General features: G+C 60.5%; 118 protein-coding genes and 1 tRNA gene (2 of these 119 only partly in view). 83 read left to right on the plus strand and 36 right to left on the minus strand.

The features are described from left to right. The 45 genes from rpoB to PH603_RS07845 form a co-directional block, all read left to right on the plus strand. Positions 1-2,309: the 3' portion of a DNA-directed RNA polymerase subunit beta gene (gene rpoB / locus PH603_RS07625; protein ID WP_289505476.1), read on the plus strand. 1,789 nt of this gene lie to the left of the window's left edge; 2,309 of the gene's 4,098 nt are visible here — the last part of the coding sequence; its start codon lies beyond the left edge, outside the window; its stop codon occupies positions 2,307-2,309. A gap of 126 nt (positions 2,310-2,435) precedes the next feature. After that, the gene (rpoC, locus tag PH603_RS07630) at positions 2,436-6,629 is read left to right on the plus strand and encodes a DNA-directed RNA polymerase subunit beta' (RefSeq protein WP_289505478.1); all 4,194 of its coding nucleotides are present in this window, start codon (positions 2,436-2,438) and stop codon (positions 6,627-6,629) included. Between the two features lie 398 nt (positions 6,630-7,027). Beyond that, complete coding sequence (gene rpsL / locus PH603_RS07635; RefSeq protein WP_289505480.1) at positions 7,028-7,399, plus strand: 30S ribosomal protein S12; 372 nt, start codon at positions 7,028-7,030, stop codon at positions 7,397-7,399. A gap of 21 nt (positions 7,400-7,420) precedes the next feature. Continuing rightward, positions 7,421-7,891, plus strand: a complete 471-nt coding sequence (rpsG, locus tag PH603_RS07640; protein WP_289505482.1) for a 30S ribosomal protein S7 — start codon at positions 7,421-7,423, stop codon at positions 7,889-7,891. A 30-nt stretch (positions 7,892-7,921) separates the two neighbouring features. Further along, positions 7,922-10,000: an elongation factor G gene (gene fusA / locus PH603_RS07645; RefSeq protein ID WP_289505484.1), complete on the plus strand. Its 2,079-nt coding sequence runs from the start codon at positions 7,922-7,924 to the stop codon at positions 9,998-10,000. A 62-nt stretch (positions 10,001-10,062) separates the two neighbouring features. Next, positions 10,063-11,253 (plus strand): elongation factor Tu, encoded by a 1,191-nt coding sequence (tuf, locus tag PH603_RS07650; protein WP_289505465.1) that lies wholly within the window; start codon positions 10,063-10,065, stop codon positions 11,251-11,253. 86 nt (positions 11,254-11,339) lie between these two features. Next, the gene (rpsJ, locus tag PH603_RS07655) at positions 11,340-11,654 is read left to right on the plus strand and encodes a 30S ribosomal protein S10 (RefSeq protein ID WP_289505486.1); all 315 of its coding nucleotides are present in this window, start codon (positions 11,340-11,342) and stop codon (positions 11,652-11,654) included. A 5-nt stretch (positions 11,655-11,659) separates the two neighbouring features. Next, a complete protein-coding gene (gene rplC, locus PH603_RS07660) occupies positions 11,660-12,406 on the plus strand; it encodes a 50S ribosomal protein L3 (RefSeq protein ID WP_353507375.1) in 747 nt (248 codons plus the stop codon). A 5-nt stretch (positions 12,407-12,411) separates the two neighbouring features. Next, the gene (rplD, locus tag PH603_RS07665; RefSeq protein WP_289505488.1) at positions 12,412-13,032 is read left to right on the plus strand and encodes a 50S ribosomal protein L4; all 621 of its coding nucleotides are present in this window, start codon (positions 12,412-12,414) and stop codon (positions 13,030-13,032) included. Continuing rightward, positions 13,029-13,322 (plus strand): 50S ribosomal protein L23, encoded by a 294-nt coding sequence (locus PH603_RS07670; RefSeq protein WP_289505489.1) that lies wholly within the window; start codon positions 13,029-13,031, stop codon positions 13,320-13,322. The genes rplD and PH603_RS07670 overlap by 4 nt, the downstream gene beginning before the upstream one ends. Before the next feature lie 2 nt (positions 13,323-13,324). Beyond that, the gene (gene rplB, locus PH603_RS07675) at positions 13,325-14,164 is read left to right on the plus strand and encodes a 50S ribosomal protein L2 (protein ID WP_289505492.1); all 840 of its coding nucleotides are present in this window, start codon (positions 13,325-13,327) and stop codon (positions 14,162-14,164) included. 12 nt (positions 14,165-14,176) lie between these two features. Beyond that, a complete protein-coding gene (gene rpsS / locus PH603_RS07680) occupies positions 14,177-14,455 on the plus strand; it encodes a 30S ribosomal protein S19 (RefSeq protein ID WP_289505494.1) in 279 nt (92 codons plus the stop codon). Between the two features lie 62 nt (positions 14,456-14,517). Then, positions 14,518-14,838, plus strand: a complete 321-nt coding sequence (gene rplV, locus PH603_RS07685; RefSeq protein ID WP_373460242.1) for a 50S ribosomal protein L22 — start codon at positions 14,518-14,520, stop codon at positions 14,836-14,838. Beyond that, positions 14,838-15,533, plus strand: a complete 696-nt coding sequence (gene rpsC / locus PH603_RS07690; protein WP_289505496.1) for a 30S ribosomal protein S3 — start codon at positions 14,838-14,840, stop codon at positions 15,531-15,533. Before rplV ends, rpsC begins: the two co-directional genes overlap by 1 nt. Positions 15,534-15,566: 33 nt before the next feature. Beyond that, a complete protein-coding gene (gene rplP, locus PH603_RS07695; protein ID WP_289505497.1) occupies positions 15,567-15,977 on the plus strand; it encodes a 50S ribosomal protein L16 in 411 nt (136 codons plus the stop codon). A gap of 20 nt (positions 15,978-15,997) precedes the next feature. Beyond that, positions 15,998-16,186 (plus strand): 50S ribosomal protein L29, encoded by a 189-nt coding sequence (rpmC, locus tag PH603_RS07700; protein WP_289505498.1) that lies wholly within the window; start codon positions 15,998-16,000, stop codon positions 16,184-16,186. A 10-nt stretch (positions 16,187-16,196) separates the two neighbouring features. Next, positions 16,197-16,433: a 30S ribosomal protein S17 gene (rpsQ, locus tag PH603_RS07705; RefSeq protein ID WP_289505499.1), complete on the plus strand. Its 237-nt coding sequence runs from the start codon at positions 16,197-16,199 to the stop codon at positions 16,431-16,433. 46 nt (positions 16,434-16,479) lie between these two features. After that, positions 16,480-16,848 carry a 50S ribosomal protein L14 gene (rplN, locus tag PH603_RS07710; protein ID WP_289505500.1) on the plus strand — a complete coding sequence of 123 codons (369 nt, stop codon included), beginning with the start codon at positions 16,480-16,482 and terminating at the stop codon, positions 16,846-16,848. After that, positions 16,848-17,165: a 50S ribosomal protein L24 gene (rplX, locus tag PH603_RS07715; RefSeq protein WP_289505501.1), complete on the plus strand. Its 318-nt coding sequence runs from the start codon at positions 16,848-16,850 to the stop codon at positions 17,163-17,165. Before rplN ends, rplX begins: the two co-directional genes overlap by 1 nt. Next, on the plus strand, positions 17,158-17,709 hold the full coding sequence (gene rplE / locus PH603_RS07720) for a 50S ribosomal protein L5 (RefSeq protein WP_353507376.1): 552 nt from the start codon (positions 17,158-17,160) through the stop codon (positions 17,707-17,709). Before rplX ends, rplE begins: the two co-directional genes overlap by 8 nt. Before the next feature lie 22 nt (positions 17,710-17,731). Next, the gene (gene rpsN / locus PH603_RS07725; RefSeq protein ID WP_289505502.1) at positions 17,732-18,037 is read left to right on the plus strand and encodes a 30S ribosomal protein S14; all 306 of its coding nucleotides are present in this window, start codon (positions 17,732-17,734) and stop codon (positions 18,035-18,037) included. A gap of 12 nt (positions 18,038-18,049) precedes the next feature. Then, a complete protein-coding gene (gene rpsH / locus PH603_RS07730; RefSeq protein WP_289505503.1) occupies positions 18,050-18,448 on the plus strand; it encodes a 30S ribosomal protein S8 in 399 nt (132 codons plus the stop codon). 23 nt (positions 18,449-18,471) lie between these two features. Then, positions 18,472-19,005: a 50S ribosomal protein L6 gene (rplF, locus tag PH603_RS07735; protein WP_289505504.1), complete on the plus strand. Its 534-nt coding sequence runs from the start codon at positions 18,472-18,474 to the stop codon at positions 19,003-19,005. A 12-nt stretch (positions 19,006-19,017) separates the two neighbouring features. Further along, positions 19,018-19,374 carry a 50S ribosomal protein L18 gene (rplR, locus tag PH603_RS07740; RefSeq protein WP_289505505.1) on the plus strand — a complete coding sequence of 119 codons (357 nt, stop codon included), beginning with the start codon at positions 19,018-19,020 and terminating at the stop codon, positions 19,372-19,374. Between the two features lie 25 nt (positions 19,375-19,399). Further along, positions 19,400-19,972: a 30S ribosomal protein S5 gene (rpsE, locus tag PH603_RS07745; RefSeq protein WP_353507377.1), complete on the plus strand. Its 573-nt coding sequence runs from the start codon at positions 19,400-19,402 to the stop codon at positions 19,970-19,972. Positions 19,973-19,978: 6 nt separating this feature from the next. Next, a complete protein-coding gene (gene rpmD / locus PH603_RS07750; RefSeq protein WP_289505506.1) occupies positions 19,979-20,164 on the plus strand; it encodes a 50S ribosomal protein L30 in 186 nt (61 codons plus the stop codon). Between the two features lie 23 nt (positions 20,165-20,187). Further along, positions 20,188-20,643 (plus strand): 50S ribosomal protein L15, encoded by a 456-nt coding sequence (rplO, locus tag PH603_RS07755; RefSeq protein WP_289505507.1) that lies wholly within the window; start codon positions 20,188-20,190, stop codon positions 20,641-20,643. A 52-nt stretch (positions 20,644-20,695) separates the two neighbouring features. Then, positions 20,696-22,027, plus strand: a complete 1,332-nt coding sequence (secY, locus tag PH603_RS07760; protein WP_289505508.1) for a preprotein translocase subunit SecY — start codon at positions 20,696-20,698, stop codon at positions 22,025-22,027. Continuing rightward, positions 22,024-22,671 carry an adenylate kinase gene (locus PH603_RS07765; protein ID WP_289505509.1) on the plus strand — a complete coding sequence of 216 codons (648 nt, stop codon included), beginning with the start codon at positions 22,024-22,026 and terminating at the stop codon, positions 22,669-22,671. Before secY ends, PH603_RS07765 begins: the two co-directional genes overlap by 4 nt. Positions 22,672-22,782: 111 nt before the next feature. Further along, the gene (gene rpsM, locus PH603_RS07770; protein ID WP_289505510.1) at positions 22,783-23,151 is read left to right on the plus strand and encodes a 30S ribosomal protein S13; all 369 of its coding nucleotides are present in this window, start codon (positions 22,783-22,785) and stop codon (positions 23,149-23,151) included. 58 nt (positions 23,152-23,209) lie between these two features. After that, a complete protein-coding gene (gene rpsK / locus PH603_RS07775; RefSeq protein ID WP_289505511.1) occupies positions 23,210-23,599 on the plus strand; it encodes a 30S ribosomal protein S11 in 390 nt (129 codons plus the stop codon). 78 nt (positions 23,600-23,677) lie between these two features. Next, complete coding sequence (locus PH603_RS07780; protein WP_353507378.1) at positions 23,678-24,694, plus strand: DNA-directed RNA polymerase subunit alpha; 1,017 nt, start codon at positions 23,678-23,680, stop codon at positions 24,692-24,694. Positions 24,695-24,789: 95 nt separating this feature from the next. Then, positions 24,790-25,215 carry a 50S ribosomal protein L17 gene (rplQ, locus tag PH603_RS07785; protein WP_289505512.1) on the plus strand — a complete coding sequence of 142 codons (426 nt, stop codon included), beginning with the start codon at positions 24,790-24,792 and terminating at the stop codon, positions 25,213-25,215. Between the two features lie 117 nt (positions 25,216-25,332). After that, entirely contained in the window at positions 25,333-26,514 is a 1,182-nt protein-coding gene (locus PH603_RS07790) for a GGDEF domain-containing protein (protein WP_289505513.1), read from the plus strand. Between the two features lie 88 nt (positions 26,515-26,602). Continuing rightward, positions 26,603-28,096, plus strand: coding sequence for a DegQ family serine endoprotease (locus PH603_RS07795; protein ID WP_289505514.1), 1,494 nt, complete (start codon positions 26,603-26,605; stop codon positions 28,094-28,096). Between the two features lie 12 nt (positions 28,097-28,108). Beyond that, a complete protein-coding gene (locus tag PH603_RS07800; RefSeq protein ID WP_289505515.1) occupies positions 28,109-29,434 on the plus strand; it encodes a replication-associated recombination protein A in 1,326 nt (441 codons plus the stop codon). After that, complete coding sequence (locus PH603_RS07805) at positions 29,431-30,300, plus strand: hypothetical protein (protein ID WP_289505516.1); 870 nt, start codon at positions 29,431-29,433, stop codon at positions 30,298-30,300. The genes PH603_RS07800 and PH603_RS07805 overlap by 4 nt, the downstream gene beginning before the upstream one ends. Before the next feature lie 10 nt (positions 30,301-30,310). Further along, positions 30,311-30,688 (plus strand): fluoride efflux transporter CrcB, encoded by a 378-nt coding sequence (gene crcB / locus PH603_RS07810; RefSeq protein ID WP_289505517.1) that lies wholly within the window; start codon positions 30,311-30,313, stop codon positions 30,686-30,688. After that, positions 30,685-31,671, plus strand: a complete 987-nt coding sequence (locus PH603_RS07815; protein WP_289505518.1) for an RluA family pseudouridine synthase — start codon at positions 30,685-30,687, stop codon at positions 31,669-31,671. The genes crcB and PH603_RS07815 overlap by 4 nt, the downstream gene beginning before the upstream one ends. Next, positions 31,646-32,374, plus strand: coding sequence for an HAD-IA family hydrolase (locus PH603_RS07820; protein WP_434783321.1), 729 nt, complete (start codon positions 31,646-31,648; stop codon positions 32,372-32,374). Before PH603_RS07815 ends, PH603_RS07820 begins: the two co-directional genes overlap by 26 nt. Continuing rightward, complete coding sequence (locus PH603_RS07825; RefSeq protein WP_289505520.1) at positions 32,355-32,801, plus strand: hypothetical protein; 447 nt, start codon at positions 32,355-32,357, stop codon at positions 32,799-32,801. The genes PH603_RS07820 and PH603_RS07825 overlap by 20 nt, the downstream gene beginning before the upstream one ends. Continuing rightward, a complete protein-coding gene (locus tag PH603_RS07830) occupies positions 32,798-33,487 on the plus strand; it encodes an ATP12 family chaperone protein (RefSeq protein ID WP_289505521.1) in 690 nt (229 codons plus the stop codon). Before PH603_RS07825 ends, PH603_RS07830 begins: the two co-directional genes overlap by 4 nt. A gap of 126 nt (positions 33,488-33,613) precedes the next feature. Then, positions 33,614-35,146, plus strand: a complete 1,533-nt coding sequence (locus PH603_RS07835; RefSeq protein ID WP_289505522.1) for an acyl-CoA carboxylase subunit beta — start codon at positions 33,614-33,616, stop codon at positions 35,144-35,146. Positions 35,147-35,156: 10 nt separating this feature from the next. Further along, positions 35,157-35,390, plus strand: a complete 234-nt coding sequence (locus PH603_RS07840; protein WP_289505523.1) for a hypothetical protein — start codon at positions 35,157-35,159, stop codon at positions 35,388-35,390. A 22-nt stretch (positions 35,391-35,412) separates the two neighbouring features. After that, entirely contained in the window at positions 35,413-37,398 is a 1,986-nt protein-coding gene (locus PH603_RS07845) for an acetyl-CoA carboxylase biotin carboxylase subunit (protein ID WP_289505524.1), read from the plus strand. 52 nt (positions 37,399-37,450) lie between these two features. On the opposite strand, the gene PH603_RS07850 is transcribed toward PH603_RS07845, so the two are convergent. Beyond that, on the minus strand, positions 37,451-38,584 hold the full coding sequence (locus PH603_RS07850; protein WP_289505525.1) for a polysaccharide pyruvyl transferase family protein: 1,134 nt from the start codon (positions 38,582-38,584) through the stop codon (positions 37,451-37,453). A gap of 136 nt (positions 38,585-38,720) precedes the next feature. Between PH603_RS07850 and PH603_RS07855 the strand changes: the two genes are divergently transcribed. Next, positions 38,721-39,005, plus strand: a complete 285-nt coding sequence (locus PH603_RS07855) for an acylphosphatase (protein WP_289505526.1) — start codon at positions 38,721-38,723, stop codon at positions 39,003-39,005. A gap of 10 nt (positions 39,006-39,015) precedes the next feature. Beyond that, positions 39,016-39,450 (plus strand): GFA family protein, encoded by a 435-nt coding sequence (locus PH603_RS07860; RefSeq protein WP_289505527.1) that lies wholly within the window; start codon positions 39,016-39,018, stop codon positions 39,448-39,450. Here PH603_RS07860 and PH603_RS07865 read toward each other — a convergent pair. Continuing rightward, positions 39,439-40,581 carry an FkbM family methyltransferase gene (locus tag PH603_RS07865; protein WP_289505528.1) on the minus strand — a complete coding sequence of 381 codons (1,143 nt, stop codon included), beginning with the start codon at positions 40,579-40,581 and terminating at the stop codon, positions 39,439-39,441. The genes PH603_RS07860 and PH603_RS07865 overlap by 12 nt on opposite strands. A gap of 19 nt (positions 40,582-40,600) precedes the next feature. Next, positions 40,601-41,362, minus strand: a complete 762-nt coding sequence (gene lipB / locus PH603_RS07870; RefSeq protein ID WP_289505529.1) for a lipoyl(octanoyl) transferase LipB — start codon at positions 41,360-41,362, stop codon at positions 40,601-40,603. Positions 41,363-41,523: 161 nt separating this feature from the next. Here lipB and PH603_RS07875 point away from each other — a divergent pair, with 161 nt between their 5' ends. The 3 genes from PH603_RS07875 (at position 41,524) to PH603_RS07885 (ending at position 42,764) form a co-directional block, all read left to right on the plus strand. Beyond that, positions 41,524-41,760, plus strand: a complete 237-nt coding sequence (locus PH603_RS07875; protein WP_289505530.1) for a FliM/FliN family flagellar motor switch protein — start codon at positions 41,524-41,526, stop codon at positions 41,758-41,760. Between the two features lie 100 nt (positions 41,761-41,860). Continuing rightward, a tRNA-Leu gene (locus tag PH603_RS07880) sits at positions 41,861-41,947 on the plus strand. Between the two features lie 139 nt (positions 41,948-42,086). Next, entirely contained in the window at positions 42,087-42,764 is a 678-nt protein-coding gene (locus tag PH603_RS07885) for an SDR family NAD(P)-dependent oxidoreductase (RefSeq protein ID WP_289505531.1), read from the plus strand. 47 nt (positions 42,765-42,811) lie between these two features. On the opposite strand, the gene PH603_RS07890 is transcribed toward PH603_RS07885, so the two are convergent. Genes PH603_RS07890 through PH603_RS07900 form a run of 3 tightly spaced genes read right to left on the minus strand, consistent with a single transcriptional unit; the run spans position 42,812 to position 46,882 of the window. Continuing rightward, the gene (locus tag PH603_RS07890) at positions 42,812-44,377 is read right to left on the minus strand and encodes a DHA2 family efflux MFS transporter permease subunit (RefSeq protein WP_289505532.1); all 1,566 of its coding nucleotides are present in this window, start codon (positions 44,375-44,377) and stop codon (positions 42,812-42,814) included. A gap of 11 nt (positions 44,378-44,388) precedes the next feature. Beyond that, on the minus strand, positions 44,389-45,465 hold the full coding sequence (locus tag PH603_RS07895; protein ID WP_289505533.1) for an HlyD family secretion protein: 1,077 nt from the start codon (positions 45,463-45,465) through the stop codon (positions 44,389-44,391). Then, positions 45,458-46,882, minus strand: a complete 1,425-nt coding sequence (locus PH603_RS07900; RefSeq protein ID WP_289505534.1) for an efflux transporter outer membrane subunit — start codon at positions 46,880-46,882, stop codon at positions 45,458-45,460. Before PH603_RS07900 ends, PH603_RS07895 begins: the two co-directional genes overlap by 8 nt. 173 nt (positions 46,883-47,055) lie before the next feature. Between PH603_RS07900 and PH603_RS07905 the strand changes: the two genes are divergently transcribed. From PH603_RS07905 to PH603_RS07930, 6 genes are all read left to right on the plus strand, one after another. Continuing rightward, the gene (locus PH603_RS07905) at positions 47,056-47,673 is read left to right on the plus strand and encodes a TetR/AcrR family transcriptional regulator (RefSeq protein ID WP_289505535.1); all 618 of its coding nucleotides are present in this window, start codon (positions 47,056-47,058) and stop codon (positions 47,671-47,673) included. A 102-nt stretch (positions 47,674-47,775) separates the two neighbouring features. After that, positions 47,776-48,939: an acyl-CoA dehydrogenase family protein gene (locus PH603_RS07910; protein ID WP_289505536.1), complete on the plus strand. Its 1,164-nt coding sequence runs from the start codon at positions 47,776-47,778 to the stop codon at positions 48,937-48,939. A gap of 24 nt (positions 48,940-48,963) precedes the next feature. Next, positions 48,964-49,743, plus strand: a complete 780-nt coding sequence (locus PH603_RS07915; RefSeq protein ID WP_289505537.1) for an SDR family NAD(P)-dependent oxidoreductase — start codon at positions 48,964-48,966, stop codon at positions 49,741-49,743. Between the two features lie 193 nt (positions 49,744-49,936). Beyond that, the gene (gene mgtE, locus PH603_RS07920; RefSeq protein WP_289505538.1) at positions 49,937-51,379 is read left to right on the plus strand and encodes a magnesium transporter; all 1,443 of its coding nucleotides are present in this window, start codon (positions 49,937-49,939) and stop codon (positions 51,377-51,379) included. 9 nt (positions 51,380-51,388) lie between these two features. After that, positions 51,389-52,186 (plus strand): response regulator, encoded by a 798-nt coding sequence (locus tag PH603_RS07925; protein ID WP_289505539.1) that lies wholly within the window; start codon positions 51,389-51,391, stop codon positions 52,184-52,186. A 7-nt stretch (positions 52,187-52,193) separates the two neighbouring features. Then, a complete protein-coding gene (locus PH603_RS07930) occupies positions 52,194-53,810 on the plus strand; it encodes a M20/M25/M40 family metallo-hydrolase (RefSeq protein WP_289505540.1) in 1,617 nt (538 codons plus the stop codon). Positions 53,811-53,903: 93 nt separating this feature from the next. Here the strand turns inward: PH603_RS07930 and PH603_RS07935 are convergent, their stop codons facing one another. The 3 genes from PH603_RS07935 to PH603_RS07945 are packed head-to-tail and all read right to left on the minus strand — an operon-like array spanning position 53,904 to position 56,649. Then, on the minus strand, positions 53,904-54,761 hold the full coding sequence (locus tag PH603_RS07935; protein ID WP_289505541.1) for a DUF4238 domain-containing protein: 858 nt from the start codon (positions 54,759-54,761) through the stop codon (positions 53,904-53,906). Between the two features lie 37 nt (positions 54,762-54,798). Next, entirely contained in the window at positions 54,799-55,674 is an 876-nt protein-coding gene (panC, locus tag PH603_RS07940) for a pantoate--beta-alanine ligase (protein WP_289505542.1), read from the minus strand. Between the two features lie 30 nt (positions 55,675-55,704). Further along, a complete protein-coding gene (locus PH603_RS07945; protein ID WP_289505543.1) occupies positions 55,705-56,649 on the minus strand; it encodes a glucosaminidase domain-containing protein in 945 nt (314 codons plus the stop codon). Positions 56,650-56,822: 173 nt separating this feature from the next. On the opposite strand from PH603_RS07945, the gene PH603_RS07950 reads away from it, so the two are divergent. The 5 genes from PH603_RS07950 to clpA all read left to right on the plus strand — a co-directional run bounded on the left by PH603_RS07950 (position 56,823) and on the right by clpA (position 62,423). Then, positions 56,823-57,686, plus strand: coding sequence for a division plane positioning ATPase MipZ (locus PH603_RS07950; RefSeq protein ID WP_289505544.1), 864 nt, complete (start codon positions 56,823-56,825; stop codon positions 57,684-57,686). A gap of 7 nt (positions 57,687-57,693) precedes the next feature. Continuing rightward, positions 57,694-58,131 carry a J domain-containing protein gene (locus PH603_RS07955; RefSeq protein WP_289505545.1) on the plus strand — a complete coding sequence of 146 codons (438 nt, stop codon included), beginning with the start codon at positions 57,694-57,696 and terminating at the stop codon, positions 58,129-58,131. Positions 58,132-58,203: 72 nt separating this feature from the next. Next, on the plus strand, positions 58,204-59,583 hold the full coding sequence (gene pgmG, locus PH603_RS07960) for a phosphoglucomutase/phosphomannomutase PgmG (RefSeq protein ID WP_289505546.1): 1,380 nt from the start codon (positions 58,204-58,206) through the stop codon (positions 59,581-59,583). A gap of 99 nt (positions 59,584-59,682) precedes the next feature. After that, positions 59,683-60,015, plus strand: coding sequence for an ATP-dependent Clp protease adapter ClpS (gene clpS / locus PH603_RS07965; protein ID WP_353507392.1), 333 nt, complete (start codon positions 59,683-59,685; stop codon positions 60,013-60,015). 23 nt (positions 60,016-60,038) lie between these two features. Further along, entirely contained in the window at positions 60,039-62,423 is a 2,385-nt protein-coding gene (clpA, locus tag PH603_RS07970) for an ATP-dependent Clp protease ATP-binding subunit ClpA (protein WP_289505548.1), read from the plus strand. Positions 62,424-62,450: 27 nt separating this feature from the next. Here clpA and PH603_RS07975 read toward each other — a convergent pair whose 3' ends face one another. The 7 genes from PH603_RS07975 to PH603_RS08005 form a co-directional block, all read right to left on the minus strand. Further along, the gene (locus tag PH603_RS07975; RefSeq protein ID WP_289505549.1) at positions 62,451-63,593 is read right to left on the minus strand and encodes a GNAT family N-acetyltransferase; all 1,143 of its coding nucleotides are present in this window, start codon (positions 63,591-63,593) and stop codon (positions 62,451-62,453) included. Between the two features lies 1 nt (position 63,594). Next, positions 63,595-64,332, minus strand: a complete 738-nt coding sequence (locus PH603_RS07980; protein ID WP_289505550.1) for a glycerophosphodiester phosphodiesterase family protein — start codon at positions 64,330-64,332, stop codon at positions 63,595-63,597. Then, positions 64,332-64,793 carry a RidA family protein gene (locus PH603_RS07985; RefSeq protein WP_289505551.1) on the minus strand — a complete coding sequence of 154 codons (462 nt, stop codon included), beginning with the start codon at positions 64,791-64,793 and terminating at the stop codon, positions 64,332-64,334. Before PH603_RS07985 ends, PH603_RS07980 begins: the two co-directional genes overlap by 1 nt. Before the next feature lie 89 nt (positions 64,794-64,882). Then, positions 64,883-65,587 carry a GGDEF domain-containing protein gene (locus PH603_RS07990; protein WP_289505552.1) on the minus strand — a complete coding sequence of 235 codons (705 nt, stop codon included), beginning with the start codon at positions 65,585-65,587 and terminating at the stop codon, positions 64,883-64,885. Between the two features lie 90 nt (positions 65,588-65,677). Continuing rightward, on the minus strand, positions 65,678-66,988 hold the full coding sequence (locus tag PH603_RS07995) for a DNA polymerase IV (protein WP_289505553.1): 1,311 nt from the start codon (positions 66,986-66,988) through the stop codon (positions 65,678-65,680). Further along, positions 66,985-67,641 (minus strand): hypothetical protein, encoded by a 657-nt coding sequence (locus PH603_RS08000; RefSeq protein ID WP_289505554.1) that lies wholly within the window; start codon positions 67,639-67,641, stop codon positions 66,985-66,987. Before PH603_RS08000 ends, PH603_RS07995 begins: the two co-directional genes overlap by 4 nt. Further along, positions 67,635-67,916, minus strand: coding sequence for a DUF3572 domain-containing protein (locus PH603_RS08005; RefSeq protein ID WP_289505555.1), 282 nt, complete (start codon positions 67,914-67,916; stop codon positions 67,635-67,637). The genes PH603_RS08000 and PH603_RS08005 overlap by 7 nt, the downstream gene beginning before the upstream one ends. A 179-nt stretch (positions 67,917-68,095) precedes the next feature. Here PH603_RS08005 and PH603_RS08010 point away from each other — a divergent pair, with 179 nt between their 5' ends. Together PH603_RS08010 and PH603_RS08015 are read left to right on the plus strand one after the other, a co-directional pair. After that, positions 68,096-68,461, plus strand: a complete 366-nt coding sequence (locus tag PH603_RS08010; RefSeq protein WP_289505556.1) for a response regulator — start codon at positions 68,096-68,098, stop codon at positions 68,459-68,461. Between the two features lie 6 nt (positions 68,462-68,467). Next, positions 68,468-69,844: a PleD family two-component system response regulator gene (locus PH603_RS08015; protein WP_289505557.1), complete on the plus strand. Its 1,377-nt coding sequence runs from the start codon at positions 68,468-68,470 to the stop codon at positions 69,842-69,844. 78 nt (positions 69,845-69,922) lie between these two features. Here the strand turns inward: PH603_RS08015 and rpmG are convergent, their stop codons facing one another. Continuing rightward, positions 69,923-70,090 (minus strand): 50S ribosomal protein L33, encoded by a 168-nt coding sequence (gene rpmG, locus PH603_RS08020; protein WP_289505558.1) that lies wholly within the window; start codon positions 70,088-70,090, stop codon positions 69,923-69,925. Positions 70,091-70,300: 210 nt separating this feature from the next. On the opposite strand from rpmG, the gene PH603_RS08025 reads away from it, so the two are divergent. Next, entirely contained in the window at positions 70,301-71,071 is a 771-nt protein-coding gene (locus tag PH603_RS08025; RefSeq protein WP_289505559.1) for an Hpt domain-containing protein, read from the plus strand. A 6-nt stretch (positions 71,072-71,077) separates the two neighbouring features. Here the strand turns inward: PH603_RS08025 and rnr are convergent, their stop codons facing one another. The 9 genes from rnr to PH603_RS08070 form a co-directional block, all read right to left on the minus strand. Continuing rightward, positions 71,078-73,384, minus strand: coding sequence for a ribonuclease R (rnr, locus tag PH603_RS08030; protein WP_289505560.1), 2,307 nt, complete (start codon positions 73,382-73,384; stop codon positions 71,078-71,080). Between the two features lie 37 nt (positions 73,385-73,421). Further along, on the minus strand, positions 73,422-76,007 hold the full coding sequence (topA, locus tag PH603_RS08035) for a type I DNA topoisomerase (RefSeq protein ID WP_289505561.1): 2,586 nt from the start codon (positions 76,005-76,007) through the stop codon (positions 73,422-73,424). A gap of 121 nt (positions 76,008-76,128) precedes the next feature. Then, positions 76,129-77,268: a DNA-processing protein DprA gene (gene dprA / locus PH603_RS08040; protein ID WP_289505562.1), complete on the minus strand. Its 1,140-nt coding sequence runs from the start codon at positions 77,266-77,268 to the stop codon at positions 76,129-76,131. Positions 77,269-77,315: 47 nt separating this feature from the next. Further along, the gene (plsY, locus tag PH603_RS08045; protein WP_289505563.1) at positions 77,316-77,948 is read right to left on the minus strand and encodes a glycerol-3-phosphate 1-O-acyltransferase PlsY; all 633 of its coding nucleotides are present in this window, start codon (positions 77,946-77,948) and stop codon (positions 77,316-77,318) included. Beyond that, positions 77,945-79,195, minus strand: coding sequence for a dihydroorotase (gene pyrC / locus PH603_RS08050; protein WP_289505564.1), 1,251 nt, complete (start codon positions 79,193-79,195; stop codon positions 77,945-77,947). The genes plsY and pyrC overlap by 4 nt, the downstream gene beginning before the upstream one ends. Continuing rightward, positions 79,192-80,196 (minus strand): aspartate carbamoyltransferase catalytic subunit, encoded by a 1,005-nt coding sequence (locus PH603_RS08055; RefSeq protein WP_289505565.1) that lies wholly within the window; start codon positions 80,194-80,196, stop codon positions 79,192-79,194. The genes pyrC and PH603_RS08055 overlap by 4 nt, the downstream gene beginning before the upstream one ends. Positions 80,197-80,243: 47 nt before the next feature. After that, entirely contained in the window at positions 80,244-80,702 is a 459-nt protein-coding gene (gene ruvX, locus PH603_RS08060; RefSeq protein WP_289505566.1) for a Holliday junction resolvase RuvX, read from the minus strand. Further along, positions 80,699-81,868, minus strand: a complete 1,170-nt coding sequence (locus PH603_RS08065; protein WP_289505567.1) for a DUF3089 domain-containing protein — start codon at positions 81,866-81,868, stop codon at positions 80,699-80,701. The genes ruvX and PH603_RS08065 overlap by 4 nt, the downstream gene beginning before the upstream one ends. A 21-nt stretch (positions 81,869-81,889) precedes the next feature. Further along, complete coding sequence (locus PH603_RS08070; RefSeq protein WP_289505568.1) at positions 81,890-82,414, minus strand: GNAT family N-acetyltransferase; 525 nt, start codon at positions 82,412-82,414, stop codon at positions 81,890-81,892. A gap of 86 nt (positions 82,415-82,500) precedes the next feature. Between PH603_RS08070 and gatC the strand changes: the two genes are divergently transcribed. The 5 genes from gatC (at position 82,501) to PH603_RS08095 (ending at position 87,678) form a co-directional block, all read left to right on the plus strand. Next, positions 82,501-82,791, plus strand: coding sequence for an Asp-tRNA(Asn)/Glu-tRNA(Gln) amidotransferase subunit GatC (gatC, locus tag PH603_RS08075; RefSeq protein ID WP_289505569.1), 291 nt, complete (start codon positions 82,501-82,503; stop codon positions 82,789-82,791). A 7-nt stretch (positions 82,792-82,798) separates the two neighbouring features. Next, complete coding sequence (gene gatA, locus PH603_RS08080; RefSeq protein WP_289505570.1) at positions 82,799-84,280, plus strand: Asp-tRNA(Asn)/Glu-tRNA(Gln) amidotransferase subunit GatA; 1,482 nt, start codon at positions 82,799-82,801, stop codon at positions 84,278-84,280. Between the two features lie 5 nt (positions 84,281-84,285). Beyond that, positions 84,286-85,773 (plus strand): Asp-tRNA(Asn)/Glu-tRNA(Gln) amidotransferase subunit GatB, encoded by a 1,488-nt coding sequence (gene gatB / locus PH603_RS08085; RefSeq protein ID WP_289505571.1) that lies wholly within the window; start codon positions 84,286-84,288, stop codon positions 85,771-85,773. Positions 85,774-85,886: 113 nt separating this feature from the next. Then, on the plus strand, positions 85,887-86,339 hold the full coding sequence (locus tag PH603_RS08090) for a glycine zipper domain-containing protein (protein ID WP_289505572.1): 453 nt from the start codon (positions 85,887-85,889) through the stop codon (positions 86,337-86,339). 76 nt (positions 86,340-86,415) lie between these two features. Beyond that, on the plus strand, positions 86,416-87,678 hold the full coding sequence (locus PH603_RS08095) for a glycine zipper 2TM domain-containing protein (protein WP_289505573.1): 1,263 nt from the start codon (positions 86,416-86,418) through the stop codon (positions 87,676-87,678). Positions 87,679-87,807: 129 nt separating this feature from the next. Here the strand turns inward: PH603_RS08095 and PH603_RS08100 are convergent, their stop codons facing one another. Beyond that, positions 87,808-88,314: an outer membrane lipoprotein gene (locus tag PH603_RS08100; RefSeq protein ID WP_289505574.1), complete on the minus strand. Its 507-nt coding sequence runs from the start codon at positions 88,312-88,314 to the stop codon at positions 87,808-87,810. A gap of 171 nt (positions 88,315-88,485) precedes the next feature. Here PH603_RS08100 and PH603_RS08105 point away from each other — a divergent pair, with 171 nt between their 5' ends. Together PH603_RS08105 and PH603_RS08110 are read left to right on the plus strand one after the other, a co-directional pair. After that, the gene (locus PH603_RS08105) at positions 88,486-89,661 is read left to right on the plus strand and encodes a sensor histidine kinase (protein WP_289505575.1); all 1,176 of its coding nucleotides are present in this window, start codon (positions 88,486-88,488) and stop codon (positions 89,659-89,661) included. 247 nt (positions 89,662-89,908) lie between these two features. After that, positions 89,909-90,172, plus strand: coding sequence for an SEL1-like repeat protein (locus PH603_RS08110; protein WP_289505576.1), 264 nt, complete (start codon positions 89,909-89,911; stop codon positions 90,170-90,172). A gap of 19 nt (positions 90,173-90,191) precedes the next feature. Here the strand turns inward: PH603_RS08110 and PH603_RS08115 are convergent, their stop codons facing one another. The 5 genes from PH603_RS08115 to PH603_RS08135 all read right to left on the minus strand — a co-directional run bounded on the left by PH603_RS08115 (position 90,192) and on the right by PH603_RS08135 (position 97,383). Then, complete coding sequence (locus PH603_RS08115) at positions 90,192-92,951, minus strand: zinc-dependent metalloprotease (RefSeq protein ID WP_289505577.1); 2,760 nt, start codon at positions 92,949-92,951, stop codon at positions 90,192-90,194. A gap of 14 nt (positions 92,952-92,965) precedes the next feature. Then, on the minus strand, positions 92,966-93,298 hold the full coding sequence (locus tag PH603_RS08120; RefSeq protein ID WP_289505578.1) for a hypothetical protein: 333 nt from the start codon (positions 93,296-93,298) through the stop codon (positions 92,966-92,968). A 56-nt stretch (positions 93,299-93,354) separates the two neighbouring features. Beyond that, positions 93,355-93,885, minus strand: coding sequence for a DUF6702 family protein (locus PH603_RS08125; RefSeq protein ID WP_289505579.1), 531 nt, complete (start codon positions 93,883-93,885; stop codon positions 93,355-93,357). After that, positions 93,869-94,870 carry a GGDEF domain-containing protein gene (locus tag PH603_RS08130; RefSeq protein WP_289505580.1) on the minus strand — a complete coding sequence of 334 codons (1,002 nt, stop codon included), beginning with the start codon at positions 94,868-94,870 and terminating at the stop codon, positions 93,869-93,871. The genes PH603_RS08125 and PH603_RS08130 overlap by 17 nt, the downstream gene beginning before the upstream one ends. Positions 94,871-95,025: 155 nt before the next feature. Continuing rightward, the gene (locus PH603_RS08135; protein WP_289505581.1) at positions 95,026-97,383 is read right to left on the minus strand and encodes a M1 family metallopeptidase; all 2,358 of its coding nucleotides are present in this window, start codon (positions 97,381-97,383) and stop codon (positions 95,026-95,028) included. A 189-nt stretch (positions 97,384-97,572) separates the two neighbouring features. Between PH603_RS08135 and PH603_RS08140 the strand changes: the two genes are divergently transcribed. From PH603_RS08140 to smpB, 4 genes are all read left to right on the plus strand, one after another. Continuing rightward, entirely contained in the window at positions 97,573-98,160 is a 588-nt protein-coding gene (locus tag PH603_RS08140; RefSeq protein ID WP_289505582.1) for a hypothetical protein, read from the plus strand. A gap of 232 nt (positions 98,161-98,392) precedes the next feature. After that, complete coding sequence (locus PH603_RS08145; RefSeq protein ID WP_289505583.1) at positions 98,393-98,827, plus strand: EF-hand domain-containing protein; 435 nt, start codon at positions 98,393-98,395, stop codon at positions 98,825-98,827. Between the two features lie 155 nt (positions 98,828-98,982). Next, positions 98,983-99,873 carry a 4-hydroxy-tetrahydrodipicolinate synthase gene (gene dapA, locus PH603_RS08150; RefSeq protein ID WP_289505584.1) on the plus strand — a complete coding sequence of 297 codons (891 nt, stop codon included), beginning with the start codon at positions 98,983-98,985 and terminating at the stop codon, positions 99,871-99,873. Positions 99,874-99,877: 4 nt separating this feature from the next. After that, complete coding sequence (gene smpB, locus PH603_RS08155; protein ID WP_289505585.1) at positions 99,878-100,360, plus strand: SsrA-binding protein SmpB; 483 nt, start codon at positions 99,878-99,880, stop codon at positions 100,358-100,360. Positions 100,361-100,363: 3 nt separating this feature from the next. On the opposite strand, the gene PH603_RS08160 is transcribed toward smpB, so the two are convergent. Next, positions 100,364-101,134, minus strand: a complete 771-nt coding sequence (locus PH603_RS08160; protein WP_289505586.1) for a cyclic nucleotide-binding domain-containing protein — start codon at positions 101,132-101,134, stop codon at positions 100,364-100,366. Between the two features lie 155 nt (positions 101,135-101,289). Between PH603_RS08160 and PH603_RS08165 the strand changes: the two genes are divergently transcribed. After that, positions 101,290-103,527 (plus strand): TonB-dependent receptor family protein, encoded by a 2,238-nt coding sequence (locus tag PH603_RS08165; protein ID WP_289505587.1) that lies wholly within the window; start codon positions 101,290-101,292, stop codon positions 103,525-103,527. Between the two features lie 267 nt (positions 103,528-103,794). Here PH603_RS08165 and PH603_RS08170 read toward each other — a convergent pair whose 3' ends face one another. Beyond that, positions 103,795-104,529, minus strand: a complete 735-nt coding sequence (locus tag PH603_RS08170) for a TerC family protein (RefSeq protein WP_289505588.1) — start codon at positions 104,527-104,529, stop codon at positions 103,795-103,797. A gap of 191 nt (positions 104,530-104,720) precedes the next feature. Here PH603_RS08170 and PH603_RS08175 point away from each other — a divergent pair, with 191 nt between their 5' ends. The 3 genes from PH603_RS08175 (at position 104,721) to PH603_RS08185 (ending at position 107,411) form a co-directional block, all read left to right on the plus strand. After that, the gene (locus PH603_RS08175; protein WP_289505589.1) at positions 104,721-106,799 is read left to right on the plus strand and encodes a M13 family metallopeptidase; all 2,079 of its coding nucleotides are present in this window, start codon (positions 104,721-104,723) and stop codon (positions 106,797-106,799) included. A 156-nt stretch (positions 106,800-106,955) separates the two neighbouring features. Further along, entirely contained in the window at positions 106,956-107,084 is a 129-nt protein-coding gene (locus tag PH603_RS08180) for an entericidin A/B family lipoprotein (RefSeq protein WP_289505590.1), read from the plus strand. A 195-nt stretch (positions 107,085-107,279) separates the two neighbouring features. Beyond that, positions 107,280-107,411, plus strand: coding sequence for an entericidin A/B family lipoprotein (locus PH603_RS08185; RefSeq protein ID WP_289505591.1), 132 nt, complete (start codon positions 107,280-107,282; stop codon positions 107,409-107,411). Between the two features lie 4 nt (positions 107,412-107,415). Here the strand turns inward: PH603_RS08185 and PH603_RS08190 are convergent, their stop codons facing one another. Then, complete coding sequence (locus tag PH603_RS08190) at positions 107,416-108,060, minus strand: uracil-DNA glycosylase (protein WP_289505592.1); 645 nt, start codon at positions 108,058-108,060, stop codon at positions 107,416-107,418. Next, the gene (locus PH603_RS08195) at positions 108,060-108,662 is read right to left on the minus strand and encodes a LabA-like NYN domain-containing protein (protein WP_289505593.1); all 603 of its coding nucleotides are present in this window, start codon (positions 108,660-108,662) and stop codon (positions 108,060-108,062) included. The genes PH603_RS08190 and PH603_RS08195 overlap by 1 nt, the downstream gene beginning before the upstream one ends. A gap of 105 nt (positions 108,663-108,767) precedes the next feature. Here PH603_RS08195 and folK point away from each other — a divergent pair, with 105 nt between their 5' ends. The 4 genes from folK to pyrE all read left to right on the plus strand — a co-directional run. Continuing rightward, the gene (gene folK, locus PH603_RS08200; RefSeq protein WP_289505594.1) at positions 108,768-109,352 is read left to right on the plus strand and encodes a 2-amino-4-hydroxy-6-hydroxymethyldihydropteridine diphosphokinase; all 585 of its coding nucleotides are present in this window, start codon (positions 108,768-108,770) and stop codon (positions 109,350-109,352) included. Positions 109,353-109,422: 70 nt separating this feature from the next. Continuing rightward, positions 109,423-109,749: a DNA-directed RNA polymerase subunit omega gene (gene rpoZ / locus PH603_RS16515; protein WP_353507379.1), complete on the plus strand. Its 327-nt coding sequence runs from the start codon at positions 109,423-109,425 to the stop codon at positions 109,747-109,749. 177 nt (positions 109,750-109,926) lie between these two features. Next, the gene (locus PH603_RS08210) at positions 109,927-112,065 is read left to right on the plus strand and encodes a RelA/SpoT family protein (RefSeq protein ID WP_289505595.1); all 2,139 of its coding nucleotides are present in this window, start codon (positions 109,927-109,929) and stop codon (positions 112,063-112,065) included. Positions 112,066-112,162: 97 nt separating this feature from the next. After that, on the plus strand, positions 112,163-112,181 hold the 5' portion of the coding sequence (gene pyrE / locus PH603_RS08215; protein ID WP_289505596.1) for an orotate phosphoribosyltransferase. It continues 566 nt past the right edge of the window; only the first 19 of its 585 coding nucleotides appear in the window; its start codon is at positions 112,163-112,165; its stop codon lies off the right edge, out of view.

The raw sequence follows: 112,181 nt of genomic DNA on the forward strand, positions 1-112,181 counted from the left end.
GCCCGTACCGCAAGGTGATCGACGGCAAGGTCTCGAACGAAGTGATCTATCTGTCGGCTATGGAAGAGAGCAAGTTCACGGTCGCCCAGGCGAACGCTGCCCTCACCGAACAAGGCGCCTTTGCCGATGATCTCGTCTCCTGTCGTCAGGCCGGTGAATTCATCATGGCCCAGCCGCAGACGATCGACCTTATGGACGTATCGCCGAAGCAGCTTGTGTCTGTTGCTGCCGCGCTCATCCCGTTCCTCGAGAACGATGACGCGAACCGCGCACTCATGGGGTCGAACATGCAACGTCAGGCCGTGCCGCTTGTCCGCGCCGAGGCGCCGTTCGTCGGCACCGGCATGGAGAAGGTTGTGGCGCGGGATTCGGGTGCAGCGATTGCTGCCCGCCGTACCGGTATCGTCGAGCAGGTGGACGCCACCCGTATCGTGATCCGTGCGACGGAAGACGTTGATCCCGGCAAGTCGGGCGTTGACATCTACACGCTCGCCAAGTTCCAGCGGTCGAACCAGAACACCTGTATCAACCAGCGTCCGCTGGTGAAGGTGGGCGATTCGATCCTGAAGGGCGACATCATCTGTGACGGCCCGTCGACCGAACTGGGCGAGCTTGCCCTTGGCCGTAACGTGCTCGTCGCGTTCATGCCCTGGAACGGCTACAACTTCGAGGATTCGATCCTCATTTCCGAGCGGATCGTGAAGGAAGACGTCTTCACCTCGATCCATATCGAGGAATTCGAAGTGATGGCCCGCGACACCAAGCTCGGGCCGGAAGATATCACCCGCGACATTCCGAACGTTGGTGAGGAAGGCCTGAAGAACCTCGACGAAGCCGGTATTGTTTATATCGGTGCCGAAGTTCACCCGGGCGACATCCTCGTCGGCAAGATCACGCCGAAGGGCGAAAGCCCGATGACGCCGGAAGAGAAACTCCTCCGCGCCATCTTCGGCGAGAAGGCTTCGGACGTTCGCGATACCTCGCTGCGCCTGCCGCCGGGGGTTTCGGGTACTGTTGTGGAAGTTCGCGTGTTCAACCGTCACGGTGTGGACAAGGACGAACGTGCGCTCACGATCGAGCGTCAGGAAATCGAACGCCTGACCAAAGACCGTGAAGACGAACGCGCGATCCTCGAGCGCAACATCTACAGCCGCCTGAAGCCGCTCCTCGTTGGCAAGACGATCACGTCGGGTACCAAGGAGATGAAGAAAGGCACGGTTGTGACCGAAGAAGGCCTGGCCGAGCTGAAGCGCATCACCTGGTGGGACCTCGCCGTGGACGACGAGTCCTCGATGCGCGACATCGATGCGCTCAGGAAACAGTTCGACGAAAGCAAAGGCGCCCTGCAGCGTCGCTTCGACGAGAAGATCGAAAAGCTGCAACGCGGCGACGAGCTTCTGCCGGGCGTGCTGAAGATGGTCAAGGTCTTCGTTGCCGTGAAGCGCAAGCTTCAGCCGGGCGACAAGATGGCAGGCCGTCACGGCAACAAGGGTGTGATTTCGCGCATCCTGCCGCAGGAAGACATGCCGTACCTCGAAGATGGTACGCCGGTCGATATCGTTCTGAACCCGCTGGGCGTGCCGTCGCGCATGAACGTCGGTCAGATCCTCGAGACCCACCTTGGCTGGGCATCGCGTGGTCTTGGCCGTCAGATCGACGCCAAGCTCGAAGCGGTTCGCCACGGCAAGGACAAGGCTGACAGCCTGCGTAGCATGTTCAAGGACATCTACGGCGAAGGCCAGTACGACAGCGAAATCTCTGAACTGTCGGACGATCAGGTCGTCGAGCTTGCCGGTAACCTGACGAACGGTGTGCCGATGGCAACGCCGGTATTCGATGGTGCCGGTGAAGCCAACGTCGTGGAGCACCTGAAACAGGCAGGCCTCGATACGTCGGGTCAGGTCGATCTTTACGACGGCCGTACCGGCGAGAAGTTCGACCGCAAGGTAACCGTGGGCTACATCTATATGCTGAAGCTGCACCACCTTGTTGACGACAAGATCCACGCCCGTTCGATCGGCCCCTACAGCCTTGTTACCCAGCAGCCGCTTGGTGGTAAGGCCCAGTTCGGTGGCCAGCGCTTCGGGGAGATGGAGGTCTGGGCACTGCAGGCGTATGGCGCAGCTTACACCCTGCAGGAAATGCTCACCGTCAAGTCGGACGACGTGGCAGGCCGTACCAAGGTCTACGAAGCCATCGTCAAGGGCGACGACACGTTCGAAGCCGGCATTCCGGAATCCTTCAACGTACTTGTGAAGGAAATGCGGTCGCTGGGCCTCAACGTGGAGCTCATTTCGGGCGCCGAATAAGACGCGATGGGCCGGGGTTCGCTCCGGCCCTCCCGCCGGCGGATAGAACCGCTAGCGGCCACTTGATTTGGAAGGCGAACGGGGACGCTCTATCATCCCCGTCACAAACCGAGAGAGACGCCGGACATGAACCAGGAAGTGATGAAATACTTCAACCCGAGCCAAAAGCCGGAGACGTTCGACCAGATTCAGATTTCGATTGCCTCGCCGGAACGTATCCGTTCCTGGTCGTTTGGCGAAATCAAGAAGCCGGAAACGATCAACTATCGTACCTTCAAGCCCGAGAAAGACGGCCTCTTCTGTGCCCGCATCTTCGGCCCTGTGAAGGATTACGAATGCCTTTGCGGCAAATACAAGCGCATGAAGTATCGCGGTATCATCTGCGAGAAGTGCGGCGTTGAAGTTACCCTGTCGAAAGTTCGCCGGGAGCGCATGGGTCATATCGACCTCGCTGCCCCCGTTGCGCACATCTGGTTCCTGAAATCGCTCCCGAGCCGCATCGGCCTTCTGCTCGACATGACGCTGAAGGATCTCGAGCGCGTTCTGTATTTCGAATATTATGTCGTCATCGAGCCGGGCCTGACCCCGCTGAAGCAGTTCCAGCTTCTGTCGGAAGAAGACTTCTACCGTGCGCAGGACGAATACGGCGAAGACAGCTTCACCGCCGGCATCGGCGCCGAGGCGATCCGCAAGCTTCTTGAAGCCCTCGACCTTGAAGGCGAGCGCGAGAAGCTGATCGTCGAGCTGGCCGAGACCAAGTCGGAGCTGAAGCCGAAGAAGATCGTCAAGCGCCTGAAGGTCATCGAGAGCTTCCTCGAATCCGGCAACCGTCCGGAATGGATGATCCTCACCGTGATCCCGGTCATTCCGCCGGAACTGCGTCCGCTTGTTCCACTTGATGGCGGCCGTTTCGCCACGTCGGACCTGAACGACCTGTATCGCCGTGTGATCAACCGGAACAACCGCCTGAAGCGCCTTATCGAGCTGCGTGCACCGGACATCATCATCCGTAACGAGAAGCGGATGCTGCAGGAAGCCGTTGACGCCCTCTTTGACAACGGCCGCCGTGGTCGCACCATCACCGGCGCCAACAAGCGTCCGCTGAAGTCGCTTTCTGACATGCTGAAAGGCAAGCAGGGCCGCTTCCGCCAGAACCTTCTTGGCAAGCGCGTCGACTATTCGGGCCGTTCGGTCATCGTGGTGGGCCCGGAGCTGAAGCTCCACCAGTGCGGTCTGCCGAAGAAGATGGCGCTTGAGCTCTTCAAGCCGTTCATCTATTCGCGCCTCGACAAGAAAGGCATCGCCACCACCATCAAGGCGGCGAAGAAGCTTGTTGAAAAAGAACGCCGTGAGGTCTGGGATATCCTCGATGAGGTGATCCGCGAGCATCCGGTCATGCTGAACCGCGCGCCGACCCTGCACCGTCTGGGCATTCAGGCGTTCGAGCCGGTCCTGATCGAAGGCAAGGCGATCCAGCTGCACCCGCTCGTCTGCTCGGCCTTCAACGCCGACTTCGACGGTGACCAGATGGCTGTTCACGTGCCGCTCTCGATCGAAGCCCAGCTTGAAGCCCGCGTCCTGATGATGTCGACGAACAACATCCTGTCGCCCGCAAACGGCAAGCCGATCATCGTTCCGTCGCAGGATATCGTTCTCGGTATCTATTACATGACCATGGAACGTCAGGGCGATGTTGGCGAAGGCAAAGCCTTCGGCACGCTCGAGGAAGTGCAGTTCGCCCTGGATAACAAGGCGATCACCCTGCATTCCAAGATCCAGGCTCGTACCACGATCATGAACAAGAAAGGCGTCATCGAGACCGTCCGTATCGAGACGACCCCGGGCCGCCTGATCCTGTCGCAGCATCTGCCGAAGCACCCGAAAGTGCCGTTCAGCCTGATCAACCGTCAGCTGACGAAGAAAGAGATCACCGAGGTGATCGACGTCGTTTACCGCCACTGCGGCCAGAAAACGACCGTCCTCTTCGCTGACGGCATCATGGGGGAAGGTTTCCGCCGCGCTTGTGCAGCGGGTATTTCGTTCGGCAAGGACGACATGATCATCCCCGAAGCCAAAGAAAAGCTGGTTGATGATACCCGTGCGCTCGTCAAGGAATATGAAGAGCAGTATCAGGACGGTCTCATCACCCAGGGCGAGAAATACAACAAGGTTGTAGACGCATGGGCACAGTGCACCGACAAAGTCGCAGACGCGATGATGAAGGGCATGGAAGCCGTGAAGTTCGACGATCAAGGCCGTCAGGGCAATGTGAACTCGGTCTTCATGATGGCTCACTCGGGTGCGCGGGGTTCGGCTGCCCAGATGAAGCAGCTCGCCGGTATGCGCGGCCTGATGGCCAAGCCGTCGGGCGAGATCATCGAGACGCCGATTATCGCAAACTTCAAAGAAGGCCTGTCGGTTCTCGAATACTTCAACTCGTCGCACGGCGCCCGTAAGGGTCTTGCCGATACCGCACTGAAGACCGCGAACTCGGGTTACCTGACCCGTCGTCTCGTGGACGTCAGCCAGGACTGCGTCATCACCACCACCGACTGCGGCACGCAGAACGGCATCACCATCACCGAGGTTTCGGAAGGTGGCGACGTACTTGTGCCGCTGGCCGAGCGTATCCTTGGCCGCTGTGTGGCTGTGGACGTGAAGCATCCGATCACTGGCGACATCCTGTATGAAGCCGGTACGCTCCTCGACGAGGTTGCGTCGGACGCGGTTGAAACTGCCGGTGTTTCGGAAGTGAAGATCCGTTCGGTTCTCACCTGCGAAACCAAAGGCGGCGTCTGTGGCAAATGCTATGGTCGTGACCTCGCTCGCGGTACCCCGGTCAACCACGGCGAAGCCGTCGGCGTGATCGCGGCCCAGTCGATTGGTGAACCCGGTACCCAGCTCACCATGCGTACGTTCCACATCGGTGGTGCGGCACAGGTGAACGCGGAATCGGCGATTGAATCGTCGGCTGACGGTTCGGTTCGCATCGACAACCGCAACGTCATCGTTGACAGCAAGGGCCGCAAGGTCGTGATGAGCCGTAACCTCGAGGTTGTGGTTCTGGGCGACGACGGCCGCGAGCGTGCGAAGCACCGTCTCGCTTACGGCGCGCACCTCATGAAAGACGAGGGCGACATGGTGGTGAAGGGCGAGAAACTCGCCGAGTGGGATCCCTATACGATCCCGATCATCACCGAACAGTCGGGTATTGTGCGTCTGGTTGACCTTGTTGAAGGTATTTCGGTCAAGGAAGTCATCGACGAAGCTACGGGTATTACCTCGAAGCTCGTGACCGACTGGCGTTCGGCGCCGAAGGGTTCGGACCTGCGTCCGCGCATCACCCTCCGTGATGAAAGCGACAAGGTTGTCGAGCTCGCCAACGGCACCGAAGCCCGTTACTTCCTGTCGGTCGATGCCATTCTGTCGGTTGAAGACGGCCACCGTGTGTCGGCGGGTGATGTGATTGCCCGTATTCCGCGCGAAGCTGCCAAGACCCGCGATATTACCGGTGGTCTGCCCCGCGTGGCCGAGCTCTTCGAAGCTCGCCGCCCGAAAGACCATGCGATCATCGCAGACATGGACGGTATCGTCGAATTCGGCCGCGACTATAAAAACAAGCGTCGCATCATCATCCGTCCGCGTGACGGCGAAGGTGAGCCGATCGAATATCTGGTCCCCAAAGGCAAGCACATTGCCGTTCAGGAAGGTGATTTCATCCAGCGTGGTGAATATCTGATCGACGGTAACCCGGCACCGCATGACATCCTGCAAGTTCTGGGTGTCGAGGCGCTGGCTGCTTACCTCGTTCGCGAGATCCAGGACGTCTATCGTCTGCAGGGCGTGAAGATCAACGACAAGCACATCGAGGTGATCGTTCGCCAGATGCTGCAGAAAGTCGAGATCACGTCGTCGGGCGACAGCACCTTCCTGATCGGTGAGCAGGTTGATCGTGAAGAGTTCGAGGAAATGAACGCGAAACTGGAAAGCCAGAGCCGCCTGCCGGCAAAAGGCCATCCGATCCTCCTCGGCATCACCAAGGCAAGCTTGCAGACCCGCAGCTTCATCTCGGCCGCGTCGTTCCAGGAAACGACCCGCGTCCTGACCGAAGCCGCAGTCGCTGGCAAGAAAGACAAGCTCGTTGGCCTGAAGGAAAACGTGATTGTGGGTCGCCTGATCCCGGCCGGTACCGGTTCGGTGGTCAACCGCCTGCGTCACGAAGCCCAGAAGCGCGACACCATTGCCCAGTCCCAGATGGACGACGAAGTGGTGACGGCACCGGCGCCGGCCGAAGCACCGGAAGCTACCCCGGAAGCCTGAGCGGCACTGCGCTGAAAGAATGAAGAAAGGGCCTGCCAATATGGTGGGCCCTTTCGTTTTTCGGGGGTGAAAACCGATTCTGGCAGGCGAGGGGAAGTGGCAGGGTAGTTTCGGGCCCGGACCCTTGGAAAGTTGCCACTTTGGGACAGCCCCGGACACAAAGTTGCGCGACCCCTTTTTTCATTGACGCTCAAGGGCGCCGGGGTTATAAGGCGCACCTCGCTAGGGCCCAGGTGGTAGTGTTTCCGCGCTAGACGCTGGGGTTTGCTAGCTTTGAAAAGACATCGAATTATCACGGGCGGCCTTGCCGGAGAGAAAAATATCTCTGGACAAGGCGGTTTTGCTGCATATGTGGTCGCCCGAGTAATGGTGGAAGAGAAAAACGGCAAAGGATCGACATGCCTACCATTAACCAGCTAGTCCGGAAGCCCCGTCAGGCTCCGGCCACCCGTAACAAGGTGCCGGCTCTTGAAGCCAACCCGCAAAAACGTGGCGTTTGTACCCGCGTTTACACGACGACCCCGAAGAAGCCGAACTCGGCACTTCGTAAAGTTGCCCGCGTGCGCCTCTCCAACGGCCACGAAGTAACGAGCTACATCCCAGGTGAAGGCCATAACCTGCAGGAGCACTCCGTAGTGCTGATCCGCGGCGGCCGTGTAAAAGACTTGCCGGGTGTGCGTTACCACATTCTGCGCGGTGTCCTTGATACGCAAGGCGTGTCGGCCCGTCGTCAAGCCCGTTCGAAATACGGCGCGAAGCGTCCGAAATAAGGTCGAGAGAGGAATACCGCAATGTCTCGTCGTCATAGTGCAGAAAAGCGCCAGGTTCTTCCCGATCCCAAGTTCGGTGATATCGTCCTGGTGAAATTCATGAACAGCCTCATGCTGGATGGTAAGAAATCCACTGCAGAACGCATCGTTTACGGTGCCCTCGAGAAAGTCGAGGGTCGCGCCAAGACCGATCCGCTCGTGCTGTTCCACGAAGCTCTCGATAACGTAAAGCCGGCCATCGAGGTCCGTTCCCGCCGTGTTGGTGGTGCGACGTACCAGGTTCCGGTTGAAGTGCGTTCGGACCGCAGCCAAGCGCTGGCCATTCGCTGGCTCATCGCTGCTGCCCGCAAGCGCAACGAAACCACGATGGTTGACCGCCTGTCGGGCGAGCTTCTGGATGCCGCCAACAACCGTGGCGCTGCCGTGAAGAAGCGTGAAGACACGCACCGCATGGCAGAGGCCAACAAGGCCTTCTCGCATTATCGCTGGTAATCAGTAAGATCGTTCAAGGAAATCCAATCCATGGCACGCAAATCCCCCCTGGATCGTTACCGTAACATCGGTATCATGGCGCACATCGACGCCGGCAAAACCACCACGACCGAGCGTATTCTTTATTACACCGGCCGTAGCCACAAAATCGGCGAAGTGCACGATGGCGCTGCTACCATGGACTGGATGGAGCAGGAGCAAGAGCGCGGTATCACCATTACCTCGGCTGCTACCACCTGCTTCTGGAAAGATCACCGCATCAACATCATCGACACCCCCGGCCACGTTGACTTCACGATTGAAGTAGAGCGTAGCCTCCGGGTGCTCGATGGTGCTGTTGCTGTATTTGACTCGGTCGCCGGCGTTGAGCCGCAGTCCGAGACCGTATGGCGTCAGGCTGACAAATACCACGTGCCCCGCATGTGCTTCGTCAACAAGATGGACCGTATGGGCGCGAACTTCGAGCGTTGCGTCGACATGATCGTCAAGCGCCTCGGCGCCAAGCCGCTCGTCATCCAGCTGCCGATCGGCGCTGAAAGCGATTACGAAGGCCTGATCGACCTCATCAAGATGAAAGAGGTTATCTGGAAAGGCGAAGACCTCGGTGCATCGTTCGAGTATGTCGATATTCGCGACAGCCTGAAGGACGCCGCTGAAACCGCCCGGATGGAAATGATCGAGCTTGCAGTAGAAGCCGATGAAGCCCTGATGGAAAAATACCTCGAAGGTGAGGAAGTCTCGGAAGAAGAACTGCTCGGCGCAATCCGCAAGGGTACCTGCGACCTGCTGTTCGTTCCGGTCCTCAACGGTACCGCGTTCAAGAACAAGGGCGTTCAGCCGCTCCTCGACGCCGTTATCGCCTTCATGCCGAGCCCGGTTGACGTTCCCGCCATCCGTGGTATCGACCCCAAAGACGAAAGCGAAATCAAGCGCAAGTCGTCGGACGACGAGCCCTTCTCGGCTCTCGCCTTCAAGATTATGAACGACCCCTTCGTAGGCTCGCTCACCTTCGCCCGTATCTATTCCGGCGTTCTCGAGGCTGGCACCCAGGTGACCAACTCGGTGAAGGGCCACAAGGAAAAGATCGGCCGTATGCTTGAAATGCATGCGAACAACCGTGAAGACGTGAAAGAAGCCCGCGCAGGCGACATCGTTGCTCTCGCTGGCCTCAAGAACACCACCACCGGTGACACCCTCTGCGCCAACAACTCGATCGTTGTTCTCGAGCGTATGGAATTCCCGGATCCGGTTATCGAAGTGGCTGTTGAGCCGAAGTCGAAAGCCGACCAGGAAAAGATGGGCCTCGCCCTCAACCGTCTGGCGCAGGAAGATCCGTCGTTCCGCGTGAAGTCGGACGAAGAATCGGGCCAGACCGTGATCGCCGGCATGGGCGAACTGCACCTCGAGATCATCGTTGACCGTATGCGTCGCGAATTCAAAGTCGAGTGCAACGTGGGCGCCCCGCAGGTTGCTTACCGCGAAACCTTCGCCAAAGAAGTCGAGCTTGACTACACCCACAAGAAACAGTCGGGTGGTTCGGGTCAGTTCGGTCGCGTGAAGATCGTTGTTGCACCGGGCGAGCGTGGTTCGGGCTTCGTCTTCAAAGACGAAATCAAGGGCGGCTCGATCCCCCGTGAATATATCCCGGCCGTTCAATCGGGTATCAAGGACGTTGCCGAAAGCGGCGCGCTCATTGGCTTCCCGATCATCGACTTCTCGGTCCGCCTGATCGACGGTGCTTACCACGACGTTGACTCGAGCGCCCTCGCGTTCGAAATCGCCGGTCGCGGTGCAGCCCGTGAAGCGGCCCAGAAAGCCGGCATCAAGCTTCTCGAGCCGATGATGAAAGTTGAAGTCGTGACCCCCGACGAGTATGTCGGCGACGTCATCGGCGACCTCAACCGTCGTCGCGGCCAGATCCAGGGCTCGGAAACCCGTGGTCCTGCAACGGTAGTCAACGCGATGGTTCCCCTCGCGAACATGTTCGGCTATGTGAACGACCTGCGTTCGTTCAGCCAGGGCCGCGCTCAGTTCTCGATGGTGTTCGATCACTATGCTGACGTACCGGCTCACGTGGCTGACGAACTGAAAACGAAGCTCGCGGGCTAAGAACAACAATAACCGGAACTAATTATGGATCCCCGATAAGGGGCCGATAGAAAGGGTTTAAAATGGCTAAGGCTAAATTTGAGCGGACCAAACCGCACTGCAACATTGGTACGATTGGTCACGTTGACCATGGCAAGACGACGCTGACGGCTGCGATCACGAAAGTGCTTGCTGAGACTGGCGGCGCGGCGTTCATGGACTATGCGAACATCGACAAGGCACCGGAAGAGCGCGAGCGTGGCATCACGATCTCGACCGCCCACGTTGAGTATGAGACGCCTGCGCGTCACTATGCACACGTAGATTGCCCGGGCCACGCTGACTATGTGAAGAACATGATCACGGGTGCCGCCCAGATGGACGGCGCGATCCTCGTAGTGAACGCCGCTGACGGCCCGATGCCGCAGACCCGCGAGCACATCCTTCTTGCTCGTCAGGTTGGTGTACCGGCGCTTGTTGTTTACATGAACAAGGTCGACCAGGTTGACGACGAAGAGCTCCTGGAGCTCGTCGAGATGGAAATCCGTGAGCTTCTTTCGGTTTACGACTTCCCGGGCGACGACATTCCGGTTGTCAAGGGTTCGGCTCTGGCCGCTCTCGAAGGCCGTGACGACAATATCGGTAAAGACTCGATCAAGGCTCTGATGGACGCTGTTGACAGCTACATCCCGCAGCCCGAGCGCGCCATCGACGGTGCCTTCCTGATGCCGGTTGAGGACGTGTTCTCGATCTCGGGTCGTGGTACGGTTGTGACCGGTCGCGTCGAGCGTGGCATCGTGAAAGTCGGCGAAGAGATCGAAATCGTCGGTATCCGTGACACCCAGAAGTCGGTTGTGACCGGCGTCGAGATGTTCCGCAAGCTTCTGGACCAGGGCCAGGCTGGTGACAACATCGGTGCTCTCCTGCGTGGTATCGGCCGTGAAGACGTCGAGCGTGGCCAGGTTCTGGCTCACCCCGGCACGATCAAGCCGCACACCCAGTTCACGGCAGAGACCTATATCCTGTCGAAAGACGAAGGTGGCCGTCACACGCCGTTCTTCGCCAACTACCGTCCGCAGTTCTACTTCCGTACGACGGACGTGACCGGCACCATCGCTCTGCCCGAAGGCACCGAGATGGTCATGCCGGGTGACAACATCACCCTGACGGTCGAACTGATCGCGCCGATCGCCATGGACGAAGGCCTCCGCTTCGCTATCCGCGAAGGCGGCCGTACCGTCGGTGCAGGCGTTGTCGCGAAGATCCTGAAGTAAGTAAGGGTCGTCCCTAAACAAAAAAGCCAATGGTGGCATGTAATGGCGCCGGCCTGAAAACCGGCGCCCTCTTATAGGAAAGAAAAATGGACGCGCAAAACATTCGCATCCGCCTCAAAGCTTTCGATCACCGTGTCCTGGACCAGGCCACGGGTGAGATCGCTGCAACGGCGAAGCGCACCGGCGCCCTGGTACGTGGGCCGATCCCGCTGCCGACCAAGATCGAGAAGTTCACGGTTCTCCGTGGGCCGCACATCGATAAGAAGTCGCGCGAGCAGTTCGAAATGCGTACGCACAAGCGCCTTCTGGATATTGTTGACCCGACTCCGCAGACCGTGGACGCGCTGATGAAGCTCGACCTCGCGGCTGGCGTTGACGTCGAGATCAAGCTTCAGGGGTAAGCCACATGCGTACTGGTCTGATTGCCAAAAAACTGGGCATGACCCGTATCTTCGACGAAGCGGGCATGCATGTGCCGGTCACCGTCCTCCAGATCGAGAATCTGCAGGTCGTTGCCCAGCGCACCAATGAAAAAGACGGCTACACGGCACTCCAACTCGGTGTCGGTACCCGTAAAGTGAAAAACGTCTCGAAAGCCATGCGCGGTCACTTCGCGAAGGCCGAAGTTGACGCCAAGATGAAAGTTGCAGAATTCCGCGTGAGCGAAGACTGCCTCGTGGACGTCGGTGCCGAAATCACCGCCGAACACTTCATCAAGGGCCAGCTCGTCGATGTTGTCGGTACCTCGAAAGGTAAAGGCTTCGCCGGCGTTATGAAGCGTCACAACTTCGGTGGTCTGCGTGCGTCGCACGGCGTGTCGGTCTCGCACCGCTCGCATGGTTCGACTGGTCAGTGCCAGGACCCGGGTCGGGTCTTCAAAGGCAAGAAAATGGCCGGTCACCTCGGTGACGTCCGTACCACTGTGCAGAACCTGACGGTTGTTGAAGCCCGCGCTGAGGAAGGTCTCCTCCTCGTGAAGGGCGGCGTGCCGGGTGCGAAGGGTAACTGGGTGTTCATTTCGGACGCCGTTAAAGTTGCTCTGCCCGAGGGCGTGCCGACGCCGGCAGCAGTTCGTGTAGCTGCAGTGGCTGAAGCTGAAGTTCCGGCAAGCGAAGCTGTTGAAGCTCCTGCTGCCGAAAGCAATGAGGAATAAGGGTCATGAAGACGAATGTTCTGACTCTTGACGCCAAAAAAGCTGGCGACGTCGATCTGAACGACGCCATCTTCGGCGTAGACCCGCGTGCAGACATCCTGCACCGTGTCGTCACCTGGCAGCTCGCGAAGCGCCGTGCGGGGACCCATGCGGTTCTCTTCCGCTCGGAAATCTCGCGCACGACCAAGAAATTCGGCAAGCAAAAAGGCGGTGGCGGTGCTCGTCACGGCTCGCGCAAGTCGAACATCTGGGTGGGCGGTGCCCGCGCGTTTGGCCCGATCCCCCGCGATCATGGCTTCGACCTGCCGAAAAAGATCCGCAAGCTTGGCCTGAAGTGCGCTCTGAGCGCGAAACAGGCTGCTGGCAAACTCATCGTTGTCGACAGCGTTGAGATGACCGAAGGCAAAACCAAGGCTCTTGTCGAGAAACTCGGCAAACTGAACCTTGCTAACGCCCTCTTCATCGACGGTGCCGAGGTGAATGCCAACTTCAAGCTGGCTGTCTCGAACATCCCCAACATCGACGTGCTGCCGAGCCAGGGCGCGAACGTTTACGACATCCTTCGTCGTGACACGCTCGTCCTCACCAAAGCAGCTGTTGCTAACCTCGAGGAGCGTCTGAAATGAGCGATATCAATCATTACGACGTAATCGTCAGCCCGGTTATCACCGAGAAGGCGACCTTGGGCGCAGAGAACAACCAGGTGACCTTCAAGGTTGCCATCGACGCCACCAAGCCGCAGATCAAGGCGGCCGTAGAGGCGCTCTTTGGCAAGAAGGTCGAAAAGGTCAACACGCTTCGCCAGGAAGGCAAAGTGAAACGTTTCCGCGGTGTAACCGGCAAACGCGCCGAGTACAAAAAAGCGATCGTGACACTTGCTGCCGGCGAAAGCCTTGATGTGACGGCGGGGATCTAACGATGGCACTTAAATCATATCGTCCAGTGACCCCGTCCCAGCGCGGGCTCGTCCTCGTCAGCCGTGAAGGTCTGCACAAGGGCAAGCCGGTCAAGGCGCTGACCGAGGGTCTCACCAAGTCGGGTGGTCGCAACAACACCGGCCGCATCACCGCGTTCACCCGCGGCGGTGGCCACAAGCGTACCTACCGTATGATCGACTTCAAACGCACGAAGTGGGACATGACCGCTACCGTGGAACGGCTCGAATACGATCCGAACCGCACCGCGTTCATCGCACTCGTGAAGTATGAAGACGGTGAACTGTCCTACATCCTGGCGCCGCAGCGCCTGGCTCCGGGCGACGTTATCGTCGCCGGCGAGAAAGTGGACGTGAAGCCGGGCAACTGCATGCCGCTCATGAACATGCCGGTCGGCACCATCATCCACAATGTGGAGATGAAGCCGGGCAAGGGTGGCCAGATCGCTCGTTCCGCTGGCACCTATGCCCAGCTGATCGGTCGTGACCGCGGTTATGCCCAGATTCGCCTGTCGTCGGGTGAGGTTCGCCTCGTTCGCGGTGAGTGCGTCGCCACCATCGGCGCCGTATCGAACCCGGACAACCAGAACCAGACCTTGGCAAAAGCCGGTCGCAGCCGTTGGCTGGGCCGTCGTCCGAGCGTCCGTGGCGTTGCCATGAACCCGATCGATCACCCGCATGGTGGTGGTGAGGGTCGTACCTCGGGTGGTCGTCACCCTGTCACTCCGTGGGGCAAACCCACGAAGGGCAAGAAGACCCGCTCGAACAAGGCTTCGGACAAGTACATTCTCCGCTCGCGCCACGAGCGCAAAGCCAAGCGCTAAGGAGTCATCGATATGGCACGTTCTGTTTGGAAAGGTCCGTTCGTTGATCTTCACCTTATGAAAAAGGTGGAAGGCGCTCAGGCCGGCGGCAAAGGCGGGGTGATCAACACCTGGTCGCGTCGTTCTACCATTCTGCCGAACTTCGTTGGTCTGACGTTCAACGTCTACAACGGTCAGAAGTTCATTCCGGTCTATGTCACTGAAGACATGGTCGGTCACAAGCTGGGTGAATTCGCTCCGACGCGTACCTACTATGGTCACGCTGCGGACAAGAAAGCCAAGAGGAAGTAACCGTGGGTAAAGAAGCAGCAAAACGCCGTCTGGCGGATAACGAAGCTGTAGCTACCGCTACCATGCTTCGCGGCTCGCCCCAGAAACTGAATCTGGTGGCTGCCAGCATTCGCGGCATGAAAGTGGAAAAGGCTCTGGCGACGCTTACGTTCAGCCCGCGCCGTTCCGCGATCGACGTGAAGAAATGTCTGCAATCGGCTATCGCCAATGCAGAGAACAACCATAACCTGGATGTGGATAGCCTCGTGGTGGCGGAAGCCACTGTCGGTAAAGCCCTGGTCATGAAGCGCTTCCGCGCCCGTGCCCGTGGCCGCGTCGGCAAGATCATGAAGCCGTTCAGCCGTCTGCGCATTGTTGTGCGTGAAGTTGAGGAGCAAGCATAATGGGTCAGAAGGTAAGCCCCGTAGGTCTGCGCCTCGGCGTTAACCGCACCTGGGATTCGCGCTGGTTTGCAGATCGTGGCGAATATGCCGGTCTGCTGCACGAAGACCTGAAAATTCGCGCGTTCGTCTTCAAGGAACTGTCGCAAGCCGGCATTTCCAAAGTTGTCATCGAACGTCCGGCTAAAAAATGCCGCGTGACCATCTACTCGGCTCGTCCGGGTGTGATCATCGGCAAGAAGGGCGCCGACATCGAGAAGCTGCGTCAGAAGATCGCCAAGTTCACGGCATCTGACGTCAGCCTCAACATTGTCGAAGTCCGTAAGCCGGAAATCGATGCGAAGCTGATCGCCGACAACATCGCCCAGCAGCTGGAACGCCGTGTGGCTTTCCGTCGCGCCATGAAACGTTCGGTCCAGAGCGCTATGCGCCTTGGCGCCGGCGGTATCCGGATCAATTGCGGTGGTCGCCTTGGTGGCGCCGAGATTGCCCGGACCGAATGGTACCGCGAAGGCCGCGTGCCGTTGCATACCCTCCGTGCCGATATCGACTACGGCACCTCTGAAGCCAAGACTGCCTATGGCATCTCGGGCATCAAGGTTTGGGTGTTCAAAGGCGAGATCATGGAACACGACCCGATGGCGCATGAGCGCCGGGCTAACGAAGCCCAACAGTCGGGCGGTCCGTCGCGCCGCTAAGGCCGACGGGATCAGGAATAGGAAGCACACACCATGTTGCAACCGAAACGTACAAAGTTCCGTAAAGCCCATAAGGGCCGCATCCACGGCAATGCCAAGGGCGGAACTGCACTCAACTTCGGTGAATTCGGCCTCAAGGCAACTGCCCCCGGCCGCGTCACCGCCCGTCAAATCGAAGCCGCCCGCCGTGCTCTGACCCGTCACATGAAGCGTCAGGGCAAGGTCTGGATCCGTATCTTCCCGGACGTTCCGGTGTCGTCGAAGCCGACCGAAGTCCGTATGGGTAAAGGTAAGGGTTCGCCCGAATACTGGGCCTGCCGTGTGAAACCCGGCCGGGTCATGTTCGAGGTGGACGGTGTATCCGAAGAGATCGCGCGCGGCGGTTTCGAGCGTGCAGCTGCCAAGCTGCCGATCGGCACCCGCATCGTGTCTCGTATGCTGTAATCCGAACGGAGTGAATCGAAATGAAGGCAACTGATCTTCGGTCCAAGTCGCAAAGCGAGCTCCGTGAGGAGCTTGCCGGCCTGAAAAAAGAGCAGCTCAACCTGCGCTTCCAGGCTGCGGCCGGCCAACTTGAAAACACGGCTCGCGTCCGTGAAGTCCGTCGCGATATCGCGCGGATTCGCACGGTTCTCGGCCAGACTGAGGCGTAAGGAGAAACCCATGCCTAAGCGTATCCTGCAAGGGACCGTGGTCTCCAACAAAGGCGACAAAACTGTCGTCGTGAGCGTTGAACGTCGTTTCCGTCATCCTTTGCTTGACAAAATTGTTCGCCGCTCTAAGAAGTACCACGCTCATGATGAGGGCAACCTGGTTCAGGTTGGTGACGTCGTTCGCATCGAAGAATGCCGTCCGATCTCAAAATTGAAGTGCTGGAAAGTGATCGGCGGTGAGGCGTAAGCCTCACCGTCCACTTATTTTGCTGTAACGAAGAAGGGTTAACCCCATGATTCAAATGCAAACGAACCTCGATGTGGCCGATAACTCCGGGGCCAAGAGGGTGCAGTGCATTAAGGTCCTTGGTGGATCTAAACGCAAGACGGCCGGGGTAGGCGACATCATCGTCGTCTCCGTTAAAGAAGCGATCCCGCGGGGTCGTGTGAAGAAGGGTGACGTGCACCGCGCCGTCATCGTTCGCACTGCGAAAGAAGTGCGTCGCCCGGATGGCACCACCATCCGTTTCGACCGCAATGCCGCAGTGATCGTAGACAAAAAACACGAGCCGGTCGGCACCCGTATCTTCGGGCCGGTGGTTCGTGAGCTGCGTGCGAAGCAGCACATGAAGATCATCTCGCTTGCTCCGGAGGTGTTGTAATGGCCGCGAAACTTAAAACTGGCGACAAAGTCGTCGTCATGGCCGGCAAGGACAAGGGCAAGCGCGGCGAAATCACCAGCGTGAACCCGAAAGAGGGCCGTGCTGTTGTTCAGGGTGTCAACCTTGTGAAGCGTCACCAGCGTCCGACCCAGGTCGCAGCTGGCGGCATCATCACCAAGGAAGCGCCGATCGCTCTGTCGAACCTCATGATTGAGGATCCGAAGGACGGCGCCCCGACCCGTGTTGGTTTCAAAGTTCTCGAGGACGGCCGCAAGGTTCGCTTTGCGAAAAAGTCCGGGGAGATGATCGATGGCTAAGGCTATGCCGCGTCTTCGCAAACAGTATGAAGACACCGTCCGTGCTTCGCTCGTAGAGCAGTTCGGCTACAAAAACCCGATGCAGGTTCCGAAACTGGACAAGATCGTCATCAACGTAGGCGTTGGTGAAGCTGTTCAGGACAAGAAGAAGGTCGAGAAGGTCGCCGAGGAAATCGGTCTGATCGCCGGTCAGAAGCCTGTCATCACCAAAGCTCGCAAATCGATCGCAGGCTTCAAGCTTCGCGAAGAGATGCCGATTGGTGTGAAGGTCACTCTGCGTGCCGAGCGCATGTATGAGTTCCTCGATCGTCTCATCACCATCGCACTGCCCCGCGTTCGTGACTTCCAGGGCGTAAACCCGAAGTCGTTCGACGGCCGTGGCAACTATGCGATGGGCCTGAAGGAACAACTGGTGTTCCCCGAGATCTCGTACGACAAGGTCGACGACGTTCGCGGTATGGACATCATCATCTGCACCACGGCCGAGACCGATGACGAAGCGCGTGCGCTTCTCAAAGGTTTCCAAATGCCGTTCAAGGCATAACGGCCGTCAGGAGGTTTTTGATATGGCTAAGAAAAGCGCCATCAACAAGAACGCCCACCGGGCGAAACTTGTGGCGAAATACGCTGCCAAGCGCGCTGCGCTGAAGGCCCAGGTCTATGACAAGACCACGGGTGAAGACGAGCGTTGGCTGGCAGCGCTGAAACTCGCTGCTCTGCCGCGTAACGGCGCTCGTACCCGTCTTCGCAACCGTTGCGAAGTGACCGGTCGCCCGCGTGGTGTCTATCGTAAATTCAAGATGTCCCGTATCTCCCTGCGTGAGCTTGGCTCCGCTGGCAAGATCCCCGGCATCGTGAAGTCCAGCTGGTAAGGAGGGCTCAACATGTCGATGACTGATCCTATCGGCGATATGCTGACCCGTATCCGTAACGGTCTGCAAGCTCGCAAGAATGTCGTTAAGACGCCGGCTTCGAAAACTCGTGAGCGCATCCTCGATGTGCTGACGCGCGAAGGTTATATCCGTGGCTACAGCCGCACTGATCTCGACAATAACAAAGCCGAGATCGTGATCGAGCTGAAGTATTTCGAAGGCGAACCGGTGATCCGTACGATCAACCGCGTCTCGAAGCCCGGCCGCCGCGTGTACAGCTCGGTCGGCGATCTGCCGCGTGTTCACAATGGTCTTGGTATTTCGATCGTTTCCACGCCGAAAGGCGTGCTCTCCGACGCTGAAGCGCGTGAGCACAATGTGGGCGGCGAAGTACTCTGCACCGTGTTCTAAGTCGACAAGGAAGGGAAAGAACGATGTCCCGTATCGGTAAAAAGCCTGTGGAGATTCCGTCGGGCGTGACCGTTTCCTTGAACGGCACGGACCTCACGGTAAAGGGACCGAAGGGCGAGCTCGCGATGAGCTTCGTACCCGAGGTTACCGTTAAACACGAAGACAACTCGATCACCGTACTGCCGGTGAACGACACGAAACGCGCTCGCTCCATGTGGGGTATGCAGCGTACGATGGTTTCGAACCTGATGACCGGTGTGACCCAGGGTTACAGCCGCAAGCTCGAAATCAACGGCGTTGGTTACCGCGCTGCGATGAAAGGTGCGAACCTCGGTCTGCAACTCGGCTTCAGCCATGATGTCGAGTTCCCTGTACCCCAGGGTATCAAGATCGAGACGCCCGATCAGACCACGATCATCGTGTCGGGGATCGACAAGCAGCTGGTTGGTGAAACCGCTGCGAAGATCCGTGAATACCGGAAACCCGAGCCCTACAAAGGCAAGGGGATCAAGTATGAAGGTGAATATATCTTCCGCAAGGAAGGTAAGAAGAAATAATAGGTGGCATGAATGGCTTCTAAAGATAAACTCTTTGAAAAGCGCCGTCAGCGTAACCGGACACAACTTCGCAAGAAGAGTGCCGGGCGGCCGCGCCTTTCTGTCCACCGTACCAACCAGCATATCTATGCTCAGGTCATCGACGATGTGAAGGGTGCAACGCTTGCCGCTGCCTCGACCATCGAAGCGGATCTGCGCGCTGGTAGCACCTCGAACAAAGAGGCTGCCACCAAGGTTGGTCAACTGATTGCCGAGCGTGCCAAAGCTGCTGGCGTCTCCTCCGTCGTGTTCGACCGCGGCGCTTTCCTTTACCACGGCCGTATTCAGGCCCTGGCGGAAGCGGCGCGCGAAGGCGGCCTGGATTTCTAAGGCTCGATGAAGGAAGGAATGTCCAATGGCACGCCCTGAACGCAATCGCGAAGAAAGCGAACTGGTTGAAAAGCTGGTCCACATCAACCGTGTGGCCAAAGTGGTTAAAGGTGGCCGTCGTTTCGGCTTCGCAGCCCTCGTTGTCGTCGGTGACGGCCGTGGCCGCGTAGGCTTCGGCAACGGCAAGGCTCGCGAGGTTCCCGAAGCGATCCGCAAGGCTACCGAAGCCGCCAAGAAGAACATGATCCGTGTTCCGCTCCGGGATGCACGCACGCTCCACCACGACATTCATGGTCGTCACGGCGCGGGCAAAGTGCTCCTTCGTACCGCCGCAGCTGGTACCGGCATCATCGCCGGCGGCCCGATGCGCGCCGTGTTCGAAGCCCTCGGGGTGCAGGACGTTGTGACCAAGTCGCAAGGTTCGACGAACCCTTACAACATGGTGCGGGCTACGATCGATGCTCTCGGTCGTCAGAATTCGCCCCGTCAGATCGCTGCGAAGCGTGGCAAGAAAGTTGCCGAGATCGTAGCGCGTCGCGAGGGTGGCAAAGCCGGTACCGACGAAGCGCTCGCCGATGGCGAAGCTAACGCGGAGTAATGTTCGATGGCTGCTAAGAAAACCGTCAAGGTAACGCAGATCGCCAGCGCGATCCGTCGCACCGATGACCAGCTGGCCACCCTCAAGGGTCTCGGCCTCAACAAGATGCATCGTACGCGTGAGCTGGAAGATACCCCGGCTGTTCGCGGGATGATCAACAAGGTGCACCACCTGGTGCGCGTTGAAGACTAACCCGAACGCGTGGAGAGACAGAAATGAAACTCAATGAACTGCGCGATAACGACGGCGCCCGCACTTCGCGGTTTCGTGTCGGTCGCGGTATCGGTTCCGGCAAAGGTAAAACCTCCGGTTCCGGTGTGAAGGGTCAGAAATCGCGTTCCGGCGTGGCGATCAACGGTTTCGAGGGCGGTCAGATGCCCATCTACCGTCGTCTGCCGAAGCGTGGCTTCACCTCGCTGAACAAAGTGGTCTACGAAGTTGTCAACATCGGCCGTCTGCAGAAGGCGATCGATGCGGGCAAAGTCGATGCCAAGGCCCCGATTACTGCTGACGTGCTGGCTCAGGCCGGCGTCATCAGCCGCATCGGCAATGGCGTTCGTCTGCTCGCCAAGGGCGAACTGAAAGCCAAAGTCGAAATCACGGTCACCGGTGCTTCCAAAGCAGCCGTTGAAGCCGTGGAAAAAGCCGGCGGCAAGGTTACCGTTGCCTGATCTCAGGCAACGGTTTTTCTTCCCCAATCTCCTGGCCTGGAGTTCGTGATTTATGGCATCCGCTGCTGAACAACTGGCGGCCAATCTTAGCTTGTCCTCGTTCGGCAAGGCCGAAGAGCTGAAAAAGCGGATCTGGTTCGCTCTTGGTGCACTCATTGTGTACCGTCTCTGCACCTATGTACCCCTCCCGGGTATCGACGGCGAAGCGCTTGCGCGCATGTTCGCCAGTCTGTCGGGCGGGTTCCTCGATATGGTCAACACCTTCTCGGGCGGTGCAGTACAGCGGATGTCGATCATCACGCTCGGGATCATGCCGTATATTTCGGCATCGATCATCGTGCAGCTCCTGACCACGATGAGCCCGTCGCTTGCCGCCCTCAAAAAGGAAGGCGAGCAGGGCCGGAAGAAGATCAACCAATATACCCGTATGGGCACCGTAGCCCTGACGCTTGTTCAGGGCTACGCCGTGGCCACTGGCCTTGAAGGCCAGGCCGGTGTCGTTGTCGATCCGGGTTGGTTCTTCCGTATCACGACCGTGATCACGCTCCTTGGCGGCACCATGTTCCTCATGTGGCTCGGCGAGCAGATCACCCAGCGCGGTATCGGTAACGGTATTTCGCTCATCATTTTCGCCGGTATCATTGCCGAGCTGCCGGGCACGCTCGCCCAGGCGTTCGAGCTGAACCGTGCGGGCTCGATGTCCCTTGGCCTGCTGCTGGCGCTCCTTGTTGGTGCCGCCGCGCTCATCTGGTTCATCGTGCTTTGTGAACGCGCCCAGCGCCGCGTCATCATCCAGTATCCCAAACGCCAGCACGGCAACCGCGTGATCCAGGGCGATAAGTCGCACCTGCCGATCAAGCTGAACGTGTCGGGCGTTATCCCGCCGATCTTTGCAAGCTCGCTCCTGATCATGCCGCTGACTGTTGCCGGCTTCTATCAGTCGAGCGGCGCCGAGTGGCTGACCACCATGACCTCGCTTCTGGGGGTCGGTCGTCCGCTGCACGTTGCGCTCTATGTGCTGCTGATCGTCTTCTTCTGCTTCTTCTACACGACCGTTCAGTTCAATCCTGAAGACACGGCCGAGAACCTGAAGAAGCATGGTGGCTTCGTTCCGGGCATTCGCCCCGGCAAGCGCACCGCCGAGTATCTTGAATATGTGCTGACGCGCCTGACTGTGATTGGCTCCGCCTATCTGTCGCTCGTCTGCGTTATTCCTGAAATCCTGATGAGCCAGGCCGCCGTTCCCTTCTATCTGGGTGGCACGAGCCTTCTGATTGTTGTCAACGTGACCATGGATACTGTAAGCCAGATCCATAGCCATCTGATGGCGCAGCAATATGAGGGCCTTCTGAAGAAAGCCCGGCTCAAGGGAGGCCGCCGTTGATTATCATTCTTTTCGGTCCGCCGGGCGCGGGCAAGGGGACCCAGGCGCAGCGCATCGAAAAGGAACGCGGCCTCGTGCAGCTCTCCACCGGTGACATGCTGCGCGCCGCTGTGGGCGCTGGCACCGACATGGGCAAGCGCGCCAAGGAAAAGATGGACGCCGGCCAGCTCGTCTCCGACGATATCGTGATCGGCATCATCAGCGACCGCATCCGCGAAGACGACTGCAGGAACGGTTTCATCCTTGATGGCTTCCCGCGCACCGTTGCGCAGGCCGAGGCCCTGGATGTGATGCTGAAAGAGCAGGGGCTGAAGCTCGACCATGTTGTCGAGATGCGGGTTGACGACAAAGTCCTCGCCGACCGGATCGCCGGTCGCTATTCCTGCGCGAAATGCAATGAAGGTTACCACGACACCGCCAAGAAGCCGAAGGCCGAGGGCGTGTGCGATGTATGTGGCGGTACAGAGTTTACCCGCCGCAAGGACGACAATCGTGAGACGGTGGCCAAGCGCCTGGAGGCATACTATGCCGACACCGCGCCGGTCCTGCCTTACTACGAAAAATCGGGCATCCTTTCGGTGGTGGACGGCATGGCCGCCATCAGCGAAGTGGCCGCTCAGATCGACGCGGTTTTGGCCGCGTAAAAAACTGTCGGCAGGCGGTTGACGTTTGGGGGTTTCTACCTATAATCCCCGGCTTCAACACGTCTGGCGATTCGTAGCTAGAACGTGAACTGAATTAATGGAGAAAAGGTCGTGGCGCGTATTGCAGGCGTTAACATTCCGACCAACAAACGGGTCGAGATCGCACTGACCTACATTCACGGTATTGGTGATCATTTCGCCAAGGAAATCTGCACGAAGCTGAATTTCCCCCGTGAACGTCGGGTTGCTGAACTGACGGATGCTGAAGTGATTCAGATCCGCGAACTGATCGACGAAAACTACACCGTAGAAGGTGACCTTCGTCGTGAAGTTGCTATGAACATCAAACGGCTGATGGACCTGAAGACCTACCGTGGTCTCCGTCACCGTAACAAACTGCCGGTACGTGGTCAGCGTACCCATACGAACGCTCGCACCCGCAAGGGCAAAGCGGTCGCTATCGCCGGCAAGAAGAAATAATCACTGAAGTTTAAGGGTATCGCCGTTTAGGGCTCCCCGAATATAGGGCTTGATTGAGATGGCTAAAGAACCGAACCGCATTAAGCGCCGCGAACGTAAGAATATTACGAACGGCGTTGCGCACGTGAACGCATCGTTCAACAACACCATGATCACCATCAGCGACGTACAGGGTAATGCGATCTCCTGGTCGTCCGCTGGGATGATGGGTTTCAAAGGCTCCCGTAAGTCTACTCCGTACGCTGCCCAGATGGCTGCGGAAGACGCCGGCCGCAAGGCGCAGGAACACGGTGTGAAGTCGCTTGAAGTAGAAGTCAAAGGCCCCGGCGCTGGCCGCGAGTCCGCTCTGCGCGCGCTGCAGACCATTGGCTTCGTGATCACTTCGATCCGCGACGTTACGCCGATCCCGCACAACGGCTGCCGCCCGCCGAAGCGTCGCCGCGTCTAACGGCTGGCGTACGTTCTAGAGAGTATTGGCACGAATCCTTTGGCGCCATCCGGCGCCAATCACTCGCGAGGTCATATCGTGATCCAGAAAAACTGGCAGGAACTGATTAAACCCAACGGCTTGTCGATCGAATCGGGTGCAGACCCGCTTCGCAAGGCGAAGCTCGTTGTCGAACCGCTCGAGCGTGGCTACGGCATGACGCTCGGCAACGCACTGCGTCGTGTGCTGCTGTCGTCGCTGCAAGGCGGTGCGGTCACCAGCATCCAGATCGAAGGCGTACTCCACGAGTTCTCGTCGGTTCCGGGTGTGCGTGAAGACGTCACGGACATTGTGCTCAACATCAAGCAGATGCCTGTACGCGTCCTTTCGGACGGCGTGAAGCGCCTGCACCTTACCGCGTCGGGCCCGGGCGAAGTTCGCGCCGGCCAGATCAGCGAAGTTGCCGATGTCGAGATCCTCGACAAGGACCTCGTGATCTGTCACCTCGACGACGGTGCGACCCTCAACATGGAACTGGCAGTTTCGAGCGGCAAGGGCTATGTCCCGGCCGACCGTAACCGTCCGGAAGACGCGCCGATCGGTCTTATCCCGGTTGACGCGCTCTACAGCCCCGTGAAGAAGGTCAGCTACAAAGTCGAGAACACCCGCGAGGGCCAGATTCTCGACTATGACAAGCTTTCGATGGAAATCGAAACGGACGGCACGATCACCCCGGAAGATGCGCTGGCTTTCGCCGCTCGCATCCTGCAGGACCAGCTGCACGTCTTCATCAACTTCGATGAGCCGGAAGAAAGCGTTGCAACGGACGAAGATTCGGAACCCGAAATCAATCGTCAACTGCTGCGCAAGGTCGACGAACTGGAACTCAGCGTCCGTTCAGCAAACTGCCTGAAGAACGACAATATCGTCTATATCGGCGATCTCGTTCAGAAGACCGAAGCCGAAATGCTGCGTACCCCGAACTTCGGCCGCAAGTCGCTCAACGAAATCAAGGAAGTTCTCGCCTCGATGGGCCTCCGTCTCGGCATGGAACTCCCGGCTTGGCCGCCTGAGAATATCGAAGAGCTCGCCAAGAAACTCGAACAAGAGTACTGAAACCCTCCCCTCGTGCAGGGGACGCCTCCCGGTACTATGCCCTGGCTTGACCTGCCAGGGCGCAAGGCCGGAAAGGTTATAGAAGGAGACGCAACATGCGCCACAATATGTCCGGTCGGAAACTGAATCGTACCTCGAGCCACCGCAAGGCTCTCTTCATGAACCTGTCGCAGGCTCTCGTGAAGCACGAACAGATCATCACCACGCTGCCGAAAGCCAAGGATCTCGCGCCCATCGTCGAGAAACTCATCAGCCTCGGTAAAAAAGGTGGCCTTGCCAACCGTCGTCTGGCGATCGCTCGCCTGCAGGACGAAGCGCTCGTTTCGAAGCTGTTCGGCGAAATCGCTGACCGCTACAAAGAGCGTAACGGCGGCTACACCCGCGTTCTGAAAGCCGGTTTCCGTCATGGCGACAACGCCCCGATGGCTGTGATCGAGCTTGTTGACCGCAACGTGGAAGCCAAAGGCGCCGACGACCGCGCCCGCGCTGAAGCTGCTGCAATGGACGACACTGCAGAATAAGCTGCACTGCGGCATTGATATAAAGTTCAAAACGGCGCACCTTGCACAGGCTGCGCCGTTTTCCTTTTGTGGGGCGGCGTTTCATGTCCCTTGTAAAGTCAGTATTGGTCTCGAAGAATGATAGGTGCCTGGGTAATCGTTGTAACGGCGGGTGTGACATGCCTGATCATGGCAGCCGTCTTTGCCATCTTCCATCAGTCGGACCCGCACAAGAGCGATGCGTCGGCATTCTGGGGCTGGTCCTATCTGGTTGGCGCTATCGCCTGGTCGCTCAATGTGATGCGCGACGGCACCCATGGTTCTGTCTTCATCTGGCTGAACAACGCCACTTTCCTTGGCTGCGCCATCCTGCTTAGTTGTGGCATCCATGCCTTCTTCGGCAAACGACTACCTCAAAAGCTTTACATGGTTGCCGCTGCTTTCTGGCTGCCGCTTTACACCTATGGTCTGATCGAGGCTGATGCCTATCAAAGCTTCCTGTTGCGGTCACTTGCGACGGGCATGGTAGCGGGAATTGTGCTGGGGCACGCATCCATCATGGCTTTCCGCATGGCGCGGGCGCATGGCGATAGGGTGGAGTTTGCCACTGCGTGTTTTTACGGCACGCTTGCCGTCATGAGCATGGCTTTGATCCCGCCGGCGGTGATCGGTATTGGCAAAGACAACTATTTCAGTTCCATAAATTTCATCATCCTGTATGTGATCGAGCCGCCGCTGGTGGTGGGGATCGGCATGTGCTGCGCTCTGATGTTGATGCGCCGGGTGGTGAATGAACTGAGGAGCCTTGCCGACTGTGACCCGCTCACCGGCCTTCTCAACCGTCGCGGTTTCATGAGCCGCTTTGATGCCATTTTCGAGAATGCCGTTGCGCGGGGCGGTGATCTGGCGCTTGTCATCCTTGATATCGACCGCTTCAAGGAAGTGAACAACCGCTTCGGCCATACGGGCGGTGACCGCGTGCTTGTCGAATTTGCCGATATCCTGCGCGAGCACCTGAAGCCCGGCCAGATTTGCGGCCGGCAGGGTGGGGAAGAGTTTGCAATCCTACTGCCCGATTGCGGCAACGAGGATGTGCGCGAATTCGTGGAAGGCCTTCGTGCCGATCTCGCCAGCGGGCGTATCGTGATGGATGGCCGAACTGTGAAGCTGACCTTCACGACCGGGCACACGACTTACCTTGGCGAAACCACTGCGTTCGAAATGCTGCGGCGCGCCGATGGGCACCTCAACCGCACCCGGCTGGTGGATGAAGCGCGGCGCAGCACCGCCCAGTCGCGCTCGGCCAAGCTGATGGCCTGACTTTCCACGCACTGATCCCTTGAAGCGGCGCCGTCCAGTTGCCATAACATCCTTTGACTTCTTCAGGAACACGCACAAGGACGGATACATGATCGGAAAGATTGGCGCTGGCTTTCTGGCCGCAGGCCTCATGCTTGGGGGCACCCCGCTTGCCGCGCAAATGATGGACGACGCCGAGGCACCGGCACCCGCCGCAAACGCCGTCGATGCCATGCGTGCGGTTCCCCAATCCCAGATGGAAGTGCAGCTGTCCTACGCGCCGCTTGTGAAGACGGCGGCACCGGCTGTTGTGAACATCTATACGAAAACAATCGTGAAGGCGCAGCGGCCCGCGCTTCTGGACGATCCGCTGTTTCAGCGCTTCTTCGGCGACAAATTCTCGTTCGGCATGCCTCGCGATCGGGTGCGTGGTTCGCTCGGATCCGGCGTTATCGTGCGCTCGACAGGCGTGATCGTGACGAACAATCACGTGATCGAAGGCGCAGATGAAATTCAGGTCGTGCTCGCCGACCGCCGCGAATATCCGGCGAAAGTGGTACTTGCCGACCCCAAGACCGACCTCGCCATCCTGCAGATCGATACGAAGGGTGAAAACCTTCCCGTGCTGCCCATCGCGGATTCGGATGACGTGCAGGTGGGCGATATCGTGCTCGCTATCGGTAACCCGTTCGGGATCGGCCAGACGGTGACAAGCGGCATTGTATCGGCCAACGCGCGCACCCAGCAGGGCATCAGCGATTTCGGCTTCTTCATCCAGACAGACGCCGCCATCAACCCCGGCAACTCGGGCGGGGCGCTCATTGGCATGCACGGCGAGCTTCTGGGCATCAACTCGGCCATCTATAGCCGCACCGGCGCCTCGAACGGTATCGGCTTCGCCGTGCCCGCCAATATGGTGAAATCGGTGCTGAATGCTGCCCTCAATGAAGGCCAGCTTGCCCGGCCATGGCTTGGCATCAAGGGCCAGCCGGTAACTGCCGCGCTTGCCGAGACGCTGGGGCTGGCGCGTCCGGGCGGCGTGCTGGTCGATTCCGTCTTCCCCGGCGGTCCGGCCGCGAAGGGCGGTCTGGTGCCCGGTGATGTGATCATGGATGTGAATGGCCGCGAAGTGCTGGATGAAGCCGCGCTCAATTTCCGCATCGCGACGCTTGAGGACGGCGATACCGCCACGCTCACCGTGCGTCGTGGCGATACGGACGAGGCGCTTGAGGTCGGCCTTTCGCTGCCGCCTGAAGAACCGGCCCGCAATGTGACGCGGCTGGTGGGTGGTCATCCCTTCCTCGGGGTGACGGTCGGCAACCTGTCGCCGCGCTTCAATGAGGAGCTGGGTGTTGATCCGATGGCCAAAGGCGTGATCGTGCTGCAACTGGAGCCGCGCACGGCGGCGGCCCGCTTCCAGTTCCTTGCCCCCGGTGACCTGATCCTGTCTGTCAATGGCCGCGAGGTCAGCACGGTATCGGACATTGAACCCGCGCTTGAAGCCGTCGATGAAGCCTATCGCTATCAGGTGCAGCGGCAGGGCCGTGTGCAGGAATGCGAGATCGTGCCGAACCGCAGCTTCCGCTGCGCTGTTGTCGGCTGACGGAGGCATTTGATGGGGGACCTGTTCGGGACTGCGGAGGGTGCGGACGCTGCGGCTTCTGCCCACCGTCCACTTGCCGACAGGCTGCGCCCCACAAAGCTTGAGGACGTTGTCGGGCAAGGGCATCTGGTTGGCCCCGATGGCCCGCTCGGTCGGATGGTCGCCACAGGCCGCATCGGATCGGTTCTCCTGTGGGGGCCGCCGGGCACGGGCAAGACAACCATCGCACGGCTGCTGGCCGGCCACGGCGACATGGCGTTCGAGCAGATATCGGCGATCTTTTCCGGTGTCGCCGACCTCAAGAAAGCATTCGAGGCTGCCCGCATTCGCCGTGCCAACGGGCGCAGCACCTTGCTGTTCGTGGACGAAATCCACCGTTTCAATAGGTCGCAGCAGGATGGCTTCCTGCCCTATGTGGAAGACGGCACCGTCACCCTGATCGGGGCGACGACTGAAAACCCCTCGTTTGAAATCAACGGGGCGCTTCTATCAAGGATGCAGGTGCTGGTGCTGAACCGGCTGGATGACGCGTCTTTGGAAGCGCTTCTCGAGCGCGCCGAAGCCGATCTCGGCAAGCCCCTGCCGGTGGATGCTGACGCGCGTGCCTCCCTGAAGGCGATGGCGGACGGGGACGGGCGCTATCTTCTGAATTGCGTCGAGCGACTTTACGATCTGGCGGGTGACGAGGCTATCGACACCGCCGGTCTCGCGCGGCTTTTGCAGAAGCGGGCACCGGCTTACGACAAGGACCGCGAAGGCCATTACAATCTGATCTCGGCGCTTCACAAATCGCTTCGGGGATCGGACCCTGACGCCGCGCTTTACTGGCTTGCGCGCATGCTGACGGGCGGTGAGGACCCCCTTTATATCACCCGCCGTCTTGTACGTTTCGCGAGCGAGGATGTGGGCCTTGCCGACCCTGAAGCGATCCATCAGACGCTTGCCGCCAAAGACGCCTACGAGTTTCTGGGAAGCCCTGAGGGCGAGCTTGCCATCGCGCAGGCAACCCTTTATCTCGCGACCGCCCCCAAATCGAACGCTGCCTACAAGGCAACAAAGGCGGCCATGCGCTCGGCACGGGAAACCGGCAGCCTGATGCCGCCCGCCCATATCCTGAATGCGCCTACGAAGCTGATGAAGGATATGGGATACGGCAAGGATTACGCTTACGACCACGACACGGTGGCGGGCGTTTCCGGGCAGAATTATTTCCCCGACGATATGAACCGCGAAAGCTTCTACCAGCCGGTGGAGCGCGGTTTCGAGCGCGATATCCAGAAGCGCCTCGAATATTTCGCCCGAATCCGGGCCGAGCATGCAGCTAAGACCAAGGGATGAACGGCTTTGTTCGCTTCGTCGGGATCGACTGGTCCGGTGCGAAGGGCGCGCGGCTGAAAGGGCTGGCAGTGGCGGAGGCTGCAGCAGGGTTCGCAAGTCCCGTTCTTGCCAAGCCGGCAGGCGGCGGCAACTGGAGCCGCGAGGCGATTGCCGCCTTTATCAGTGAAGACCTGACCGCCCGTGAAGGCCGCAGCATTGTAGGGATCGATTCCGCCTTCTCGCTGCCCTTTGAAGACAAGGGGCTGTATCTGCCGGGTGCCGACCTGCCTGAAGCCGCCCTCGGCCTCTGGGCGGCGATTGAGGCAGCGTCACCCGACCCGCACTTTTATGGCGGTGGCTTTGTGGAAGCGCACCGGGATCACTATCACCGCGCTGGCGGCAAGGGGGTAGCTTACGAGCGTCGGCTTCGGGTGCCCGAGGTCCTTTCGATCAAGGCGGGCCATGGCCCCTGCGAAAGCGTGTTTCACCTGATCGGGCCAAGCCAGGTGGGGATGTCGGGCCTGTCGACCATTCGCATGCTGCACCGGCTGCGCGGCGTGCCGGGGATCGCCATCTGGCCGTTTGACGGGCCTGCCACCATCGCCGAAGCCAAGGTCGTGATTGTCGAGATTTACTGCGGGGCCTTCGCACGCATGGGCGGGCACAAGGGCAAGTTCCGCACGCGCGAGCATATCGATTCAGCGCTTCTCACGCTGAACAGTTATCCGCTCATGGGCGACCATCCGCCGATGGATGACAATGCGGCAGACGCCCTCGTCACCGCCGCAGGGCTCCGCCATATTGCCCATCAGCCGAAATACTGGAATCCGCCGGGGCTTTCGGATAGGGTGCGCGCCACCGAAGGCTGGATATTCGGCGTGATTTGAAGGGACAGGTATGCATTCAGTTCTGGCAATTGCAGCAGGTGGGGCGCTTGGCGCCGTTGCCCGGCATTATGTCGGCGGTCTTGTGATGCGCCTCACGGGTATGGGCTTTCCCTTCGGCACGATGACCGTGAATATCCTCGGCTCCTTCCTCATGGGGGTGCTCATTGAAATGATGGCGATCAAGCTGAACGCCAGCCCCGTGTTCCGTGCCTTCTTTGCCGTCGGTGTGCTTGGCGGCTTCACCACCTTTTCAACCTTTTCGCTTGAGACCGTGCTTCTGATCGAGCGCGGCGCCATGATGCAGGCGGCCCTTTATGTGGTCGGTTCGGTCATTCTGGGTATTGCGGCGCTCTTTGCCGGTCTCGCGTTTGTACGGGGGCTTGCTTGAACGCTGTCCAGAATATCGCCGTCGCCACTGAAGACGACGGCATCCGCATTGACCGCTGGTTCCAGCGGCATTTTCCCGATATCGGCTTCGGCGCGCTCAACAAGATGATGCGCAAGGGCGAAGTGCGCCTTGATGGCAAGCGGGTGAAGGGTAACGAACGCGTGGCCGCCGGCCAGACCGTCCGTGTGCCACCCTATCAGGCCGCTGTCGCTGATGAAAAGCCTGCCAAGCCGCAAGGCATCCGCCTGAGTGACGAGGATATCCGCGAGATCCAGTCGTGGGTCATCTACAAGGATGCCGATGTCATCGTGATCAACAAGCCCGCTGGCCTGCCAACACAAGGCGGCACCGGAGTGACGCGGCATCTGGATGGCATGCTGGATGCCCTGATGTTCGAGAAAGAAGCCCGGCCGAAGCTCGTACACCGGCTGGACAAAGATACCTCCGGTGCGCTGCTCCTCGCGCGGTCCACGTCGGTCGCGGCATCGCTCGCCGAGGCCTTCGCAAGCCGGGTGACGGACAAGCGCTACTGGGCGCTCGTCGTTGGCACGCCCAAACAATATCAGGGCCGTATCAAGCTGATGATGGACAAGGGGCCGGGCCGGGCAGGTGCTGGCGAACGCATGATTGTCACCCCGGACGGCAAACGGTCGGTCACCGATTATCAGGTGGTGGACAAGGCCGCCGGTCGTGCCGCTTGGCTGACGCTGAAGCCGCTCACGGGCCGGACGCACCAGCTGCGCCTGCACTGTTCTGAAATCGGTCATCCGATCGTGGGTGACGGCAAATACGGCGGCACCGAAGCCTACCTTTCGGGCGCCATTTCCCGGAAGCTGCATCTGCACAGCTATATGATCCGCTTCCCGCACCCCAAGGGCGGGATGGTGGAGGTGACAGCGCCGCTGCCGCCCCATATGGACGAAAGCTTCCGCATGCTGGGCTTCGACCCCGCATCCTATGAAGACCCCGAGTTTGAGGATTGATCCTGTGAGCGGTGCAAACCGGCTGGTGATTTTTGATTGCGACGGCACGCTGGCTGACGGCGAGCATCTGATTGCCGAAGCGATGACCATGATGTTCGACCGCGAAGGCCTTGCAGCCCCCACCCGCGCCGCCGTGCAGCGGGTGATCGGCCTGTCGCTGGCGGATGCCATGGCGGTGCTGGTGCCGGAAGCTGACGGGCAGGAGCACGAACGGCTGGCGCAGTCCTACAAGGATGCTTTCCTTGCGATGCGGGAAGCGCGCGGCAATCCGGTGGAGCCCTTGTATCCTGGCGTGATCGAGGCTTTGGAAGCTTTGAGCAACGCCAATTTCCTGCTGGCGGTTGCCACGGGCAAATCGATGCGCGGGCTGAAGCGTGTGCTGGCGGCCCACGATATCGGGCATCATTTCATCAGCCTGCAGACGGCCGACCATCATCCCTCGAAACCGCATCCCTCGATGATCCAGACAGCGATGGTGGACGCGGGCGCGGTGCCTGAAACCACATTGATGATCGGTGACACAAGCTACGACATGGCGATGGCGCGCTCTGCTGGCGCTTTTGGCATTGGCGTCACGTGGGGCTATCATGGCGCGGATGAGCTGACCGCCGCCGGGGCGCAACATCTGATCGATGATTTTTCGGCGCTTGCGCCGCTCGCACACCGCCTGACGGAGACGTTCCATGACCAACCCGCAGCCTGATATGAAGGATGATGCCCTGCGTCCGCGCGCCGGATTCCTCGTTTGCGCCGCTGTTGCAGCGGGCGGGGCGGTGGCCACCTACCTGAACGAAGACGTGATCATCGACAAAAGCGGCGACATGGCCTTTGTTGTGCTGCTGGCGATCTTTGTGCTGATCAGCCTGATGTTCGTCCTTTTCTTCCGCGTGCCGTCGATCGGCAACCGGCTGCTTGGCCAGTCAGCGGTGCTGGATGCCGGGCAAAGGGAAAAGAAGGGGGCGATGTCCACCTTTACCAGCCCTTTCAATGTGGAAACGGGCGTTCATGAGAAACGGCAGGCCACAGCGCGCAAGTCCGCCCGCGCCACCCGCAAGTCGGTGGCCGCCACGACCCGTGCCATGCATGCCGAGCGCAAGGCCAAGGGCCAGGATAAAGAGGGCGACGCATGAAGCGTTTCTATAAGGCCGTCACTGTTGAAGAAGGCGAGGGCGGCTTCACCGTCGCGCTGGATGGCCGCGTCGTGAAGACCCCGGCGAAGGCAACGCTTGTGATGCCGACCAGTGCACTCGCCGAGGCGGTTGCTGCCGAATGGGCGGCGCAGGAAGAAAAGGTGCAGCCTGATACGATGCCGCTCACCCGCCTTGCCAATACCGCGCTTGACCGTGTGGCGCTGCGGATGGACGAAGTGGCGGCAGAATTGGTTGCCTTCGGGGGATCGGACCTCCTGTGCTACCGCGCCGACGAGCCCGAAGAACTGGTGGCGCGGCAGGCTGCGGTCTGGACACCGTATCTGGACTGGGCGCGGGATACGCTCGGTGCGCCCTTGATGGTCACAAGCGGCATCATGCCGGTGCTGCAGCCCGAGGCGAGCCTTGTGGCCCTGCGGGCTGAAGTGGCGGCTCTAGATGCCCACCAGCTGACGGCGCTTCATGGCCTGACGAACGGTTTCGGGTCGCTTGTCCTTGCCCTTGCCCGTATCAAGGGCTTCGCGAGCGTCGACGCGCTGTGGAAAGCCGCGCGCCTTGATGAGACCTATCAGGAAGAACAATGGGGCGTGGACGAAGAGGCAGCGAGGTTCGTGGCCCTTAAAAAGGCGGATGTTGATGCCGCCGACCGGCTGCTTGCATGCCTTTGAGGTGAAGAATACCATTGCCACGCTTTGGGCTGGCGCCACTGGCGATAAGCCGATATGAATTTCATCGCTTGTTGAACATACTTTTCAGCAGATTGCGGATAAGCGCACGAGGGGAGTGAAGGGTCCATGAAGCATATTCTGGAGAAACTGGAAGCCAAGCGTCAGGAGGCCCGGCTCGGCGGCGGTGCTGCGCGGATCGAAGCGCAGCATGCACGTGGCAAGCTGACAGCGCGCGAACGCATCGATGTGCTTCTCGACCAAGGCAGCTTCGAAGAATATGACATGTTCGTCGAGCACCGCAGCACGGACTTCGGCATGGCCGAGCAGAAGTTTGCGGGCGACGGCGTGGTCACGGGTTCCGGCACCATCAATGGTCGGCTCGTGTTTGTCTTCAGCCAGGATTTCACCGTGTTCGGTGGTTCGCTTTCCGAAACCCATGCCCAGAAGATTTGCAAGGTCATGGATATGGCGATGAAGGTGGGGGCACCTGTGATCGGTCTTAACGATTCCGGCGGTGCGCGCATTCAGGAAGGTGTCGCAGCCCTTGGCGGCTATGCTGACGTGTTCCAGAAAAACGTTCTGGCATCGGGCGTGGTGCCGCAAATCTCGATGATCATGGGGCCGTGCGCAGGCGGGGCGGTTTATAGCCCGGCGATGACCGACTTTATCTTCATGGTGCGGGACACGAGCTATATGTTCGTCACCGGCCCCGATGTGGTGAAAACCGTGACGAACGAGATTGTCACACAGGAAGAACTGGGCGGGGCCTCGACCCACACGACGAAATCGTCGGTCGCCGACAAGGCGTTCGACAATGATGTCGAGGCGCTTGTGCAGCTGCGCCGCTTCTTCGATTTCCTGCCGCTCAACAACCGCGAAAAGCCGCCGGTGCGCCCGTCGTTTGATAACGCGCTTCGGATCGAAAAGTCACTCGACAACATCATCCCGTCGAACCCGAACAAGCCCTATGACATGCATGAGGTGATCGAGAAGATCGTCGACGAGGGCGACTTCTTCGAACTGCAGCCGAAGCATGCGGGCAATATCCTGATCGGCCTCGCGCGGATCGACGGTGAAACTGTCGGTATCGTTGCCAACCAGCCGATGGTGCTCGCTGGCTGCCTTGATATCGACAGCTCCAAGAAAGCCGCGCGTTTCGTGCGCTTCTGCGACTGTTTCAACATCCCGATCATCACGCTTGTTGATGTGCCCGGCTTCCTGCCCGGCACGGCGCAGGAATATGGCGGCATCATCAAGCACGGCGCCAAGCTCTTGTTCGCTTACGGTGAAGCAACGGTGCCGAAAATCACCGTCATCACCCGCAAGGCCTATGGCGGCGCCTATGATGTGATGGCATCGAAGCACCTGCGCGGTGACCTGAACTATGCGTGGCCGACCGCCGAGATCGCCGTGATGGGCGCCAAGGGTGCTGTGGAAATCCTGTACCGCAAGGACAAGGACGACCCGGCCAAAATCGCCGAGCACACCAAGAATTACGAGGACCTGTTCGCCAACCCGTTCGTGGCGGCACAGCGCGGTTTCATCGACGAGGTGATCATGCCGCATTCAACCCGCAAGCGGATCGCGATGGGGCTGAAGAAGCTGGCGAACAAGCAGCTCGAAAACCCGTGGAAGAAGCACGATAACATCCCGCTTTGAGGAGGGGCCGATGGCTTCGCCGCTGCCGAAGGACGTTGAACAGTCGATCATGGGCAATGCCCTGCGCGCTGAGGTGCGCTCGGTGGCCTTCATGGCGTTCATCCTTGGCATCGCGGTCGGCTTCGGCATCGGGGCTGCGGTCTTTGCCGACAGTGGCGCCCGCTACTATTTCGTCGCCGGGGCACTGGTCATCGGCCTCCTGTGGTTTCTCGCCGCCCGCGCCCGGCGCGGCAAACAGAATTGATTGAGGGTTAGGGGTTTCACGCATGTTCAAGAAGATACTGATCGCCAACCGTGGGGAAATCGCCTGCCGGGTCATCAAGACGGCCCGCCGCATGGGTATCAAGACGGTGGCTGTTTACTCGGAAGCCGACCGTGACGCGCTGCACGTGGAAATGGCGGATGAGGCCGTGTTCATCGGTGCGCCTGCCGCCGCTGAAAGCTATCTCGTCGCCGAGAAAATCCTGAAGGCCGCCAAGGACACGAGCGCGGAGGCGATCCATCCCGGGTACGGCTTCCTTTCCGAACGTGCTGGCTTCGTGAAAGCGGTGCAGGAGGCGGGTCTCGCCTTCATCGGGCCAGACCCCAAGGCCATCGACGCGATGGGGGACAAGATCACGTCCAAGAAGCTAGCGGCTGAAGCCGGTGTCTCCACCGTGCCCGGCCATATGGGCATCATCAAGGACGCTGACGAAGCCGCGAAGATTTCGGCCGGGATCGGCTTCCCCGTCATGCTGAAGGCCTCGGCTGGCGGCGGCGGCAAGGGCATGCGGATCGCCTTCAACGAGACCGAGGCCCGTGAAGGCTTTATCTCGGCGCAGAACGAGGCGCGCTCGTCCTTCGGCGATGACCGCGTTTTCATCGAGAAATTTGTTGAAGAGCCGCGCCACATTGAAATCCAGGTGCTGGGCGACAAGCATGGCAATGTGATTTATCTGGGCGAGCGGGAATGTTCGATCCAGCGCCGTCACCAGAAGGTGGTGGAAGAGGCCCCTTCGCCCTTCCTTGACGAGGCCACCCGCAAGGCGATGGGCGAACAGGCCGTGGCACTGTCGAAAGCTGTAGATTATTGCAGCGCCGGCACGGTCGAATTCATCGTCGACAAGAACCGCAATTTCTATTTCCTTGAAATGAATACCCGCCTGCAGGTGGAGCATCCGGTGACCGAGGAAATCACCGGGATCGACCTTGTGGAGCAGATGATCCGTGTGGCGAATGGCGAGAAACTGACGCTGACCCAAGCGGATGTGAAGCTCAAGGGCTGGGCCATCGAGACCCGCGTTTATGCTGAAGACCCGCTGCGGGGCTTCCTGCCGTCGATCGGGCGCCTGACCCGCTACCTGCCGCCCAAGGAAGGCGATCATGTGCGGGTGGATACAGGCGTGTATGAGGGCGCCGAGATTTCGATGTTCTATGATCCGATGATCGCCAAGCTCGTCACCATGGCGCCGACGCGGGATGAGGCAATTGCCCACCAGCGCCGCGCGCTCGACGAATATTATATCCGCGGCATCGCGCACAATATCCCGTTCCTCGCCTCGCTGATGGCGCACCCGCGCTTCCAGTCGGGCAATATGACAACCGGCTTCATCGCCGAGGAATATCCGGACGGCTTCACCGGCGGCAACCTGACCCCGGACGTGCGCGAAGCGATGGTGGTTGCCGCACTCTTCATGAATGCGGTCGAAAAGTCGCGCGATACGCAGGTTGGCGGCCAGATCGCCATGCCGATGGGACCGCAGGAGATCAACTGGATCGTCGGTATCGACGGCGACGATGTTGCCGCCAATATCCTGCCGATGGCGGATCATGCCGAAGTTCTGATGGGTACCAAGCGCATCCCGGTCCTCAGTGACTGGGTGCCGGGCGAGCCGATTTTCCGCGGCACCATCGGTGACGTTGAGTATGCGATGGAAATCGACCGGTTGCCGCTCGGCTACCGCCTGACAACCGATGGCGTGAGCCGTGACCTGCGGGTGTTGACTGATCGCGCCGCCGCCCTCCATGCGCTGATGCCCGAAAAGCCCGAGCCCGACACCTCGAAGTTCCTGCTGTGCCCGATGCCGGGTCTTGTGGTCGCGGTGAATGTGGCCGAAGGCGACGAGGTGAAGGCGGGGCAGGCATTGGCGACCGTCGAAGCCATGAAGATGGAAAATATCCTGCGTGCCGCCAAGGACGCCACGGTCAAATCGGTGAAAGCGAAAGCTGGCGACAGCCTTGCGGTAGATGCCGTGATCATCGAGTTCGAATGAACAAAAAAAGGGGCGCTGACGGCGCCCCTTCTTCTTTCCGGCCTCAACCCTATCAAACGATCAGCAGGCGCTGGAAGAAGTCGTCGAAGCGGTCGCAGCGTGCCTTGTAGCCGGCGTTGAAATCGCTCATGTCGGCGAGGTCAAGCATGTGGTCGAAGCTGTATCCTTTGCGCCCGAGGTCATCGAGCGTGACATAGGGGAAGCCCGCCGTGCGGCACAGTTCTTCGGTGCGCGTGTCGTGGGTGATCCACAGGGTCGGTACGCCAGCCATGATCGACATCACATTGCCATGGAAGCGCATGCCGAAGGTGAAATCAGCATCATCAAAGAAGCCGCGCCATTCTTTCCATGTGAAGAACAGGTGGGTACGGTTGAGCCCGGTATCTCGCAGCGCTTCAAGCTGTTCGGCAGGCAGGTCGAAATAGCGCCGCATCAGGGCCTGGTTCTCGCCCGAGAAAGCCTTTTCATAAGCCTCGCGGCCATCGCGCTGGTTGGTTTGCACGATCTGGTGGAAGCCGCGCGCCAGCTGGTCCTGGAACATCTGGCGCTGAACCTGTTGCAGCAGGTCGTTATTATCATAACCCTTGCGGTCGAGCTTGTAGGAAATGATCACCTTTTCCATCTGCTCGCGGTTCGGCTGCCGTACTTTGAAATCGGGATTGCCGGCGTTCAGATACATGGTCGGACAACCGATCACCTCAACGTTTTCGATCCCGTTCTCGCGCAGCACCTTGGCCGTATATTCACCGCGAACCCCGGAAATGCCGCCCGACCGTTTGGCGACGCGGAACAGGCGCAACGTGCCCTCATGTACGGTCAGCTTCTCGTCTTCATGCTGGGCCTGTGCGCCGGCGCCGACGATCGAGAAAGGAAGTCCGGTCTCGCGGACGAATTTGGCAAGGAAGCCGAAATTGACGGTCGCCTTCAGCATGTTCGATCCGGCCAGAATGATCTGGTCGTAATTCTTTGCGATCTCGGCCGGGTCGGTTTCCTTGATCAGGCCGAGGCGGATGTGATCGATGGTGCTGCCTTCGGGGGCGAACCGGCGGATGTGATGGCGCAGCGCTTCTCCAATGAAGAGATTGCCGGAGTTTTTGCCGGAATGGAGCATCAGGTCATCGAACGACATCGAGGCCGTGTCCATATCGTCCAGGAACCAACGGCAGCCAACAACCAGATAACGCATCTTTTTCCTCTGTTCTTCCCGCCAAACGTGGCGAATTCGGTATTTGTCTTAAAGAAGGGGGGCGGGGATTGAAAGTAGATTATTCCCGGTGCACCGCCCGTCCGTGCGCCTATAGTGGAGTGAAGGAGAACCGGAGATGAACGAACGCACCGCCATCAAGGTCCGCATCCATGGAAAGGTCCAGGGCGTCTGGTATCGCGGCTGGACTGAAGGTGAAGCCAACCGGCTAGGCCTGCATGGCTGGGTAAGGAACCGCATCGATGGCACGGTGGAAGCTTTGTTCGTGGGGGATGGACCCCAAGTGGAAGCCATGCTGGCGCTCTGCCGCGAGGGGCCACCCGCCGCGAAAGTCGAAAAGCTGGTCACCGAACCGGCGCGGGGCATCACCCCGGCGCGGTTCGATGTGAAGCCGACGGTCTGAGGAGAGGGGAATGGTCCTTCATGGCAGTTGCCGCTGCGGCAATATTCATCTCGCCCTGAGCACAGATATGGAAGCTGCGGCTTTCACGCCGCGTGCTTGCGACTGTGATTTCTGTGTGGAGCGGGGTGCCGCCTGGATGTCTGATCCGGCGGCGAGCCTTTCCCTGACGGTGAAAAACCGAGACGATCTCGAATTGCAGAAGCAAGGGTCCGAGACCGCTGATTTCTGGGTGTGCAAGGCGTGCGGCACAGTGGTTTGTGTGACGGCTGACCTGAACGGGCGCCGCTTTGCCACCATCAATGCCCGCGCAATGGATGATAGGCACTCATTTCAGGCGCCTGTGCCCGCCTCCCCGAAACTTCTGGCCGCAGACGAAAAACAGGCGCGCTGGGCCAAGCTCTGGATCGGTTGTGTGACTGTCAGGGATGCATTGTCAATCGGGTAGGCAATAAAGCACGGTCTCGAGCCACGGGCTGTTAGAGTGATGGCCCACTTCAAAGCGGTAGCCCGGCAACAGTTCTATCAGCCTCTCGGGCAAGGTCACAAACTGCTCCGGCCCATGATAGATGCTGACCGCGAGGCGTGGCCTGTCGTGCTTCAGTATGTTCCGTGCGCCTTCGATCACCATGGGTTCTGCACCCTCGACATCCAGTTTGATGAAGTCAACTTTGCCGGGCGTATTGGTTGCGCAATAGCTGTCGATTGAGGTCGCCTCGATAACCTGGCCGCCGGCGCCTCCCTCCACCACACGGCTGCTGGCCAGATTGGCCGGATTCACGAGGAAATGAAGGTCGGTATCCATGCGCCACAAGGCTTTGGGGACTTGTGTGTACCGACCCGCTTCGACCTCGACGGCGAGGTCTGCATGAATCTGCAGGTGCGCCGACTGTGTGGCTATGGCGTCAGACGCAGGTTCGAAAGTGACGATCCGCCCTTTGGCTGACATGGCACGCAACATGGCGCGTGTGACAAAGCCGAGATTGCCGCCACCTTCAATCACAAGCGATGTTTCTTTGAAGCTGCCGTATTCGAAATAGTGTTGGCGGATGTATGTGTCGTTCTGGCCGTACATTCTATCCATGAAAGCATAGAAATCGGCATGGTCCTCACGGACGTCCAGACCGGGGTTGAAGCGAAGCCTGGCCAAGAAGCTGTATATTGCGCGGGAGCGATCGCTGGCGAGATGTGGCAGGATAGCATCGGCGCGCGCCGCAAAATCACGGGCATCTGCCGGCATCGCCTTGGCGGGGCGGAAAACCAGCATGATGCCATCAAGGACGCGGGCGCACACACCGAGGTCCTGCAAATGGTGGCCGATTTCCCGAGCATACTGGTTCGCGATAACAATTGTATCTGTCTCGGCCAGATGTGTTGCGTGCTGGGTGATGTTGTAGATCGGTGCGCCGGCAATTTCCCCGCCCGCGAAGCTTGTCAGATAACCTCGGAAATGCTCGGCTGGTCGGCCCCCTGCTTCAAGGCTGTTCTGCAGTGACGAGGCTGCCGCACCGGCTCCATAGATATAATAGGGGCCTTTAGGTATGTCGGCAGCGGTACGGATGAAGCTCGGGGATCGCATATGGCTGACGGTTACCTGATTACAGCTTGAACACCGGATGCGTGTCTTCGATGGCAGCCACGGGCGCGGCTGTCGCGGGTGCATCGCCCATCGGGGGCAGGCGGGTGCCGTCCATGCCGAAAAGTTCTTCGAACTGTTCGCGCAGTGCCACGTCCACATCGTCCATGGTAACCGGCAGGCCAAGGTCGGTCAGGCTCGTCACGCCGTGTTCGGCGATGCCGCAGGGGACGATGCCGCCGAAGTGGGAAAGGTCGGGCTCCACATTGATGGCGATACCGTGGAAGGTGACCCACTGGCGGACGCGCACGCCGATGGCGGCAATCTTGTCTTCGCGGCCCTGGCCGCGTTCCACCCACACGCCGACGCGGCTGTCGCGGCGTTCGCCCTTCACATTGAAGCTGGCGAGCGTGCCGATGATCAGTTCCTCAAGGCCGTGCACGAAACGGCGCACATCCTTGCCGCGCTTCGTGAGGTCCAGCATGAAGTAAACAACCCGCTGGCCGGGGCCGTGATAGGTATATTGCCCGCCGCGGCCGGCGTTATACACGGGGAAGCGATCAGGGTCGATCAGGTCCGACGGATCGGCGCTGGTGCCAGCGGTGTAAAGCGGCGGATGCTCAACGAGCCACACAAGCTCACCCGCTGTTCCTTCCTTGATGGCCTTGACGCGCGCTTCCATGAAGGCGAGGGCATCCGGATAGTCCACAAGGCCGTCGGCGATCAGCCATTCAGCTTCGGGCAGCGGCATTGCTTCATAGGGGAGGGCGGCGTTCTGGGGCATCTCAATCGGTCCTTCTGTCGTGCGCTTCTTTTAGCCCTCCCGCCCGCTTCCGCAAAGGCTGTTGGCAAATATCTTGCATTTTCTGTGGCGCGTGAGTGTCTTATGATATTTATTGCCGTATGGCCCCGGTTCAATAGGGCCCCGGTCCCGGGAGGAAACGCGTGAGCGCCGTCAATCGAGTCGCCGTAGAAATCAGTGTCGTGCTAGGCCGCACCTATATGCCGGTCCGCCAGCTCCTGAAGATGGGGCGGGGTGCCGTGATCGACCTTGATGCCAAGCACGAGGACGAATGCTGGGTCTATGCAAACGGCGAACTGGTGGCGCGCGGCGAGATCATCATCATCGGTGACAAGATCGGTATCACCATCACCCGGATGATGAGCGAACTGCAGGTCTGAACGCCGCAGCTTTCCGCCGTTTTTGTGCCCATCCAAAAAAAATGCAAAATAGGGCTTGCTGACCCTGAAACAAATTGGTAGCTAAGCCCCCGTTCCGGTCGCGGTCGTGGCGGAATTGGTAGACGCGCAGCGTTGAGGTCGCTGTGGGGTAACACCCGTGGAAGTTCGAGTCTTCTCGACCGCACCAATCTCCCGAAAGGGAGAACGGAAAAAAGGGTCCCGATGTTTCGGGGCCCTTTTTCGTTTTGGGGGTACGCGCCGGTGGACAAGGGCTTCGGCCTCCTGTTCAATGCCGCCAGTATCGTTGCTTTTCGGAGGGGAAAATCATGCAGGATAAAGTGATCGCCGTAACCGGTGCGGCTGGTGCGCTGGGGCGTGCTGTGTGCGACAAACTCGCGGGGCTTGGCGCCAGTGTCGTCGGGATTGATCTTGCCTCCCTCACCGCAGGCGGCGCCATCGTCACGGCCTGTGGCGGGGTGGACCTGACGAATGCGGACGCCGTGAACGGCGCCTTCGCGAAAATCGCCAAAGCGCACGGGACGCTCGACGGGCTTGTCAATGTGGCGGGCGGCTTTGCGTGGGAAACGGTTGCCGATGGCTCGGACGAGACCTGGGACCGGATGTACCGGATGAATGTGCGCACCGCCCTGTTGGCATCCAAGGCAGCCTTGCCCATCCTGCACCGCCCCGGTGGCAGTGTGGTCAATATCGGCGCTGCAGCCTCGCAGAAGGCCGATATGGGTATGGGCGGCTATGCAGCCTCCAAGGCCGGTGTGTCGCGCCTTACGGAAAGTCTGGCGGCGGAACTGAAGGATGCAGGCGTGCGGGTGAATGCGGTGCTGCCCTCGATCATCGACACAGCCACCAACCGCAAAGACATGCCCGATGCCGATTTCAGCCGCTGGGTTGCGCCGGATGCGCTGGCGGACGCGATTGCGTTCCTGTTGTCGGATGCTGCCCGCGCCGTGACCGGCGCATTGCTGCCGGTCACCGGGCGAGTTTAATCTCGCCAAATCAAGCCCGCGCGGCGCCTGAGCGGCGTGTCACGCGTTCAATGTCCGCCGGTCGCGCGCTGCACCGGACCTTTGGGTTTGGGCATCAGCCAGATGGCGGCGGCTGTCACCAGAATGATCAGGCCGACGATGAAGAACAGCTCGTTCGTTGCCACCATCACACTCTGGCTTTGCACCATGTTGTCGAGCGTGGCGCGGGCCTGCTCGTAGCTCATGCCGGTTGAGGTCAGCTGGTCGATGGCGCCAGCCGGGTCATTCAGTGTTTCGGCCATATCCACCTTGTTGCGCGTGCCGCCGTTCTGCCATGCCGTGGTGACGATGGCGGTCGCGAACGCGACGGCCGAGGTGCGCACGAAACCGAGCATGCCGGCCGCCGCCGGCACTTCATGCGGCTTCACTGTCTGCATCGAAACCGAGGTCAGTGGCACGAAGAAGAAGGGCATGCCAAGGCCCACCAGCATCTGCACAAACGCGATCTGCTCGAACGTCATATTCTGGGCGAACCCGGCACGCAGGAGTGTGCAGCCGGCAAGGACGCTGAGTCCGTAGCTCATCATCAGCCGGGGATCGAGCTTTGACATCAGCATCGCCGCAACCGGCGCCATGAAGATGGCGAGCGCCCCGTTGAAGGCCATGACCTCACCCGCGTAGGTCGCGGTGTATCCCATATTGAGCTGCAGCCACAAAGGCACCAGCACGATGGAGGCGAAATAGCAGCCGAAAGTGATGCCCATGGCCGCGCAGGCGATGGCGAAGGGCGGATAGCGGAAGATGCGCAGGTCCACGATCGGATGCTCTTCCCCGAGTTCCCAGATTACGAACAGAACAAAGCCGACGGCGGCAACGATGGCGAAGCCGACGATCATTGGCGAGGAGAACCAGTCATGCGTTTCGCCGTTGTCGAGCATCATCTGCATGGAGCCGACCCACACGATAAGCAGCGCGAGGCCGATGAAATCCACGCGTACCTTTTTGATCGGCGTTTCCCGCACCGAAAGGAGGTTCCAGGCGAAAATGGCGCAGACGATGCCGATGGGCACGTTGATATAGAAAGCCCAGGGCCAGCCCACCGTATCGGCAATATGGCCACCGACGAGCGGCCCGCAGATGGGGGCAAGGATCGTCGTCATGGTCCAGAGGCCGATCGTCAGGTTCGATCGTTTGGGCGGGCTGATCCGCATCAACAGAACCTGCGACATGGGCATCAGCGGCCCGCCGGTCAGCCCCTGCAGGATGCGGAAGGCAACCAGCGTCTGGATCGACTGCGAGAAGCCGCATAGCGCCGAGGCAATGGCGAAAAGGACAGCAGACGTGCAGAAAACCCGCACAGCGCCGAACCGGTTGGCGAGCCACCCGGATAGCGGCACCATGATCGCCTCCGCCACGGCGTAGGAGGTGATGACCCACGTGCCTTCGTGCGAGGATACGGCAAGGCCGCTCGCTATATGCGGCACGGCGACATTGACGATGGTCATGTCGAGCACCGCCATGAAGTTGGCGAGCGCGAGGATGAGGACGGCACCGGCAAGCGCCGGCCCCTTCATTATCACGCTTGGCGGTTCAACGGCCTTTGTCTCAGGCGAAATGGCCTTGGCGGCGCTCATGGCACTTTGCCTCAGTCATCAAGCTGGATTTTGGCGGTCATCGAAAGGCCGACACGGAGCGGATGGCTCGCCACTTCTGCCGCATCAAGCGCGATGCGGACGGGCAGGCGCTGCACGACCTTGATCCAGTTGCCGGTGGCATTCTGGGCCGGGATCAGCGAGAAGGCTGCACCCGTGCCGGCACCCAGCCCTTCAACAGTGCCGTGATACACGACCTCGTCGCCGTAAATATCTGCCCAAAGGGTGACCTTCTGGCCGGTATGGACGCGTTCGAGCTGCGCTTCCTTGAAGTTGGCATTCACATAAACGTCCGAAAGCGGCACGATCTGCATCAGGGCGGCACCTACGGCAACATGCTGGCCGGGCTGCGCGGTCAGGCGGGCGATGACGCCGCTTTCAGCCGCGCGGATGATGGTGCGGTCGAGGTCCAGAAGCACCTGATCGCGGGCAGCGCGGGCAGCGGCAACCTCGGGGTGATGCTCAACGTCCGTGCCTTCCACATAAACAAGCTCAGCTTCCAGCTGGCGCTTGGCAGCATCGAGGGCGGCGGTGGCGTTGGCAAAGGCGTTGCTGGCGGCCGTCAGCTCGTCGCCCGATACGGCGCCCGATTTTGCGAGCTTTTGCCGGCGGTCGAGATCCACCTTCGTGCGGGTGACGTCCGCCTCGCGGGCCTTGATCTGGGCGCGCACGGTTTCAACGGCGGCGAAGGCCTGCCGCACGCGGCGTTCGGCAGATGCGAGCCGCGCCTCGGCATTGGCGAGCGCCAGTTCGGCGTCGGCCTTGTCGAGCGTGACGAGAACCTCGCCTTTGCGAACAAGCTGGGTGTCATTCACCGGCACATCCATCACCGTGCCTTCAACGAGCGGGGTGACGTGGACGAGCGAGGCTTCCACATAGGCGTTGTCGGTTTCCACGTAGTGAGAACCGACGAGATACCACCAACTGGTCCAGCCCGCGCCAACGGCAGCGACGACCAGAAGGAAACCCACCATCAGGCGCTTGCGCGTGCGGCGGCGCGCCAGCGTGGCATCGGCATCGGAATCAGGGAGGGCGGCGCTGTCGTTCGCCTTGTTGTCTGCGTCAGTCATTTGCAGTCTCGTTTTTCTGGGGGAGGTCGGGGGTCACATAACCGCCACCGAGCGCGCGGACGAGCGCGACATGCTGGGCGAAGACACGGGCATCGAGGTTCGCAACCTGCTGACGCGCGGTGAGGAGCCGGTCTTCAGCCTGCAGCACATCGGAGAAGCGGGAAAGACCGCCTTCGTAGCGGGCCCGGGCGATCTGCCATGCCTTGGTCGCTTGGGCGCCCGCCTCACGGGCGTGGGCGGCTTCGGCTTCAAGCGCGCGTTCAGTGGCCAGCACGTCAGCCACTTCCTTGAAGGCTCCGGTCACGGCCTTGTCATACATGGAGATGGCATAGAGATAGTCGCTCTGGGCTTCATTCAACTTGGCCATAAGCCGCTGGCGGGCGAAAAGCGGCAGCGAGATCGACGGGCCAACCTGCCCGATGATCGAATCGCCGTGGATCAGGTCATCGATCCCGAGCGCCTCAAGCCCGACAAGCGCACCCAGATTGACGTTGGGGTAAAAGTCCGCCGTTGCCACCTTGATCTGGGCCGCTGCTGCAATTGCCTGCTGCTTGGTGGCCGCGATATCGGGCCGGCGGGCCACGAGGTTTGCTGGCAGATTCGCCGGGATGGTCATCGCGGGCAGGGTGGGCTTTTCAGGCAATGCTATTTCAAGCCCGCGGTCCGGCCCCTTGCCAAGGAGAGCGGCAATCTGGTTGCGCACGAGGCTGATCTGGCCGTCGATAGCTGCGATGGTCGCCCTGGCGCTGGCAAGAGTTGAACGCGCATCGGCGACCGCGCCCTCGTTTTCAAGGCCGGCTTCCATGCGGCGGGCTGTCAGGTCCACGCTTTCCTGCCGGATGCGCACGGCATCAAGCGCCATGGCGCGGTCGGCACTGAGGCGCACCAGATCGGCATAGGCCATGGCGATGGCGGTGGAGAGGGTGAGGCGCGTGGCCTCGCCCTCGGCGCGGATGGCTTCGGCGGTGGCGCCTGCAGCGTCTATCCTTGCCTTGTTGCGACCGAAGAGATCGAGATCATACCCCGCCTGAATGTAAACCCGGCCACGGTCGTGCCAGCCATCGGGCAGGAAGGCCTTGAATTCGTCCGGATAGCCCATGTTCAGGCTTTGCCGTACGCCTTGCAGTTCACCGACGACGGTGACATCCGGCAGACGCAGGGCGCCAGCGGACTGGAGTGCTGCAAGCGCGGACTGCAGGCGGGCGTCGGCCATGCGAATGTCGGGGGCGCCGGCCAATGCTTCCTCGATCAGGCCGTCCAAGACGGGGTCGCCGTAAGCTTTCCACCAATTGCCAGCGGGCCATGCACCGCGCTCGGCCATCAGGCTTTCAGCAACCTGATAGTCGCTGGCGGGTGTGGGTGCCGGGAGGGTGGCAAGTTCGGGCGCGCAGGCGGCCAAAAGAAGAGGTGCGGCCACCAGTAGTGGCCGCACCTTGGCGGGGAGGCCATGTCGTGCAGGGGGGAGTAACGACATCATTTTAGTCTCGACAGCTTGTAACAAAAACCGTACAGTACGGTACATATTTGCGGACCATAGGCCAGCAACGCCAAAAACACAAGGCCTAACTATGCGTCCGGGGCGGAGGGAACTTGACCAAGAAACAATTGCGGGGTGATGCCAAGCGCGAATCCATTCTGGAAATCGCGTTTCAGGCCTTCCTTGATAATGGCTATGCAGGCACGTCGATGGCGACGATTGCGGCGCGCGTCGGTGGCTCGAAAGGCACGCTTTACAGCTTCTTTGCCAGCAAGGAAGAGCTGTTCTTCTCGGTGCTAGATGCCCGTATCGAGGTGCACGGCGCTCCGATCCGCGCCGCCATCAAGGCCGAAGGGCCGCCCCGGCAGGTTCTTTTCGGCTATGGCACCAAACTGATGCAGGCGATCCTGTCGGACGCCGGGCTGGCCTTCCAGCGCCTGATCATCGCCGAATCCGAACGCTTCCCTGAACTTGCCCGTGTTTTCTATGAGCGTGGCCCCAAACGCGGGCTCGAAGAACTGGCGCAATATTTCAGCCGTATCATGCAGGAAGGACTGCTGAGGGAAGCCGATCCGCTGATGGTGGCACGGCAGTTCAATGCGCTTTGCCGGATGGATTTCAAGGAAAAGCGGCTGTGGGGCGTGCTTGATACCGTGAGTGCCGGGCAGATTGACGAAACGGTGAAGGCGGCGGTGGAAACGATCCTCGCGGCATACGCACCGGCGCGATAATAGCGGCTTGTATTTTCACACTGACCAGTGTGATGGTACGTCATGACTTGGGAAGGGACAGCGCGCCGGGGGGGGCGGCTGTACGAAATGGGAGGAGGCGGCATGTCCGTACTGGGAATACCTGATCCTGAATTCATGCAGGACGAAGAAATCAGCATGTACCGCGACGCCGTCGGCAAGTTCCTTGACCGGCACGCACCCGAAAAGCGCATCGAAAAGTGGCGCGAGGACGGCCAGGTGGAGCGCGAATTCTGGCGCGAAGCCGGCGAGGCCGGGCTTCTGGGCGTCAGCGTTCCCACCGAATATGGCGGCCACGGCGGCGATTTCCGCCACGATATCGTGGTGGTTGATCAGGTGGCGCGGCGCGGCATCGAGGGCTTCGCGGCGAGCCTTCATAACGTGATCATCACCCCCTATATCCAGACCCACGGCACCGAGGAACAGAAGAAGCGCTGGCTGCCACGGCTTGTCTCCGGCGAGCTGGTCTCTGCCATTGCCATGAGCGAACCGGGTGCGGGCTCGGACCTGCAATCGATCCGCACAACGGCGATCAAGGAAGGCAATGGATACCGGTTGAACGGGTCGAAAACCTTCATCTCCAACGGCCAGATTGCCGACCTGATCGTTGTGGTCGCCAAAACGGACCCGAGCCAGGGGGCAAAGGGCACCTCGCTTCTGGTGATCGAGACCGACGGGCTTGAGGGTTTCTCGCGTGGCAAGAAGCTCGACAAGATCGGCCTTGATGCGCAGGACACGTCGGAGCTTTTCTTCAACAATGTGTTTGTGCCTGCCGATAACCTGCTTGGCGGCGTCGAGGGGCGCGGCTTCTACCAGCTGATGGCAGAACTGCCGCGCGAACGCCTGATCATCGCCATCGGCAGCGTGATCGTGATGGAAAAAGCCATCGAAACGACGCTCGATTATGTGAAAAACCGCAAGGCCTTCGGCCAGACCGTGTTCGATTTCCAGAATACCCAGTTCAAGCTGGCTGAATGCAAGGCCAAGGCAACGGTCGCGAAGGTCTTCATCAATGACTGCGTGAACAAGGTGCTGAAACGCGAACTGGACGTGACGACCGCCTCGATTGCCAAGATGTGGTCCACCGAAACCGAGTGGGAAATCGTCGATACCTGCCTGCAGCTGCATGGCGGCTATGGCTATATCAACGAATATCCCATCGCGAAGATGTTCCGTAATTCGCGCGTCCAGCGTATCTATGGCGGATCGACGGAGATCATGAAGCTTCTGATCGCCCGCTCGCTTTAGAAAAAGAAACGAAAGGAACAGTCCATGCAGATTTCAGGAACGGCTGCTGTTGTCACCGGCGGGGCCTCGGGGCTTGGCGAAGCGACCGCCCGCGCACTGGCCGCCGCCGGCGCAAAAGTCGCCATTTTCGATATGAATACCGAGAAGGGCGAAGCCGTCGCTGCCGAGATCGGCGGGGTTTTCTGCAAGGTTGATGTGCGCTCGGATGAAGCGGTTGACGCCGGCTTTGCCAAGGCGCGCGCCGCCCACGGGCAGGAGCGTATCCTCGTCAACTGCGCGGGCACCGGCAACGCGGTGAAGACCGCCAGCCGCGACAAGAAAACGGGCGAGATCCGCCACTTCCCGCTCGACGCCTTTGAAGCGATCATCCAGATCAACCTGATCGGCACCTTCCGCTGCATCGCCAAGTCGTCGGCAGGCATGCTGGCGCTTGACTCGCTTGAGGACGGCGCCCGCGGTGCCATCGTCAATACGGCGTCGGTCGCGGCTGAAGACGGCCAGATGGGGCAGGCTGCCTATTCGGCCTCCAAGGGTGGTGTTGTGGGCATGACCTTGCCGGTCGCACGTGACCTTTGCGGTGAAGGCATCCGGGTGAACACGATCCTCCCCGGCATCTTCAACACGCCCCTGATGAATGGCATGCCGGAGAATGTGAAAGACGCGCTTGCCGCATCCGTTCCCTTCCCGAAACGGCTGGGCGATCCGGCGGAATATGCGAGCCTCGCGCTTGAGATGATTCGCAACAATTATTTCAACGGCGAGGATGTGCGGCTGGATGGCTCCATTCGTATGGGCATGCGCTGACGCCTCAAACGAATGCCGGGCTGCTGCCACGCTTGAAAAAGCCGAGGGGCAGCCCGGTGTTCCTGCCTGAATAAAGGCGCTTCCAACTCTCCGGTGGACAGGGCGATTTCCCTTGGCTTATCAAGGGGGCTGGCTGCCGGGGCGTGCCTCCGGTAGCATGGCAGGCGAAACAACACTTTCCGGGGAGGCGGGCATGGCAGGGACGGACCTTGATCCGAATCGCGATCCGGAAGACGTCGAAGGCGAAACCGCCATCCATCCCGACGATGTGGACGCCACTATCCCGGATACCGACCCCCACCTTTCCAAGGAATTCACGGCGCGCGTCATTGATGCGATTCGCGACGAGGATCAGGATCGCGCCCGGTCGCTTGTATCCGAGCTGCACGCCGCCGACCTTGCTGACCTTCTCGAGGGCCTGTCGTCCGCCAACCGGATCAGCCTTGTCCAGCTTCTGGGCGAGGAACTGGACCCTGAGGTGCTTTACGAGGTGGACGCCAGCGTCAAGGCGGACATTGTCGAGCATATCCCGAACGAGCAGATCGCCGAGGCGCTGACCGAGCTTGATACCGACGATGCCGTCTATGTTCTCGAGGAACTGGACGACGAAGACCGGGAAGAAGTGCTGCAGGCGCTGGACGCCGACGACCGGGTGGCCATCGAGGAAAGCCTGAGTTATCCGGCCGAATCCGCGGGCCGCCTGATGCAGCGCGACCTTGTGGCGCTGCCGGAATTCTGGACCGTCGGCCAGACGATTGACTATCTGCGGTCTGAAACCACCGAAATCCCGGAAGATTTCTACGATATCTTCGTGGTCGATCCCTCGCATCACCCGGTTGGCACGGTGCCGCTGTCGCGCGTCATGCGCACGCACCGCCCCGTCACGCTTGGCGAGATGATGGACAAGGACCCCTATGTGATCGACGCCGAGGCGGATCAGGAAGAGGTCGCTTACCAGTTCACCAAATATCACCTGATCTCGGCGGCGGTTGTGGACAAGAACAGGCGGCTTGTCGGCGTGGTGACGGTGGACGATATCGTCGAGGTTATCGAGGAAGAGGCCGAGGAAGACATCATGGCGCTCGCCGGTGTGGCGGACGCCAGCCTTAACGAAAGCATCCTGACGATCACCCGCCAGCGTTTCGTGTGGCTGCTGATCAACATGATTACCGCTGTGGCTTCGGCCTATGTGATTTCGGCCTTCGGCGCGACGATCCAGCAGATGGTGGCGCTTGCGGCCCTCATGCCCATCGTGGCCTCGATTGGCGGCAATGCAGGCAACCAGACGATGACGATTGCCGTGCGCGCCCTTGCCACCAAGGAGCTGAGCACCCTGAACGTCTGGCGCGTCATGAGCCGCGAGCTGACGACCGCCTCGATGAATGGCGCTGGCCTCGCGCTTGTGGCGGGTGTCGTTGTGTGGCTGGTGTTCCAGAATCCGCTGTTGGGGGGCGTGATGGCGGCAGCGTTGCTGATCAATACCATCGTCGCGGGCCTTTCCGGCCTTCTGGTGCCGATGGGCCTGTCGCGCGCGGGGATTGACCCAGCGGTTGCCTCAACCGTGCTCGTGACAACTATCACCGATGTGGTCGGCTTCCTCGCATTCCTCGGGCTCGCAGCCCTAGTGCTGCTTTAGGGAGGCGGTATGGAGCGCGGACCAGTCCTTCTTGTCGATGATGAACCGGTGGTTCTGCGCATGCAGGCCGCCGCCGTGCGTCAGTTCGGGTTCGAGACGATCATCGCGGAATCAGCGGACGAGGGCATCTCGATGGTGCGGCGTTTCAACCCGTCGCTCATCGTCTCGGACGTGCAGATGCCGGGTCGGGACGGGTTCGAGATGCTGGATGAGCTTGGCACCCGCGGCCTGAAGACCATGCCGGTGATCTATATGACCGGCTATGACACGCTTGAGACCGTGCGCCGGGGCCTGAAGGCCGGGGGTGACGATTTCATCATCAAGGGTGAAACGGTGGACCGCCTGCGCCAGCGCATCGCTTTCTGGGCGACCAGCGGCTTTGCGGGCCTGCCGCTGGAACTGCGCCGCCGCACGCTGGAGGCGTCCTACAAGGTCGAGGACGACAAGGTGCGGCAGGTGGAGGCCTATATCGGCGCCGACCGCGATCTGGTGCGCGATGTGGCAGCGGAAATCGGGCGTGAGCTGGTGCCGGTGCATCCGGGATACGGCAAGCGGCTTATCGAGCGCATCTGCCTGATCAGCCGGATTTCGAAGCTGGTGATGGAGCGCAGCCGCACCTTCGGCGATTATCTGCGCTTCCCCGACTATGTTTTCAATGTAACCCGCGATGTTGGCCCCGAATGGGCCGATGAAAGCTGGACGATCCTGAAGCATTTTGACGACTGGACACTGGACCCGCGCTTCGGTCGCGCCGGTGCGAGCCCGCTGCAATGCTACCGGGACTACAGCTGGTTCGACAGCGAATAGGGAGAAAATGATGCGTCAGGTGATGAAGGCCGGGCTTGCGCTCGTGCTGATGGGGGCGGGCGTGGTGAGCGCCGATGATCAGGTCGATCTCGACATGGTCACCAAGATCCGGGAAGAAGGCTTCCGCCGCTCCCATGTGATGGAAACCCTGCAGCATCTGACCGACGAGATCGGCCCGCGCCTGACCGGTTCGCCCGCCATGCGGCTGGCGAACGACTGGACCCGCGACAAGTTCACGGAATGGGGCCTGAAGGACGCGCGCCTTGAAGGCTTCGAGTTCGGCCCCGGCTGGACGCCTGTGCGGTCTGAAATCCATCTCACCAGCCCGCGTGCCGAGCAGCTTTACGGCCTGCCGATTGCCTGGCATCCGGGCACCGAAGGCAAGATGGACGGCGAGATCGTGGTCGCGCCCATGAAATCGGCCAAGGATTTCGACAAATACAAAGGCAAGCTCAAGGGCAAGATCGTGCTCGTCGACGCGGTGCCGGAGCAGAAAGAGCCTTCGAACAAGGTCTTCACCCGGCTGGATGACAAAGCGCTGCAAGACGAGGCGAGCTATAACCTGCCGTCCTCGCCGCAGGCTGACCTCGATTCCTGGATCGACCATGTAGCCTTCGGCTACGAGCGTGAAGCCTTCCTGCAGGCGGAAGGGGCTGTTGCGATGGTCAGCCGCAGCCGGCGCCCGGGCAACCTGATCGATGCGTCGGGTTACCAGTACAAGCAGGGCATGCTGCCGAAACTGCCGGCGGTTTCGCTGGCGGCTGAGGATTACGGCATGCTGGTGCGCCTCTCGGAAGCCGATGACAAGCGCCCGGTGACGATCAGCCTTGATGTGGCGGTCACTTACCATAACGAGGATATGAAATCCTATTCGACCCTCGCCGATATTCCGGGCAAGGCCAAGAATGCGGAAGTCGTGATGGCCGGTGCGCATCTCGATAGCTGGCGGGTTGGCGACGGGGCGGTTGATAACGGTGCCGGTACAGCCGTTGTGATGGAAGCCGCCCGCATCCTGAAAGCGCTTGGCGTGCAGCCCAAACGCACGATCCGTTTCGCGCTCTGGGGCGGGGAAGAGCAGGGCTATTATGGCTCGCAGCGTTATGTGATCGACCATCTGGCTGACCGCCCGACGAACGTGGAGGGCAAGCTGAAGTATCTGACACCCTACGAGCAGCAGTTCGGCCGCTTCCCGATCAGCTTCAAGCCGGGTTACGAGAAATTCTCGGTCTATTTCAACCTCGACAATGGCTCGGGCAAAATCCGCGGCATCTATACCGAGGGCAATGCGAAGGCAGCCGCCATTTTTGGCAAATGGTTCGCGCCTTTCCATGATCTGGGCGCCGAGACGATCACGATGAATGAAACCGGCGGTACGGACCACGAGCCGTTCGATGATATCGGCCTGCCGGGCTTCCAGTTCATCCAGGAGCCGCTGGATTATGGAACCCGCACGCACCACACCCAGATCGATACGCTGGAAAACGCCTACGAGGACGACCTGAAGCAGGCGGCGGTTATCATGGCGACCTTCCTTTATGAAGCTGCCATGCGCGACGAGCGCTTCCCGCGCAAGCCGATGCCGGTGATGGAAGGCGACAAGAAGGACGAAAAGGCCGAGGAGTAAGCCTCAGCCGATTGCCATATTGTCGAGAAGGCGGACGGGGCCGAGACTCAGAGTGGCCAGCTGTTGAAGATCGACAGATTCAAATGATGGCTGCTATTTCGGAGCGGCAAGCGAAGCTAAAAGCTCGACGGACCTACTGGCTACGATATTGCTTTGCCTAAAAATTTGCTGATTTGCGCGACGGATTGCGTCTCCGTCTTCTAACCAGAAGACATTTTCGCCGGTTTTGTTCCAGCTCGGCCCAATCGCGATATTGTGAGCGATGGGAAGCCACACTTCGGCTTGGGTGTTTTTCAGTATTGTTGTGCTCGGACCGTCGAGTCTCAGTATTGGGACACTACCGATTACAAAGCTTTTGTGTGGTTTCGCAATGACGATGATGTTGATCCCCACTTTTCCGAGGGCAGGTTCGACGACTTCGCTGGATCTTGAAAGAGCATGTATCCGAGCTTTTTCTAGAACTCTTTTCATCGCTTTTGGGTCGTCAAATTTGGCTGCGACCTGCTCCTCGCTCATTCCATGCTTTTCAGCTATTTTGGGGATGACTGCCTCAATATGACGGCTCCAATTCTCATCCGTGAAGAAGGGAGCATGAATCTCCGGGGTTCTTTTGTACTGATGAACAAAGAAGTGATCCCAGATGCGCCGCTCATCTGGCGATAATTTGGGGTATTTTTCGGAGGATATCGCATGGATTATTTTTCTAACTATTGGAGCGGTATGGTCCTCTAGTTTTGAATAGGCGATTTCCAAGGCAGGATTCTTATCACCAGATGCCATGGTGTATGAGTATAGATGGTTTTGCAGGAAGGCATTTTCTGGCGTCGCTCGATGAATATCGCCGGTTTTCTTGTTGAAAACATGAAGCTGTCCATCTTGAGCGCAGAAGTTTTTAAGCAAGAGTATCGGAACATAGTGATGTCTCTTGGGTGTGGAAGCGGCGCCGGCCATCGTATTCCTCAGTAAAGTTATATCGAGGATACGATGGTTAGTGTTGCTGTCCAATCGCCATATTGTCGAGAAGGCGGACGGCGCCGAGGCGCGCAACGGCAAGAACACGCGCCGGGGGATGCCCCGGCGCCAGTGTTTCAAGGGGGGTGAGGCTCGCGGCATCGACGATGGATATATAGTCGACCGACTGGAAACCGGCAGCGATGAGCTTGGCCGTGGCGGCTTTCTCCAGCGCGCGGAGATTGGCGCCCGGTTTGGCATCCGCGACCAGTGCTTTGAGGATCAGGTTGAACTGCCCGGCCACTGCGCGCTCAGCTTCGCTCAGATACGCGTTGCGGGATGACGCGGCGAGGCCGTCTGCCTCGCGGATCAGCGTACCGCCCAGAATTTCGACCGGGATATCCAAGTCCGCCACAAAGCGCCGGATAACGGCAAGCTGCTGGAAGTCCTTCTCGCCGAAGATCGCCACATCAGGCAGTGCCTGCAGCAGCAGTTTGGTGACGATGGTGGCGACACCATCGAAATGGCCGGGGCGAATGGCACCTTCGAAGCCAACGGTGACGCCCGCCACCTGCACGCGGGTTGTGGCGCCTTCGGGATACATCTCGGCGACACTCGGGCAGTAAACGAGGCTTGCGGGCGTGGCGGCGAGCTTTTCGCGGTCGGCGTCTTCGGTGCGGGGATAGCGGTCGAAATCCTCGTTGGGGCCGAACTGGGTCGGGTTCACGAAGATCGACACGATCACGCGGTCGGTATGCTTCGCCACAGCATCCACGAGCGACAGGTGGCCGTGGTGCAGCGCGCCCATCGTGGGCACGAGGCCGACCCGCAGCCCTTCGCGCTTCCATGCGGCCACAGTGGCGCGCAGGTCCGCAATCGTACGCACGACGGGGGGAAGGGCGGGGCTTGTCATGATGAGAAATCCTCGGGTGGTCGCCGTGATTCAGCCGCGGGCCAGCCGCACGCTATCCAGATCTTCGAGCCCGTTATAGGTGATGATGCCCATGATGTCGTTCACATAATCCTGGCCGCGCTCGGAATAGTCAGCAAGCGACGGGGCGAGGGCGGGGCCGGTCAGCGGTTCGGCCTGTTCGCGCAGGGCCGCCCGGCGCAGGCGTAGCGAGCGGTAGCTGGCGTGGCGGTTCAGATTGATCATGTAGCTTTTGACGCTGTCCAGAAGCTCGTTGAAGCTTTTGACCTTGTGGTTGCGGCCGGCCGCACGGGCGCGCGGCACGATGCCGTCGGCGTCATCACCCCACACCCATTCGCCAAAGAGGGCATTGCCCTGCAGGGCAAAATGGCTGGTGCCCCAGCCCGATTCCATGGCCGCCTGCGCGAGCGCGAGCGACGGGGGAATCACATCGACCCTGAGAAGCAAATCCTTGAAAACGCGGGGTTCCAGCTTTTCGCCGATCGGCACGCGGAAGGTGCGGGCCACCGTGCGCAGCCATTTTTCATCGTAGCTGCGGACACTGCCGCGCGATTCGAAGCGCGCCTTGATGGCGAGGATGCGGTTGCGGTCCGATTCGATAATTTCGTTGGCGCGCAGCACCAGCGGCAGGATCGCCGCCGTGAACATGCGCTTGCGCTCCTCAACCAGTTCTATTTCCGCGATATTTTCGGGCAGGCGAGTCGCAAAGGCGCGGGGAATGTCGCCTTCAGCCGTCAGATCGGTGCTGAGAACGGCATAGACATGCTCGATCACTTCTTCGGGGTCACCGGTCGTCATGGCGCTCGGCGGCTCGCCGATCAGATAGTCGGGTACGGCGATCTCAAGGTCAGCCGTCGGGGCGCTGACAAGCAGAAGGCGCGCGAATCCAACCGGCACAACGGCCAGGATGAACGCGATCACCAATACTGCAAGGCCGTTCCGGGACGTCCCCGTCATGCGCGCCGCTACTCCCAATCTTTCACCGATAGCTAGTTGTGTACACGAAGGCTGCTTAATAAAAACTAACAGGTAGCGCGGGCCTTCGTCCTGCTATTGACAGGGGGGCGCCGGGCCCTAATAACTCGTGCGACTTTGTGGCTCTTTTTTGGCCGTTTAGAGGAGATACCGCGTTGACGACGGGTCAGGCAAGCACCAACACGCATTTGCCCCGCCGCCCCTATGTGATCGTTCTCGGCAACGAAAAGGGTGGTTCCGGCAAATCCACAACGGCCATGCATATCGTGGTTTCCCTTTTGCGCGAAGGCTTTAGGGTCGGCACGATCGACCTCGACGGCCGGCAAAAGAGCCTCACACGCTATATCGAAAACCGTCGGGCCTATTGCAAGGCCAACGATGTCGAACTTCCGATGCCGCTTGAACGCGTTATCGTCCGTTCCACCGCCCGCACCAGCGATGAAGCTGAGGCGGACGAAAAAATGCGGTTCGAGGATACCTATGTCGAGCTGATGGATCAGGTTGACGTGATCGTGATCGATTGTCCGGGGTCCGATACCTTCCTGTCGCGCCTTGCGCATACTGCAGCCGATACGCTGGTGACCCCCATCAACGACAGTTTCGTCGATCTGGACCTGATCGCCCGTATTGACCCCAAGTCCTACAAGGTCGCCGGCCCGAGCCTTTATGCCGAGATGGTGTGGAAGGCCCGTCAGCGCCGCCAGATGGCCGATGGTGGTACCATCGACTGGGTACTGCTGCGGAACCGTGTGGGCGCTGTGCATGCCAAAAACAAGGAACGTGTCGAAAGCGTGGTCGAGGAACTGACCAAGCGTATCGGCGTGCGTTATATCTCCGGCCTTGGCGAACGGGTGATCTACCGCGAGCTTTTCCCGAACGGCCTGACGCTGATGGACCTGCGCGATGAAGGCGTTTCCGAGCGCAACGATTTCAGCATGTCGCATGTGGCGGCCCGGCAGGAGCTTCGGGCGCTGATGGACGGGCTCAATCTCGCCTTCCGGCGCGAGAAGGTCGCCTGAGGCGGCTATGGGCTGGCTCCTGATCGGTCTCCTGATCGCTGCGGCGTTCCTCATTCTTCTGGAATGGTGGGCACGCACGGATGTGGATTCGGCCAAGCGCGTGCTTTTCTGGGCGGCTGTCGGCGCCTGTATCCTCCTTTGCCTCTTTCTGGTGGCGACGGGCCGTGGCCTTGCGGCGATTGTTCCCGTCGGTATTTCCCTGTGGCGGTTCCGCAATATGGGCAAGGCAGCGCGCGAGGCGGGCGAACGCATGGTGCGGCCCCGCAAGGGCGGCATGAGCCGCAAGGAAGCGCTCGAGGTGCTGGGGCTGAAGGAAGGGGCGAGCGTCGCCGAGGTCAATACGGCCTACCGCCGGCTGATGGCCGTCAACCATCCCGACAAGGGCGGCAGCGACTGGATGGCTGCCAAGCTGAACGAAGCCCGCAAGGTGCTTCTGGACGATTAACCATACCATTGACGCCGTGCAGTGGCGCTGCCACTGTGTCGGCACTTTCGATCCATTTCTTCCGAGGCAGATATGAGCGCACACGCTTTCCACCCCACGGTTCTTCGCGAGTATGACGTTCGCGGCATCATCGATGAAACGCTCGGGGCGGATGACGCACGCGCGCTTGGCAAGGCCTTCGGCACCAAGGCGGTGGCAACCGGCGGCAAGAAAATCGTGGTCGGCTACGATGGCCGGGTATCTTCGCCCGCGCTGCGCGATGCGCTTGTGGATGGCCTGCGCTCCACCGGGGTCGATGTCACCGATATCGGGCTCGGCGCCACGCCGATGACCTATTATGCGATGTTTGAACTCGATGCCGACGGCTGCATCATGATCACCGGTTCGCACAATCCGCCGAATTACAACGGCTTCAAGATGATGATGCACAAGAAGCCGGTGTTCGGGGAAGCGATCCAGGAACTCGGCGCTGTTGCCAAGGCTGGCGACTATGCGACCGGCAAGGGCGGGTACGAACAGGTTGACGTGTTCGACCGCTATATCGACCGCCTGATGAAAGATTTCGAAGGCGCCAGCTTCACCGTGGCTTGGGACCCGTCGAACGGCTCGGCCGGGCCGGCTGTGGCCGCACTCGCCAAGCGCCTGCCGGGCAAGCATTATGTGATCAACGAGGAAGTCGATGGCACCTTCCCCAATCACCATGCCGACCCGACCGTTGAGAAAAACCTTGAGCAGCTGAAGGCGCTGGTGCGCGAAAAGGGCTGCGACATGGGCATCGCCTTCGATGGCGACGGCGACCGGATCGGTGCCGTGGACAGCGAAGGCCGTGTGGTCTGGGGTGACCAGCTGCTGGCGATCCTCGCCGGCCAGCTGCTGAAAGAACTGCCGGGCGCGCCGATCATCGCCGATGTGAAGGCAAGCCAGGCGCTTTACGACCGGATCGCTGAACTGGGCGGCCAGCCCGTGATGTGGAAAACCGGCCACTCGCTGATCAAATCGAAGATGGTGGAGCTTTCCTCGCCGCTCGCAGGCGAGATGTCGGGCCATATCTTCTTCAAGCATAAATTCTATGGCCATGACGACGCGCTTTACGCCGCCGTCCGCCTGCTGAACGCGGTGGCCGATCAGGGCGGCAGCCTGAAAGCCCTGAAGGACGGCCTGCCGGCCGCCATCAACACACCCGAACTGCGCTTCGACTGCGACGATTTCCGCAAGTTCGAAGTGATCAAGGAAGTTCAGAAGCGTCTGGAAGCTGCGGGGGCCGATATGTCGACCGTGGACGGTGTTCGTGTGAAGACGGCGGACGGCTGGTGGCTCCTGCGCGCCTCCAACACGCAAGCCGTTCTGGTGGCACGCTGCGAGGCCTCGTCCGAGGCCGGCCTCGACCGCCTGAAGGCCGAGCTTGTGGCGGCGCTGACCGCCTCCGGCGTGGAGCCGCCTGCCGACCTTTAGGGCCGCCCGAGCCGATCACGGCTGATCACATCCGTTTTTACCCCTTTAATGGCGCGCTATATGCGTTACATTATGGAGGTAACGACGGATGGAGAGACCATGCCCGACAAGCGGCAAGACATCGGCAAGACAGGAGGCACGGGCACCGGGGTTCTCACCCGGCCCGAGGCCAAGACCAAAAAGCCGTCCATGTACAAGGTTCTGCTGCTTAACGACGACTACACGCCGATGGAGTTTGTCGTTCATGTGCTGCAGCGCTTCTTCCGCATGACCGTGGAAGACGCGACGCAGGTGATGCTGCATGTCCACCAGAAGGGGGTCGGGATTTGCGGTGTTTTCACCTATGAGGTGGCCGAGACCAAGGTCAATCAGGTGCTTTCGCTGGCTCGCCAGCACGAGCATCCCCTCCAGTGCACCATGGAAAAAGAGTAACCCCCAGTCACAAGGAACAGACCGTGCCCCGTTTTTCTCCGAACCTTGAAAACACACTCCACAGGGCACTGCATGAGGCGAACGAGCGTGCCCATGAATATGCAACGCTCGAACATCTCCTGCTTGCCCTGATCGACGATGGCGACGCGCTTGCTGTGCTGCGCGCCTGCGATGTGGATATCGATGTCCTGCGCGACCAGATCGTGACCTATCTGGACGAGGAACTGGATAGCCTGCGCGTTGAAGGCAGCTCGGTTGAAGCCACACCCACCGCTGGGTTCCAGCGTGTAGTGCAACGCGCCCTCCTGCATGTGCAGTCGTCAGGGCGCGAGGAAATCACGGGTGCCAATCTCCTCGTGGCCCTTTTCTCGGAACGCGAAAGCCACGCCGTTTACTTCCTGCAAAGCCAGGATATGACCCGCCTTGATGCCGTCAGCTATATCAGCCACGGCATCGCCAAAGTGCCGGGCTATAGCGAGCCGCGCGCGGTGCGCGGTGCGGATGAGGAAGACAGCGAGGAAGAAGCGACCTCGAAAGAGACCGAACAGCCCGCTGGCGGCGAGAAGAAAGCCGACACCGCGCTTAACGCCTATTGCGTGAACCTGAATGCCAAGGCGAAGGCCGGCAAGGTCGATCCGCTCATCGGCCGTGACGCCGAGCTGGAGCGCGCGATCCAGATCCTTTGCCGCCGTTCGAAAAACAACCCGCTCTTTGTCGGTGATCCCGGCGTTGGCAAAACGGCGATTGCCGAGGGCCTCGCCCGCAATATCGTCTCGGGTGATGTGCCGGACGTGCTGAAGGGCGCCACCATTTTCGCGCTCGATATGGGCGCACTGCTGGCCGGCACGCGCTATCGCGGTGACTTTGAAGAACGCCTGAAGTCGGTCGTCAAGGAGCTTGAAAATTACGACGGCGCGGTGCTGTTTATCGATGAAATCCATACGGTGATCGGCGCTGGTGCCACCTCGGGCGGGGCGATGGATGCCTCGAACCTCCTCAAGCCCGCGCTTGCCTCCGGCTCGATCCGCTGCATGGGGTCGACGACCTACAAGGAATTCCGCAGCCATTTCGAGAAAGACCGCGCACTGCTGCGCCGGTTCCAGAAGATCGATGTGAATGAGCCGACCGTGGCGGATTCGGTGAAAATCCTGACGGGCCTGAAGCCCTATTTCGAGGAACATCACCACGTTCGCTACACGGCGGACGCGATCAAGACGGCGGTGGAGCTTGCCGACCGTTACATCACCGACCGCAAGCTGCCGGACAAGGCCATCGATGTGATCGACGAAAGCGGTGCGGCACAGATGCTGCTCGCGCCTTCGAAGCGCAAGAAGACCATCGGCGTGAAAGAGATCGAGGCTGTGGTGGCCAAGATCGCCCGCATCCCGCCGAAAAGCGTTTCGCGCGACGAGACCCGCGTCATGTCCACGCTCGAAGCTGACCTCAAGCGGGTCGTGTTCGGGCAGGACCCGGCGATCAGCGCGCTTACTACCGCGATCAAACTGTCGCGGGCCGGCCTGCGCGCGCAGAACAAGCCGATTGGCTCCTATCTCTTCTCCGGCCCCACGGGGGTCGGGAAAACCGAGGTTGCCCGCCAGCTCGCTAACCTTCTGGGTGTTGAGCTGCACCGGTTCGACATGTCGGAATATATGGAACGTCACTCGATCTCGCGGCTCATCGGTGCCCCGCCGGGCTATGTGGGCTTCGATCAGGGCGGCCTGTTGACCGATGCCGTCGACCAGCATCCGCACTGTGTGTTGCTCCTGGACGAGATCGAGAAGGCGCACCCTGATCTCTTCAACGTGCTTCTGCAGGTGATGGATAACGGGACGCTGACCGACCATAACGGCAAGAAGGTCGATTTCCGCAACGTGGTGCTGATCATGACCACCAACGCGGGTGCAGCGGACATGGCGAAAAGTGCCATCGGTTTCGGCCGCGAAACGAACGAGAGCGCGGCAGAGGATGCCGTTAAGCAGATGTTCAGCCCCGAGTTCCGCAACCGACTGGATGCCATCGTGCCCTTCGATTATCTGCCGCCGGCGGTGGTTTCCCGTGTGGTCGAGAAATTCGTGCTGGAGCTTGAGCTGCAGCTGGCCGAACGCAACGTGGAAATCTCGCTCAATGACGAGGCCAAGGAATGGCTCGCCGACAAGGGCTATGACCGCCTGTATGGCGCGCGGCCGCTGGCGCGCCTCATTCAGGAAGAGATCAAGAAGCCGCTGGCCGATGAACTTCTCTTCGGCAAGCTCGCCAAGGGCGGCGAAGTGGTGGTGAAGATGGCAGGCGGCAAACCTGTTTTCGAGGTCACCCCGCATGCCCCGAAAGCGCCGAGCCCGTCGAAAGCCAAGAAGGGGCGGGCCGTCGCCAAGCGCAAGACGCCGAAGCCGCCCGTGCCGGTGAAATAGGCTTAAACTCCGCTGCCGACCACCTGATCAACCCTTTTTGAAGGGCAGGTGGTCGCGCAGGCTTTCCCCCATTTCAGCAACCTCGCGGCGTTCCATGCGCAGGAACCGGGCGACCGCTTTGCGGAAGCTGTCGTTCGGGATCGCATGTGCGCTCAGGGTTTCGACCGGCTCGTAGCCGCGCGCCAGCTTGTGCGGGCCCTGGGCGCCGGCCTCCACGCGCTTCAGGCCGTGGGCGATGGCCCAGTCGATGGCCTGATAATAGCAGGTCTCGAAATGCAGGTTGGCGTGATCCTCCACGCAGCCCCAATAGCGGCCATAAAGCGTATCGTCGCCAATCAGATTGAGGGCACCTGCGATGGACATCCCGTCACGTTCGGCGAGGATCAGCAGGATGCGGTCTGCCATCGCCTTGCCGATCAGGCTGAAGAAAGCCCGGTTCAGATAGGGCTGCCCCCATTTGCGGTTGCCGGTGTCGATATAGAAATCGAAGAAGGCATCCCAGTGCGCCTCGGTGATCTCATGGCCTTTCAGGTGCCGGAAGCTGATGCCGGCTTCCGTCACGCTCCGGCGTTCCTTCCTGATCTGCTTGCGTTTCGAGGAAGAAAGCACAACGAGGAAGTTGTCGAAGCCCTCATAGCCCTTGTTGAACCAGTGGAACTGCTGGTCCGCGCGGATCAGGTAGCCGGCGGCTTCAAAGATCGCCCGCTCATCCGGTTCGATGAAGGTTGCGTGCAGCGAAGAGAGGCCGTTTGCGGCGGTGATGTCGGCTGCCGCCTTGGCGAGCGCCGTCTTCAAGGCAGCGGTTGGCGCCAGCAGGCGGGGGCCGGTGACCGGCGTGAAAGGCACCGCTGACTGCAGCTTCGGATAATAGCGCCCGCCCGCACGCTCATAGGCGTCTGCCCAGCCATGGTCGAACACATATTCGCCGTAGGAATGGCTTTTGGCATAAAGCGGCATGGCGGCCACGAGCGCGCCGGTGTCGTCAGCGAGCGTCAGGTGTGTTGCCTGCCAGCCGGTGCCGGGGCCAACCGAGCCGGACTTTTCGAGGGACGCCAGAAAAGCGTGGGAGACGAAGGGGTTGGTATTGCCGGCGAGGGCATCCCATGCGGCGGCGTCAATCTCGAGGATGCTGGAAACAAGCTGCGGCGAAAGGCGCGTGTCGTCTGGCATGTCAGCCGGTCACCGCGGGGGATTCGAAAATCGGCGCGTCCGCATGCTGGGCCGCCACCTTTTCCTGATGGGCGGTCCGCACGGTCCATGTGGCGACGAGCCCGCCTTTCGCGCGCCAGTCATGGATGATCTTGTTGGGCAGCAGGTTCACATCCACCGCCAGAAAATCAGGCTGTGTGCGCTTCAGCCAATAGGGAATCAGGAGCCGGGCACGCATGCGCGACAGCGTCTCCTTGCCCATGATGATACCGCGCGGGAGGAGCGGCAGATGATGGCGGCACCAGTCGGTCACGTAGGGATTGAAGGACATGATCGCGACAGGGCCATGATAGCCATGCAAGGCCTCGCGCACGGCGGCCATCAGCTTCGGTACCTTGGTGTCCTTCTCGGTCTTCACTTCGATATAGAGCGCGACATTCGATCCGATGGCATGCAGCACATCGGCCAGAAGTGGCATCGGAAGACCGCTGGCGCCTACTGGCAAGGCTTTTAGATCAGCGTAGGGCACTTCCTTCACGAGGCCGACCCCGGCGGTCAGCCGGTCGAGCGTCTTGTCGTGGAAAACAACAACCTGCCCGTCGGCGGAAAGCCGTACATCGATCTCGATGGCAAAGCCTTGCGCGACGGCGGCTTCCACGGCGGGCAGGGTGTTTTCCACCCGCACGCTGTCCCTCGCATGCAGCCCGCGGTGTGCGACCGGGGATTTGGCAAGCCAGGGAAAGGTGCGGGTTTCTGTCATCAGGCGATCTCGATCAGCGCGTCGATCTCGACCGGGACATTGAGCGGCAGAGCATTGGTGCCAACAGCCGAACGGCTGTGGCGACCCTTGTCGCCGAACACATCAACCATCAGGTCGCTGGCGGCGTTCACCACCTTCGGCTGGTCACCGTAGCCATCGATGCAATTGACGAAGGCGCCAAGCTTGACGACGCGAACAACGCGGTCGAGGTCACCACCCGTGGCCGCTTTCATCTGGGCAATCAGGTTGAGTGCGCACTGGCGGGCAGCGGCACAGGCGTCTTCGAAGCTCACGTCGGCGCCGACCTTGCCGGTATAGGCGATCTTGCCGTCACGTACCGGAATCTGGCCGGAAATGCTGACGAGATTGCCGCTCACCACGAAAGGCACATAGTTGGCAACGGGGGCGACGGGCGTCGGCAGTTCGATCCCGAGTTCCTTGAGGCGGGCGTCGATGGTCATGGGTCTTGTCTCCGGAAATAGCGATAGGACCACCCTTATACAGGGCGGTCCTAGCCGGCGACAAGGGGCGCAAGCGCCCGATCACGGGATTATTCAGCGGCGGCTTCGAAGGCCTGTTTGCGCACCAGCTTGTCGCGGTACATGGCCTGGTCGGCATGGTCGATCAGCCGGGCGGGGTCGGTGGCGCCGTTGAAGCTCATCACACCGATGGAGCAATGCACGGGGATTGCGATCCCGGCAAAGCTGACGGTGGAGGCATTGATCATCTGCTGGACCGTGCGGATGCGTTTCTCGCCCTCAACCGCGTCACAGCGGGTGAGCACGATGGCAAATTCGTCCCCGGCAAGGCGGGCCACCACGTCGGTGGTGCGCGTCAGTTTCACCAGCATCTGGGCGACGTGGCGAAGTACGGCATCACCGGCCAGATGGCCGTGGCGGTCGTTGATGCCCTTGAAGCCGTCAAGATCGATAAAGCCGAGGACGCCTTCGTCATTATGACGGGCGGCGGCGGCCATCACGTCGCCAAGGCGGGTTTTCAGGCCGCGGCGGTTGGGGATGCCGGTCAGGTCATCGGTCGAGGAGAGCTGCTCGAGATAGGCAATCCGCTCCGCCTGTACCGACATGCGCTGTTCGGCGGCGGCGGCGTAGCTCAGAACCTCGCTCACCAGTTGCCAGCCGTTGCTGTCAAACTTGATCTGGGCGTCTGACGCCGTCTGGATCAGGCGACCGGCCAGCTGGCTGACATAGGGATTGATATCCATCTTGGGCTCTTTGCGGGCACGATGATGCGTCATGACGAACTCCTTACCGGTTTTGTCGACTGCATCTCACCATGCAAACGGAGTGCCACAATGATTGGCATTTAGTTTATTGAAATATATCGGTTATTTCGACTTCTTGTCAGGGTTGTTTGCGGCATTTTTTGCCGGAAGGGTGCGGCCTTTGCCGATGGCATCGCGCCCGAATTTGGCCCTGAGCGCATCAAGGGCACGTTCAGTTGTGGCGCGTTTGGTGCGGCCGGGGTCGATAAGATCCGGCTGGTCGGCCTCGACCGGCGGGCGGAACTGCGATCCGCCGATGCCGATCAGCCGGTAGGGCGTGCCGTCCGCCAGCGGCTTCAGCATGTCGCGGCCCACTTCAAACAGGGTTTCGGCAAGCTGGGTAGGCGCATCGAGCGTGCGGGAGCGGGTGACCGTCCGGTGCATGCTGGTTTTCAGCTTCAGCGTGATGGTGAGGGCGGCGAGGTTCTTCTTTTTCAGGCCTTCGGATGTGCGCTCGGCCTGCCGCCACAGATGATCTTCAAGGGCTTCGAAATCCGCCAGATCGCGGTCCAGCGTGATCTCGGACGATACGCTTTTCACCGGCTGATCGGCGGAGACACGGCGGCGGTCCTCGCCGCGTGCCAGATGATAAAGGCGCGATCCCATATCGCCGTAGCGGCGCACCAGCCGGCTTTCGTCCATCCCCTGCAACTGGCTGATCATGGTCAGCCCGTCCTTTTGCAGTTTGGCGGCCATCTGCGCACCGACCCCATAGATGCGACTAATGGGGAGGGCTGCGAGGATGGTTTTCGCGTCGCTTTCGCCGATCACGGTGAAGCCGCGCGGCTTTTGCATGTCGGAGGCGAGCTTCGCGAGGAATTTGTTGGGGGCAAGGCCCACGGAAATCGTGATGCCGATTTCGCGTTCGATTTCGGCAGCTAGGCGCGCAAGCATCACGGCGGGCGGTGCGCCGTGCAGGCGCTCGGTACCGGAAAGGTCCATGAAAGCTTCGTCGATGGAGACAGGCTCCACAAGCGGTGTCAGGCGCGCCATCATGGCACGGACCTGCAGCCCCACTTCCTTGTATTTCCGCATATCGGGCATCAGGACGACGGCGTCAGGGCACAATTTCCGCGCCTGATACATCGGCATCGCCGACCGCACGCCTGACAGCCGGGCGATATAGCAGGCGGTGGAAACCACCCCCCGCCCGCCGGTGCCGCCGATGATCAGGGGCTTGTCCTTCAGCCCCGGGTCATCGCGCTTTTCGATGGTCGCATAGAATGCGTCGCAGTCCATATGGGCGATGGTCAGGCCGACAAGTTCGGCGTGTCCCACGGTGCGTCGGCTGTCGCAAACCGGGCAGGGGGCGGGGCCAGGCATGGCCTCGAACCGGTGAAAGCCATCGCGGCAAAGGAAAGGTACGGGGGTCATGGCCGCACGTGGATATCCTCGGCCAGCTTGCGGATATGATCGTGCGCTGCTGCCCAGTCGTCGATCCGGGTGTGAGCATCGGGCGCCGGTGGCAGAAGGGCAGCAAGGCGCGGGTCGGCCACCATATGGAGGCGGTGTGTGGCGGGCGCATGGCGGGCGACGGAGGCGTGATGTGGCGGCAGGTCATCCACAAACACGGCAGGGGCACTGCGGCCCGCCGTGAGCGTTGCCACAAACTCGCCCTTGCCGCCTTTCGAGGCAATCACGGGGTAGGGCATGCCGTGCCCGGCGAGATTCTCAGCGCGGGCTTCACGCTGGGGCGCCGGCACGTTTGAAAGCACCACGATCTGCCAGTCGGCACTGAGGGACGCGAGCGCCTCGGCCGCCCCCTTCACCGGCTCGATATGGCGGGTGCGGGCGGCGAAGAAGGATGAGAGAAGCTCGCGGACATGCTCGGGCGCCACTATCCCGCCGTGGCGGTCGTAAACATTGCCGGTGATCGCAAAGCTCGTGAGCCGCAGTTCATAGCCTTCACTGAGGAGATAGACTTCGAGCGCTTCCATGAAACGCAACAAAACCTCGTCCGCGTCCAGGATGAGGAGCGGCTTTGCGGGATTGAGGCTTGCGGCAATGGCCTCGGCGCTTGTCACCATTCCACCCCTTTGCCGCCGCCGAGTGCGCGCCATGCGGCAACCACATCTTCGGGCTTCCTGTCAACTGAGGCAGCGAACTCGACGAGATCGGGCTCGAAGTCGATGAGGAAGCCAAGCACGCTCGCCTGCATATCGGCCTCGGAAAGCCCGGCGCGCAGGGCATCGGCATCCAGCCCGGTGATCGCGAAAAAGCGGTCCCTGAGGGCGTCTTCCGCCACGATATGCGCGACCGCCTGCAGGGCCATGGTTTCGGCTTCGATCGTCTGAATGGGCATAGGGACTCCTGCGACGCGTCGGGGCTTGGATTCGGCTTTCATAATAGGAGAGGGGCGGGCAGTTTAAAAGTCATCAGCAATGTGCTGATAAGCTTGTCTTTTGACAGAAAGCGAGCCTATTATTCCAAACAGATAGGCTCGTAGCTGGTTTGAGCAGAAGCCAAAGTCCAGGGGGTGGTATGGAGAAGAAGATCCTGATCGTCGAAGATAACGAGCTTAATATGAAGCTCTTCTGCGACCTTCTCGAAGCCCACAACTACAAGGTTATCCAGACCCGGGATGGGATGGCGGCGCTTGATCTGGCCCGCGAACACAATCCCGATCTGATCCTCATGGACATTCAGTTGCCCGAGGTTTCCGGCCTTGAAGTCACAAAATGGCTAAAGGAAGACGAAGACCTGCGAAAAATCCCCGTTGTCGCCGTGACGGCCTTTGCCATGAAGGGTGACGAGGAAAAAATCCGCGAAGGCGGATGTGAAGCCTATATCGCCAAGCCGATTTCGGTCGGCCACTTTCTTGAAACCGTCAAGCAGTTTGCCGGGTAGTAATCGATGACAGCCCGTGTTTTGGTGGTGGACGATGTGCCACCCAACGTCAAGCTTTTGGAAGCGAAGCTGACGAGCGAGTATTTTGATGTTCTGACGGCTTTCAGTGGTCCCGAAGCGCTGGATGTGATCTCGCGCGAACATCCCGATATCATCCTTCTTGATGTCATGATGCCCGGCATGGACGGGTTCGAGGTATGCCGCCGCATCAAGGCGGACGCTGCGACCTCGCACATCCCTGTGGTGATGGTGACTGCCCTTGACCAGCCTTCCGACCGTGTGGCGGGGCTTGAGGCGGGCGCTGACGACTTCCTGACGAAGCCTGTGCAGGATCTGGCCCTTTTCGCCCGCGTCAAATCGCTGGTGCGCCTGAAGGTCATGATGGACGAGCTCCGGAACCGCGAGGCAACGGGCACCACGCTCGGCTGGGAAGGTGATCTGGACGATCCGATTGCCAACGAGCTGCCTGACAATGCCGCCATCCTTGTGGTGGACGAACAGGAACGCGTGATGGAGCGTATTGCCCGCGCGCTTGAAGGGGTCGGGGACGTCACCTTCATGACGGGCGGCGACGATGTAGCCGAGCGTGCCCGCGAGAAATCGTTCGACCTGATCATCGTTTCGCTCACCATGAAATCGACGGACGGCCTGCGGGTCTGCTCCAAGCTTCGCTCGTTCGAGGAAACGCGCCACGTGCCGATTCTTGTGATGGTCGACGATGGCAATGCCAAATTCCTCGTCCGCGCCCTTGAGATGGGCGTGAACGACTATGTGGTGCGCCCCGTCGACCGGATGGAGTTTCTGGCGCGGGTGAAGACCCAGCTGAAGCGCAAGCGCTATGCCGACAAGCTGTGGGAAAACTTCCATGTGTCGATGCAGCTTGCCACCACCGACGCGGTGACCGGGCTTTATAACCGTCACTATCTGACGACCCACATGGAAACCCAGCTGCAGACGGCGCAGAAGCGCGGCAAGCCGCTATCCGTGATGATTCTCGATATCGACTTCTTCAAGAAGGTCAACGATACCTACGGCCATGCCGCGGGCGACCTTGTGCTGAAGGAATTTGCGAATCGCATCGCCCGCAATATCCGCGGGGTGGACCTTGCGGCCCGTTACGGCGGCGAGGAATTCGTAGTGATGATGCCCGATACGCCGCTTGACTGGGCGCATATGATTGCGGACCGGTTGCGCCAGGAAGTGGCGGAGCAGTTTTTCGATATCGGCTCCAGCGACGGTCCGATCAATGTGACCGTGTCGATCGGCGTGGCCGTGGCCGGCGAAAGCGCGACCCCTGCCGAGCTTCTGGACGCCGCCGACAAGGCGCTTTATGCCGCCAAGGAAGGCGGGCGTAACCGCGTGGTGCTGGCGCCGACCGTCTGATTCCGGCGGGAAAAGACAAAAGAAAAAGGGCTGTGAAACTCACAGCCCTTTTTCGTATCACCTGCGGTGAAAGCCAGATTACTTGATCTTGGCTTCCTTGAACTCAACATGCTTACGGACGACCGGGTCGTACTTCCGAAGGACCATCTTTTCCGTCATGGTGCGCGGGTTTTTCTTGGTCACATAGAAGTAGCCGGTGTCAGCAGTGCTGAGCAGCTTGATCTTGATGCTGGACGGCTTTGCCATCGGTCTTACTCCGAGAATTCCGTTAACGAGATCGCCAGTTGGCGACCGGTTCGACGGCGCAACATACTGTCAGGGGGCGATAAGTCAAGCGCAGATTGGCCATTCTGGCGGGAAAAATCCGCCCGATGGATCAATTACCCGAAAACGCTAATGGATGAGTAACTAATCCTGTGCCAAAAGAGGGGCACACAATTTGCGACGGGGCCCAGAATGATTACCGAAAACGAGCTGCTGCAGGAACTGAGAACCGAAGCGATTGATACGGTTGAAGACCGTCTCGCCGGCCTTTCGGAGACCTTGCAGCGCTTTGGCGACAGCAATCTGAAATCGCGGGATATCCTGGCCACGGTCAAGCTTGAGGTCCATTCGCTGAAAACGGTGGCGGCCAGCTTCGACATGAAGGCTCTGAAGGCGGTTTGCCACCGCTGCGAAGATTATATCTTCAACCTTTCGGATCTGGCCCCGCAGGCGATTGTCGATATCCAGACATTTGCCGACCGCATGTCGGAATGCCTCGATGCCTTCGTCCATAACCGCGACGTCGATATCTCGCAACTGGTGCGCAAGCTGCCAGCCAAACGGGCAAGCTTTGAAGTTGGCGATGTGACCGTCACTGACATGGAAGTGATGCTGGTGATGGAGCCGGGCACGGCGAACAAGATCGTCACCCGCGAGCTTCTGGAATGTGGCTACCGCATGGTCAACGTGGCCTCCACGATGGATGCCATCCAGTTGATCCCCTCGATGCGGCCGGATCTTGTGATCGTCTCGCGCGTGATGCCGGAGCTTTCGGGCGTCGATCTTGCCTGCGCGCTACGCTCCATGCCCTCCACCCGGGCGATCCCGGTGGCGCTTCTGGCGTCTATCGAGCGCAACGACCCGCACCTTGCCGACCTGCCGAAAGACGTGCCGGTGCTGCGCAAGGGTACCAATTTCTCGAACGATGTCGCCGACGTCTTCGTGAAGCTCGGGATTCTCTAAAAAGCTTTAAGGCCGCCGACGCTTCCGGCGCGGCGGATGCTCTGTCTTCTCGCGCGGGCTTGTCGATTGCGGGCCACCGCCACGTTTCGGGCTGCGGCGCCCCTTGCTCGCCATCCGGCGGGCTTTGGGGCCAGCCGCACCCGGATGCCGTTCACCGGCCATCTCAAGCCGCAGGCCGCCCGTGAAGGGATTGGCCTCCAGAAGCTTCACTTCCACCCGGTCACCTAAGCGGAATGTCTCGCCCGTGCGCTCGCCGATCAGCGAATGGTGGGTTTCGTCGTGCCGGTAGAAATCGGCCCCGAGCTGCGAAATGGGGATGAGCCCGTCGCCGCATGAAGGCTCCAGCAGCACAAACAGCCCGAACTTGTTCACGCCCGTGATGCGGCCCTCGAAATAGTCGCCGATACGGTCGCCGAGGTAAGCGGCGATATAGCGTGCGGTCGAATCGCGTTCGGCGGCCATGGCGCGGCGTTCGGTGGAGCTGATATGTTCGCCCACCATCGTCATTTCCTCGATCTCGCCTTCGGTGAGACCGTCCTTGCCAAGCTTCAGCGCGCGGATCAGGCCGCGGTGCACCACAAGGTCGGAATAGCGGCGAATGGGGCTCGTGAAGTGGGCGTAGCGCTGCAGCGCGAGGCCGAAGTGGCCGAGATTGTCAGGGCTATAGTAAGCCTGTGTCTGGCTTCGCAGCACCACTTCATTGACCATGGTTTCGACCGGCGTGCCCGAAACCTTTTTCAGAAGGCCATTGAAGAGCCGCGGCATCATCACCTGACCCTTCGGGGTCGGCAGGTCAAGCGTGCGGAGGAAATCAGAAAGCGCCTCGATCTTGTCGAAGGCGGGTTCCTCGTGCACGCGGTACATGGCAGGCACCCGGTGCTTCTCCAGCTCCTCGGCGGCGGCCACGTTCGCCATGATCATGAATTCCTCGACCACACGGTGCGTATCCAGCCGCTCACGCACATTGATGCGGGCAACGTGGCCGTTCTCACCGAGCTCAATCTTGCGTTCGGGCATGTCGAGGTCCAGCGGCTCGCGCTTTGCCCGCGCCATCATGATGGCCTTCCAGGCGCTGTGGAGCGGCTTCAGGACGCTATCGAGGAGCGGGGCGGTGGTTTCGTCCGTAATGCCATCAAGCGCGGCCTGTGCCTGCGCATAATGGATATTGGCCGCCGACCGCATCAGCCCGCGAACGAACTTGTGGCGGATCTTGTTGCCCTCGGCATCGAACCACATGTGAACCGCAAGGCAGGCACGCTCCACGCCCGGCATCAGGCTGCAGAGGTCAGCCGACAATTCCTCGGGCAGCATCGGCACGACGCGGTCAGGGAAGTAGCAGCTGTTGCCGCGCTTCTTGGCTTCCACATCGAGCGCACTGTCGGGCGTCACATAATGAGCAACGTCGGCGATGGCGACGATGGTATGCCAGCCCCCCTTGTTCTGAGCGTCCGTGTCGGCTTCGGCCCAGATAGCATCGTCATGGTCGCGTGCGTCAGCGGGGTCGATGGTGATAAGCGGAATATCGCGCAGGTCCGTGCGGTCACCCAGCACCACGGGCTTGGCGGCTTTCGCGGCCTTGATCACATCGGCCGGGAAAACATGCGGGATATCATAGGCATGGATGGCAATAAGGCTGATCGACCGGGCGTCGGAAACGTCGCCCAGTCGTTCGGTCACGCGCGCCATGCGGGGTCCGAGCCGCTCGCGGCCCTTGCGGACCGGCATGGCCACCACAAGTTCGCCTTCGATGGCATTGCCGGTGTCGCCAGCGGCGACCAGATAGTCGTCGCGGTTCTTCTTGTCGATCGGATGGATGCGACCGCCATTTTCGCCGCCATGGAACACACCCATGATGCTGGCGGGTGCATTCGGCAATATCTTCAGGACTTCGGCCTGATAGCGGGTCTCACCGCGCCGTACTTCGCGCAGGCGCACCAGTGCGCGGTCGCCGGGGCCCATGGCCGGGCCCTTGTGGCGTTTGCCCATGGCGAGCGCGATTTTGGGCGGTGCGCCTTCGCCTTCCCAGTTCACCGGTTTCACGAAGGCTTCGCCCTCGCGGTCGAGCCCGGCGAATTCAACAACCTGGACGGAAGGCAGGCGGTCAGACGGGCGCAGGGATTTGGAGAAATCCTTGGCGATCAGGCCGTCGTCTGTCATCTCGCGGAGAAGCTTTTTCAGCTGGACCTTGTCGGGGCCCTTCACATCGAAGGCGCGGGCGATGTCGCGCTTGGTGACACGACCTTCGAAGCCCTTGATGAAATCGAGGACGGCTTCGCGGCTGGGCATGCCCTCGATCTCGTTTTTCTTGGCCAAGTCAGGTTCCTTTCAGGCTTGGCGGGGGAGGGGCATCTTACCCGGCTTTTGCGGTCTTGGCTTTCGCCTTCGCAGGAGCCTTTTTCTTGGCGGCGGGTTTCTTGCCGCCTTTCGATGCCTTGGCGGCAAGCCATTCGACCGCTTGCTCCATCGTAACCGACTGCGGATCGGTGCCTTTGGGGAGGGTGGCGTTCGTCTTGCCGTGATTGACATAGGGGCCGTAGCGGCCATCCAGCACTTTCACGCTTTCGCCGTCCGTCGGATGGGCGCCAAGGTCCTTCAGGGTTGTCTTGGCAGCACCGCCCTTGCGGTCCGGCGTGTCGGCGAGAAGGGCGACAGCGCGGTTGAGGCCAACTGCGAAAACTTCCTCCGTGGAGCCGAGCTTCGCATATTTGCCGTCATGCGCCAGATAGGGGCCATAGCGACCGATGGATGCTGTGATCGGCTGACCGCTTTCCGGATGCATGCCCACTTCGCGCGGCAGCGACAGCAGCGCAAGCGCCTTTTCAAGGTCAACCGCGTCAGGCTTCATATCCTTGGGGATCGAAGCACGCGGCGGCTTGGTGCCCTTGGCGCCTTCGCCGATCTGCAGGTAAGGCCCGAAACGACCGTTCCTGAGCGTTACGGCCTCACCCGATTTCGGATCGGTGCCAAGCTCGACCACACCGTCGCCAACTTCTTCGGATGCTGCGCCATTGTCGTTGGCGCCGAAGGGGCGGGTATAGCTGCATTCGGGGTAGCGCGAGCAGCCGACAAACGCACCGTAGCGCGACAGGCGCAGGCCAAGCCGGCCTTCATTGCACACCGGGCAAACGCGCGGGTCGTGGCCTTCGTCCTTCGCCGGGAACAGAAGCGGCGCCAGATATTCATCCAACGCATCGATCACCACCGCGGTGCGAACACCGATGATTTCTTCGGTCTTGGGTTTGAAGTCGGTCCAGAATTCCTTCAGGACCTTTTTCCAGTCCAGCTCACCGGCCGAAATGTCATCCAGCTGTTCTTCAAGCTTCGCGGTGAAATCATATTCCACATAGCGCGGGAAGAATTTCTCGAGGAAGGCGGTCACAAGCCGGCCCTTGTCCTCGGGGATGAAGCGGTTCCTGTCCATCGTCACATATTCGCGCTCGCGCAGAACGGTGAGGATGGAGGCATAGGTGGACGGGCGGCCGATGCCGAGCTCTTCCAGCTTCTTCACGAGGCTTGCTTCGGAATAGCGCGGCGGTGCTTCGGTGAAATGCTGGTTGGCGTTGACCCCGTTCAGTTTCAGCGCTTCGCCGTCGGCGAGCTTCGGCAGGCGGTTGCTGTCTTCATCGTCATCGCTGGCGCTGTCGTCGCGGCCTTCCTGATAGACATTCAGGAAGCCGTCGAACTGCACAACGGTGCCGGTGGCCCGCAGCTCAACCGACTTGTCGCCATTGAAGATGGTGACCGTGGTGCGCTCCACACGTGCGCTTTCCATCTGGCTCGAAACCGTACGGCGCCAGATCAGCTCGTAAAGCTTGCGCTCGTCATCATCCAGCGCATGGGCGATATCGGCCGGGCGGCGCATCACATCCGTCGGGCGGATGGCTTCGTGCGCTTCCTGGGCGTTCTTCGCTTTGGTTTTATACATGCGGGGCGCATCCGGCAGATAATCCTTGCCGTAGCGGTCGCCGATAAGGTTGCGGACCGAGTTCAGCGCTTCCTGCGCGATGGTGACACCATCCGTACGCATATAGGTGATAAGGCCGGTAACCTCGCCGCCGATCGACTTGCCCTCATACAGCGCCTGCGCGGTTCGCATCGTCTTGTTCGCCGGGAAGCCGAGCTTGCGGGCGGCTTCCTGCTGCAGGGTCGAGGTGGTGAAGGGCGGCTGCGGGTGGCGCTGGGCGGGCTTGCGCTCCACGCTTTCCACTTTCAGGCCGCCAGCCTTCACGCGCGCTTCAGCGGCACGGGCGAGCTGTTCGTTTTTCAGGTCCAGCTTCTTCAGCTTCTCACCGTCGAGCGCGAAGAGGCGGGCATTGAAGCCATCGCCGGCGCCGTTCGCGAGGGCGGCTTCGATGGACCAGTATTCTTCGGCGACGAATCGCTCGATTTCCGATTCGCGTTCGCACACAAGGCGTAGCGCCACGGATTGCACACGGCCAGCCGAACGTGCACCGGGCAGCTTGCGCCACAGAACCGGCGACAGGGTGAAGCCGACGAGATAATCCAGCGCGCGACGGGCGAGATAGGCGTTGACCAGTTCTTCATCCAGGTCGCGCGGGTGCGCCATCGCCTTCAGGATCGCCGATTTGGTGATCTCGTTGAAGACGACGCGTTTGACTTCCTTGCCCTTCAGGGCGCGCTTGCCGGCCAGAACTTCAAGGACGTGCCAGCTGATCGCTTCCCCTTCACGGTCGGGGTCAGTCGCCAGATAAAGGCGATCGGCATCCTTCACAGCCTTGGCGATATCACTGAGACGCTTGTTGGACGCGGCATCGACTTCCCAGTTCATGGCGAAATCGTCATCGGGTTTTACCGAGCCGTCTTTCGCCGGCAGGTCGCGCACGTGGCCGAAGCTCGCCAGAACTGTGTAGTCCTTGCCAAGGTACTTGTTGATGGTTTTCGCCTTGGCGGGCGATTCGACAATGACGACATTCATGAAATCGGCTTCTCCGGCTCGTTCTGGGCGGGAATCACTTAAAATACGGGGCCCCTTGTCTCACCTAGTTGGAAGTCGCCCAGAATGCAACGGCCTTTGTAAACCGAAGGCCAAAGGACATTCAGGCCAGAAGGGCGACACGCCCGCCCGGATAGCGCACCACAAGCCCGCCAAGCTCGAGTTCCAGCACAAGGGCTGCCACTTCTCCAGCCGGCAGGCCAGACAGACGGATCAGGTCATCCATCGCGGTGGGCGAGGGGGAGAGAAGCCCCTTCACTTTTTCGCGGGCTGCGGTGTTTGTCTCCGGCACTTTGGGCGGCGCATGATCGAAAAGCGGCAGGCCGGACGGATCGCGGAGCGCGCGGCTGCGCAGGCTTTCGATCTCGTTCAATACGTCAGTAGCCGTCTCGACAAGGATCGCGCCTTCACGCAGCAACTGGTTGGCGCCGCCGGCGCGCGGATCGAGCGGCGAGCCGGGCACCGCGAAAACCTCGCGGCCCTGTTCGCCCGCCAGCCGCGCGGTGATAAGCGACCCCGAGCGAAGAGCGGCTTCCACGACGAGCACGCCAAGCGACAGGCCACTGATCAGCCGGTTGCGGCGCGGGAAGTGCCGAGCTTGCGGTTCGGTGCCGAGCGGCATTTCGGAAACCAGAAGGCCTTCCTCGCCGATCTTTTCCTGCAGGGCCGCATTCTCGCGGGGGTAGGTGATATCCAGCCCGCCGGCGAGGCAGGCGATGGTGCCACCCTTGAGGGATGCGGCATGGGCGGCGGCATCGATCCCGCGGGCAAGGCCCGAGGCAACAACGAGCCCGGCACCGCCAAGGCCCGCCGCGATCATCTGGGCGATCTTCAATCCGGCGGCACTGGCGTTCCTTGTGCCGACGATGCCGATGGCATCGCGCGCCAGAAGGCTTGCCTGCCCCTTCGCAAACAGCACGGGCGGGGCGTCTTCCGTGGCAGCGAGGAGGGCGGGGTAGGCGCTATCCCCCAGAAACAGCGGAAAGGCGCCGAAGCGGGCGAGGGCGGAGAGTTCCTTTTCGGCCTCGGCTTTTGTCGGGATACGTAGCGGCCCCTTGCGACCGCCTTTGGCGGCAAGACCCGGCACTGCATCAAGGGCCGCCTCGGCGCTGCCGAAGCGGGCGATCAGGTGCCGCCAGGTGATGGGGCCGATACTGTCGGTGCGGATGAGGCGCAGCCGGGCGAGACATTCGCTTTCCGCGAGAGGCGCGGTTTGCCCGCCGGTGTGGAAGCTGCCATGCATGCGCCGACTGTGCCGGAGCAGCGGCCTCTAATCAACCGAAAGCTCGGTTATTCGCCTTCCGGTTTTTCCGGTGCTGCTTCGGATTTCTTGCCGATACGGCTTTCGGTGCCTTTGATGAGCCGTCCGATATTATCCTTGTGGCGAATGAAGATGACGATGGTCATCACCAGAATGAAAGGCCACAGGAGAACCTTGTCGCTCGGGAACAGATAAGCAGAAAGGAGGGGCGCTGCGACCGCTGCCACAAGGGCGGCGAGCGAGCTGTAGCGGGTGATGGCCGCTACAACGACCCAGATGAGCGCAGTCGCCCCCATCGTGGCCGGCGAAATGGCGAGAAGCGTACCGAAGAAGGTGGCCACGCCCTTGCCGCCCTTGAAGCCGAGATAGATGGGGAAGCAATGCCCCATGAAGGCAACGGCACCTGCAAGCGGCGCGATGCCCGGCTCCACCAGCCACGCTGTCAGGCCGACTGCTATGGCGCCTTTACCGGCATCCAGAAGGAGCGTCAGGAGCGCGAGATCCTTGCGGCCGGTGCGCAGAACGTTGGTGGCGCCGATATTGCCCGAGCCGATGGCTCGGATATCGCCAAGGCCCGCCAGATGCGTGATCACCAGCCCAAAGGGCACCGAGCCCAGCATATAGGCGAAGATCAGGATGAAATCGGCGGCAACCCCCATCATGAAGGCTCTCCCGTATAAACCGGCTTGCCGGCCACAATAGTGCGCCACACGCGGCCTTGCACCGGCAAAGTATCAAAGGGTGTGTTACGGGCTTTCGAGAGGAAAGCGCTGCGATCAACCCGCCACGGCTTGGCCGGGTCGAAGATCACGAAATCGGCGTTGGCACCGACATTGAGCGTGCCGGACGACAGGCCCAGAAGTTTCGCAGGCGTGAAGGTCATCGCCTTCAGCACGGTCATCAGGTCAAGGCTGCCGGCATGGACGGGGGCAAGGGCGAGCGGCAACAGCGTCTCGAAAGCGCTGATCCCGGCGGAAGCCTGCGCGAAAGGCAGACGCTTCACATCCTCGCTGCGCGGATCATGGTCGGAGACGATCACATCGATGGTGCCATCCTTGATCCCATCGATCAGGGCCTTGCGGTCCTCTTCGGTGCGGAGCGGCGGGCTGACCTTCGCGAAGGTGCGATAGCCTTCCACCGCATTCTCGTTGAGATGCAGATAATGGGGCGCGGTTGCCGCCGTTACCCGGGCGCCGCGCTTTTTGGCGGCGCGCACGGCCTCGACCCCGGCAGCGGACGAGATAAGTGCGAAATGCAGGCGGCTGTCGGTCATTTCGGCAAGCCGCGCGTCACGCTCGATCTGGATCACTTCGGCTTCAACCGGCACGCCGGCAAGGCCAAGCCGGGTCGCGACTTCGCCTTCGTGGGCGACACCACTGGCGGCGAGCGAGCCTTCTTCCGGGAATTGGACGATCAGCGCCCCGAAATAGTTGGCATATTCCAGCAGCCGGCGAAGCACCTGCGCGTTCGCGATGGCGCGGCGGCAATCGGTGAAGGCAACGGCACCGGCTTCCTGCATCTGGCCGATCTCGGCAATTTCCTCGCCGTGCATGCCTTTGGTGGCGGCACCCATGGGGTAAACCCGCACGCTTGAATAGTCCTTGGCGCGGCGGCGGATGCGCTCGACCGGGGCATCGGTATCGATGACGGTCGTCTGGTCGGGCTGCAGCACCACGGTGGTGATCCCGCCGGCGGCAGCGGCGTCGGTATCCACCTGATGGGCGCGCATGTCGACAAGGCCCGGCGCCAGCACGCGGCCCTTGCAATCAACAATGTGGGAGGCACCGGTCGTGGTGGCAGCAGCGCCGACCGCGAGGATGCGGCCGTCTTCAACCGTCAGGGTGCCGATTTCATCAAGGCCCGATGCCGGGTCCATCAGGCGGGCGTTCGTGTAGGCCGTGATGCTCATGCCTCGCCTCCTTCGCGCAGGTTGCGGGTCAGGATATCAAGGCAGGCCATCCGCACGGCGACGCCCATTTCCACCTGTTCCTCGATGGCGGAGCGGTCGAAATCGTCGGCCACATCGGAGGCAATTTCCACACCCCGGTTCATCGGGCCGGGGTGCATCACAAGCACATCGTCCTTGGCGACGGCGAGCTTGTCACGGGTCAGGCCCCAGAACTGGTAATATTCGCGCAAGGAGGGCAGGAAGCCGCCCTGCATGCGTTCCTGCTGCAGGCGCAGCATCATCACCACGTCGGCGTCCTTCAGGCCTTCATCCATGCGGGTGTAAACCTCGACCCCCAGCCGGTCGACATCCTTCGGCAGCAGCGTCGGCGGTGCCACCAGCCGGACGCGGGCGCCCATGGCCGTGAGGAGATAGATGTTCGAACGTGCCACGCGGCTGTGGGTGATATCGCCCGAAATCGCGATGATCTGGCCGTGCAGCTTACCCTTGCGGCGGCGGATGGTGAGGGCGTCGAGCAGCGCCTGGGTCGGATGCTCGCTCCGCCCGTCGCCCGCGTTGATCACGGCACAGCTCATTTTCTCGGACAGAAGCTTCACAGCACCCGAGTCCGCGTGGCGCATCACCAGCACATCGGGGTGCATGGCATTGAGCGTGGCGGCAGTATCAAGGAGCGTTTCACCCTTTTTGATCGAGCTCGTACCCGTCGACATCGAGATCGTATCCATGCCAAGGCGCTTGCCGGCAATCTCGAAGCTCATCAGCGTACGGGTGGAGTTCTCGAAAAAGAGGTTGATCTGCGTCAGGCCTGCGCAAATCGGGGTCGTCTTCTGGGCTCGCCGGTTCTGGTCAACATAGCGGTCGGCGGTATCCAAGAGGTGCTGGATCGTGGTGGGGTCCAGCCCCCAGGTGCCGAGAAGATGTTTGTGCGGAAAGGCGATTCCCGACGGCGGCGCAATCTCTGCGCGGACATACGGGTCATGATCGGACGACTTTGTGCTCATGAAAGTGGCCTTATAGGGCTAAATGACTGGAGCGACAAGGGGCTGCCTCAAAACGCATCGAGCGCGCCTTGCAGGATATAGGCGGCTGCCATCTTGTCGATCACTTCCTTGCGCCGCGCGCGGCTCGAATCCGCGTCCAGCAGCGTGCGTTCAACGGCAGCAGTCGAAAGGCGTTCGTCCCACAGCGTCTGCGGCAGGTCGATGACGCCCGAGAGGTTCTCGCAGAAGGATTTGGTGGACTGGCAGCGTGGGCCTTCCGACCCGTCCATATTGACCGGCCAACCGATGACGAAACCGCCCACCTTTTGCTCTGCCACGATGGCGGCAAGGCGCGCCGCATCGTTCCGGAACTTGGTGCGCACGATGGTTTCCATCGGCGTCGCGATGGTCAATGTGGTGTCGGATAGTGCCACGCCGATCGTTTTGGAGCCGACGTCAAGGCCGACGAGCCGGTATCCGCGCTGGATACCGGCCTTCAGGTCGCGCAAGGGGACAAGCCTGCTCATTCCGCTGCAGCACCTGCGGGTGCCCATGCACGGGCGCGGGCCTCGGCGTTGGCACGCAGGTTCATATAGAAGAGGTTGATGTCATAGACGTGGAAATTCTCGCCCGGCCATTTGTATTCCAGCCACTCGGGCGTTGTCGGAATATCGGTAAGGTACAGAATGCCGTCCTGGCACTGGGTGCCGGTGAAATTGCGGATCGGCTTGCCAAGCGGTGCGTCGGTCAGGTCCATCACCACGGCACCCATGTTGGTGGAGCGGGTGTCGTTGCCGCCGATCTTCCAGTCTTCGGGGTTGGTGCACAGCATATTGGTACCGGCAAGCGGTTCGCCGTTCAGGCCGCGGGCATTATCGAACCATGCCTTGATGCCGGACGGATCACCGCCGAGCGCATAGCTTTGCCACGAAACCACGCAGCCGGTATCGGTCGCGCTGTCGCAAGCCTCCACGCCGTTGATGGCACCGATATCGCCTTCAATGCTGACCGGCCAGCCGATCACATAGGCGGCGGCCAGCATCGGGGTCAGTTCGGTGCCGTCGAACCGGTCCTTCAGGAGATGCAGCACATGCACCGCGCCCTGGCTGTGGCCGGCAAGGATGATCGGGCGGCTGGCATCGCGCCCGGCCACAAAGGCATCGAAGGCCGCAAGGACATCGCTGTAGGCGAGGTCAAGCGCGCGGGCGCCGTTTTCACCCATGCCTTCCTCTTCCTCGAGGAAGGCGCCAAGGCCGGCCTGCCGGTATTTCGGCGCATAGATCGTGCCCGCCACATTGAAGGCGCTGGCCTGATGCTTGAACGAGAGGAGCGCGGTGTAGCGGTTGGTCTTTTCGTCATCAAGGGGCGCATTCCAGTGCGCACGGTTCAGATATGTCGTCGGATGCACGAAGAAGACGTCGGCAACCGGCGCCATCTTGTGGGTCATCACCCCTTCGGGCGTGTGGGCGCCGAGGGCGGGGTTTTCCGGGCTGATCCACCAGCTGTCCGTCTTGCTGTAGTCTGGCTGTTCGCTCGGGGCGTCTTCAGCGAAATCATGGCCGGGCACGAAGGCGAGGCGCATGGCGGTATCCTGGTTGGCGCCGAACCATGTCATGCCCGCCAGCACAACAAGCACGACAACCACGATACCGATCAGGAAATAGACAGCCGGATGACGGCGCGTTTCAGACATGGAATTCCCCCTTGGATTGGCTCAGGGCCACAGGGCCATCAGCCGGTCATTGACGACGCGACCATCTTCATAGCGCACCGCCCCCTTGCGTTCACCCTCTAAAATGAAGCCAAAGGAGGTGTAAAGCGCTTCGGCCGCAGCATTGTCGGCATGCACATGCAGTTCGATCTTGCGGATATAGGGATGCGCCTTCACCCAGTCGATAAGGGTGGCGAGCAGTTTCCGCCCGATCCCGGTGCGGCCCCGATCGGCGCGGACTGACATGGCGAAGGTCAGTACATGCCGCACCCGCTGGCGCGGATCCACCCAGCCATCAATCATGCCGATGATTTCCCCGCCTGTGTCGGTCGCGATGAAGCAGATTTCACCAGAGGAGGACAGCTTCCGCACAATCCAGCGCCACCGCGCAAAGGTCGATATGCGGTATTCGTCGGGTGCCGTGATCAGGTGATCTGAGGTTTCATAGACGCGTTTGACATAGGCATTGAGGGCGCGGGCGTCCCCCAGTTCCACCTCACGCACCAAAATCCCGCGACTTTCCGTCATTCCCGCTTGCTCCCGGCTTGGGGCGGCGCTAAGTTGCCGCCCTGATTTTATGTTGCAACGCGACACGTCTTTCCAAGGGATTTTCCATGTCGGACATTGACAAAGCCACCGTGGCAAAGATCGCACGGCTGGCGCGCATCCGCATCGAGGATGACAAGCTTGACCATCTGGCCGGTGAACTCAACGGCATCATGCACTGGATCGAGCAGCTGAACGAAGTGAATACCGATAACATCGCGCCGATGGCGAGCGTGGTGGATGCCAAGCTGCGCTGGCGACAGGATGAGGTGAATGATGGCGGCATCCAGGACAAGGTCCTGAAAAATGCGCCGAACGCCGAATACGGCTTCTTCACCGTTCCCAAAGTGATCGAGTAGGCCTCAAATGACCGACCTGACCAAACTGACAATCGCCGCCGCCCGCGACCTGATGGCGAAGGGCGAGCTTTCCTCGCGTGAGCTGACCGAAGCCCATATCAAGGCTGTGGAAGCCGCGCGTCCGCTGAATGCCTATGTGGCCGAAACCCCCGAGATTGCGCTGGCGCAGGCAGATGCTGCCGATGCCAAGCGCAAGGCGGGTGACGCGAAGGCCATGACCGGTATCCCGGTCGGCATCAAGGACCTGTTCGCCACCAAAGGTGTGCACACGCAGGCGTGCTCGCACATTCTCGATGGCTTCAAGCCCGAGTATGAATCGACCGTGACCCAGAAACTTTGGGACAATGGTGCGGTGATGCTTGGCAAACTGAACATGGACGAGTTCGCCATGGGGTCGTCGAACGAGACGAGCTATTACGGCCCGGTGAAAAACCCGTGGCGCGCCGAAGGCTCGAACAAGGATTATGTGCCCGGTGGTTCGTCGGGTGGTTCGGTGGCCTCGGTTGCCGGTTACGCCGCGATGGGCGCGACCGCATCGGACACCGGCGGTTCGATCCGCCAGCCTGCCGCCTTCACCGGCACCTATGGCATCAAGCCGACCTACGGCCGCTGCAGCCGTTATGGCATGGTGGCGTTCGCGAGCTCGCTCGACCAGGCCGGTACCATCACCCGCACGGTGCGCGACGGCGCGATCATGCTGGAAAGCATCTGCGGCTTCGACCCCAAGGATTCGACCAGCGTGAACATGGCGGTGCCGAATTTTGAAGCTGCCCTCACCGGCGACATCCGCGGCCTGAAAGTCGGTATTCCGCAGGAATATCATCTGGCCGGCATGCCCGCCGAGATCGAGGCGCTGTGGCATCAGGGCATCGAATGGATGAAGGCTGCGGGTGCCGAGGTTGTCGATATCAACCTGCCGCACACCAAATATGCCCTGCCGACCTATTATATCGTGGCTCCTGCCGAGGCTTCCTCGAACCTCGCCCGCTATGACGGTGTCCGCTACGGCCTGCGCAATGTGCCGAACGGCGGCGGCCTGAATGATATGTACGAAGCGACCCGCGCCGCCGGCTTCGGTGACGAGGTGAAGCGCCGCATCATGATCGGCACCTATGTGCTGTCGGCCGGTTACTATGACGCCTACTATCTGAAGGCCCAGAAGGTGCGCCAGCTGATTTCGGACGATTTCAAGCGTGCGTTTGAAAAGGTCGATGTGATCCTGACTCCGACCGCGCCTTCGGCAGCCTTTGCCTTCGGCGAGAAGTCGGACGATCCGGTTTCCATGTATCTCAATGACGTCTTCACCGTGCCGGCGTCGCTGGCCGGTATCCCGGGCGCCAGCGTTGCTGCTGGCCTTGACGCACAGGGACTGCCCCTCGGGCTGCAGATCCTCGGTCGTCCGTTCGACGAGGAAACCGTGCTGCGCGTCTCCGGCGTGATTGAAGAAGCGGCGGCCCTGAAGGCCGAACCCAAAGTATGGTGGAGGTAAGCACCATGGCGAAATATATCATTCAGGGTGCGACCGGCGATTTCGAAGTGGTGCTGGGGCTTGAGGTCCACGCACAGGTCACCTCGAACGCGAAGCTCTTCTCGGGCGCTGCCACCGATTTCGGTGCCGAGCCGAACGCGCAGGTGTCGCTTGTCGATGCCGCGATGCCCGGCATGCTGCCAACGATCAACGAGGAATGCGTGCGTCAGGCCGTGCGTACGGGTCTGGCACTTGGTGCCCAGATCAACAAATACTCGGTGTTTGACCGTAAGAACTATTTCTATGCCGATCTGCCGCAAGGCTATCAGATCAGCCAGTTCAAGCATCCGGTCGTGGGCGAGGGGATCGTGAAGATCGACCTTGAGGACGGTTCCACCAAGGAAATCGGGATCGAGCGTATCCACCTTGAGCAGGACGCCGGCAAGTCGATGCATGACCAGCATCCGCAGTTCACCTATGTGGACCTGAACCGCTCGGGCGTTGCGCTTATGGAAATCGTTTCGAAGCCGGATATGCGCAGCCCCGAAGAGGCCGGTGCGTACCTCACCAAGCTTCGCACGATCCTGCGCTATATCGGTTCGTGCGACGGCAACATGGAGCAGGGCTCGATGCGCGCCGACGTGAACGTGTCGGTCCGTCGTCCCGGCGAACCCTTCGGCACGCGCTGCGAGATCAAGAACGTGAACTCGATCCGCTTCGTGCGTCAGGCCATCGAATATGAAGCCCGCCGTCAGGTGGACATCATCGAGGATGGCGGCAAGATCGATCAGGAAACTCGCCTCTTTGACCCCGTGAAGGGTGAAACCCGCTCGATGCGGTCGAAGGAAGAAGCGCACGATTATCGCTACTTCCCTGATCCCGACCTGCTGCCCCTGGAGTTCGACGATGCCTTCATCGATGCAGCACGTTCGAGCCTGCCGGAATTGCCGGACGACAAGCACGCCCGTTTCGAGGCCGAGCTTGGCCTTTCGGCCTACAACGCTTCCGTTCTGGTCGCGGAGCAGGAATCGGCTTCCTTCTTCGAAGTAATTTTGGACGAAACCGTCAAGGCCACCAAGAAACCGGCGAAGGACGTGGCCACCAAGGTTGCCAACTGGGTGATCGGCGATCTCTTTGGCGCGCTCAACAAGGCTGGCAAATTGGTTGCCGACAGCCCGGTGAGCGCAAAGCAGGGTGCCGAGCTTCTGGCGCTGATTGAAGACGGCACTATCTCGGGCCGTATCGCCAAGGAAGTGTTCGAACTGATGTTCGAGACCGGCAAGGACGCCGGCACGATCGTTGAGGAAAAAGGCCTGAAGCAGGTTTCCGATACGGGTGCCATCGAGAAGATTATCGACGAGGTGATCGCCGCGAACCCCGGCCAGTTGGCGGAATACCGTGGTGGCAAGGACAAGCTCATCGGCTTCTTCGTCGGTCAGGTGATGAAGCTTTCGGGCGGCAAGGCCAACCCGGGCCTCGTGAACCAGCTTCTGAAGCCGAAACTCGACGGCTGACCGGGCGGGCCACGCTCCTGAAAATGTGATAAGGGCCGGTTTTCCGGCCCTTTTTCATTGCCACATTTCCGCCACGGCCGCATTGGAGTATGATGCCAGAGGAGAGTGTGACCATGCTTCGTGCGTCTGCCATCGCCGCTGGCCTCATCGCTGCCAGCACAAACGCCGCATTTGCGGACGAATTGCCGTGCATCGGCAGTGGCTGTGATGCCTATGTCCTTGATGCTACCCCCGTTTATGGCCCGAGCCCTGAAAAAGTGCGGGCACGCCAGAAAGTGATCGGCGGCGCGCTTGGCGGGCTCGCCGGTGGCCTGATTGGGGATGAAGTCGGTGGCACTGGCGGTGCGATTGCCGGCGTGGCCCTTGGAGCCGTGCTTGGCATGCAGAAGCCCGACAAGGACCGGATGGAGCGTCAGGCACGCTACTACCGCGAACAATATCTGGCAGGCACGGATATCAGCTACGACCCCTCGCGGCCGATACCCGCTGTTGCCCATTGGCGGGGCGAGCCGCGGCAATTTCCGTCCGTGGTCCTGCTGCCAATTCCGCTCGGCCCGGATGACTGAATGATGAACAGCCCGGTTCAGACTGCATTCAGCAGGCCGGGCATAGTGTGTAAGCGTCCCTTATCAGGAGGCCGCGATGTTGAAGAAAAGTTTCGTCCTTATGTGCCTCGCCTCGGTTGCGCTGCCGGCCATTTCGGTGGAAGCAGGCGACAAGCGCGATGACCGGCGTCAGGAACAAAAAGCCCAGCGTCAGGAACAGCGCGCCCAGCGCCAGGAGCAACGGGCACAGCGTCAGGAACAGCGGGCGCCGCGTCAAGAACGTGCGGAACGCACCGAACGCCGGAGCCCGCAACCGCAGGCACAGCCCCAGCAACGCCCGCAGCCGCAACAGCGTCAGGCACAACAGCGCCAGCAGCCGCAAGATCGCGGTGGCCGTGAGCCCGTGGCGCGCCTTTCGGGCCAGCCGGAACAGTATCAGCAGACTGTACCGATGCAGATGTCATCGCGCGACCAGAAGCGCGGTCAGGTGAAAAAGGCGGATGCGCCGCGGAAAACGTCTTCGGGCAAGCCGAGCGGCTATCAGTACCAGTATCAGAAGCCGGTGAAGCAGGACTATGGTACGTCGAATTACCAGTCCCGTGATGATCGCGGCCGCGACCGTGATCGCGATGATCGCAACAAGCACAGTTACAGGAATGACCACAAGGATCGCCACGACCGGAATGACCGTCATGACCGGAACGGCCGTGACAAACACAAGTGGGATCACAAGGACAAGCATAACTACAAGTACAAGCACAGCTACCGGCACGATAACCACCGGTATCGCTACTGGTATCCGGGCTATAGCTATCACTATCGTCCGATCCTGTGGACGCCTGGGCACCTGTACTATGGCTACACTTGGGGCGGTCACTATTATTATCCGCGCGGCCACTTCCGCCATCACGGATACTATTACAGCCCGATCGTTGTTGTGGGGCACCACCACCACCATGGGTGCGGCCACCATTATTTCGACGGCTACTGGTATGACCGTCCGGTGATTGGCTTCAGCTACAACTACTATGATGGCGGCAACAATTATTACCGCGAAAGTGATAGCGGCGCCGGCATTCTGGGTGCCACGCTGGGTGCGCTCTTTGGCGGTATCCTTGGGGCCGAGATCGATGGTGGCCACAACCGTACGGCGGGCGCCGTGATTGGCGCTGTGACGGGCGCTGTGGTCGGCCACGAGCTGGCGACAAGCGGCAGCGGCAACAACAGCAGCAGTGGCAGCGACCAGCGCTACTATTACCGCGACGAAGGCCAGGAAGTGCGGAACTGCATATCCTACAGCTTCGAGAACGGCGAATATGTCTGCACCAAATGGACGGTCGAATATCGGTACGACGACTGATCGTCCCGCAGGATAAGGGAGCAGAATGGGGAAGGGCGGCAATCTGGCCGCCCTTTCTTGTTTGCCTGCAAACGCACAAAGAAAAAGCCCCGCCGGAATGCGGGGCTTTTCGTTCAATAGGCAGGTCGCCTAGTTGCTGCGACGGTCGTCATAGACGATCTTGGATTGATCCAGCACCAGCCGGGCTTCACGGCCATACAGGATCACCACCGGCGCGCCGGGCTGCAGCGGCACGTCATCGGCCTGCACCAGCGTCACAAGGCCGCCGTTTTCGGTTTTGACGATATATTCGTAACCGGTGCGGTTGCCCGATTTCTTTTCCACGTCGTTACCAATGAGGCCGCCGATCAGGGCGCCAGCGATGGCACCCGCCACCGCGCCTTCACCGTGGCCACCGATTGCGGCACCCGTGGCGCCGCCGATACCGGCACCGGCGAGGCCGCCGTAGCCCTTTTTCGGGCCAGAAATCTGCACCTGGCGCACGCTTTCCACAGTGCCGCGCTCTGCATGCTGCACCTGGCCAGCCGCACTTGAGCTGTAGGTTTTGGAATCAGGCGCTGTCGCGCAGGCGCCAAGGCCGATAACAGCAGGCACCAGCAGGGCGGCGGCGAGGGAACGGGAGATAGTCTTTTTCATGTCAATCAAACTCCGGGCACATGTCCTGACAATATAGGTGCACCTTGAAAAGGGCAGATTCAAGGCAGGGGCGAAAGGTCATCGTTGTCATGTGTCTGCAACATTCAGCCGTAAAATGACCCTCGGCAAAGCTTGCATGCCGTGTTCGGAAGTATTGGAAGCGGAATGTTTATGGGTATCACAATCGGGTCGATTGCCAGTCTGGTGGCACCGGCGAGCCCCGAGGACTTTTGCGGCACGCTCTACGACCGCTTCACGGCAGATGATACCCTGCAATCCATCGCCGTTGTCGATGGCCGCCGCCCGGTGGGCCTTGTGCGCCGGATGGACCTGATGCTGAAGCTCGCCGACAAGTTCGGTCGCCCGCTTTTCGAACGTCGCCCCGTTCGTTTTGTCATGGATGAAAGCCCGATGGTTATCGAAGCGGGCATGTCGCTTGACGAGATCAATGCCCGGCTGGTGCGCGACGGCGCATCGCTGACCCAGGGCTTCATCGTCACACAGGGCGGGCTCTATCACGGGATCGGTACGGCCCAGACGGTCCTGCAGGCGAACATGCAGCGCGCCGAGGAGCGGATGCGGCAACTGGAGCGCGCCCATCTGGCCGCGGAATCCGCCAACCGCGCCAAGACCCAGTTTCTGGCCAATATGAGCCACGAGCTTCGCACCCCCCTGAATTCCATTATCGGCTTTTCGGACCTGATCATTGAAAGCTCGGATCGCGGCAAGCCTCTGGATGCGATGACCGATTATGTCGGCGATATCCGCATTGCCGGGCGGCACCTGCTGAATGTCATCAACAGCATCCTTGATATGTCGAAGATCGAGGCCGGCGCGTTTGAACTGCGCGAGGACCATGAAGACCCGGCGGAGCTTGCCTATCAGGCGGTTCGCATGATGGACGGGACAAGCCGCCGCGCCGAAGTGAAGATCGAAATCGAAGCCCCCGACCACTGCGAGGACCTTTGGGCCGATCTGCAGGTGGCCCGGCAGGTGCTGATCAATCTTCTGTCGAATGCCGTCAAATTCTCGCCCGCTGGCGCAACCGTCCACCTGATCCTGTCGGAACATGCCGATGGCTGCTTCTCCTTCGAGGTGCGCGACCACGGCTCAGGCATTTCACCGGCAGACCTCGAGCGCGTACTGAAGCCGTTCGAGCAGGTGGACGGTGCGATTGCCCGGCGCCACGAGGGCACGGGGCTTGGCCTGCCGCTGGTGCAGGCCTTCATGGAAGCGCACGGCGGCACGCTTGCCCTTGAAAGCGAAATCGGCGTCGGGACACGCGCCATCGTCACCTTCCCGGCGGATCGCTATCACCCGCGCACCAAGCTTTTCAACGCCATCTGACCGTCGCTGCCGGCGCTTCAAGATTCGGTTTTGAGCAGGCCCCGGCCTTTGGTACACTCGATACCGGAAGGGTAGCGGGTCATTCTCCATCGCCCCTTCCCAAGAAACCAAGTCCGCTATTTCTGACGTCAGGTTCCGCTGCCCTTCGGGCGGCCGGGATGGGCGCTGGCTTTTGTCTTCATATGGCGAGCCGCAGGAGAGAAGTGAACCGCAGGGATGCGGAGAGACGGAAATGGGTCAGAAGGACATGGAGTTATATTCATATGTGCAGGAGCGCATGGCCGGGGCCGAGACAGGCCAGGCCGACGCGCTATATGATCTGGGGCTACTCTATTCCACGGGGCAGGGGGTCGAGCGCGACTATGTGCAGGCTCACAAATGGTTCAATCTGGCAGCGATCCGTGGTGTGCGGCGCGCGCAGGTGGACCGTACCGAACTCGCCCGTGACATGACATTCGCCCAGATTGCCGAGGCACAAAAACAGGCGCGCGAGTGGCTGAATACCCATTGAGCAGGCTGGAAGGCAGCGGTCAGGACCGGTCTGTCTCCAGTATCCTGTCGATGAGGAAGGCCAGATGGTCGCGGTGTGTCTGCGTGGCAAGGTCACCCCGCCAACGGCTCATGTCGTTGCGGATGGCGCGCAGGTTTGAAAGCGCCGCCGCCCTTGAGACATAGTCATGTGACCCGCCTTCCATGACGATCATCAGAAACTGCACATAGAGTGTCTGCAATTCCTGCCGGTAGGCGTTCACGCTGCCGCGGCTGTCATCGTCGAAAATCGCTTCCGACAGATCGGTCATCATCCGCACAACCGGATACTCGTTTCCGTAAAGCCCGCTGTCCGTCAGGCGCAGCAGTGTCACCGGATGCAGCAGGTGATAGAGAATACCAGCCTGGATATTGGCAACGCGGGCGATGGGTTTGGGGTCGTCCGTCCCGAAGAAATTGAAGAAGCCGCGCCGCTCGATCCCCAGTTGCTGCAGGAGGCTCGCATCCACCTTGAAGGCTTCGGGGGCAAAGATATTGTCACGCAGCAGCTTCATGGCTTCGCGCTGGCGGGCCATCGGCACCGGCGTATAGGGTCGCGCGGCGCCCTTCTGGCCGGCGACAGCCTTGTCCACATACACCCCGCCGATGTAGCGCGAAATGACCCTGCCTTGTGTCGCCATGTCGGCTGTCAGGATCAGATAGGCATTCCTGAGCGCCTGATAGCTCTCGCCCGGTTTCACCATGCGCCCGGCGATTTCGCCAAGGGCTTTGCGGTCGAGCGCCAGCCGGTCAGCAGCGTAGCGCATCGCATCGTCCGTCAGGTCATTCAGATTGATGCGCGGGTCGATCCCCTTGCCGGGTTCACGCATGTCATCGGCATCGTTCGCAAAGGCCAGCGCCTTTTCGGTCGAGCGCGCGAGGAGCGCAGTGCGTTTGGCGGTATCGCTGACTGTCGGATCGTAGCCGAAGCGGATAGCCCAGATATCGTAGGCGCCGGGCTCTGTCGGGAAATAGTCACCCTGCGGCTTGCCGGGCGGCGCGAAATTGATGGCAGGATAATCCATCACAGAGCCGAGCTTGACGCCGCCCGCCTGTTTGAAGGCATCGGCATAGGGCAGCGACTGGCTCGCCATCATATTGTGGGTGAGGCCGAGCGTATGGCCAATCTCGTGGGTGACGAGATAGGCAACCGTTTGTTCCAGCAGCCGTTTGCGCTCGTCTTCCGGGCGGTCAAAAACGGCTGAAAGCGCCATCGCATAGTTAAGATTCTGGTGCAGCATGGTGCCGACGTCGCACTGTGCCTGCATCTGGCGCGGGTCTGACTTTGCCGTTTCCACCGTCATCGGCAGCGGATCCGCCCAGACGGCAGCGGCCGTGTCGCCTTCAAACACATCGCGCATCTGTAAAAGCTGAGCGAGCGTGCTGTATTCAAGGATCACATCGGCGCCAAGGATTTCGCCCGTCAGCGGGTTGGTGAAGCGTGGACCATAGCCCGAGAAAGGCGGCTGCGGGCTCGCTACCCAGCGGATGACATTGTAGCGGATATCATCGGCGTCCCAGTCGGCATCATCGGGCTGGGTTTTCACCACGATCACATTCGTGAAGCCTGCAGCTTCGAACGCCTTGTTCCAGCCAAGGGCCGCCTTTTCGATGATGGGGCGCAGCTCCAGGGGCGTCGTATTTTCGATCCACCAGACGATGGACTTCACCGGATCGGAAAGCGGGGCTTCCGGGTCTTTCTTGATGAGCCGCCAGCGCGAGATCATGTCGCGCCAGGGCGTGATATCGGTGCTGGTCAGGTCGTTCTGATAATCGACGAAATAGCCGACGCGCGGGTCATCAAGGCGTGGCTCGAACTTGTCGTCAGGTTTCGCCAGCAGCGTATGCGCCACCCGAACGGTCACAATACGTGGATCGGTGATCTCAAAACCCGCACCCGCATTTTGCGGCACTGGATTGACGAATACATAGTCGACAACAACCGCGGTGTTTTCCGGATAGTTCCGGATCAGTGATACGCGGGAGCGTTCCTTGTCGAGCTTGCCGAGGCTGAAGCCGCCGTTGGCGCCACCGGGCAGGGGGGGCGGTTTCACGGGGTCGAAGCTTTCGTCAACGAACAGCGCGTCAGCGCGCACGAGGAAGCGCCGCTCGGCACCGGTGCCGCTTGCGGCCTCGATCCGCATCACATCGATCACGGCGGGGCTGACGTTGGCGCCGGCAGACCGCGCCAGCGGGCTCTTTTCATCGTAGTAGAAATAGGGGTTGCTCTCGACGATCTCGATCTTGTCGAAGCGGCGGATCAGGCGGAATACCTTCTTCTGGCGGTACTGGCCGCGGAAATGGCCACCTTCCACCACGCCGTCCGACACCTGAGACACATAGATGAAATCACGGTTCAGCTGGCTTGCCGCAATCTCCATCCTGAGGGCACCGGTCTTGGTGTCACGGTACAGCGGGAACAGGCCTTCCATCTTCTGCTGGCCCTTGACGCGGGCCTCGATGGTATTGGTCGGTTCTTTCGGCTTTTTCTCGGCCTTGTCGTCCGAATTTTCGTCTTTCTTGGGCGGTGCCTTCTTCTCGTCCTTCTTCGCCTCGTCGGGCTTTTCGTCCTTGGGCTCGTCCGGTTTCGGTGGTTCGTCCTTCGGCGGCTCGGCGGGCTTGGGCGGATTGGGGTCGTCAACCGGCGGCTTTTCCGGCTTCGGGTCGTCGGCAAAGGCAGCAGGCATGCCGATGCAGGCAGCGAGCGCCAGCCCGATGGTCCGGTGAAGGAGAAGAGAACGGAGGGAGCGCGGCACCGGCATGGTTTGGCTCCGGCTCAGCTCGGGCTTTTCAGCATTGTCTCAAAGCGGCTGAGGAAGGCGTCGCATCCGTCGCTCGGCGCTTTGGCAGAGGCCGCCGCCGACAGATTCTTGAACTCGATCCGCGCCATATGCTTCTCGAAATCATCCTTGGCGAGGCGGGCGAAGCCACCCTCGGCGCGGGCGATATATTCGTCCGTCATGTCTTCGGGCGCGTCGCAATATTGGGCGGCGCCGAGGATACGGGCGCTGTCGCGCACGGCGTCCATCAGGGAGTCTTCGGCCATCGCGGTGCCGGAAGCCAGCAGAAGGAAGGGCAACGCAAGAAGCGAAGGGGAGGCGAATGTCATCGTCAGCAAGTCCTTGAGAAGGTCAGGAGATCAAGCCTAGCGCCAATCGCGCCGGGTTAAAAGTCAAAGCTGAGGGAGGACGAGCCTTCACGGATATCGCCGCCCTTGCGGTCGGCCCCGACACGGACAAGGACGCTGTTCGTCTGGCCCGGCAGATTGCCGATCAACATCTTATTCATGATGGTGACGTTTTTGGGGCGCGTCGGCCAATCGGCCTCAAGAAACAGCATCAGTGTCTGGCTTTCGAGCTTCATGCCGAGATATTTGAGCTTCACCGGTGTGCCGTCGAGCGACAGTTCAAGGTCATCAAGGATCATCGGGCCGACAGCTTTTTCAAGCTCGGGAATATCCTTGTCGTCAAGGAAGCTCAGTCGTTTGCCGAGCTCGACAGAAAGATAGGCTTCGATTTCGTGGGCATGGGCCTCGATGACAAGCTCGACCGACTTGTCATCATCGTTCCAGAATACATCCGTGAAGCTGGCATAGACATTGTGCGCTGCCGCCGGCAGGGCAGCGATAAGGAGCGCAAGGCCCAAGACCAGCGCGCCTTTGAAGCGGGCAAAAAGCCGCTCAGTCAGTTTGTTCATTATCAAGTTCAACCCGGTTGCGGCCGGATTCCTTGGCCTTGTATAGGGCGCGGTCGGCGCGACCGATCAGGAAATCCAGCGACTGGTCATACTGGCCAAATTCGGCGACGCCGATACTGACCGTGAAATAGGGTGTTTCGATATCGGCACCTTTTTTGGGCGCCCGCATGGCAAGGCGGATCTTTTCGGCAAGCGGCAGCGCATCGGCGGCGGAATGGCCGGGCAGCAGCACCGCAAACTCCTCGCCCCCCATACGGCCGGAAATTGCGCCATCAGGCAGCAATTCGGTGATGCGCCGCGCGCAGTAGCAGATGGCGATGTCGCCGGCTGCATGGCCGAAGGTATCGTTGATTGCCTTGAAATGATCGATATCAACCATGATGGCGACAAGGTTGCCGCCGGCCTGCGCGTCTTCCAGCGTCCAGCGCCCGCAATCGGCAAAGCTGCGGCGATTGAGGAGCCCCGTCATCGGGTCGGTGGTCGCCAGGCGGGTGAGTTCGGTCTGCTGTGTTTCCAGCTCCTGCTTGGCGAGGTAAAGCTGGTCGGCGAGTTCGGTCACCCGCGCGGTTTCATCTTCCATCAGCGAGGCGTGCATCGCGCCGTCCTGCTGGGCCAGCATGTCGATCGTGCGGTCAAAGATCGTCCAGATGCGGCGGTCACCGGCAATCGGATGGCTGGCGCGTTCGAGGAGGCGCCCGTCCGTCAGGTGAAGCTTGTCGGAATAGGGCATGCCGGGGGCGGCAATCAGGGTTGCGACAATCTCGTTCGGGATTGTGGGATCACTGGTTTCAGCATGAAGGGGGGCGAAAGCCTCAAGGATGGGAAGTCCAGCCGCGTCCATGCCGATCACGGCAGTCATGGCCGCATTGGCAACAACGGCGAGGCCGTCCGCATCCGAGATGAGGACAGGCCAAGGCAGCGCATCGATGTCGATCAGGCGTCCGGGCACGTCGGTCTGCTCCAGCGCGGCTCGCTGCGGCATCATGTGGCCTCGTCTCCTCACTCCGTACGGTTTCCCCCTTCGTACGCGCCCCATAGAAAGGGGGTGGGGCGGCAAAGTCAAGCCGGGCGTGGGGCGGATATGCGAAAGGGCCGCACATCGCGGCCCTTTGCTGTTCTGCAAGGCTCGGGAAGAAAAGCCTATTTCTTGTCGGCTTCAGCTTTTTCGCCGTCCGCCACTTCTTTCATCAGATCGCGGGACTGTTCGCTCTTGAACAGTTCCACACGGCTTTCCTTCGCTTTGGCGGGCCATGCGTTGTTGCGGGTGTCCGCGTCGGCGATTTCGTGATGTGGGTCAAGCGTCACCGATTTGATCTTCTTGGGGCGGACCAGAAGCTTCGTCACTTCATGGGCGTTCTGGCGCCAGATTTCAGCAGCGATGCGGACTTCCTCGTGCGAGCCGTCCTCATACTCGACATCAAGCACAAGCGGCATCACAAGCCCGCCGATGTTGCGGAAGTCGATGAAATAAAGCTCGCGCCCGTATTTCAGCAGCTCTTTTTCCCAGTCTTTCAGGTCCTTGAGCGCACTTTGATACTTGTCACGCTGCTTCTTGGTGACGATGAAATCGTCGTTCTTGTTGTAGAAGTCCAGAAGCTCGGGGAAGCGTTCGGTGCGCATCGGCTTGCCGGTCGCACGCTCGCGCACCTCGCCGATATAGCCCTTCAGCTTGGCGTCTTCCTCGCGGTCCGTCGCATTCTCGATTTCGGGGTCCTGCGTATGGATGCGGGCATGGGTCACGCCGTCGATGGCGATATCAACGTGATCGGTGGTGTAGAACCAGCCGCGGAAGAACCAGTCCAGATCCTTTGCGGACGCGTCTTCCATGGTGCGGAAGAAATCGGCCGGGTAGGGGCGCTTGAATTTCCAGCGGCGGGCATATTCCTTCATGGCGAAGTCGAATAGCTCGCGGCCCATCACGGTCTCGCGCAGGATGTTCAGCGCGACGGCCGGCTTGGTATAGGCGTTGGGGCCATAACCGATGATGCTGTCCGACTGGGTCATGATCGGGGTCTGGTCGACGCCGGTCATGTAGGGGATGGCCATCCGCGGTTCGCCGTAACGGCTCGGGTAATTGGCTTCCCACTCGCGCTCCGCCATTGACTGGAGGAAGCTGTTGATGCCTTCGTCCATCCAGGCCCAGTTGCGTTCGTCGGTATTGACGACCATCGGGAAATAGATATGGCCGATTTCGTGGATGATCACGGAAATGAGGCCGTATTTCACCCGTTTCGAATAGGTGCGGCTGCCGTCGTCATGCTGCTCGGGACGCGGACCGTTCGACGTGATCATCGGATATTCCATGCCACCACCGATGGGGCCGTTCACCGACCAGGCATTGGGGTAGGGATATTCGAAACTGTAGCGGCTGTAGGTATCCAGTGTATGGGCGATCGCCTGCGTCGAATATTTATCCCAAAGCGGCATGGCTTCTTCGGGGTACAGCGACTGCGCCATCACGGTGCGACCGGACGCCGGCAGTTTCACGCCCCATGCGTCCCACACAAACTTGCGGGATGATGCGAAGGCGAAATCGCGCACATCCTTGGCCTTGAAGTGCCAGGTCTTGGTTGCGTCCGTTTTTTCGGCCTGATTGGCAAGGGCTTCCTCTGCGGTCACGATCATGACCGGACGGTCGGCGGTCGCGGCCTTTTTCAGGCGGTCGCGCTGGGTGGCGCTCAGCACGTCGGCAGGGTTCTGCAGTTCACCCGTGGAGCCGATGACATGATCGGCGGGTGCTGTGATCTCCACATCGAAATCGCCGAACTCGAGGGTGAATTCGCCGGTGCCGTAAAACTGCTTGTGTTCCCAGCCCGTCAGGTCGGTATAGGCGGCGAGGCGCGGATACCATTGGGCGATGAAGAAGATGTCGTTGCCATCCTTTTCATAATGCTCGTAGCCGCCGCGGGCACCCATGGCCTTGCCTTCGGGGATATTGTACCACCAGTCGATGGCGAAGCTGGTGGAAGCACCGGGCTTCAGCGGCGTCTTCAGGTCGATCCGCATCATGGTGTCGGACATGGCGTAGGAAAGCGCATTGCCCGATGCATCGGCAACCTTGGTCAGCTTGAAGCCGAAGTCATTGTCTTCGGTCATCGCGATTTCGCGCATCGCGGCGAAGCTCATCTTCTGCGCATCTTCCTTGGCAAGCGCCATGGTCTCGTACGCGTCCGAATGCTTCGAGAAACGGTTCTGGTCGAGCTGGACCCAGAGATAGGTCAGCGTGTCAGGGCTGTTGTTCTTGTAGCTGACGTTCTGGCTGCCGGTGATGCGGCGGTTCTTCTCATCAAGCGTCACCTTGATCCGGTAATCAACCTGCTGCTGCCAGTAGGCGTGGCCCGGCGCACCCGACGCGGTACGATACACGTTCGGTGTCGGCAGGCTTTCTTCCAGTTGGCGGAACTTGTCGACGAAGGTGCCCTTCGTCTGCTGGATCGGTTCGGCCGCGGCCTCGATGCTCACTGCGGCCAATACGGCCACGCACAACACTCTGATCACACATACCCCCTGAGGCTGTTCTTTTTTTGAATGCGAATGGCAGACATTAGGAAAGCTGCGGGGTGCGCGCAACAAGGATCGCATCAACTTTCGTTCAAGGAAACGAAGGGTGCCTGAATGACCCTTCGTAGAAGAAGGACAAGACAGTCCAAACGTCCGTGCAGGACAAACGGTAAAGGAGACATAGTCATGACAGCCAAAACAACCCTCGCAGCGACGATCGCAATAGCCCTTCTGGCCACCGCAGGCGCCAGCGCCGGCGAACACGGCAAGCATGGCATGCGCGGCGGCTTCGATCATTTCGCCAAAGCCGATGCGAACGGCGACGGTGCCGTATCGAAAGACGAAATGACCGCCGCACTTCAGGCGCATTTCGGCAAGTATGACGCCAACAAGGATGGCAAGATCGTCCTCGGCGAGCTGCCGAAGGAAATGCCGGTGCCGGAAGAAGCCAAGGCAAAAATGCAAGAACACTACGACCGGATGGTTGAAAAGCGCGGCAAGGAAAAGGCCGACAAGATGATGGAACGTGCCTCGAAGGGGCAGAGCCGCATCGATTTCATGAGCCGGTTCGACCGCGACAATGACGAAGCCATCTCGTTCGCCGAATTCTCGGCAAAGCCGCTGAAGCATTTCGAGAAAGCCGATGGCAATGGCGACGGCACAGTGACGGCTGCCGAGAAGGAAGAAGCCATGAAAAAGATGCGCGAGCATATGAAGGAGCGCGGCCACGGCAAGTGGGGCAAGCGCGGTGACGACGAAAAAGACCCTGAATAAGTATTGATCAGACTACTGGTTTGCCAGTGATTTCGGGCCTCTGCCTTCCTCTTGGGCGGAGGCCCGTCTGTTTCTGGCGCCCGGAAAAGGCCTGCTCGCTGTCGCTTTTTGACCATATTGAACCCCGACCATGAAAACTCCCAAACGGGAGCCGGAGGGGGCTCCGGGCCAGACGCAAGGCGGACGGCCCACGACCGGGCACAGGTGTCCGGAACAGGAAAGGAGCTGAACCATGTTTGGAAATAAAAGCACGATCGGCGTTTTCACCGTTGCGGCCCTGTTTGCAACATCGGGTGCCATTGCAGGCGGCCAGATGGGCCAAACGAGGGCTCAAAGCGGCATGCTGCCGTATCTCGAGGTCGCTGACGCCAACAAGGACAATTCCATCACCGAAGCGGAATTCAGCCGCTATCTGCAATCGCGGTTCAAGGAGCTTGATACCAACAGCGACGGCAGTGTGGCTAAGGTTGAGCTGAAAGAGGAAGTGAAGGGCGCTGATGGTGCTGACCAGACGGCTGCCACCTTCCTCGCGCTGAATGATCTCAACCGCGACAACAAATTGACCTATGACGAATATGTCAAGGACCCCATGTCCGAATTCGCGCTCGCCGACAGTAACGGCGACCGCAAGGTCTCGATGGAGGAGGCTAAGCCGAACAAGCGCTAAGGCGCTTCAGGGGCCAACACCAATCAACGCGTCGGGCCTGCGGGCCCACCGCACCTCACATGTCCCCTCTACCTGAGGCGCACCCGAGGCTTGCCCTTTTGCAGGGCTGGCGCTAGGGTGCGCCGATTTTCATCTGCCACATAAAGGTTCGCATCATGTTTCAAGGTTCGATCACAGCCCTGATCACTCCCTTCACCGAAGACGGTTCGGTGGATGCGAAACGCTATCAGAAGTTTGTCGACTGGCAGATAAAGGAAGGCACGCACGGGCTTGTACCGGTTGGCACCACGGGTGAATCGCCGACCCTGACGCACGAGGAACACCATCATGTGGTGGAGCTGTGCATCGAGGCCGCTGGCGGCCGCGTACCGGTGATGGCCGGGACGGGCTCGAACTCGACGCGGGAAGCGATCAGCCTGACGCAGGCCGCCCAGAAAATGGGGGCCGACGCCGCGCTCATCGTGACGCCCTATTATAACAAGCCAAACCAGGCGGGGCTTTACGCGCATTTCAAGGCGATCCATGACGCCACCGACCTGCCGATCTATATCTACAATATCCCCGGCCGCTCGGTGATCGACATGGGCGTTGAAACCATGGCCGCCCTTGCCGAACTGCCGCGTATTGCGGGCGTCAAGGACGCAACGGGCGATCTGGAACGCGCGGCCCAGCAGTATCGTGCGATGGGCCCTGATTTCATCATGCTGTCGGGCGACGACCCGACCTCGCTGGCCTTCTATGCAACGGGCGGACGTGGCACCATTTCGGTGACCTCCAACATCGCGCCCAAGCTTTGCTCTGATTTCCACAAGGCATGCCTCGCCGGTGATTATAAAACCGCACTCGCACTGCAGAACCGCCTGCTGCCGCTGCACCGTGCCATGTTCATCGAACCGAGCCCGGCGCCTGCCAAGTTCGTCGGGTCGCTTCTTGGCATCTGCACCGACCGGGTTCGCCTGCCGCTCTTGCCGCTGACAGATGTTGGCCGCGCGACGCTCGCCTCGCTCGTGTCCGAAGTCGGGCTTGGCCCCGTGAATTTCGACTGAACCGATGGCGGCCAAGGCGAAAAGCGGTGGCCTGAAGGGACGCATTGCGGCTGATAACCGCAAGGCGCGGCACCTCTATTTCATTGAACAGGAATATGAGGCAGGTCTTGCGCTGACGGGGACCGAGATCAAGTCCCTGCGGGACGGCAAGGCCAACATCACCGAATCCTACGCTGAAGTGCGGGACGGGGAAGTGTGGTTGGTGAACGCCTATATTCCCGAGTTCTCACACGGCAACCGCTTCAATCACGAGCCGCGCCGGCCGCGCAAGCTGCTTCTGCACAAGCGCGAGATCAACCGTATGGGCGGTGCCGTGAAGCTGGACGGCATGACGCTGGTGCCCCTGAAGATTTTCTTCAACGATCGCGGCCGCGCCAAGCTCGATCTCGGCCTTGGCAAGGGCAAGAAGCTGCATGACAAGCGCGAGACCGAAAAGCAGCGTGACTGGGACCGCCAGAAATCCCGCCTGATGAAGGATCTGGGCTAGGCCTCAGCCGCTCGGCGGCAGGGTGATGGCGAACCGGGCTGGGCTTTCGATGCTGCCGGCAATCACCGAATTTTTCCCCACATGCAGGCGCGCCGTTGCGGTTTGCCCGTATTTCGACAGCTTCTGGCCGTTGACGATGGTGCCCGACGGGGCTCCAAGATCCTTGATCCAGAGAAGGCCATCACGGCGGACAATCTCGAAATGGCGATGGGCAAGTTCGGTCATGCCGATCATCGGCAGTTGCAACTGGTTGACGCTGATAACCGGCCCCTCGCTCGGCGCCGTTACGTTACCCACAACAAACGGAAAATTGCTGATCGGCAGGCCCGAGGGCAACAGCCCCGCGACCTGCGGCGAATAACCTTCGATCAGGATGGCGTCGCGCCCGATTGCGCTGGCGTCCGCGCCGGCCTTCGCGGCATTGAAGGCGTAGCTTGAGCGCAGCCGCGCGGCGAGCGTGTGCAGCACATGCCGGACGAGCGGATCGTTGAAGCTTTTGCGGAAGTCCTCGGCCGGGATGAACAGCGCCTTTGTGTCCATCGATGCCTTGGCAGTCACCGAATGGGGCCGGCCCTCTATGACGCTGACCTCGCCCAGAAGCTCACCGCCGCCAATGAAGGCGATATGGGTCTCGGCGCCTTTCTCCTCGCGCCAGAGGTTGATCTGGCCCTCGAGGATCAAAAAAGCCCCCTTGGTGGGGGAGCCCTGGCGGTAAACTACATCGCCGGCCTTGAAGGCAACCTGATTGTCTTCCATCCCATTGTCCTCGGGCATAAGCGCGCTCCTGCTCCAGTCAGACGCATCATATATCAATGAGTTAGGCTCCGCAAATGTCTCCGTGTGGCGGGGCTGTCGGGATTTCTTGCAGGCTATTAAGTGGAATGTTAGATGAGAGGCACAATCATAATCATTCTCATTCAGGGTGTGCCATGTCCACGAAAACCTTCCCCGTACTTGCTACTCTTACGGCCATCTGTGCGCTCACCGTCGGCGCTTCCGCGGATGTGGCGTCGGAGGCTGGCTCGGCTGAAGATATTGCCTTTATCGAGCCCGCCATTGAGCGCATCCAGGTCATTGGCCGGAAGACAGAACGCAGTTCCATCGCCGGTTCGGCCACGCGCCTTGATGAAGAAGATCTGCAAGTTTTCCGTCATACGGATATCCAGCGTGTGCTGCGTGCTGTGCCTGGCGTCAGCATTCAGGAAGAAGATGGATATGGCCTTCGTCCCAATATCGGGATGCGCGGCACCGGCACCGACCGTTCCGCGAAAATCACACTGATGGAAGATGGGGTGCTTATCGCCCCAGCGCCTTATGCGGCTCCGGCGGCCTATTATTTCCCGACCACGGCGCGCATGGAAGCGATCGAGGTCCGCAAGGGCTCTTCGGCGGTCAAGTTTGGTCCCCGTACGGTGGGCGGCGCCTTGAATCTTGTCAGCCGCTCGATCCCGGACGATGTCGCCGGCTTTCTTGACGCACGTGGCGGCAGCGACAGTTTCTATGCCCTGCACGGTGCCATCGGAGGCACCCTCGATAATCTGGGCGGCCTGATCGAGGCCTATCGTTCGAACAATGACGGCTTCAAGACGCTGGCGAATGGCGGCGACACCGGCTTCGAAGTTGAGGACTATCTGGCCAAAGCACGTATCACGACCAGCGAGGACGCAACGGTCTTCCAGTCGCTCGAAATCAAACTCAGCAAGACAAAGAACGATTCAAACGAAACCTATCTTGGGCTGTCGCGCGAGGACTTCGAAGCCGATCCCTATCAGCGCTATGCGGCCAGCGAACGTGACCGGATGGAAACGGACCACGAGCAGATCGCTTTGACCCACGTGCTGCGTGTTGCCGACATCGAATTGGTGACCACGGCATATCAAAATGATTTTGAGCGCGACTGGTTCAAGTTCGATGATCTGTTCCTGAACGGTGCTTCGGTGTCGGCTGCCGGCGTGCTTGCCAACCCGGCGTCCAATCCGCTGGCTTACGCCTACCTCCGTGGAACGGCGGACAGCCCGGCTGGCGCTATCCGCTTGCAGCACAATGCCCGCACCTACGGGGCCAAGGGTGTGCAGAGCCTTCTGGCGCTGCCTTTCACGACGGGCGCTGCGTCGCACGATCTGGAAGTATCTGTTCGCTATCATGAGGATTATGAAAGCCGTCTGCAGTATCGTGAATCCTTCACGATGAAAGACGGGCATCTGTCGTTCGCCTCTGCCGGCGCTCCGGGCTCGTCGGGTAACCGCAAGGTTGCCGCCAATGCCTGGGCGGCGATGGTGCAGGACACGATCACGTTCGGGTCTCTGACCCTTGTACCCGGCGTGCGGTTCGAAACGATCGAACTCAGCCGTACTGACTGGGCATCGAACGATCCGGGCCGCACCGGCACTGCCACGACCCTGCCAGCCAAGCGGATCAAAGCGGCTGTCCCCGGCCTTGGTATTTCCTACGATCTTGACAACGGGGTGACGCTTACCGGGGGCGTTTTCAAAGGTTTCAATCCGCCGGCAGTCGGGGAGGGCGACGTCCGCGAGGAGGAAAGCCTGAACATCGAAGCCGGGGCCATCGTCGATCTTGGCGCATTCCACGGCGAAGCGATCATCTATGTGAATGACTATGACAATATCCTTGGCACCTGTACGGCGTCCGTCGCGTGCAACACTGGTGATATTGGCGACCAGTTCAATGGCGGCAAGGCCGTGATCAAGGGCCTCGAAGTCGCTGGCGGCTACAGTTTCGTTGTAGCTGACGGTTTCACCGTGCCCGTTTCGCTTACCTATACCTTTACGGACGCGGAGTTTCGCACCAGCTTCTCCAGCGGTTTCTGGGGCAGCGTCGAGAAGGGCGATGCGCTGCCCTATGTCGCTCGCCACCAGGTGACGGTAGGCGCTTCTGTGGTGACCGAACCTTTCACCGTGTCGCTACAGGGCAATTATGTGAACGCCGCCCGCACCACTGCTGGCCAAGGGGCTATCCCGGCGGATGAAAAAGTGGACGGCCGCTTCGTTCTTGATGCATCAGCCCAGTGGCGGGTCACGGAGCATGTAGAGCTCTATGCCATAGCCCAAAACCTGCTTGACGCCACCTATGCGGTTTCGGTGCATCCCATTGGGCTGCGGCCGGGCGCGCCGCGCACTTTAATCGGGGGTGTCAAGTTCAGTTTCTAAGGAATTGGAATCCTGACTGAATCGGCAAAAGGAGGGGTGCTTCGGCACCCCTTTTCTTTGGTTAAATTGTGGTAAATATTGGTCGGACCACAAGATATTGGGTCATGTTCAGTCTGTGTTAACGATTTGCGACTATATTGGTTTTCGCAAAAGAGTTCGGAGTACCGGGCGGCGGCACAGTTTCGAGTAAGTGTTTCGAGTTCTGTTCCGAGTATTTTGCAAGCCGCCGCCCAATATCCCTTTCCGGGCTGATCCCCAAACAATCCGTCAGTTCTTCTCCGTCGCTGTGTCGCGCGCTGCCTTCCGGTTGCGCGCCGTCATGTTCAGCACCTCGACGAAGAAGGAGAAGGCCATGGCGAAATAGAGATATCCTTTGGGGATATGCTGGCCGAGGCCATCACCGATGAGGGTGAGGCCAATGAGCAGCATATAGCTGAGGCCAAGGATCTTCACCGTCGGATGCCGGTTGATGAAGCCGGCCACCTGATTGACCGCCAGCACCATGATGATCATCGAAATGAGGATCGCGGCGACCATCACGCTCAGATGATCGGCGATGCCGACGGCAGTCATCACGCTGTCGAACGAGAAGACGATATCCATCACCGCAATCTGGAAGATCACTGCCATGAAAGCAGCGTGGCGCACGCGGCGCTCGTCGGCTTCCTTGTCTTCGATATTATGGTGAATCTCGAGCGTGCCCTTGGCCAGCAGGAAAAGGCCGCCTGCGATCAGCAGGAGATCGCGCCACGAAAACTCTTCGCCGAACGCGGTGAAAAGCGGGGCTTCCATCTGGGCGATGAAGAAAGCAAGCGACAGAAGCATCAGCCGGGTGACGAGCGCAGCCGCGAGGCCAAGCTTACGGGCTGATGCCTGCTCCTCGGGTTTCAGGCGGTCGGTGAGGATCGAGATGACGATCAGATTGTCGATCCCGAGCACGATTTCGAGGGCCGTCAGGGTGATGAAGGCAGCCCAGACGGCGGGGTCGAGAAGGAAGTCCATGGAATATCTCCAGCAGGAAGGCAGGCCCTGGCGCCTGCATCCCTGATATGATTGGGGGGCGGGTCCGGTTTTGCAATGGCCCGGCCCCTCTAAACCCCGGGTTTTTTAAACGAAAGTCGAAAACATCCCGCATGACAGCCGGATTGGCGCTGGCTAGAGTGAGCGTCTGTTTCAATTCGAGGGGATTTTCCGTGACTCACTTCAAACGCAACATCAGCATGATCGCTGTGGCTGCTGTCCTGCTGGCCGCCTGCGGCGAGAAGCCGAAAGAGGCTGGCACCGCCGACAAGCCGGCAGCCGAAGCGGCTGTGCTCGTTGGTTTCGACCGCGCGACGATGGACACCAGCATCCGCCCGCAAGACGATTTCTGGTCCTATGTGAACGGCACCTGGAACAGGACCACGGAGATCGAGGGCGAATTCACCAGCGCTGGCGTCAGCCTCGAGCTCTTCAAGGCAGCGGAAGAAAACCAGCGCCTGCTGATCGAGGAAGCCGCCAAGTCGCTGTCGGCTGACAAGTCGAGCGAAGCCTACAAGATCGGCGCCATGTATAGCGCCTATATGGATGAAACCGCCGCCAACGCCAAAGGCATCAGCCCGATTTCCGGCGACCTTGAAACCATCGCGGCCCTTTCCAGCACGGCTGATGTTTCAGCCTTTATCACCAAGGCAACAGCCGCGGGCGAGGGTGATCTTATCGATGTCCAGATTTTCCCGGACCTCAAGGACAGCACCCGCTATCTCGCCTATTTCTTCCAGGACGGCCTGACGCTCCCGGACCGCGATTATTATCTGAAAGACGATAACGAAGCCTTCGTGAAGGCACGCGGCGACCTGAAAGAATACGCGACGAAGCTCTTCACGCTCGCGGGCGACGATGCCGAAACGGCTGCGAAGAAAGGTGAGGCTGTCCTCGCGTTCGAAACCAAGCTTGCCGGTTATCACTGGACGGCGATCGAGAACCGTGACCTTGAAAAGCTCTATAACCCGCGCACCCGCGATGAAGCGTCGGAGTTCGGCGCCAATTTCAATTGGGCGGGCTTCATGGAAGGTATCGGCGCACCGGCGGACCTGCCGGTCGTTTACGGCCAACCGGGCTTCTTCTCGGGCGTTGATGCCATGCTCGGTGAAGCATCGCTTGATGACTGGAAAACCTATCTCGCTTTCCACGCCATCCATGGTGCGGCTGACTATCTGTCGACCGATTTCTCGGATGCGCGCTTCGATTTCGTCGGCCGCAAGCTCAATGGCCGTACCGAACAGCCGCCGCGCTGGAAACGCGCCGTGCGTGAAGTGAACGGTGGCCTTGGTGAAGCCGTCGGCAAGCTTTATGTCGAAAAGCATTTCCCGCCGGAAGCCAAAGCCGCCATCACCGATCTTGTCGGCAACCTGCGCACCGCCTTTGCAAACGGCATCGACGACCTCACCTGGATGAGCGACGTGACCAAGAAGCAGGCGCACGAGAAGCTTTCCAAATTCACCGTGAAGGTCGGCTATCCGGATGTGTGGCGCGATTATGCGGCCCTTAGCCTGTCGCCGGATGACCTTGTCGGCAATGCGCGCGCCGTGGCGAAATATGCCTATGATTTCGAAATGTCGAAACTCGGCAAGCCGATCGACCGCAACGAATGGGGCATGACGCCGCAAACCGTGAATGCCTATTACGACCCGACGAAGAACGAAATCGTCTTCCCGGCCGCCATCCTGCAGCCACCCTTCTTCAACCCGGCTGCTGACGATGCCTTCAACTATGGCGCCATCGGCGGCGTGATCGGCCACGAAATCAGCCATGGCTTCGACGATCAGGGCAGCACCTTCGACGGCGACGGCAACATGCGCAGCTGGTGGACGGACGAAGACCGCAAGGCCTTCGAAGCCCAGACCGCGAAGCTTGTTGGCCAGTATGACGGCTACGAGGGCCTGCCGGGCGTGAATGTGCAGGGCAAACTGACGCTTGGCGAAAACATCGGGGACCTTTCGGGCCTCACTGCCGCCTACCGCGCCTACAAGCTTTCGCTCAAGGGGCAGGAAGCACCGGTGATCGACGGCCTGACCGGCGACCAGCGCTTCTTCCTTGGCTGGGCGCAGGCATGGCGCGCGAAATACCGCCCCGAGGCCCTGCAGCAGCGTCTGGCCGCTGATCCGCATTCGCCCGCTTACTGGCGCGCGAACGGCGTGGTCCGCAACATGCCGGCCTTCTATGACGCCTACGAGGTGAAAGACGGCGACAAGCTCTATCTGCCGGAAGAAGAGCGCGTCACCATCTGGTAAGCGAAACTCTCGCTGAAAACGGAAAAGGGCGCCTGATGGCGCCCTTTTTTGTGATGCTTCAAATGTTTCCTTGAAATTGACTCTCGTGCCGCTTCGGCATAGAGGAAACCTCATACGGGGGCATCACGGCGATGCCTTCATGACCGGAGATGATCCATGCGCAAAATCGCCCAAATCCTTTTTCCGCTTGTAGCTCTTTTCGCCATCTCTGCCTGCAACACGATTGAAGGCGTTGGCGAGGATCTGGAATCGGTCGGCAAAACGGTTTCCCGCGAAGCCAAGTAAGGCTCCGGCACAGCCGATATCCTGAAACGAAGAGCGCCCGTGCAGATTGCCGGGCGCTTTTTGCATGCGCGTTAACCATTAAGGCAGGTGGGCGCGAAATCGCCCATCAATCGCCATATGGGACGTGCAGTCTTCTCCTTGCGGACGGGCAGGTGCCCTTGCCGCGATTGCTTCAACAGTGTTCAGGAGAACATCGTGAAAAAGACCCTGTTCATCCTTCTGATGCCTTTGATGGCGCTTTTTGCCGTTGCGGGCTGCAACACAATCGAAGGTGCCGGCGAAGACCTTGAATCCGCAGGCGATGCCATTTCGGACGCAGCGAAATAGCCCCCTAGAGCCGTTCCCGGCAGATATCCAGCACATTGAGGAACATCTCGGTCGTCAGGCGGCCGGTGTTCACATTGTAGCGGCTGCAATGGTAGCTATCCACCAGCGTGCGGCCATCCGGGAGCGTGTGCACGGCGGCGTGGCCGAAGGGATAGGCCGAAAGCTTCAGGCCCATCGCTTTCACCGCGCTGTCGTGGGCGATCTTGCCAAGGGCCAGCATCACCTTCACCTGTGGCATCGCCTGCATGCGCGAGATCAGGAACGGGCGGCAGGTGTTGATCTCGGCCGGGGTCGGCTTGTTTTCGGGCGGCACACAGCGCACCGAATTTGAAATCAGCACGTCCTTTAACGTGAAGCCGTCGTCCGGGCGCTTGTCATAGGTGCCGGTTGCGAAGCCCTTTTCCTTCAGCGCGAAATACAGAAGGTCGCCCGCATAGTCGCCGGTGAAGGGGCGGCCTGTCTGGTTGGCTCCGTGCAGGCCGGGCGCAAGGCCGACGACCAGCAGACGAGCCTTCTCGTCGCCGAAGCTTTCAACGGCGCCGTTGAAATAGGACGGGAACTTTTCCCTATTGGCCTCGCGGAAGGCCACAAGGCGCGGGCACAGCGGGCAGTCCCGCGGTGCCTCGGCAGGTACGGACTGCGCAGCCATCAGTCTTCGGCGTCTTCGAATTCGCGCGTCGTTTCCTCGCGCTCGTCATAATGCGCATGATGCTGGCGGCGCGGGCCTTTGCGACCAATGATGGGGGCAAGATCCACGATATCGATAAACTGGTCGGCCTGGCGGCGCAGTTCGTCCGCGATCATCGACGGCTGGGTCGAGTTCGAGCTGACAACCGTCACCCGCACACCGCGGCGCTGCACGGCTTCCAGGAGCCGGCGGAAATCGCCGTCGCCCGAGAATAGTACGATATGGTCGACATTCTCGGCGATATTCAGCATATCGACCGCAATCTCGATATCCATATTGCCCTTGATCTTGCGGCGGCCATGTTCGTCGGTGAATTCCTTCACCGGCTTCGTCACCAGCGTGAAACCGTTATAGTCCAGCCAGTCGATCAGCGGACGCAGGGGCGAATATTCCTGATCTTCCAAAATCGCGGTGTAATAGAAGGTGCGCACCAGCCGGGACTGTTCGGCAAAGTGGGCGCGCAGGGCTTTGTAATCGATTTCAATTTCAAGCGCACGGGCAGTGGCGTAAAGATTTGCGCCATCAATAAAAACGGCCAACCGTTCATCCGGGTAAATGAGCATGATGCAGGTCCAATCGTGTCAAGTATGGTCGGGGCGTGCTAAAGGCACCGTCCCAGAGAGTATGGATATGGGGTTTAACCTAGCATGAACGGAAGGGCCAGCGATATGCCGCACGAAATTTTGATCGGCCTTGGCGGCAACCTGCCATCGGGTGCAGGCGCGCCGATCGACACGCTGAGAGCTGCCTTGCGCGAGCTGCAGGAGAGGGGGTTGACGCTGAAAGCCGTCTCGCGGGCCTACTGCACAACGCCGGTGCCGCCCTCCGGCCAGCCCGATTTTGTGAATGCCGTGGCCGCATTCGAGACAACCCTCTCGCCAGACGAATGCCTCGATATCCTGAAGACGGTTGAAACGGCCCTTGGTCGCCAGCGCGGCGAACGCTGGAGCGCGCGGACGCTTGATCTCGATCTCCTCGCTGCTGGCGACACCGTGGCGCCGGACGCGACGACATGGCGGCATCTGGCCTTCGAGGCTGACCCCATGGCGGTGCATGAGCCGCTTGTATTGCCGCATCCGCGCCTACACGGGCGGGGCTTTGTGCTGATGCCGCTGATGGATATTGCGCCGGGCTGGCTGCATCCCGTGACAGGTGAGACCGTAGCGGCGATGGCAGCCGCCTGCGAGAAAGCGGGCGGATTTGAAGGCGTTCGGCCAATCGGGGCTTTACTTGGGAAAGGTGCATCGCTATAAGCGGGCGCTTGAATGAACCCCTGCCTATCCTGTAGGCTCTGGGGCAACTGCGAATTTTTGGAGAAGATACATGGCTCGCGTCACCGTAGAGGATTGCGTCGACAAGGTCACCAACCGCTTCGATCTCGTGCTTGTGGCTGCCCAGCGCGCCCGTCAGATTTCGTCCGGCGCGCCGCTTCTCGTTGAGCGTGACAACGACAAGAACCCGGTTGTGGCCCTGCGCGAAATCGCTGAAGAAAAGGTCGAAGCTTACGATCTGACCGAAGCGCTCATCCAGGGCATGCGCAAGGTTGTCGAATCCGACGAGCCGGAAGAGGTCGATATGTCGATCCTGATGGCCGGTATGGACACGAGCGCCGCTGGCGTTGCGGCTTCGCAGGAACCGACCGGCGAGTGATCGGATGCCTGGCGCGGCATTCCTGCCGCAGCCCGCACAAAAGTTTTAAGACCCGGCCTTCCATGGCCGGGTTTTTTAATGTCTTTTAACATCTGGTCCGGTTAACTATATCTCTGCGGGGGGCAGCACGCAGACATGCGTGGCTGCCCGATTTCTTGATTGATTGGAAATAGTGGCGTGATTCGTCAGTTCGAGCTTGTGGAAACGGTGAAGGCCTATGATCCGGACGCGGACGAGACCTTGCTGAACCGCGCCTATGTGTTTGCCATGAAGGCGCACGGCACCCAGACGCGCGCCTCGGGCGACCCCTATTTCTCGCACCCCCTGGAAGTGGCCGGCATCCTGACCTCGCTGAAGCTGGACGGCGATACGATCGCGACCGCCCTTCTGCATGACGTGGTCGAGGATACGCTTTCGACGCTTGAGGAAATCGAGGAGCTTTTCGGCACCAAGATCCGCGAGATGGTCGACGGGGTGACCAAGCTCTCGAAAATCGAACTGCAAACCGAAAGCGTCCGGCAGGCCGAGAACTTCCGCAAGTTCCTTCTTGCCATGTCGAACGACATTCGCGTGCTTCTGGTGAAGCTGGCCGACCGGCTGCACAATATGCGCACCCTCCATTACATCAAGAAGGAGGAGAAGCGCCGCCGCATCGCGCTCGAGACGCTGGAGATTTACGCGCCGCTCGCCGAACGCATCGGCATGCATGAAATGAAGGACGAGCTGGAGCATCTGGCTTTCCAGCAGCTTGATCCCGAAGCCATGCAGTCGATCACCGCGCGGCTTCATTATCTGATCGAGCAGAATCCGACCCTTGAAATGGATATGTCGGAAGCGCTCAAAGGCCTGATGCGCAAGAACGGGCTCGAGGCCGATATCTCCGGCCGGATCAAACGGCCCTATTCGATCTGGCGCAAGATGGAGCGCCGCAACATCAGCTTCGAGGAACTGTCCGACGTGATGGCCTTCCGGGTCATCGTCAACGACACGGATGCCTGCTACCGCGCCCTTGGCGTGGTGCATCAGGAATTCGCCATGATCCCGGGTCGCTTCAAGGATTATATCTCGACCCCGAAGCGCAACTATTACCGTTCGCTCCACACCACGGTGATCGGGCCGCACAAGCGCCGGCTGGAAATCCAGATCCGCACCCGTCGTATGCATGAAGAAGCCGAGCTCGGCGTGGCCGCGCACTGGCAATACAAGCAGACGGCAGATGGCGTCGAGGGCTCGCAGTTCCGCTGGCTGCGCGAGCTGCTTGAAATCCTCGAGCATGCGTCGGACCCCGAGGAATTCCTCGAGCACACCAAGCTTGCCATGTATCAGGAGACGGTCTTCTGCTTCACGCCGAAGGGGGAGCTGATTTCCCTGCCGCGCGGGGCCTCGCCCGTCGATTTCGCCTATGCGGTCCACACGCAGGTAGGCGACCGCTGCGTGGGCGCCAAGGTAAACGGCCGCATGGTGCCGCTGCGCCACCAGCTGCAGAACGGCGATCAGGTTGAAATCCTGACTTCCAAGGGGCAGACGCCATCACCGCGCTGGGAGAATTTCGTGGTGACCGGCAAGGCGCGTTCGGCGATCCGCCGGCACATGCGCCACCAGCGCGATGCCGAGTTTTCGCAGCTGGGTGTCACGCTTGTCTCCAAGGCGTTCCGCCGGCACGGTCTCGATTATTCCGACAAGGTGCTGTCTGAAGCCGCCAAGGTCCTGAAGGTGGAAGACGCCCACGATCTGTACACGCTGGTGGGGCAGGGCACGCTTTCCGAGGAAGACGTGTTGAAGGCCGCGTACCCGGGCTTCCAGATGGATGCGCGCGCCGAAGGGCTGCCGAAGGTGCATCAGGGTGTCGAGGATGTGGTCGCAGGCGCCATGCCGATCCAGGGCGTGGGTGACGGCGCCGCCGTGCATCTGGCCGATTGCTGCCATCCGGTGCGCGGTGACCGCATCGTCGGCATCCGCATCGCGGACGTGGGCGTTGAAATCCACCGGATCGATTGCCGCAAGCTTGACCTTTATGATGACCGCCCGGCCATCTGGCTTGATCTCGCGTGGCAGGATTCCCGCGCCGACGACGCCTTCTATGTGGGGCGGCTGCGGCTTGAGGTCGTGAACGAGATGGGCGCACTTGCCAACATCACCGCGATGGTGGCGAAGGCGGGCGGCAATATCTCGAACCTGCAGATGACGGAACGCGACCCGGAATTCTATACGATGCTCGTGGATGTCGAGGTGCGCGACGTGAAGCACCTGACCGATATCGTCCGCGCCCTGCGCGTGAACCGGGTGATCAGCAATGTGGAACGCGTAAGCGGCTGATTGCGGCGCTTCTGCGCCGAATTGACTTGACGCCACGGGGGTGTGGGACTATCCGCCGTGGCAAGGACTTAAAGACCAACAAAAAAAGGACCAGGCGATGGACCGCGAGACCGTAT

Source organism: Gimibacter soli (assembly GCF_028463845.1).
Taxonomy (GTDB): domain Bacteria; phylum Pseudomonadota; class Alphaproteobacteria; order Sphingomonadales; family Kordiimonadaceae; genus Gimibacter; species Gimibacter soli.

Coding starts and splice junctions, on each gene's coding strand:
- rpoC (WP_289505478.1), top strand. CDS start 2,436: ATGAACCAGGAAGTGATGAAATACTTCAACCCGAGCCAAAAGCCGGAG.
- rpsL (WP_289505480.1), top strand. CDS start 7,028: ATGCCTACCATTAACCAGCTAGTCCGGAAGCCCCGTCAGGCTCCGGCC.
- rpsG (WP_289505482.1), top strand. CDS start 7,421: ATGTCTCGTCGTCATAGTGCAGAAAAGCGCCAGGTTCTTCCCGATCCC.
- fusA (WP_289505484.1), top strand. CDS start 7,922: ATGGCACGCAAATCCCCCCTGGATCGTTACCGTAACATCGGTATCATG.
- tuf (WP_289505465.1), top strand. CDS start 10,063: ATGGCTAAGGCTAAATTTGAGCGGACCAAACCGCACTGCAACATTGGT.
- rpsJ (WP_289505486.1), top strand. CDS start 11,340: ATGGACGCGCAAAACATTCGCATCCGCCTCAAAGCTTTCGATCACCGT.
- rplC (WP_353507375.1), top strand. CDS start 11,660: ATGCGTACTGGTCTGATTGCCAAAAAACTGGGCATGACCCGTATCTTC.
- rplD (WP_289505488.1), top strand. CDS start 12,412: ATGAAGACGAATGTTCTGACTCTTGACGCCAAAAAAGCTGGCGACGTC.
- PH603_RS07670 (WP_289505489.1), top strand. CDS start 13,029: ATGAGCGATATCAATCATTACGACGTAATCGTCAGCCCGGTTATCACC.
- rplB (WP_289505492.1), top strand. CDS start 13,325: ATGGCACTTAAATCATATCGTCCAGTGACCCCGTCCCAGCGCGGGCTC.
- rpsS (WP_289505494.1), top strand. CDS start 14,177: ATGGCACGTTCTGTTTGGAAAGGTCCGTTCGTTGATCTTCACCTTATG.
- rplV (WP_373460242.1), top strand. CDS start 14,518: ATGCTTCGCGGCTCGCCCCAGAAACTGAATCTGGTGGCTGCCAGCATT.
- rpsC (WP_289505496.1), top strand. CDS start 14,838: ATGGGTCAGAAGGTAAGCCCCGTAGGTCTGCGCCTCGGCGTTAACCGC.
- rplP (WP_289505497.1), top strand. CDS start 15,567: ATGTTGCAACCGAAACGTACAAAGTTCCGTAAAGCCCATAAGGGCCGC.
- rpmC (WP_289505498.1), top strand. CDS start 15,998: ATGAAGGCAACTGATCTTCGGTCCAAGTCGCAAAGCGAGCTCCGTGAG.
- rpsQ (WP_289505499.1), top strand. CDS start 16,197: ATGCCTAAGCGTATCCTGCAAGGGACCGTGGTCTCCAACAAAGGCGAC.
- rplN (WP_289505500.1), top strand. CDS start 16,480: ATGATTCAAATGCAAACGAACCTCGATGTGGCCGATAACTCCGGGGCC.
- rplX (WP_289505501.1), top strand. CDS start 16,848: ATGGCCGCGAAACTTAAAACTGGCGACAAAGTCGTCGTCATGGCCGGC.
- rplE (WP_353507376.1), top strand. CDS start 17,158: ATGGCTAAGGCTATGCCGCGTCTTCGCAAACAGTATGAAGACACCGTC.
- rpsN (WP_289505502.1), top strand. CDS start 17,732: ATGGCTAAGAAAAGCGCCATCAACAAGAACGCCCACCGGGCGAAACTT.
- rpsH (WP_289505503.1), top strand. CDS start 18,050: ATGTCGATGACTGATCCTATCGGCGATATGCTGACCCGTATCCGTAAC.
- rplF (WP_289505504.1), top strand. CDS start 18,472: ATGTCCCGTATCGGTAAAAAGCCTGTGGAGATTCCGTCGGGCGTGACC.
- rplR (WP_289505505.1), top strand. CDS start 19,018: ATGGCTTCTAAAGATAAACTCTTTGAAAAGCGCCGTCAGCGTAACCGG.
- rpsE (WP_353507377.1), top strand. CDS start 19,400: ATGGCACGCCCTGAACGCAATCGCGAAGAAAGCGAACTGGTTGAAAAG.
- rpmD (WP_289505506.1), top strand. CDS start 19,979: ATGGCTGCTAAGAAAACCGTCAAGGTAACGCAGATCGCCAGCGCGATC.
- rplO (WP_289505507.1), top strand. CDS start 20,188: ATGAAACTCAATGAACTGCGCGATAACGACGGCGCCCGCACTTCGCGG.
- secY (WP_289505508.1), top strand. CDS start 20,696: ATGGCATCCGCTGCTGAACAACTGGCGGCCAATCTTAGCTTGTCCTCG.
- rpsK (WP_289505511.1), top strand. CDS start 23,210: ATGGCTAAAGAACCGAACCGCATTAAGCGCCGCGAACGTAAGAATATT.
- rplQ (WP_289505512.1), top strand. CDS start 24,790: ATGCGCCACAATATGTCCGGTCGGAAACTGAATCGTACCTCGAGCCAC.
- PH603_RS07790 (WP_289505513.1), top strand. CDS start 25,333: ATGATAGGTGCCTGGGTAATCGTTGTAACGGCGGGTGTGACATGCCTG.
- PH603_RS07795 (WP_289505514.1), top strand. CDS start 26,603: ATGATCGGAAAGATTGGCGCTGGCTTTCTGGCCGCAGGCCTCATGCTT.
- PH603_RS07800 (WP_289505515.1), top strand. CDS start 28,109: ATGGGGGACCTGTTCGGGACTGCGGAGGGTGCGGACGCTGCGGCTTCT.
- PH603_RS07805 (WP_289505516.1), top strand. CDS start 29,431: ATGAACGGCTTTGTTCGCTTCGTCGGGATCGACTGGTCCGGTGCGAAG.
- crcB (WP_289505517.1), top strand. CDS start 30,311: ATGCATTCAGTTCTGGCAATTGCAGCAGGTGGGGCGCTTGGCGCCGTT.
- PH603_RS07820 (WP_434783321.1), top strand. CDS start 31,646: ATGAAGACCCCGAGTTTGAGGATTGATCCTGTGAGCGGTGCAAACCGG.
- PH603_RS07825 (WP_289505520.1), top strand. CDS start 32,355: ATGACCAACCCGCAGCCTGATATGAAGGATGATGCCCTGCGTCCGCGC.
- PH603_RS07830 (WP_289505521.1), top strand. CDS start 32,798: ATGAAGCGTTTCTATAAGGCCGTCACTGTTGAAGAAGGCGAGGGCGGC.
- PH603_RS07835 (WP_289505522.1), top strand. CDS start 33,614: ATGAAGCATATTCTGGAGAAACTGGAAGCCAAGCGTCAGGAGGCCCGG.
- PH603_RS07840 (WP_289505523.1), top strand. CDS start 35,157: ATGGCTTCGCCGCTGCCGAAGGACGTTGAACAGTCGATCATGGGCAAT.
- PH603_RS07845 (WP_289505524.1), top strand. CDS start 35,413: ATGTTCAAGAAGATACTGATCGCCAACCGTGGGGAAATCGCCTGCCGG.
- PH603_RS07850 (WP_289505525.1), bottom strand. CDS start 38,584: ATGCGTTATCTGGTTGTTGGCTGCCGTTGGTTCCTGGACGATATGGAC.
- PH603_RS07855 (WP_289505526.1), top strand. CDS start 38,721: ATGAACGAACGCACCGCCATCAAGGTCCGCATCCATGGAAAGGTCCAG.
- PH603_RS07860 (WP_289505527.1), top strand. CDS start 39,016: ATGGTCCTTCATGGCAGTTGCCGCTGCGGCAATATTCATCTCGCCCTG.
- PH603_RS07865 (WP_289505528.1), bottom strand. CDS start 40,581: ATGCGATCCCCGAGCTTCATCCGTACCGCTGCCGACATACCTAAAGGC.
- lipB (WP_289505529.1), bottom strand. CDS start 41,362: ATGCCCCAGAACGCCGCCCTCCCCTATGAAGCAATGCCGCTGCCCGAA.
- PH603_RS07885 (WP_289505531.1), top strand. CDS start 42,087: ATGCAGGATAAAGTGATCGCCGTAACCGGTGCGGCTGGTGCGCTGGGG.
- PH603_RS07890 (WP_289505532.1), bottom strand. CDS start 44,377: ATGAGCGCCGCCAAGGCCATTTCGCCTGAGACAAAGGCCGTTGAACCG.
- PH603_RS07895 (WP_289505533.1), bottom strand. CDS start 45,465: ATGACTGACGCAGACAACAAGGCGAACGACAGCGCCGCCCTCCCTGAT.
- PH603_RS07910 (WP_289505536.1), top strand. CDS start 47,776: ATGTCCGTACTGGGAATACCTGATCCTGAATTCATGCAGGACGAAGAA.
- PH603_RS07915 (WP_289505537.1), top strand. CDS start 48,964: ATGCAGATTTCAGGAACGGCTGCTGTTGTCACCGGCGGGGCCTCGGGG.
- mgtE (WP_289505538.1), top strand. CDS start 49,937: ATGGCAGGGACGGACCTTGATCCGAATCGCGATCCGGAAGACGTCGAA.
- PH603_RS07925 (WP_289505539.1), top strand. CDS start 51,389: ATGGAGCGCGGACCAGTCCTTCTTGTCGATGATGAACCGGTGGTTCTG.
- PH603_RS07930 (WP_289505540.1), top strand. CDS start 52,194: ATGATGCGTCAGGTGATGAAGGCCGGGCTTGCGCTCGTGCTGATGGGG.
- PH603_RS07935 (WP_289505541.1), bottom strand. CDS start 54,761: ATGGCCGGCGCCGCTTCCACACCCAAGAGACATCACTATGTTCCGATA.
- panC (WP_289505542.1), bottom strand. CDS start 55,674: ATGACAAGCCCCGCCCTTCCCCCCGTCGTGCGTACGATTGCGGACCTG.
- PH603_RS07945 (WP_289505543.1), bottom strand. CDS start 56,649: ATGACGGGGACGTCCCGGAACGGCCTTGCAGTATTGGTGATCGCGTTC.
- PH603_RS07955 (WP_289505545.1), top strand. CDS start 57,694: ATGGGCTGGCTCCTGATCGGTCTCCTGATCGCTGCGGCGTTCCTCATT.
- pgmG (WP_289505546.1), top strand. CDS start 58,204: ATGAGCGCACACGCTTTCCACCCCACGGTTCTTCGCGAGTATGACGTT.
- clpS (WP_353507392.1), top strand. CDS start 59,683: ATGCCCGACAAGCGGCAAGACATCGGCAAGACAGGAGGCACGGGCACC.
- PH603_RS07975 (WP_289505549.1), bottom strand. CDS start 63,593: ATGCCAGACGACACGCGCCTTTCGCCGCAGCTTGTTTCCAGCATCCTC.
- PH603_RS07980 (WP_289505550.1), bottom strand. CDS start 64,332: ATGACAGAAACCCGCACCTTTCCCTGGCTTGCCAAATCCCCGGTCGCA.
- PH603_RS07985 (WP_289505551.1), bottom strand. CDS start 64,793: ATGACCATCGACGCCCGCCTCAAGGAACTCGGGATCGAACTGCCGACG.
- PH603_RS07990 (WP_289505552.1), bottom strand. CDS start 65,587: ATGACGCATCATCGTGCCCGCAAAGAGCCCAAGATGGATATCAATCCC.
- PH603_RS07995 (WP_289505553.1), bottom strand. CDS start 66,988: ATGACCCCCGTACCTTTCCTTTGCCGCGATGGCTTTCACCGGTTCGAG.
- PH603_RS08000 (WP_289505554.1), bottom strand. CDS start 67,641: ATGGTGACAAGCGCCGAGGCCATTGCCGCAAGCCTCAATCCCGCAAAG.
- PH603_RS08005 (WP_289505555.1), bottom strand. CDS start 67,916: ATGCCCATTCAGACGATCGAAGCCGAAACCATGGCCCTGCAGGCGGTC.
- PH603_RS08010 (WP_289505556.1), top strand. CDS start 68,096: ATGGAGAAGAAGATCCTGATCGTCGAAGATAACGAGCTTAATATGAAG.
- PH603_RS08015 (WP_289505557.1), top strand. CDS start 68,468: ATGACAGCCCGTGTTTTGGTGGTGGACGATGTGCCACCCAACGTCAAG.
- rpmG (WP_289505558.1), bottom strand. CDS start 70,090: ATGGCAAAGCCGTCCAGCATCAAGATCAAGCTGCTCAGCACTGCTGAC.
- PH603_RS08025 (WP_289505559.1), top strand. CDS start 70,301: ATGATTACCGAAAACGAGCTGCTGCAGGAACTGAGAACCGAAGCGATT.
- topA (WP_289505561.1), bottom strand. CDS start 76,007: ATGAATGTCGTCATTGTCGAATCGCCCGCCAAGGCGAAAACCATCAAC.
- dprA (WP_289505562.1), bottom strand. CDS start 77,268: ATGCATGGCAGCTTCCACACCGGCGGGCAAACCGCGCCTCTCGCGGAA.
- plsY (WP_289505563.1), bottom strand. CDS start 77,948: ATGATGGGGGTTGCCGCCGATTTCATCCTGATCTTCGCCTATATGCTG.
- pyrC (WP_289505564.1), bottom strand. CDS start 79,195: ATGAGCATCACGGCCTACACGAACGCCCGCCTGATGGACCCGGCATCG.
- PH603_RS08055 (WP_289505565.1), bottom strand. CDS start 80,196: ATGAGCACAAAGTCGTCCGATCATGACCCGTATGTCCGCGCAGAGATT.
- ruvX (WP_289505566.1), bottom strand. CDS start 80,702: ATGAGCAGGCTTGTCCCCTTGCGCGACCTGAAGGCCGGTATCCAGCGC.
- PH603_RS08065 (WP_289505567.1), bottom strand. CDS start 81,868: ATGTCTGAAACGCGCCGTCATCCGGCTGTCTATTTCCTGATCGGTATC.
- PH603_RS08070 (WP_289505568.1), bottom strand. CDS start 82,414: ATGACGGAAAGTCGCGGGATTTTGGTGCGTGAGGTGGAACTGGGGGAC.
- gatC (WP_289505569.1), top strand. CDS start 82,501: ATGTCGGACATTGACAAAGCCACCGTGGCAAAGATCGCACGGCTGGCG.
- gatA (WP_289505570.1), top strand. CDS start 82,799: ATGACCGACCTGACCAAACTGACAATCGCCGCCGCCCGCGACCTGATG.
- gatB (WP_289505571.1), top strand. CDS start 84,286: ATGGCGAAATATATCATTCAGGGTGCGACCGGCGATTTCGAAGTGGTG.
- PH603_RS08090 (WP_289505572.1), top strand. CDS start 85,887: ATGCTTCGTGCGTCTGCCATCGCCGCTGGCCTCATCGCTGCCAGCACA.
- PH603_RS08095 (WP_289505573.1), top strand. CDS start 86,416: ATGTTGAAGAAAAGTTTCGTCCTTATGTGCCTCGCCTCGGTTGCGCTG.
- PH603_RS08100 (WP_289505574.1), bottom strand. CDS start 88,314: ATGAAAAAGACTATCTCCCGTTCCCTCGCCGCCGCCCTGCTGGTGCCT.
- PH603_RS08105 (WP_289505575.1), top strand. CDS start 88,486: ATGGGTATCACAATCGGGTCGATTGCCAGTCTGGTGGCACCGGCGAGC.
- PH603_RS08110 (WP_289505576.1), top strand. CDS start 89,909: ATGGAGTTATATTCATATGTGCAGGAGCGCATGGCCGGGGCCGAGACA.
- PH603_RS08115 (WP_289505577.1), bottom strand. CDS start 92,951: ATGCCGGTGCCGCGCTCCCTCCGTTCTCTTCTCCTTCACCGGACCATC.
- PH603_RS08120 (WP_289505578.1), bottom strand. CDS start 93,298: ATGACATTCGCCTCCCCTTCGCTTCTTGCGTTGCCCTTCCTTCTGCTG.
- PH603_RS08125 (WP_289505579.1), bottom strand. CDS start 93,885: ATGAACAAACTGACTGAGCGGCTTTTTGCCCGCTTCAAAGGCGCGCTG.
- PH603_RS08130 (WP_289505580.1), bottom strand. CDS start 94,870: ATGATGCCGCAGCGAGCCGCGCTGGAGCAGACCGACGTGCCCGGACGC.
- PH603_RS08140 (WP_289505582.1), top strand. CDS start 97,573: ATGACAGCCAAAACAACCCTCGCAGCGACGATCGCAATAGCCCTTCTG.
- PH603_RS08145 (WP_289505583.1), top strand. CDS start 98,393: ATGTTTGGAAATAAAAGCACGATCGGCGTTTTCACCGTTGCGGCCCTG.
- dapA (WP_289505584.1), top strand. CDS start 98,983: ATGTTTCAAGGTTCGATCACAGCCCTGATCACTCCCTTCACCGAAGAC.
- smpB (WP_289505585.1), top strand. CDS start 99,878: ATGGCGGCCAAGGCGAAAAGCGGTGGCCTGAAGGGACGCATTGCGGCT.
- PH603_RS08160 (WP_289505586.1), bottom strand. CDS start 101,134: ATGCCCGAGGACAATGGGATGGAAGACAATCAGGTTGCCTTCAAGGCC.
- PH603_RS08165 (WP_289505587.1), top strand. CDS start 101,290: ATGTCCACGAAAACCTTCCCCGTACTTGCTACTCTTACGGCCATCTGT.
- PH603_RS08170 (WP_289505588.1), bottom strand. CDS start 104,529: ATGGACTTCCTTCTCGACCCCGCCGTCTGGGCTGCCTTCATCACCCTG.
- PH603_RS08180 (WP_289505590.1), top strand. CDS start 106,956: ATGCGCAAAATCGCCCAAATCCTTTTTCCGCTTGTAGCTCTTTTCGCC.
- PH603_RS08190 (WP_289505592.1), bottom strand. CDS start 108,060: ATGGCTGCGCAGTCCGTACCTGCCGAGGCACCGCGGGACTGCCCGCTG.
- PH603_RS08195 (WP_289505593.1), bottom strand. CDS start 108,662: ATGCTCATTTACCCGGATGAACGGTTGGCCGTTTTTATTGATGGCGCA.
- folK (WP_289505594.1), top strand. CDS start 108,768: ATGCCGCACGAAATTTTGATCGGCCTTGGCGGCAACCTGCCATCGGGT.
- rpoZ (WP_353507379.1), top strand. CDS start 109,423: ATGGCTCGCGTCACCGTAGAGGATTGCGTCGACAAGGTCACCAACCGC.